Source organism: Streptomyces sp. NPDC015125 (assembly GCF_043080045.1).
Taxonomy (GTDB): Bacteria; Actinomycetota; Actinomycetes; order Streptomycetales; family Streptomycetaceae; genus Streptomyces.
In genome coordinates, this window is sequence record NZ_JBIBVF010000001.1 from 916,843 (window position 1) to 1,008,111 (window position 91,269).

The window sequence follows — 91,269 nt, forward strand, 5'->3', positions numbered from 1 at the left end:
TGTGCGAACCTCGGGTACCACGAGCCCGACGGTCAACCTCCCGTACCCTCGGAACCATGTCGCTCTACGCCGCGTACGCCGGCAACCTCGACGCGCGGCTGATGTCCCGCCGCGCACCGCACTCGCCGCTGCGCGGCACCGGCTGGCTGGACGGCTGGCGGCTCACCTTCGGCGGCGAGCAGATGGGCTGGGAAGGCGCGCTGGCGACGGTCGTCGAGGACCCGGTCTCCCAGCTCTTCGTCGCGCTCTACGACATCGCGCCCATGGACGAGGAGTCCATGGACCGCTGGGAGGGCGTGGGCATGGACATCTACCGCCGGATGCGGGTGCGGGTGCACACCCTCGACGGCGACGAGACGGCGTGGATCTACGTCCTCAACGGCTATGAGGGCGGCCTGCCGTCCGCCCGCTATCTGGGCGAGATCGCGGACGCCGCGGAGTCGGCGGGCGCACCGCACGACTATGTGATGGAGCTGCGCAAGCGGCCCTGCTGACGGGCGTCCGGAGCGGACGCGCCGCCGGGCGCACCGATGGGCACACCACCGGACGCGCCGCCGTACGGGTGTCGCGACGCGCCCGGGGCGACACCTTTGGCAAAAGCAACAAGACAACGATCCCGGTACCGTGAGCAGAGACATCTACGCGCGTAGGGGATTACCGGCTACCCTCGTCCGCGTGAACGCATCTGTTACCCCGGACATCGCGCGCGACCCGCAGGGTGCCGCCGCCGACGCCGCCGCCCGTCTGCGCCAGCTGACCGGCGCCGAGACCCATGACGTCGCCCTGGTGATGGGCTCCGGCTGGGCGCCGGCCGCCGAGGCCCTGGGCGCGCCCGAGCACGAATTCCCCGTCACCGAGCTGCCCGGCTTCCCGCCGCCGGCCGTCGCCGGACACGGCGGCACGATCCGCTCGTACCGGGTCGGCGAGAAGCGGGCGCTGGTCTTCCTGGGCCGTACGCACTACTACGAGGGCCGTGGTGTCGCCGCGGTCGCGCACGGCGTCCGTACCGCCGCCGCGGCCGGCTGCAAGACCATCGTGCTCACCAACGGGTGCGGCGGTCTGCGCGAGGGCATGCGCCCCGGCCAGCCGGTCCTCATCAGCGACCACCTCAACCTGACCGCCACCTCCCCGATCGCCGGCGCGAACTTCGTCGATCTGACCGACCTGTACTCGCCGCGGCTGCGCGCGCTGTGCAAGGAGGTCGACCCGAGCCTGGAGGAGGGCGTCTACGCCCAGTTCCCCGGCCCGCACTACGAGACCCCGGCCGAGATCAAGATGATCCGGACGCTGGGCGCCGACCTGGTCGGGATGTCCACGGTCCTGGAGGCCATCGCGGCGCGGGAGGCCGGCGCCGAGGTGCTCGGGCTGTCCCTGGTGACGAACCTCGCCGCCGGTATGACGGGCGAGCCGCTCAACCACGAAGAGGTGCTGCAGGCCGGTCGCGACTCCGCGACCCGGATGGGCAGCCTGCTCGCCCAGGTGCTCGGCAAGCTCTGAGGCACCCCGGCACCCCGGCACCCCGGCACCCCGGCACCTCGGCACCTTGGCGCCGGGCCCAGGGTGACGACGGGCGACGGCCACGGCGGGTGTGCGACACCCGCCGGGCCGCCCCGCCGCCGTCACCACCGCCCCGCCGCCGTCACCACCGCACCGCCCGGGCCGCCGGCCGGCCCGCCCCGCCGTGCGGCGCCGCCGTCCCCCGCACGCTGCCATCCAGTGGCATTGGCCGGTTCTGCGGCTCCCCTCGCGCGCGCAACGGGTATGCGTGACGAGCCGGGCGGGGTCCTCCCCCGGCAGCTGCCCCCCAGCGCGCCCCCACCCGCATCCACCGTCAGGAGCATCACGTGGCTACCGATCCCGCGGAGCTGATCAACCGGGCCCAGGCATGGCTGGCCGAGGACCCCGACCCGGAGACCCGGGAGGAGCTGTCCAAGCTCATCGAGGCCGCCGCCGGCGACGACCGGATCGCGGCCGAGCTGGCCGCGCGGTTCGCCGGCACTCTCCAGTTCGGCACCGCCGGGCTGCGCGGGGAGCTGGGCGCGGGCCCGATGCGGATGAACCGCTCCGTGGTCATCCGGGCGGCGGCCGGTCTCGCCGCGTACCTCAAGGCGCAGGGCGACGGCGCCGGGCTGGTCGTCGTCGGCTACGACGCCCGCCACAAGAGCGCCGACTTCGCCCGCGACACGGCGGCCGTGATGGTCGGCGCGGGCCTGCGCGCCGCGGTACTGCCGCGCCCGCTGCCCACCCCGGTCCTGGCCTTCGCGATAAGGCACCTGGGCGCGGTCGCGGGCGTCGAGGTCACCGCCAGCCACAACCCGCCGCGCGACAACGGCTACAAGGTCTACCTGGGCGACGGTTCACAGATCGTGCCGCCCGCGGACGGCGAGATCGCCGCCGAGATCGCCGCGGTCGGCCCGCTGGCCGGCGTACCGCGCCCCGCGGCCGGCTGGGAAACCCTCGACGAGGCGGTCCTGAACGCCTACCTGGCGCGTACGGACGCGGTGCTGACCCCCGGCTCCCCCCGGGACACGAAGGTCGTCTACACACCGATGCACGGCGTCGGCCGGGACACCCTCGTCGCCGCCTTCGCCCGGGCCGGGTTCCCGGCCCCGGTGGTCGTTGCGGAACAGGCCGAGCCGGACCCGGACTTCCCGACGGTCGCCTTCCCCAACCCGGAGGAGCCGGGCGCGATGGACCTCGCGTTCGCCACCGCCCGCGACCGGGCCCCGGACGCCGACATCGTGATCGCCAACGACCCCGACGCGGACCGCTGCGCCGTCGCCGTCCCCGACCCCGGTACGCCGGACGGCTGGCGGATGCTGCGCGGCGACGAGGTCGGCGCGCTGCTCGCCGCCCATCTGGTCAGCAAGCGCGCGTCCGGCACCTTCGCGACGACCATCGTCTCCTCGCAGCTGATGTCCCGTATCGCGGCCGCCTCGTCGCTCCCGTACGAGGAGACGCTGACCGGCTTCAAGTGGCTGGCGCGGGTGGACGGGCTGCGGTACGCCTTCGAGGAGGCGCTCGGCTACTGCGTCGACCCTCAGGGTGTGCGCGACAAGGACGGCATCACCGCTGCGCTGCTGATCACCGAGCTGGCCGCGGAGCTCAAGCAGTCCGGGCGCACCCTCACCGACCTGCTCGACGACCTCGCGCTGGAATTCGGGCTGCACGCCACCGACCAGCTCTCGGTCCGCGTCGAGGATCTGTCGCTGATCGCCGACGCGATGCGCACCCTGCGCGCGCAGCCGCCGGCCACGCTCGCGGGCCTGGCCGTGACCCGGGCCGACGACCTCAACCGGGGTACGGAGACGCTGCCGCCGACCGACGGGCTGCGCTACTACCTGTCCGGCTCGCCGGAGGCCGGTATCGAGGCCGCCCGCGTGGTGGTCCGTCCCAGCGGCACCGAGCCCAAGCTCAAGTGCTATCTGGAGGTCGTGGTCCCGGTGGCCTCTCCCGAGGCGCTGCCCGAGGCCCGGGCGAAGGCCGCCGCGGCGCTGGCTTCCCTCAAGCGGGACATGGCGGCGGCGGCCGGGATCTGAAGGGTTGTCGGGGAGGAGCTGAGGGGCGGGGCGAAGAGCGCCGCCCTTACAGCGCCACCATCACGGCAAGCCCGGCCGCGCCCACCACGATCGGCGCGATGATCGCGTACGCCCAGCGCTCCACCGGTTCGCCCTGGGCGCTCTCGCGGTCCACGGCGCGTTCCTGGACCTCGCGGAGCTCTGCGAGGGCCTGGTCGGCCATGGCGCGCGGCACCGGGCCGCCGTCGCCGGCATCGGCGTGCGGTCCGAACCGGGGCCCGGGCGTGGCGCCCTGCCGCGCCTGCCGGCCGGCCTTCTTCCGCTGCCGCAGCGAGACCGGGATCGCCCACAGCTGGTACGTCGTGCCGGCGCTGCTGACCGCCTCGGTCGAGAACGCCGCGCGCAGCGTCTCCACCGCGCCCCACGGCAGCGTGACCGTACGGAACGGATTGCGCACCGTCAGCCGGTCATCGCCCGCCCGCACCAGCGGCCGCAGGGTGTAGGCGACCACCAGCGGCACACCGAGGAGCAGCGCGAAGACCGCCATGAGCTTGGTGTGCGCGGCGCCCCGCAGCAGCGCGTCGCCGCCGAGCCAGCCGCCGAGCAGGAGGAGCAGTACGCCGCCCGCGAGGGCCGCGGGCGAGCGGTAGCTGCGTTCCGCGTACTGCTGCTGGGGTGGGGTGGACCGGTCCTGGCTCGTCATGCCGCCGATTCTGCCTGACCGTCCGGATGCCGGACATTGCGTTACGGCATCATTCGCGCGCGGGGCGGGGAGCGTCCCGGGTAGCGGGTACGGTCGCGTCCGGCACCTGTAACCGGGCATGTTGGGCCGCCGGCTCCCCCTCTTCCCCGCCCTCGCCCGGCCGGATTCGGACAGCCGAAGGGGATGACATGGCGCTACGCGCGTAGATATGCTCACCTCGTGACCATGCCCATCACTGTTCCCGCATACGGCAAGGAAGCCGCGGGGCGTCTGGCGTCAATGGCGGACGTGACCGCCGACGACGGTGCGCTGCGCCGCTTCCTCCACGGCCTCCCCGGCGTCGACGCGGTCGGCCTCGAGGCCCGCGCCGCCACCCTCGGCACCCGCTCGATCAAGACGACGGCGAAGGCGTACGCCATCGATCTCGCCATGTCGATGATCGACCTGACGACCCTCGAAGGCGCGGACACCCCGGGCAAGGTCCGGGCGCTGTGCGCCAAGGGCGTCCACCCGGATCCCACGGACCGCACCGCCCCCCGCGTCGCGGCGATCTGCGTCTACCCGGACATGGTCGCCACGGCCAAGGAGGCGCTCGGCGACTCCGGTATCCACGTCGCGTCCGTCGCCACCGCCTTCCCGGCCGGCCGCGCCGCGCTCCCGGTCAAGCTCGCCGACACCCGGGACGCGGTCGCGGCCGGCGCCGACGAGATCGACATGGTGATCGACCGGGGCGCCTTCCTCTCCGGCCGCTACATGGACGTCTTCGAGGAGATCAAGGCCGTCAAGGAGGCCTGCGCCCGCCCTGGGGGCACCTCCCGGTCGGAGACTGGGGGAGGCAGTGCCGCGCATCTGAAGGTCATCTTCGAGACCGGCGAGCTCCAGACGTACGACAACGTCCGCCGGGTCTCCTGGCTGGCGATGCTCGCGGGCGCCGACTTCATCAAGACCTCCACCGGCAAGGTCGCCGTCAACGCCACCCCGCCGGTCACCCTCCTGATGCTGGAGGCGGTCCGTGACTTCCACGCCGCGACCGGCGTCCAGGTCGGGGTGAAGCCGGCCGGCGGTATCCGGACGACCAAGGACGCGATCAAGTACCTGGTCATGGTCAACGAGACGCTCGGCGAGCCCTGGCTGACCGCCGACTGGTTCCGCTTCGGCGCCTCCAGCCTCCTGAACGACCTGCTGATGCAGCGCCAGAAGCTCAGCACCGGCCGCTACTCCGGCCCCGACTACGTCACGGTGGACTGAGGCTCCCATGACCTTCGATTACGCACCCGCACCCGAGTCCCGCGCGGTCGTCGACATCGCGCCGTCCTACGGCCTGTTCATCGACGGCGAGTTCGCCCCGGCCTCCGACGGCAAGGTCTTCAAGACCGTCTCCCCGTCGTCCGAGGAGGTCCTCTCCGAGGTCGCCCAGGCGAGCGCCGAGGACGTCGACCGCGCCGTGAAGGCCGCCCGCAAGGCCTTCGAGAAGTGGTCCGCGCTGCCCGGCGCCGAGCGGGCCAAGTACCTCTTCCGGATCGCCCGGCTCCTCCAGGAGCGCTCGCGCGAGCTGGCCGTGCTGGAGTCGCTCGACAACGGCAAGCCGATCCGCGAGTCCCGGGACGCCGACCTGCCGCTGGTCGCCGCGCACTTCTTCTACTACGCGGGCTGGGCCGACAAGCTCGACCACGCCGGGTACGGCACCAACCCGCGCCCCCTGGGCGTCGCCGGCCAGGTCATCCCCTGGAACTTCCCCCTGCTCATGCTCGCGTGGAAGATCGCCCCGGCGCTGGCGACCGGCAACACCGTGGTCCTCAAGCCCGCCGAGACGACCCCGCTGTCCGCCCTGTTCTTCGCGGACATCTGCCGCCAGGCGGGCCTGCCCAAGGGCGTCGTCAACATCCTCACCGGCGACGGCTCCACGGGCGCCTCGCTGGTCGGGCACCCCGACATCAACAAGGTCGCCTTCACCGGCTCCACCGAGGTCGGCAAGGCCATCGCCCGTACGGTCGCCGGCACCGACAAGAAGGTCACCCTCGAACTGGGCGGCAAGGCGGCGAACATCGTCTTCGACGACGCCCCGCTCGACCAGGCCGTCGAGGGCATCGTCAACGGCATCTTCTTCAACCAGGGCCACGTCTGCTGCGCGGGCTCGCGCCTGCTGGTCCAGGAGTCGGTCCAGGACGAGCTGCTGGACGCGCTCAAGCGCCGGATGCAGACCCTGCGCGTGGGCGACCCGCTCGACAAGAACACCGACATCGGCGCCATCAACTCCGCCGAGCAGCTGGCCCGGATCACCGCGCTGGCCGACGCGGGCGAGGCCGAGGGCGCCGAGCGCTGGTCGCCGTCCTGCGAACTGCCCGCCGCCGGCTACTGGTTCGCCCCGACCCTGTTCACCGGTGTCACCCAGGCGCACCGCATCGCCCGCGAGGAGATCTTCGGCCCGGTGCTGTCCGTGCTGACCTTCCGCACCCCCGCGGAGGCCGTGGAGAAGGCCAACAACACCCCGTACGGGCTCTCCGCCGGCATCTGGACGGAGAAGGGCTCGCGGATGCTGTGGATGGCGAACAAGCTGCGCGCGGGCATCATCTGGTCCAACACGTTCAACAAGTTCGACCCGGCCTCGCCCTTCGGCGGCTACAAGGAGTCGGGCTACGGCCGCGAAGGCGGCCGGCACGGTCTGGAGGCGTACCTCGCCCCGTCGAGCCCGGAGGGCGCGCGCTGATGAACACCGTTGACCGCTTGAGTGTGCTCAAGACCTACAAGCTGTACGTCGGGGGCAAGTTCCCCCGGTCCGAGAGCGGGCGGGTGTACGAGGTGACCGACTCCAAGGGCACATGGCTCGCCAACGCGCCGCTGGCCTCCCGCAAGGACGCCCGGGACGCGGTGGTCGCCGCCCGCAAGGCGTTCGGCGGCTGGTCGGGCGCCACGGCCTACAACCGCGGGCAGATCCTCTACCGCGTCGCCGAGATGCTGGAGGGCCGCCGCGACCAGTTCGTGGCGGAGGTGGCCGCCGCCGAGGGCCTGTCGAAGGCGAAGGCCACGGCCCAGGTGGACGCGGCGATCGACCGCTGGGTCTGGTACGCGGGCTGGTCCGACAAGGTCGCCCAGATCGCCGGCGGCGCCAACCCGGTGGCCGGCCCGTACTTCAACCTGTCCTCCCCCGAGCCGACCGGTGTGGTCGCCGTCCTGGCCCCCCAGGACTCGTCCTTCCTCGGCCTGGTCTCGGTGATCGCCCCCGCGATCGTCACCGGCAACACGGTGGTCGTGGCGGCCGCCGAGGGTGCCCCGCTGCCCGCCCTCTCGCTGGCCGAGGTGCTCGCCACGTCCGACCTCCCGGGCGGTGTGGTCAACATCCTCTCGGGCCGTACGGCGGAGCTGGGCGCTCCGCTCGCCGCTCACCAGGACGTCAACGCCCTCGATCTCGCGGGCGCCGGCGAGGAGCTGGCGACGGAGCTGGAGCAGGCCGCGGCCGACAACCTCAAGCGGGTGCTCCGCCCGGGGACGGTGAACTGGACCGCCGACCCCGGCACCGGCCGTCTGCTGAGCTTCCTGGAGACGAAGACGGTGTGGCATCCGATGGGCGTTTAGGACCACTCCGACGGCCTGATGACGTGCCGTCACTCATGCCCGTGCGGGGCCCGGCCTTTTGGCAGGGCCCCGCACTGCTGTCCGCATCTTTAACTACGATTGACCGGTCTTCCCGTAGTGACCGGTCCTCCCGCCCGGCCGTAGCCCGGCAACCCCGCGATCCCGACTACCCGTTCGGCCGAGCACCGCACCCAACGAGAGGAGCCGCGCCGGATGAGGCCGGACTACCGCGACTGTTTCCAGCCCTTCCTCCAGCCAGGGGAAAGGCTGATCGCCGCCTCGAACTACTGGCCAAACTCGGCGCTGCCCTCCGTCCCCGCCCAGTTGCGCACGCCGCGTACCCCGCCCCCTCCGTCAGCGCTCGAACAGCGGGTACGGGGCGCGCTGGGGAGCGTGCTGGGCAAGGTGAGCCGTCCGCTGGAGGCCATGGGCAGCAGTCGAGTGGTCAACAACCCGTTGATCCGGACCGCGGATCGCGTCAGCGACCGGGTCGAGAATGCCGCGATCGGCCTGGCGGGCGGCGAGCCCGGGCGCCAGGCGCTGACCGACCGCCGGCTGATCCTGCTCGTGGACCACAACACGAGCTGGCGGAACCCCACCCCGCAGTGGGATTTCGGAGTGGCGGTGCCCCGTACGAACATCGCCCGGCTCACGGCCCATTCGAAGGTCATCAGCAAGGGACGGTTCGATGCCGCCTTCGTCGACGGATCGTGGATCGCCCTGGGCAGCCTGCAGCGCGAGCGCATGGAGGGGTTCGTCGCCACCTTCGACCAAGGCGTCTGATCACATGGACCAAGGAAGCTGATCACGTGCCGAAGATCGACCACGCAACGCCCTGCCGCCGGTTCCTCCACCCCGGCGAGGTGCTGTGGGAGGCCCGGGAGTACCAGGTGTACCCGGATCTCCCGTTCCTCCCCGCCCACCTGCGCGCCCCCCGGAAGCGGTCGACGCCGCGCGCGAAGGGGCTCCTGGGGGCACTGGGCAAGGTCCTCGACAAAGCGTCGCAGCCGTCCGGCGGGACGGGCGGCGAGGCGGCCGGCGGGGCGGCCAACAGCCGGTCGGCCGGCGGCCGGCTGCTCGACAACGGGCTGGTCAACAACCGGCTGACGCGCGCGGCCGGAAACCTCGCGGAGAACCTGAACGAGGCCCAGGAGAACATCGAGGACGCCCTCGACGACGCCACCACGCGGATGATGTACGGCAAGCCCATGGAGGGCAGCTGGACCAGCATGGCCGGCCGGTTCCTCGTCCAGGTCACCAACGCGGGCGGCTCGCCCCGGCACCAGGCGCTCACCGACCGGCGGCTGTTCGTGCTGACGGACCAGGCCACCGGCTGGCGGGAGCGCGAGCCGGAGCTGGAAGTCGCGGCCCAGATTCAGCTCTCGAACATCGCGGAGCTGCGGCCCAGGCCGCGCATGACGTTCCCCCGCGGCCGCTTCGATCTGGTCTTCGTCGACGGCTCGTGGCTTGCGCTGTGTTGTTCGTTCCAGGACGACATGGAGGCGATGGTCACGGCCTTCCACGGGCGCTGACCCGCGCAGCAGCGGGGGCGACGGGCACGGCGGCGGGCGCGACCGGCCGGGCGGCCGAGGGCCGTCGGGTCAGCACCCCCGCACGTGCGGGCCGCCAGCCAGGCACGTCGGCACCGGCCCGTGGCCAGGCGGCACCCTCGTCAGCGCCCGCCGCCCGCGCCCCCTCAGCCCGGCAGCACCCTCGTCAACGGCCCCACCAGCGGCAGGTCCTTGAGCGCGCCGCCCTTCGAGAGGGCACCGGTCAGCAGCGTCGTGCTCACCGGCTTGAAGTCGGCGATCTGGGTGCTGACGGCGTTGGCCAGTGGGTCGACGGGGGTATTGGCCAGCGGGTTCACCGGGAGGTTCTTGACCGTGCCGAGGCCGCCGGCCGCGGAGTTCAGCAGTGCGCCGGTCAGTGCCGAGGCGGTGGCGCCGGTGTCGGTGGGGCGTTCCGCGGCCGCGGGCGCGGCGGACGCCGTTGCCGCACCGCCCGCCGCGATCGCGGCACCGGCCGCGGAGATCACCAGCCCTGCCCGCAGCAAAGTGCGCGGAATACGGCTGGGCTTGAGACGTGCATGGGAGGGCATGGGCACCTGCCTGGGGATTCGAAGGGGTCGAAGCGCTGCACGAGCGAGAGCTGTCGGGTAATCGATTGACTCCGTAGCGTAGTTGAGGCGGGAGGGTCGATCCACCTTGCGCGCCAGGGGTACCCCACACGGCCCCATACGCGACAATGGGTGCCCGTGACCTCCCACTCCCGCACCCAGCCGCCCTCCCCCACGCTCTCGCCCCCTCCCCCGCCCTCGGCTTCGCGCGAGCGGGGGGACCCCCATGAGCAGGGAGGCACCCGCGCCCGGGTCATTCTGCTGACCGGCCCCTCGGGCTCCGGCAAGACGTCCCTGGCCGCACACAGCGGACTGCCCGTCCTCCGTCTCGACGACTTCTACAAGGAGGGGACGGACCCGACACTGCCGCAGTTGCCCGACGGCGGCGGCGCCGACTGGGACGCACCGCTGTCCTGGGACGCCCGCGCCGCGGTCGCGGCCATCGACGCGCTGTGCCGTTCGGGGCGCACCGACGTTCCGGTCTACGACATCGCGGCCAGCGCCCGGGTCGGCGTGTCGGGGCTCGACCTCGGCGGGGCCCCGCTCTTCATCGCGGAGGGCATCTTTGCCGCCGACGTCATCGCGGACTGCCGTGCGGCGGGACTGCTGGCCGACGCGCTGTGCCTGCGCGGCCACCCCACCACCACCTTCCGCCGCCGACTGGCGCGGGATCTGCGCGAGGGCCGCAAGCCGGCCCCGTACCTCGTCCGCCGGGGGCTGCGTCTGCTGCGCAACGAGCGGTCCGTCGTCGCCCGGCTCACCGCGCTGGGCGCGTACCCCTGCGCCAAGCCCGAGGCCCTGGCCCGCATATCGGCGGCGCGGGCGGCGGACGTGGTGGACGCGTAGGGCGAGGCCGGCCCACAGACGGGCCGCACCCGGGACCGGGGCGGCGCACACGAAGAAGCGGGTTCGGGCAGACCCCCCGGCCGCCCGAACCCGCTTCCTCTTCCCCCGTACCCCCGTACTTTCCCCGTATCCCCCGTATCCCCTGATACGTCCGGCTTGTTCGGATCTACTCCGTTTCCGCCGGTTCCCCCGTGTCCCCTATTTCCCCTTTACCCCCTCGGGCTTTTCCCCCGGCTCCCCCGCGGGCTCCCCCGATCCTCAGGCCACCAGCTCGCCGAAGGACTCTTCCTGGTCACGGCCGAAGCTGAGGACCTCGTCCTCGCGCAGCCGGCGCAGGGCGCGCCAGATGCTCGACTTCACCGTGCCGACACTGATGTCGAGAATGTCCGCGATCTCCGGGTCCGTACGGCCTTCGTAGTAGCGCAGCACCAGCATCGTGCGCTGCGTCTCGGGCAGCCGGACCAGCGCCTGCCACAGCACGGCGCGCAGCTCGGTGCCGCGCATCGCGTCCACGTCGGCCGCCGTCTCCGGCAGTTCCTCGGTCGGGTACTCGTTGAGCTTGCGCCGACGCCAGGCGCTGATGTGCAGATTCGTCATGGTGCGGCGCAGATAGCCGCCGAGCGCCGCCTTGTCGCTGATCCGGTCCCACGCCCGGTACGTCGAGAACAGCGCGCTCTGCAGCAGGTCCTCGGCCTCGTAGCGGTCACCGGTCAGGTGGTAGGCGGTGGCGTACAGGGAGGCGCGGCGCTCCTGGACGTAGGCGGTGAAGGCCGCTTCGGCCTCGGCCGTCTCCGACGCGGAGCGCCGTTCCCCCGTGTCCTCCCTGTACTCCGATCCCCCGTTGTCTCCCCCGTGGGCGGCGTTACCCCCGTGCCCCCGGTTTTCCCCGTCGGCCACGCCCAGCGTGACCGTCGTGGCGTCGATGGCCACCATGTACGGCGGCCGCTGTCGCCCGATGCTGCGGCTGCACACCCGTCCGGCACCGGACTTCTCGCCGGTCCTGGCGACGTCATGGAGCCGCGTGATAACTGCGCTGGTAGTGGTGCCGTGCAGTGTGTTCATCTCGCGCCCCCCGTCGTAGAGCCAGCTCGTTCGGTTCGTTCGGTGCTGTTCGGGTGTTGATCTCTCCCGACGCCCCAAAGACTGCCAACCCAGTTTCATCGCGTTGTCCGCCGACTGTCACAGGCCTGTCACAGGGGCTGGTGCGGCGCGTCGCGGGCACCTCACGCGTGCGGGCCTTGTGTACGAGAGCGCCACTGGTCGATCTCCGGGCGTCCCATGGGCCAGAATGGCTGATGTGCCTTTCCTGTTGCTGATCGAGGACGACGACGCCATCCGCACGGCCCTCGAACTCTCGCTGTCGCGCCAGGGTCACCGTGTGGTGACCGCGGCGACGGGCGAGGACGGCCTGAAACTGCTGCGCGAGCAGCGCCCGGACCTGATCGTGCTGGATGTGATGCTGCCGGGCATCGACGGTTTCGAGGTGTGCCGGCGGATCAGGCGTACGGACCAGCTGCCCATCATCCTGCTCACCGCGCGTAACGACGATATCGATGTCGTGGTGGGGCTGGAGTCCGGAGCCGACGACTATGTCGTCAAACCGGTGCAGGGAAGGGTGCTGGACGCCCGGATCCGGGCCGTACTGCGCCGTGGCGAGCGCGAGTCCAGCGACTCGGCGACGTTCGGCTCGCTGATGATCGACCGGTCGGCGATGACGGTGACCAAGAACGGCGAGGATCTGCAACTGACGCCGACCGAGCTGCGCTTGCTGCTGGAGCTGAGCCGCCGGCCCGGCCAGGCGCTGTCCCGGCAGCAGTTGCTGCGGCTGGTGTGGGAGCACGACTACCTCGGCGACTCGCGCCTGGTGGACGCGTGTGTGCAGCGGCTGCGCGCGAAGGTGGAGGACGTACCGTCTTCCCCGACCCTGATCCGTACGGTCCGTGGCGTCGGCTACCGGCTGGACTCGCCGCAGTGAGCAAGCGTTCCACGGGCGGTGCGACGACGGAGGACGGTGCGGGTGCCGGGGCCGGGGGTGCCGGGGGTGCCGGTGCGCCCATGGCCGGACGGCGGGTGCTGCGGATGCTGGGCCGTCCGTCGGGGCTGCTGCGCTGGACCAGTCTGCGGCTACGGCTGGTCGTGGTCTTTGCGCTGGTGGCGTTGACCGCCGCGGTCTCCGCTTCGGGCATCGCGTACTGGCTCAACCGCAACACCGTTCTGGACCGCACGCAAAACGCCGTCCTCAAGGACTTCCACAAGGCGCTGGAGGACAATACGCGGTCGCTGCCGCTGCATCCGCGGTGCGCCGAACTCCAGGATGCCGCCCGGCAGATGGCGGCAGGGCCGCAGAACTACGCGGTGCTGCTGATAGGCGTGGACCGCGAGGGCAAGGACTGCGCGGCCACCACGGACAAGGACCTCCTGACGCTCAAGAACGTGCCCGGGCAGCTGCGCAGCGCGGTCAACGAGGTGCGTCCGGTCGATGAGTCCAACAAGTACGCCCACCATCTCTACTGGCAGCGCAAGCAGGTCGAGGACACGCCCTACCTCGTCGCCGGGGCAAAGGTGATCGGCGGCGGTCCCACCGGCTACATGATGAAGTCCCTGGCCGCCGAGCGGCAGGACCTCACCTCACTCGCCTGGTCGCTGGGTATCGCCACGGCGCTCGCGCTGGTCGGCTCGGCCCTGCTGGCGCAGGCCGCGGCGACGACGGTGCTGCGGCCGGTACAGCGGCTGGGGCATGCCGCGCGGCAGCTCGGCGAGGGGCGGCTGGACACCCGGCTGCGGGTGACCGGCACCGATGAACTCGCCGACCTCTCCCGGACGTTCAACCGTACGGCGGAGCGTCTGGAGCACCGGGTCGAGGAGCTGAGCGGGCGGGAGGCGGCGTCCCGGCGGTTCGTCGCCGATATGTCGCACGAGCTGCGGACGCCACTGACCGCGATCACCGCGGTCTCGGAGGTGCTGGAGGAGGAGGCCGACTCCCTCGACCCGATGATCGCGCCTGCCGTGCAGCTGGTGGTCAGCGAGACCCGGCGGCTCAACGAACTCGTGGAGAACCTGATGGAGGTCACCCGCTTCGACGCGGGCACGGCCCGTCTCGTGCTGGACGATGTCGATGTCGCCGACCAGGTGACCGCCTGTATCGACGCCCGGGCCTGGCTGGACGCGGTCGAGCTGGACGCGGACCGCGGCACCGTGGCCCGGCTGGACCCGCGGCGGCTCGATGTGATCCTGGCGAATCTGATCGGCAACGCCCTCAAGCACGGTGGCTCGCCGGTGCGGGTCTCGGTCAGTACGGAAGGCACGGCGGGCGACGGCGGGGGCCGGACGGGCAGCACGGCCGTCTCGGCCGGTGGCGGTCCGGGTGGTGCGGGCGGCCCGGGCGGTGCCGGCGGTCCAGGCGGTGCTGCCGAGGCCGATGTTGCCGGCGGGCCGGCGGGCGGTGCGGAGGACGGCGGGCCGGAGCGGTCCGGGCAGGCGCCGGGCGAGGGGCGGCCCGGGACCGGAAAGCTGGTGATCCGCGTGCGGGATCACGGCCCCGGCATCCCGGAGGAAGTCCTCCCGCACGTCTTCGACCGCTTCTACAAGGCGAGTGCCTCCCGGCCGCGGTCGGAGGGCAGCGGTCTGGGCCTGTCGATCGCGCTGGAGAACGCGCATATCCACGGCGGAGAGATCACCGCGGCCAACCTCCCCGAGGGCGGTGCGGTTTTCACCCTGCGGCTGCCGATGGACGCCTCCCCTCTGACGGACGGCGACCGGCAGAACGACGGCACGGCCGACGATGACGAGGGCACGGAGGGCGGGCGATGAGGCCGGGCAGGCGGACAGGACGGCGCACCGCCGCCGTGGCGGTGCTCGCGCTCGCGGCCGCCGGCTGCGGGATCCGGGGCACGTCCGTACCGGTCGACGCGGGCGGCGCGCCCTCACGGGTCAGCTGCAAGGCCCCGGCGAGCCCGGCGCCCTCGGCCTCGTCCGGCGCGGACACCGGCCCGGGCACACAGGCGACCGTGTATCTGGTGTGCGGCTCGGCGCTGGCACAGGTCGAGCGGGCGGTTCCCCCGTCCAAGGCCGCCGACCCACGGCTGCCGACCGCCCGGGCACTGCTGCACGAGCTGCAGCGCAAACCGTCCGCCGACGAGGAGAAGGCCGGTTTCAGCAGCGCGCTGCCCCCGGGCCTCAAGGTCACGGGGCCGCGCGCGGACGACCCGGCGGATGCGCTGCGGCTGAGCATCCGGCCGGACGATCTGCCGTCGTTCGCGCTCGCCCAGCTGGTGTGCACGTACGGCGCGAGCCCGGCGCTGGGCCGCACCCATGCAGCCGTGCTGGGCGGGCCGGGCGACGATACGGCGCACCGTTACGACTGCTCCGCGGATGTGCTGGCCAATCCGGACATCGCGGAGAACGCCGGGTGGGGTGACCCCTTGTCGGAAGAGGGGTGACCTGCTGCCGGAGGAGGGACGACCCCTTGTCGGGCAGGGGATGACCCGTTGCCGGAAGAAGGGTGCCCCGTCGCCGGAAGAGGGGAAGACGGGGCGCCACGACCGGGCCGACAGGACCGATGGGGCGGCTCAAGACGGGCGCAACTGTGCGGAACCACAGCCCCCACTCCCGGCGTCCTGGCCTGTGTGCAGCCTCATGGCCCCGGCACCACCGCCGCCCCCCGTATGCGCGTCACCGGACTTCTCCTCCTCGTGGCGCATCTGCTGACCGTCGCCTGGCTGACGCTGCGTCCCCGTACGGTGCCGTGGGTGCCTGCCGCAAATCTCGAACCGCTGGCGACGATCCGGGCCGAGCTGGCGCGCGGCTGGTCGTGGGAAGTCGTCCAGCATCTGGGCGGCTCGGTGCTGCTGCTGGCGCCCCTGGGGGTGCTGCTGCCCCTCTCCGCCGGCCGCCTGAACGTTTCGCCGCTGGTGTCCCTCACCCGTACCGCTTTCGCCGGAGCGATGATCGCGCTGGCCATCGAACTGCTGCAGTCAGGGGTGCCCGGCCGGGTCCCGGACATCGACTCGGTGCTGCTGGGCACCCTCGGGGTGGCCGTGGCGCACCTGGCGGTCGTCCCCGGGGCACGCTGCCGACTGCGCCGCCGCCACGGGCATCTCAGGGATGCGACCCCGACGATCCCCAGGGTTGCACTGGCCCCGAAGGCTGATGCTCTCTCCGGCAGCCGGACCTACCTTTGAGACATCGGGGCACACGCCCCACAGAGTCGCAAAGGAGCCGTCCTCATGGCCGCCGCACTGGTCCGCCCCCGCAACAACCGAATGATCGCCGGAGTGTGCGCGGGCCTGGCCCGTCGCTTCGGTACGACTCCGACGACGATGCGCGTGCTCTTCGTGGTGTCGTGTCTGCTTCCCGGCCCGCAGTTCCTGGTCTATCTGGCGCTGTGGATACTCCTCCCCTCGGAGGAGAAGGCCACCGGCGCCGCCGCCTGGTGACCCGCCCGGCCGCCCCGAGGCTGCCCGGCGTGGACCACTGAGCCGATGCACGGTTGAACCGATGCACGGTTGAGCCGATGCACCGCTGAGCGGATGCCCCGCCGCGCCGGGCCGGGTCCCCCGCCGCACATCAGGGTGTCCCCGGGCGCACATCACACTGTCCCCGGCCGCACGTGACGGTGCCCCGTCCGTACGCACCAGGGCGTACGGACGGGGCACGGCGCGATACCCGTCCCCCGGGGGACGGGCCGCGTCCGGCGTCAGCCGCCGAGGAGGCTGCCGGGCTGCAGGCCGCCCAGCAGCTTGTTGCCCTGGGAGTTCATCTTGGTCTTGACGTTCTTGCCAGCCGGCTTGGCCTTGGTGAGCCCGGAGACGGTCTTGGTGGCGTCCTTCACCGGCAGGCTCTTCAGCACCCCGGTGGTGTCGGGGGTGCCGATCGCCGGGGCGGCGCTGGCGACGCCCGCGGCGGTGACGGCGAAGGCGGCACCGAGCGCGACGGTACCGAGAGTCTTGATGGTTCCCTGCTTCATCGAATTACGTCCTCGTGATGGGGGCTTGACCGGCCAATCAACCTAGTGATGCGGCAACCGGCGCCGCAAACAGCCACGACGAAAGAAAAAACGGCCGGTGGACATTCCACCGGCCGTTGCGCTATAAGCTCGCGCTACCCGCTCACACAGAGTCAGAAGAGCTGTTCACAGGGGAAGTTGAGCCCTGGGGACGGAACAGCCATTCGGCCCGCAATTCTGCGTAACCGGGCTTGATGACGTCATTGATCATGGCCAGACGTTCATCGAAAGGAATGAACGCTGATTTCATCGCATTGACTGTAAACCACTGCATGTCATCGAGCGTGTATCGGAAGGTCTTGACCAGATGCTCGAATTCCCGGGACATGTTCGTGCCGCTCATCAGCCGGTTGTCGGTGTTGAGCGTGAGCCGGAATTGCAGTCGGCGCAGCAGGCCGATGGGGTGCTCCGCATAGGAAGGGGCGGCCCCGGTCTGCAGGTTGGAGGTCGGGCACATCTCCAGCGGGATGCGCTTGTCCCGTACGTACGAGGCGAGCCGGCCGAGCTTGACCGAGCCGTCGTCGGCGACCTCGATGTCGTCGATGATCCGGACCCCATGGCCGAGGCGGTCGGCGCCGCACCACTGCAGGGCCTGCCAGATGGACGGCAGACCGAAGGCCTCACCGGCGTGGATGGTGAAGTGGTTGTTCTCCCGCTTGAGGTACTCGAACGCGTCGAGGTGGCGGGTGGGCGGGTAACCGGCCTCCGCGCCCGCGATGTCGAAGCCGACGACGCCGGTGTCCCGGTAGCGGTTGGCGAGTTCGGCGATCTCCAGGGCGCGGGCGGCGTGCCGCATCGCGGTGAGCAGCGCGCCGACGCGGATGCGGTGGCCCTTCTCGCGGGCCCGCCGCTCGCCCTCGCGGAAGCCCTCGTTGACCGCCTCGACGACCTCTTCGAGGGTCAGGCCCGCTTCGAGGTGCTGCTCGGGCGCATACCTGACCTCGGCATAGACGACACCGTCCGCGGCAAGGTCTTCGGCGCACTCGGCGGCCACCCGGGCCAGTGCGTCACGGGTCTGCATGACGGCGCAGGTGTGCGCGAAGGTCTCCAGGTAGCGCTCCAGCGAACCGGAGTCGGCGGCCTCACGGAACCAGACCCCGAGCTTCTCCGGGTCGGTCTCGGGCAGGCCCTCGTAGCCGGTCTCACGGGCCAGGTCCACGACCGTGGCCGGACGGAGCCCGCCGTCGAGGTGGTCGTGGAGCAGCACCTTGGGGGCACGGCGGATCTGTTCACTGGTCGGGAGTGTGGTGGTCTCGCTCGTCATCTCGGCACTCTAGCCCCTACGCGCGTAGATCTCATCGAACGATATGTAACAGTGACCCGTCCACGGGGTGGCGGGCACGCCACCTTCTGCCATCGTTCTGCTCATGGCTCAGCAAGCACTGCCGGTGCGCGAGGCCCGGCTGGGAAAACCGCTGGGAACGGCCGGCAAGGAAGGGGCGCGCGAGGCGCTCCGGTGGCGGGGTGGCGGCGGTCGGGGCACCGGCCGGGAGGTGAGCGGGGTAGCTCTTTTACTGCCCGGAGGCGGACCGACCGGGGTGCGGCGTCCGTCGCCGGTGGCCGCGCTGGCGGTGCGTCCCCTGGCCGTCCGGCTGGTGAAAGCGGGGCGCCCCGAGGGCCTGACGGCCCATGTCGTGCGCTACCGCTGCAGCGGCTGGAACGGGCCCGACGCCCACCCGGCACGGGATGCCACCTGGGCCCTGGACGAGGTGGTCCGCCGCTATGGCGATGTCCCGGTCTGCCTCGTCGGCACGGGCATGGGCGCCCGCGCCGCCCTGCACGCCGCAGGTCACCCCGCCGTCAACTCCGTACTGGCGCTGGCCCCTTGGCTGCCCGACCCCGGCCAGAGCGACGAGCGGCCCGAACCGGTGAAACAGCTCATCGGTCGGCAGGTCCTGCTGGTCCACGGCACCAACGACGAACGCACCGACCCGGATCTCTCCTACCGCTACGCCGAGCGCGCCAAGAAGGTCAACCGCGACACCTGCCGTTTCGAGGTGCACTCCGACGGCCACTCCCTGCACCAGCACCGCGCCGAAGTCCTCGCCCTGGCCGCCGATTTCATGCTCGGCTCACTGTTCGCCCGCGACTACGCCAGACCCGTGAAGGACGCCCTGGCCGCACCACCGCCGCTGGGCCTGCGGATGCCACTCGCCGCGGGCTTCGGGGCGTCGCTACGGCACTGAGGACCGCGAGCCCGAGGCACGGAGGCACCGAGCCTCGGACGGAGGAACGGAGGCACAAAGGCACTGCGGGAGTGAAGCACTGCGGGAGTGAGGCCCTGCGGGAGTGAGGCCCTGAACGCGGTGTCGCTCCCGGGTGCGCCCGTCACCTGGGCAGCAGCCTCCCCCGCCGGCTCAGCAGGAACTTCTTGAATTCGGCGACCGGCGGGGTGTCGGGATGGCCGTCCAGCCAGGCGACGCCGATCTCGCGGACGGCGCGGGGGGCCGTCACCGTCAGCTCGGCGACTCCCGGGCGCGGTACGGCGGGCGGTGGCAGCAGTGCCACGCCGAGCCCGGCCGCGACCAGGCCGCGCAGCGTCTCGGCCTCCTCCCCCTCGAAGGCGATCCGTGGGGTGAAGCCCGCCTCGGCACACAGTGCGTCGGTGATCCGGCGCAGCCCGTAGCCGGGTTCGAGGGTGACGAACAGCTCGCCGGCGGCCTCGGCGAGCCGGACCCGCTTCCGGCCGGCCAGCGCATGGTCGTCCGGAACGACCAGGCGCAGCTTCTGCTCGTCGAGCCGGCGGGCGACCAGGTCCGGGTAGTCCGGGACCGGCGAGGTCAGGCACAGATCGAGGTCACCGGCGCGCAGCCGCTCGATCATGGCCTCGCCGTAGTTCTGGACGAGCTGGAAGCGGACGCGCGGGTGGTCGGCACGGAAGCTGCGGATCAGGCCGGGCACGGTCTCCGATCCCAGGGTGTGCAGAAACCCGAACGCCACCTTCCCTGCGGCGGGGTCGACATCGGCCCGTACGGACTCCGTTGCCCGCTCCAGCTCCGTCAACGCCCGCTCGGTGGAGGCGAGAAAGGCCCGGCCGGCCCGGGTGAGGGAGAGGGTGCGGCCGTGCCGGGCGAAGAGGGCGACGCCGAGGTCGTCCTCCAGGCGGACGAGCGCGCGGCTGAGCGTCGGCTGCGGCATGCCGAGCTCCAGCGCGGCGCGGGTGACGTGTTCGTGCCGGGCGACGGCGGTGAACTGGGCGAGCCGCGGGGCAAGGATCGCCGCCCAGGAATCGCCCCCGAGCTCTGCCGCCTCCCCTGCCTCCGCACCGGCCCGCGGCGCTCCGGCAACATCTTTTCTGTTGCGACCTTGCAACAGCGGCCCTTGTGAGCTGGGATCATGTGTCACAGCATCGATTATGCCGTTTCTATGCATTGGACGCATGAAACGCGGCGGCCTACCTTCGAAGCATGCCTCCCGCTGATACCGGGGCGTCCGTTACCGACCGTGCGGCCGCCTCTCCCCAGTCGTCCACTGACACTTCTCCCTCCGCCGCACCCGACCCCGAGTCGGGCAAGCTGCGGCCTGGCGGCCCCGGCTACCGCCGGATGAGCTTCGCCCTCTTCGCCGCCGGAGTGGCGACCTTCGCACTCCTCTACTCCACGCAGGCGCTGCTGCCCGCGATCTCCACCGACCTCGGGGTCAGCCCGGACCAGGCGAGCTGGACCGTATCCGCGGCCACCTTCGGCCTGGCGCTCGGAGTGATCCCGCTGAGCGCGGTCTCCGAGCGCTTCGGCCGGCGCACGCTGATGACGGTGTCCCTCTCGGTCGCCGCGCTGATCGCCATGCTGGTGCCGTTCGCCCCGTCGCTCGGTGCGCTGATCGCGCTGCGCGGCGTCCAGGGTGTGGCGCTGGCCGGGCTGCCGGCATCGGCGATGGCCTTTCTGGCCGAGGAGGTACGTGCCAAGGCGCTGGTGGCGGCCATCGGACTGTTCGTGGCGGGCAACAGCATCGGCGGGATGTCCGGCCGGATCGTGACCGGCTGGGTCGCCCAGGCGTGGGGCTGGCGGGCCGCGCTGGCCGCGGTGGGTGTGCTGGCCGTGGTGTGTGCGGTGACGTTCCGGCTGCTGGTCCCCAAGGCCCGGCACTTCGCGCCCCGTTCGGTGGGTCCGCGGGCGCTGGCCCGTACGCTCGGCGGCCACCTGGCCGACCCGCTGCTGCGCCGCCTCTACGCCATCGGCGGGCTGTTCATGACGGTCTTCGGCGCGGTCTACACGGTCATCGGCTACCGCCTGGTCTCCGAACCGTTCAACCTCCCGCAGGGCATTGTCGGTTCGATCTTCGTGATCTACCTGGTCGGCACGGTCTCCTCGGCCGCGGCCGGCAAGCTGGTCGCCCGGACGGGCCGCCGCGGCGCCCTCTACCTGGCCGTCGGCACCACCTCGACGGGTCTGCTGCTCTCCCTCGCCGACTCCGTCGCCGCGGTGCTGGCGGGCCTGGTCCTGATCACCGCGGGCTTCTTCGCGGGCCATGCGGTCGCCTCGTCCTCGGTCAGCCGCACCGCCAAGACGGCGCGTGCCCAGGCCTCGGCGCTGTACCAGTGCTCCTACTACGTCGGCAGCAGCCTGGGCGGTGCGCTCGGCGCCGCCGCCTTCCACGCCGTCGGCTGGGAGGGCACCGTCCTCCTGGGCCTCGCCGCGATGGTCGGCGCCGCCTCGATCACCCTCTACGCCACCCGCAAGGCCGTGGCCGAACGGCGCCTCCTCCACCTGGAGAAGGCCGCGTAACCGGCGCCCCTCAGCCCGAAGGGCCCGCCCCACCACCTGTCCTGGTGGGGCGGGCCCTTCGTCGCTCCGGGAGACCTCCACCGTCCTGGTGAAGGCGAGTCCTGCGCCGCCAGACGGCCCCCAGAGGGAAGACACCGGTTTCGACGGTAGGCCGAAGACTGGACGGACTGTGCATCCCTGGGCACATGCTCGGCCTGGCCCGGCGAGGGTGGGAGTCCCCGCAGAGCCTGACCGTCACCCCACGAGAACCGGTCGAGACGCCGCCGGGCGGCGAGCCACTGGCCGCGGGGCTGCCGGGGGCGGACGTGGACAGCATTCTTGCCTTGGCGGCCGAGCACGACCTCAGCCCCTCGACGCTGGACGCGCTGCACTCGTCGATCGCGGACTACTGGCGCCGGGACGACGAGCACGGCGGAGAGACCTTACGGCCGGCGGTCGTCGGTCAGCTCCGCTACGTAGTTGGTCTCCTCAAGGAGCAGCGCCCCACACCCATGCGGGACGGCCTGCACAGCATCGCGGCCGAGCTGGCCCGGCTCACCGGGTGGACCTACTTCGACGCGCGCCAGTACAACCAGGCACGCGCCTACTTCACCGAAGCTCTGGGGCTGGCCAAGGCCATCGACGACCGCCAGTTCATGGCCAACGTGCTCGCCTGCATGAGCCTCCAGGCCACCTACCAGGACAAGCCCGGGGATGCCCTCGCACTCGTCACGGCAGCCGAGGACCAAGCCCGAGACGCAGAGGGAACGACGCCGCGTGTACTGGCCATGCTCGCGATGCGGGAAGCCTTCGCCCATGCCACCCTCGGGAACCACAGCGCCACCCACAGCGCGATCTCGGAAGCCCACACCTGCTTCAGCCGGATCAGTGCCGACGATCCGGACCCGGCCTGGGTGGCCTACTTCGACGAGCCGAAGCTGATCGTGGACACCGGCATCGCCCACGGCCGTCTGGGCGAAGCCGCCGTCGCTGAACCCCTGATCGCGGACGCCCTACGCCGCGAACACCGATCGAACCACCGGGGCCGCGCCTTCCACGCCGTCTGGCTGGCCCGCACCCAGCTGCAACGCGGGAAGCTCGACGAGGCGTGCCACACGGCAATGGACGCGCTGGCTCCTGCGGCGGCCGTGAGGTCACAACGAGTCGCCGGCCACCTCCGGGAGTTCTACGAGCAGTTGAAGCCTTTCCGCCGGGAGCCGGCCGCGCTGGCTTTCGAGGCCCGGCTCCGGGAGCTACTGCCCCGCAAGGTCAGCGGATCGCCTCGTCCATGAGCACGTAGAGCAGCCCGACGAGGGAACCGCTGCTGACGATCCCGCGCCGGTCGATCATGCCCCGAACCTTGGCCAGTGGGATCCACTCGATCCGGTCCGACTCGTTCTTCTCGGTCGGCGGACCCTCGTACGTCGCCCCGTCGGCCCGGAAGACGTAGTGCTGGGAGTCGGTGATGCCGTTGGCCGGCTCGGCGTAGATCAGCGGCTTGACGGGACCGGGGCGCCAGCCGGTCTCCTCCAAGACCTCACGGGCCGCCGCATCGGCCGGGGTCTCGCCTTCCTCGACCAGCCCCATGGGCAGCTCCCACGCCCAGGTATCCGTGATGAAGCGATGCCGCCACATCATCAGGACCTCGCGACGATCGTTGACGACCGCGGCCACGGCCAAGTGGCGGAGCTTGACGACGTGGTGTTCCCAACGGTGTCCGTCCGGTGTCTCGACGTCGGTGAGCCACAGGTTCACCCACTTGTTCTCGTAGATCGGACGTTCCCCGTGGATCTTCCACTGCATCGCTGCGGCCCCTCTCGATCGGCCTCCAGCATCGCAGAGCCAGGCTGAACTGCAGCCGGATTCGGGAGAATTCACGTCACAATGACGAATACAGTGATGGCTCGGAGACGAACGAGAGGGATGCAGAGCCGAGAACGGTGGGAGCGCCCCCGGGGTGCGCTCGGCGCCGCCGCCTTCCACGCCGTCGGCTGGGAGGGCACCGTCCTCCTGGGCCTCGCCGCGATGGTCGGCGCCGCCTCGATCACCCTCTACGCCACCCGCAAGGCCGTGGCCGAACGGCGCCTCCTCCACCTGGAGAAGGCCGCGTAACCGGCGCCCCTCAGTCCGAAGGGCCCGCCCCACCACCTGTCCTGGTGGGGCGGGCCCTTCGTCGTCAACTGAGGCGAAAGAGCGACGTGTCGATGGTCATGTCGAACGGCTCGGGGAGGTGAAGCGGCTCGCCGAGGCACGTGGGGCGCCGGCTGCGGTAGCGCGTGTGGTCCGGGTCGCCGTGAAGGGTGGCGGTCGGGCCGTCGGGCGACCAGAGGTCGATGAGCAGGTAGAGGGGTACGCCTGCGGAGGCGTATCCGGCGGGTTTGTGGAGCCGGTCGTGGACCGCGGAGCTCGGTGAGGTGATCTCGACGACCAGTTCGGCTGCGGCGGCGGGGACGAAGTACCCGGGGCCCCGAACCACGGAATCGGGGGCCACCACGAGGTTGGGGACGTAGAGGCCATGGCAGGCGGGAACGGCGAGGGCAAGCTTCTGGTAGGCGCCTCGGTTCTCAGGGAGCGCCTGCTGGTACAGGGCGCGGCTGAGCTCAGCGACGATCACGTTCTGCCGGACATCGCGCGGCGGGGCGACGGTGACGATGCCCTCCACGATCTCCACCATGCAGCCCTCAGGGGCCTCGGTGTCCTCCCAGATCCGGACGAGGGCCTCCCATACCCGGCCCTCCTGCGGGTAATGCTCGGCGGTGAGTGCGGTCACGGCGGGCTCCTCCTCTTCGGCGCGCCCCCGACTGCACCACGCGGAACGGGACCCGCGGCAGCCCACGGGTCCCGTTCACTCATACGAGCCGAGCCCTCTGCGGCCCTTCGGCCTCGGGTCCAGGTCAGGCGATACGTTCCAGCACCACCGGAGTGGCGGCGAAGGCCGCGTCCTCGGGGCCGACGAGGACGCCGCCGTCGAGGGCCTCCAGGGCGTAGGGGAACTTCTCGGGGGTGTCGGTGTGCAGGGTCAGCAGGGGTTGGCCGGCGGTGACCGTGTCGCCCGGCTTGGCGTGCAGCTCGACGCCCGCGCCTGCCTGGACCGGGTCCTCCTTGCGGGCCCGGCCGGCGCCCAGGCGCCAGGCGGCGAGGCCGACGGCGTAGGCGTCGAGGGTGGTGAGAGTGCCGGAGGAGGAGGCGGTGACGACATGCTGTTCGCGGGCCACCGGGAGGGCTGCGTCGGGGTCGCCGCCCTGGGCACTGATCATGCGGCGCCAGTGGTCCATGGCGGAGCCGTCGGCCAGCGCCTTGGCCGGGTCGGCGTCCTTGAGGCCGGCCGCGTCGAGCATTTCGCGGGCGAGGGCGAGGGTGAGGTCGACGACGTCCTGGGGGCCGCCGCCGGCCAGTACCTCGAAGGATTCGCGGACTTCGAGGGCGTTGCCGGCGGTCAGGCCGAGCGGGGTGGCCATGTCGGTGAGCAGGGCGACCGTCTTCACGCCGTGGTCGGTGCCCAACTCGACCATCGTGGAGGCCAGTTCGCGGGCATTGGCGAGGTCCTTCATGAAGGCGCCGGAGCCGACCTTGACGTCCAGGACGAGGGAGCCGGTGCCCTCGGCGATCTTCTTGGACATGATGGAGGAGGCGATCAGCGGGATGGACTCGACCGTGCCGGTGACATCGCGGAGCGCGTAGAGCTTCTTGTCGGCGGGGGCCAGGCCGTCGCCGGCGGCGCAGATGACGGAGCCGACATCGCGCAGAACGTCCAGCATCTCCGCGTTGGAGAGCGTCGCGCGCCAGCCGGGGATCGCTTCGAGCTTGTCGAGAGTGCCGCCGGTGTGGCCCAGGCCCCGGCCGGAAAGCTGCGGTACGGCCGCACCGCAGGCGGCGACGAGCGGGGCGAGCGGGAGGGTGATCTTGTCGCCGACGCCGCCGGTGGAGTGCTTGTCGGCGGTGGGGCGGGGCAGCGAGGAGAAGTCCATGCGCTCGCCGGAGGCGATCATCGCGGCCGTCCAGCGGGCGATCTCCGTGCGGTTCATCCCGTTGAGGAAGATGGCCATCGCGAGGGACGACATCTGCTCATGGGCCACCTCGCCGCGGGTGTAGGCGTCGATCACCCAGGCGATCTGATCAGCGGTCAGCTCGCCGCGGTCGCGCTTGGCGCGGATGACGGAGATGACGTCCATGGAGGGTTCCTTTCAAACGGGTAGGTCCGTTCTACACGCATAGACGGCGGGGTGGCCAGGGGCGGCGGGCGGCCGCCCCTGGGGGTGGTGCCGGGGGCGGTGCCTGGGGTGCGGCGCGCCCCGTCCGGTGCCCCAGGGCGCCGAGCCATGCCCCGGCCCGGCGGGGTGCCGCGCCCACCCGGCGAAGGGCGGGCGCGGCACCGGTCGCGGTGTGGTCAGCCTAAGACATCTCGTACCTCGTCGGTTGTGGTCTCGCTGTGTTCGGTGGCCAAGTGGGCCACGGCCGTGCCGACATCGGTGTGGCCCACCGCGCTATTTGCTGGTCGCAGCCGCGTACTTCAGGTTTGGTTTCCGAGCCGGAGCCTCAGCTGTTGGCCAGTGTGCGGTCGAGGAGGGGCAGCAGGCGGTCCCAGTGGCGCTGTAGTCCGGCGGGGTCGAAGGCTTCGGTGTCGGACATGGTGAACCCGTGGACGGTGCCGGGGTAGATCTCGGAGGTGTAGTCGACCTTCGCGGCGTCCAGGGCCCGGTTGAGCTCGCCCAGGACTTCGGGCGTCAGGTCGCTTTCGGCATGGCCGAAGTGGACCTGGGCGGTGATCTCGGCGAAGGCATCCGGCCCGTCCACGCCCACGGGGCCGTGGAATGCGGCGAGGGCGGCCACCTGGTCGGGGTGGGCCGCGGCGGTGCGCATCGCCAGGAGGCCGCCTATGCAGTAGCCGGTCACCGCGACCGGTCCGGCGGCGACCTCGGGCTGGGTGGTGAGGAACCTGAGGTAGGCGTCGGCGTCACGCAGTACGCGTTCGGCGGTGTGCGCTTCGATCAACGGCATCAGCCGGGCCATGAGCGCGGGCCGGACTTCTTCTCCGATGTGCTCGGGCAGTTCGATCAGCGGTGCCGGGCCGTGCCGGTAGAAGAGGTTGGGGACGAGTACGTAGTACCCGTGCCCGGCCAGTTCGCGGGCCATCTCCCGCAGCACGGGCCGGATGCCGAAGCCGTCCGCGTACATCAGCACCCCTGGGTGCCGCTCGCCACGGTCGGGGAAGGCGGCGAAGGCGTCGGCCCGGCCGTCCGCGGTGGGAATCTGCAGAGTCCTGGTGGGCATGAATTCTCCTGTCGTCGTTGATGTGTCGAGCCTGTGATCAACACGACGGAGGCGGAGCACGCGCAGCAGCGCAAGATCCTCGATCAAACAGCGGGCCCGCACCGGCCCGTACGGCACTCAGAAGAGCACCGGGTCACCAATCCGTGTGTGGCGCAATGCCGTCCCGGTATACATGGCCGCACAGCGTAGCCCACCGGGCACCTGGCGACGCCGGCACCCCGGTCCACAGTGCGGTGCGACGTCCCGGGCCTCGGCCGGGCGCCGGCGTCTCTCCTCCCCATCGGCCGTCCCCCCCCCCACGATCGCGTACCCCGCCACGTCGGCGTACGCGGAAACGAGCCCAGCCCCCTGCCCCTGCCCGACTCCGCCGCCGGCCCCGGGTAGCGGAGAAGTACGTGCACGCCCTGTTACCGGTTGCCCGGTCACGCGGCGGGTGGGCCAGAGCCCACGGTCTTCGTGCCGCTTCTAGGATCGAGGTTCGATCACTGTTCCTGGGGGTGCGGATGGCTTTCGAGATGGACCTGCCGCTCGGCGAAGACGCCGATGCAGCGCGGCTCGCCGCCGCACTCACCGAACTCGGCAACGGGCGCTTCCTGCAGGCGGTGCTCCACGACCAAGTCCGCTTCCACCACCGCAGCACAACCCGCCTCGTCGGCTGGGCCACTGACGCCCAGGAGAACGCCGAGCCCACCTCCAGCCTCCTACTGCGCGCCGTCCACCTCTGCTTCACGGCCCACCTGCCGCTGAGCCTCTCGCCTGATCTGCTCTGGTACGCCGTGGTGCACGAGGTGGCCGGGCACGTCCGGCTGAACTCCAGCACGTACGAGGGAGTCTTCACCGACACGCCTGGGCACCAGCAGACCATCGCCGTCCGCGACGACCTGGCTCCGCAGGACTGGGAGCACTCGATCAACCTGGTCCAACAGCCCCTGCGTGGCCGGATCGGCGACGAGGTGGCCGACCTGTTCCAGCCGGCCTTTTCGACCACCACCCCCACCGACGCCACGGCCGCGCTGGTGGCGCTGATGGATGTGGTCAGGCCGTACTACCGCTTCCGGTGGCAGACGCTCTGCGGTATTCCCCGGATCCGGTTGGAGGGCACGGACCGGGACTGGCGCCTGCTGGCGGCGCGAGTACGGGAGTTGGAGGGCTGGTTCGAGGGCCTGCGGCCGTGGTTCACCGCCCTGCACCCGGTGCTGGACGCGATCTGCGCGACAGCCTCGGGGTGGGGTGTCGACCACCACTTCTGGCGCTCGCTCTACAAGTGGGAGTCGGATTCCGGCGGCGACCGGGTCACGGGATGGATCACGGCCTTCTTCGCCCACCGGTACACCGACAACGGACCATGTCCCAAGCGGTCGTTCGGTGCGGGCACCCTCCCCGAGGAGGACTTCCCCTCCCACGTCTCCCGTGTCCCGTTTCGCTGGGAGACCCCCGCCGGGACCCGCGAGATGGCCTTCCTCGGAGGCGTACTCGGCATCGAACGCGACGGCGAGTGGATCCGGCCCCAGCTCGGCCATGCCGTGGTCGAACTCCTCCCCGCCGCCGAGCACCGCGACGAGCACCTGCCCGAGCCCTGGACCTTGGCGGACGTCCAGCGCCTCACCGGCTGCCCGCAAGCCGACCTGCTCACCGTCCTCGGCACCGTCACCCACAACGGAACACCCCTCCAGGCCGTCTGCGCGATCAACCTGGACGGGATCTGCGCTGTCCAGGCCGACGACGGCGACTGGTACCTCGGCGACCTGGTCTCCGACGTCGGGGACATCCAATGCCGGGCCGGCTACGGCCCGGACCTCGGCAACGCGCTGCGAGCGCTCTGAGGTCCTCTTCGCTCAATGGGGAAGCACTCGGAAGTGTGCTTGCCCGGTAGATTCGAGTCTGCGCGTAGCCGTTGCCACTTGCGCCAAGAAGGGGCCGCGGACGAGCCTCGGGTGCCGTGGTTGGCGCACTGTCCCCGTCACCCCCTCAGATGCCCCGGCCCGAAGGCATCCGGCAGGAGTTCCGACAGGGGGCGGATGCCGGCTGCCGTGTCGACGAGGAGGTCCGGGCCGCCGTGTTCCCAGAGCAGCTGGCGGCAGCGGCCGCACGGGACGAGCAGCTCGCCCGCGCCGTCCACGCAGGTGAAGGCGGTCAGCCGCCCTCCGCCCCCTGCGAACAGGGCGGAGACCAGGCCGCATTCGGCGCAGAGGGCGAGGCCGTACGAGGCGTTCTCGACGTTGCAGCCGGTGACCGTGCGGCCGTCGTCCACGAGGGCGGCGGCGCCGACGGGGTAGCCGGAATAAGGGGCGTAGGCCCGGGACATCGCGTCCCGGGCCTGCGCGCGCAGTGCGGTCCAGTCGACCGGCACCGGTGGTGTCATGTGCCTTGTCCTCGGCGGTAGGGCCTGCCGTTCGCCTTCGGGGGCCGCAGTCGCTGGGCGGAGAGGGCGAGGACGAGCAGGGTGGCGATGTACGGGCTCGCCTCGACCAGTTCCAGCGGAACGGTGTCGGCCAGGAAGTACCAGCCTATGAGGACGGCCGCGGCCACCGCCGACAGCGCGGCCTGGGTGCGCTTGGCGGCGCGGAGCTTCAGCAGCGCGATCACCGCGAGCAGGGCGGCCAGGCCCAGCAGCAGGGCGTGGACGGTCGGGCCGCCGCTGCGCAGCTGCATGGCGTCCATGAAGCCGAACAGGCCCGCGCCCATCGCGACACCGCCAGGACGCCAGTTGCCGAAGATCATCGTGGCGAGACCGATGTAGCCGCGGCCGCCGGTCTGGCCGTCCTGGTAGAAGTGCACCCCGATGGAGAGGAAGGCACCGCCGAGGCCGGCCAGGGCGCCGGAGATCAGGACCGCCGCGTACTTGTACGAGTAGACGTTGACGCCCAGGGACTCGGCCGAGACCGGGGCCTCGCCGCAGGAGCGCAGCCGCAGACCGAACGAGGAGCGCCACAGCAGGTAGAAGGTGCCGATGAACAGGCCGATGGTGAGCAGGGTCAGCCAGGAGACGCTGGTGACCGCAGCGCCGAGGATGCCGGCGATGTCGGAGACCAGGAACCAGTGGTGGCCCTCGATGGAGTTGAGCCAGTCCGACAGGCCGGGGACGGTGAAGCTCGGCATGTCGGGCATCGGCGGGGACTGCTTGTCGTTGCCGCCGGCGGCCAGCGCCGCGCTGCCCTCCTGGCCGAACCACAGGGTGGCCAGGTACTGGGTGGCGCCGAGCGCCAGGATGTTGACCGCGACACCGGAGACGATGTGGTCGACGCCGAAGGTGACGGTGGCGACGGCGTGGATCAGCCCGCCGAGCGCGCCGCCGATGATGCCGGCCAGCGCCGCCGCCCAGGGGCCGTGCTCCCAGCCGACCCAGCCGGCCGCGAACGAGCCGAGCATCATCATGCCTTCGAGGCCGATGTTGACCACGCCGGCCCGCTCGGACCACAGGCCGCCCAGACCCGCCAGGCCGATCGGCACGGCGGCGCTCAGCGCGGCGCCGAACTGGCCGGTGGAGGTGAGGTCCGCGGTGCCGGTGACGGCCCGCAGGACGGAGAGCGCGACCAGCGCGCCGGCGATGATCAGCAGGATCCAGGGGTAGGTCAGCTTGCGCCGCCCGCTCTTCCCGGGGACCGCGAGCTTCGTCGCGGTCTTGAGGTCCGTACTCACGCCGACACCTCCGGCTTGTCGCTCTTGTCAGACTTGTCGGCGTTGGTCGTGCGGGACAGGGCGGCCAGCTCCTCGCCGACCTTGCGCTGCTGCAGGCGCAGCCCGTAGCGGCGCACGACCTCGTAGGCGATGACCACGCAGAGCACGATGACGCCCTGGATGACGCCGACGATCTCCTGTGCGTAGCCCTCGAACTCCAGCCGGGAGCCGGTGCGGTCGAGGAACGCCCACAGCAGGGCGCCGAAGGCCATCCCGACCGGGTGGTTGCGGCCGAGCAGGGCGATGGCGATACCGGTGAAGCCGATCCCGGCCGGGAAGTCCGTGCCGTACTGGAAGGACTCGCCGAGCAGGGTGGGCATGCCGACCAGGCCGGCCGCGGCACCCGACAGCAGCATGCTGCTGACGACCATGCGCTTGACGCTGACACCGCTGGCCTCGGCGGCCGACTCGGAGGCGCCCACGGCGCGCAGGTCGAAGCCGAAGCGGGTGCGGTTGATCCCGAACCAGTACAGCGCACCGGCCAGCACCGCGATCACCACGAAGCCGTAGACCGGCTTGGGGTGGGTCGGGAAGGTGAAGAAGTGGCTGGATTCCGGGAGGAACTTGGTGTGCAGGAGGTTGCCGTCCTTGATGGCGAGGCGGCCGTCCTGCAGGAAGTAGCCGATGATCGAGGCGGCAATGGCGTTCAGCATGATCGTGGTGATCACTTCGCTGACGCCGCGGGTGGTCTTCAGCAGACCCGCGATGCCCGACCAGATCGCGCCCACCAGCATCGCGACGACGATGAGCAGGATGATCTGGATCGCGCCGGGGAGGGCGATGGCGCCGCCCACCGCGGCAGCCGCGAAGGCCGCGAGGCGGTACTGGCCGTCGACGCCGATGTTGAAGAGGTTCATGCGGAAGCCGATGGCCACCGCCAGCGCCGAAAGGTAGTACGGCACCGCCTTGTTGATGATCCAGACCTGGCTGTCGCTGTAGTGGCCGTAGTCGGCCATGATCCCGTAGGCCCGGAAGGGGTTCTCGCCGGACGCGAGGAACACCAGGGACGAGATCACTATCGCGGCGACGATGGCCAGGACGGGCGCGGCGATCGCGAGGATCACCTTGTCGCGGGTGGCGCTGCGGGCGATGGCGTCCGCAGTGGGGTTCTTGGCGGGGCCCTTGGTGGAGCTGTTCGTGGAGGTGCTCACTTCTGCTCACCGCCCTGCTCGCCGGCGCCGTTCGGCGCACTGTCGTCCGCCGCGGTCTCGTCCGCGGCGGTGAGGTGGCCGCTGGCGGCACCGGTCATGGCGGAGCCCAACTCCTCCGGGGTGATGACGGCGGGGTCCGCATCCGCGACCAGCCGGCCCCGGTACATCACCCGCAGAGTGTCGGACAGCCCGATCAGCTCGTCCAGGTCGGCAGAGATCAGCAGCACCGCCAGGCCCTCGCGCCGCGCCTCGCGGATCTGTTCCCAGATCTGCGCCTGCGCGCCGACGTCGACCCCGCGGGTGGGGTGGGCGGCGATCAGGAGCTTGGGCCGGTGGCTCATCTCGCGGCCGACGATCAGCTTCTGCTGGTTGCCGCCGGAGAGCGAGGACGCGGTGACCTCGATGCCGGGGGTGCGGACGTCGTACTCGGCGACGATGCGCTCGGTGTCCTTGCGGGCGCCGGCCAGGTCGAGCAGTTTGCCCTTGCTGTTGGGCCGCTCGGTGACGTGGCCCAGGATGCGGTTCTCCCACAGCGGGGCTTCCAGCAGCAGGCCGTGGCGGTGGCGGTCCTCGGGGATGTAGCCGATGCCGCCCTTGCGCCGGGCGCGGGTGGAGGCCCCGGACAGGTTCGTGCCGTCCAGGGTGACGGTGCCGTGGTCGGGGGTGCGGGTGCCCATGACGGCCTCGACGAGTTCGGCCTGGCCATTGCCCTCGACACCGGCGACGCCCAGCACCTCGCCCTTGTGGATGGTGAAGGAGATGCCGTCCAGGACGGTGCGGACCACCCCGTCGGAGTCGGTCGCGGAGAGGTGGAGATCGCGCACGCGCAGCATCTCCTGGTCCGTGACGGTCGACTCGCGGGTCTCGGGCGACGGGAGTTCGCTGCCGACCATCAGCTCGGCGAGCTGCTTGGGCGTGGTCCCGGACGGCTCGACCGACGCCACGGTCGTGCCGCGCCGGATGACGGTGATGTCGTCGGCGACCGAGAGCACCTCGCCCAGCTTGTGCGAGATGAAGATGACGGTCAGGCCCTCGGACTTGAGCTCGCGCAGGTTGTCGAAGAGCGCGTCGACCTCCTGCGGGACCAGGACGGCGGTCGGCTCGTCGAGGATGAGGGTGCGGGCGCCGCGGTAGAGGACCTTGAGGATCTCCACCCGCTGGCGGTCGGCGACACCGAGGTCCTCGACCAGCACGTCCGGCCGGATGTGGAGCCCGTAGGCGTCGGAGAGCTCCGCTATCTTCGCGCGGGCGCCGGCGCCGATGCCGTGCAGCTTCTCCGCGCCGAGGACGGTGTTCTCCAGGACGGTGAGGTTGTCGGCCAGCATGAAGTGCTGGTGCACCATGCCGATGCCGCGGGCGATGGCGTCGCCCGGGGTGTGCAGGGTGACCTGCTCGCCGTCCAGCGCGATGGTGCCCTCGTCCGGCTTCTGCATGCCGTAGAGGATCTTCATCAGGGTGGACTTGCCGGCACCGTTCTCGCCGCAGAGGGCGTGGACGGTGCCGCGGCGCACGGTGAGATGGATGTCGTGGTTGGCCACGACGCCGGGGAACCTTTTGGTGATTCCGCGGAGTTCTACAGCGGGGGCGTCCGGGACGGCCCGGCCACTGCTCGTGGATGCTGCGTTGATGGCGCACTCCCCTCGGGGATGACGGTGCGGAAAGGACGAAGAACAAGAAAGCGGGACCGGAAGGTCACAGGGGGACGCGGGGACCGCCCCCCGGGCCGGCGCTGCGGCGCCCCGGGGTGGATCGTCGTCCCTGGCTGCGGCGCCTGGCCGCGGCGTCTGGCTACGGCGTCTGGCTACGGCGTCTCCTTGACCTTCACCTTGCCCTCGATGATCTTCTTCCGGGCCGCGTCGACCTGCGGCTGGATGTCCTTGATGAAGCCGCCCGAGGTGGCGAGCGAGACGCCCTGGTGCTTGAGGTCGTAGGCGTGGATGCCGGTCAGCGGCTTGTGGTCCTCGTAGCTCTTGATCAGGTCGAACACGGCCACATCGACGTTCTTCACGACCGAGGTCAGGATGTGGTTCTTGTACTTCGCCAGACCGGGCTGCTGGTACTGGTCGGAGTCCACACCGATCGCCCAGACGCCCTTGTGCTTGCTGATCTCCTCGATCGAGCCGGCGCCGGACTGTCCGGCCGCCGTGTAGATCACGTCGATACCGCTGTCGGTCATCCCCGCGGCCTTGGCCTTGGCGGCCCCCGGGTCGTTGAAGCCCTTGTCGTTGTTCGGGTAGAGGTACTGCGAGACGACCTTGGCCTTCGGGTCGGTGTCGCGTACGCCCTGCTCGAAGCCGGCCTGGAACTTCTGGATCAGCGCATTGTTCACGCCACCGATGAAGCCCACCTTGTGGGTCTTGCTCTTCAGCGCCGCGGCGACGCCGGCCAGGTAGGAGCCCTCGTGCTCGGCGAAGACCATGGCATCGACGTTCTTGCCCTGCGGCACGGCGTCCACGACACCGAAGCTGGTGTCGGGGAAGTCCTTGGCGACGTTCTGCACGGACTGGCTGTAGGCGAAGCCGACGCCGATGACCGGGTTGTAACCGGCCTCGGCGAAGGACGACAGCCGCTGCTCGCGGTCCGCCTCGGTCTCGCCGTTCTTGGCAGTGAGCATCTTGACCTTGACGCCCAGCTTCTTCCGGGCGTTCTCGGTACCGCGGGCGGCCGCCTCGTTGAACGAGTGGTCGTCCCGGCCGCCGATGTCGAAGGCCAGTCCGACGCCCGCGTGCTTGGCGCGATTGGCCTCGGCGAAGCTCTGTCCGCACGCGGTGGCGGTGAACGCGAGACACGTGGTGGCGGTAGCCGCGGCGGCAATCCTGATGACCCGACGCACGGGGCCTTCCCTTCGCTCTAAGCGCCCCCTTTGGCGCTGGCTTGTCGGAGATTAACGCGCGTAGACCTGGCGCAAAACCCTCCACTGCGCGGACGTTATCGATTCGAGGCGTAGGGCACCTCGACGAAACATGTACGGCCGATATGCGAGGCCCGTCCCGGCTAGGTGCCGGAACGGGGTGATATGCGCTCTTTACGGTCGGTGGCCGGTTATAGGGGGCAGAGCCGCACCGCGCCACGCGTGGTCCCGGGCGGCGTGGCCTCAGCCCGCCAGGCTCCCGTCGAGCAGCGCGCAGGCCGTGAAGAGTTCCACGCCCACCTTGATCGCCTGTTCGTCGACGTCGAAGTCGCCGCGGTGGAGGTCGCGGCGGGTGGTCTCGGCGGGCGGGTGGACGCCGAGACGGGCCATGGCGCCGGGGACGTGTTCGAGGTACCAGGAGAAGTCCTCGCCGCCGAGGGACTGCTCGGTGTCCTCGATGGCGCCCTCGCCGCGGCGGGCGGCCATCGCGGAGTGCAGCAGTTGGACGGTGACCGGTTCGTTGACCACCGGCGGGACCCCGCGGACGTAGGTGATCTGCGACTTTGCGCCGTGCAGCGTGGCGATCTCGTCGATCGCTGCGTGGACCAGGTCCGGGGCCAGCCGCCAGGCTTCGAGGTCGAGGCAGCGGACGGTGCCGGAGAGCTCGGCGTGCTGCGGGATCACATTGCAGGCGTGCCCGGAGGCCAGGCGGCCCCAGGTGACCGCGAGCCCGGCGCGGGCGTCGACCCGGCGGGACAGCAGCGCCGGAACGTCCAGGGCGACCCGGGAAGCGGCGGTGACCAGGTCGGTGGTCAGGTGCGGGCGGGCGGTGTGGCCGCCGGGGCCGTCGAGTCCGACCTCCAGCCGGTCGCACGCGGAGGTGATCGCCCCCACCCGCAGCCCGATCCGGCCGGCGTCGACGCGCGGATCGCAGTGGACGGCGAGGATCCGGCCGACGCCCTCCAGCGCACCGGACTCGATCGCGTCGGGGGCGCCGCCCGGCAGCACCTCCTCGGCGGGCTGGAAGATCAGACGGACCGGGCGCGGCAGGGCGCCGGTGCGGGCGAGTTCGGCGAGGACCAGACCGGCGCCGAGGACGACGGCGGTGTGCACGTCATGGCCGCAGGCGTGCGCGCGGCCGGGGACCGTCGAGGCGTAGTCGACGGTCTTGGTGTCCGGGATGGGCAGGGCGTCGATGTCCGCGCGCAGGGCCAGCAGGGGGCGGGCGGGGTCGGCGGCGAGCGCGCGTCCGTCGGCCGTCGCGTCCGGTGTACCGATGTCGCAGATCAGGCCGGTGCCGGTGGCCAGTACCCGGGGCCGCAGACCGGCCCGCTCCAGCCGTTCCTTGAGCGCGGCGGTGGTCCGGAACTCCTGGTTGCCGAGCTCGGGATGCATGTGCAAGTCGCGCCGGAAGTGGCCGAGTTCGGCGCGCAGCGCGTCGGGGAGCGCGCCGGGGAGCTGGTCCCCGGCGGGAGTACGGGCGGTGCCGGCATCGCGGGAGATCGAGTGGTTCACCCGTGCCACGGTACGGCCCGCACCGGGGCAACTGTCCCTCGATCAACAAAAGTTCAGCCCGTTAGGGGAAGAAAATCTAGGCCGCTCGGCGCATGGACGGTTTATGCGAAGGGTATGCAGTAGGGCTTCCTGTGCGGCGGTGCGGTCCTCGGCCGGTGGCCGGCCGCCGGGCGGCGCCGCCCCTCAGCCGGCGACCACCCGCTGGGTGAACGGCAGCCGCTGGACGTCGCGGGCGGTGCCGGTGACCCCGTCGAGAAAGCCCTGGGCGCGGGGTGAGGCGTGGGCGGTCAGCCACTCCGGGTCGATGTCGCAGACCGCGACCTTGACCTCGGTGCCCAGCAGGGCGAGCGGCAGGGTGTGCACGACGGTGGAGGGGAAGCTGACGATCAGCCGTCCGATGGGGCCGCGCCGGGCGATCAGTTCCAGCGGCAGATCGGGGCGGACGATCTCCAGGCCGGTCTCCGTGACGAGGCGGCGGAGCTTTTCGGCGCTCTCCTTGCGGTGCGCGAAGTAGCGGGTGGCGCCGTGCGTACGGGCCAGGGCGGCGACGGCGGCCAGATAGCGGTCGGCGTCCACGACCCCGGTCTCCACCAGCGAGGTGCCGACGATATCGGCGGCGCGGGTGAGCCGGGGCGGGCCGAAACGGCCGCGGGTCCAGGCGAACTCGTTGGTGGTGACCTCGACACCCGGCGGGGCCTCGACGGGCATCGAGCTGAACAGGCCGACGGTGCGCCGGCCGCCCTCGGGCGCCGGGGTGAGCCGACGCCGGGCGGTGGCCGAGAACGGCGCGAAGGCCAGGTCCCGCGCACCGCGTCCGCTGCCGTTGCGGTGCCAGCGCACCAGCCGTTCGCCGCGGGCGAGTTGGGAGATGAACTCCATGGTGGCGGTGCCGTCGTCGACCACGACCAGATCGCGTGCCTTGGTGAGGGTGAGCAGCAGTTGGACGTAGCGGGAGAACGGGTCGCCGATGACGATGCGGCGGGCGCGGCGCAGCAGCGGGGTGAGCCCGCCGATGGTGCGCATCGGCGCGGTCGGGCCGCCGCGGGCCTCTTCCCAGCGCACCGTATGGCCTTCGTCGCGGGCGAGTTCGGCCATCCGGCGCAGCTGGCCGCGGGTCATCGGATCGTGCGGGGAGAGCACGACGACGGTGAGCGCGGTGGCCTGTGCCGTGTACGCCCATTCCAGGACATTGAGCAGCTGTACCGGGCTCTCGACGAAGGCGAGAGTGCCGGCGTCGCGCGCGGCGGCGGCCGGTCCGGCACCGGTGCGTGCGGGCCGGCGGGTCTGCCGCGGCACCCCCAGGAGACGACGGGCGGGAGAACCCGTCGTCTCCTGGGGCGGGACCTCGGCGCCAGGTGTGACGGACCCGGCGCGGGCCCCTTCAGGTGAGCTCACCATCGCTCCCGTCGGTTCGGCCGGCTGCCGTCAGACCGCCGCCGGCTCGGCGCCGGCCTCGGCCTCGGCCACCACGCCGGTGACGCGGCGCAGCTTCTTCATCGGGCCGAGCTCGCTCTCGTAGACCTTCTTGACACCGTCACCGAGGGACTCCTCGATGGTGCGGATGTCACGGACCAGGCGGGACAAGCCGCCGGGCTCGACGGAGGCGGCCTGGTCGGAGCCCCACATCGCGCGGTCGAGGGTGATGTGGCGCTCGACGAAGGTGGCGCCGAGGGCGACCGCGGCGAGGGTGGTCTGCAGACCGGTCTCGTGGCCGCTGTAGCCGATCGGGACGTTGGGGTACTCGTCCTGCAGCGTGTTGATCATGCGCAGGTTGAGCTCCTCGGCCTTGGCCGGGTAGGTGCTGGTGGCGTGGCAGAGCAGGATGTTCTCGCTGCCCAGGACCTCGACGGCGTGCCGGATCTGCTTGGGGGTGGACATGCCCGTCGAGAGGATGACGGTGCGGCCGGTGGCGCGCATGGCGCGCAGCAGCTCGTCGTCGGTGAGCGAGGCGGAGGCGACCTTGTAGCAGGGCACGTCGAACTTCTCCAGGAAGGCGACGGACTCGACGTCCCACGGGGAGGCGAACCAGGCGATGCCGCGCTTCTTGCAGTACTCGTCGATGGCGCGGTAGCCGTCCTCGTCGAACTCCACACGGTGGCGGTAGTCGATGTAGGTCATCCGGCCCCAGGGGGTGTCGCGCTCGATGTCCCACTGGTCGCGCGGGGTGCAGATCTCCGGGGTCCGCTTCTGGAACTTGACGGCGTCGCAGCCGGCGTCGGCGGCGGCGTCGATCAGCGCGAAGGCATTCTCCAGGTCGCCGTTGTGGTTGATGCCGATCTCGCCGGTGACGTAGACGGGGCGGCCGGGGCCGGCCTCGCGGGAGCCGAGGGTGCGGAGGCGGGAGTTGCTGCTCATGGGGAGGATTCCTTCGTGTTGATCAGGGGGTGTGCGGGTGGAACAGGGGTGAGCGGGTTGATCGGGGGTCTGCAGGGGGTCTTGGTGGGTTACAGGGACGGGCCCAGCAGCCAGGCGGCGATCTCTCGGATCGCCCCGCTGCCGCCGGGCGTCGCGGTGACCGCGCGGGCCGCGCCGCGCACCACGTCGTGCGCCCCGGCGACCGCCACGGGCCAGCCGACGAGGTCGAAGCACGGGAGGTCGTTGACGTCGTTGCCGACGTAGAGCACGCGCTCGGGCGCGATGCCCGCTTCCTCGCACCACTGCTTGAGGGCGAGGTCCTTGCGGTCGATGCCGTGCAGGACGGGCACCTGCAGCTTGCGGGCCCGTGCGGCGACGACCGGGTTGGTCTCCGTGGACAGGATCAGCAGCTTCAGCTCCGCCTTGCGCAGGGCGGCGATGCCGAGGCCGTCGCCGCGGTGCACCGCGACGATCTCCCGTCCGTCGGCGTCGATCAGCACCCGGTCGTCCGTCTGGGTGCCGTCGAAGTCGAGGACGACGGCGTCGATGTCGTCGAGGGTCGGGAGGGCGCCGGGACGGGGGGCGTCCAGCAGCGGCGCGAGCGCGCGGGCGCGGGCCAGGTCGTGCGGATCGTCGATCTCCAGCACCCGGGCGGGGTCGGTGCGCACGAGCTCGGTGCGGCCGAAGAAGCGGTGGCCGCCGGCGCGGAAGCCGGCCGCTTCCATGGCGTAGGCCGCGCCGGTCTCCAGCAGGTCCTGGGGGCGGTCCTGGCGGCGCGGCCGGAAGGACTTGTCGTGGTTGACGCCGTGGCCGCCGTCGGCCGCGGCGCCGTCTGCGGCGACCTCGGGCTCGGCGTCCCGCCAGACGAAGCCGTGGAACGGTGCCACGGTCAGCGCGCTGTCGGCGCCGCCCTCGACGACCGCGGCGGCCACCGAGTCGATGTCCTCGCGGACGACGAAGGGGCTGGTGCACTGGACCAGCAGCACCGCGTCGACCCGGGCGCCGTGCTCGGCCTCGTAGGCGTCCATGGCGTGCAGGACGGCGGCCTCGCTGGTGGCGGTGTCGCCCGCGATGTCGCCGGGGCGCCGTACGACGACCGCTCCGGCGCCGCGGGCCGCGGCCGCTATCCCGGCGTCGTCGGTGGAGACCACGACATCGGTGACCAGGCGGGCGGCGCGGCATTCGCGGACCGCGCGGGCCACCAGGGGCACTCCCCCGACGGCGGCGAGGTTCTTGGCGGGCACGCCCTTGGATCCGCCGCGGGCCGGGATGACGGCCACCACGGTCGGCGGGCTGCTCTGCGGGTTCGGCGGCATTTCGGGCTCCTTCCGGGGGCCGTGCGGGCTCCGGGGGCTGACGGGCGGCGGGAGGGTCACAGCTGCCCCCAGCGGCGGATGGCGGGGGCGACGCGCTGGACGCCGTGGCGGTAGGCGCCGCGGGCGGCCTCGCGGACCGTCTCGCGGGCGACCCGGCGCAGTCCGCCGGTCTCCTCGGGGGCGTCCGCGTAGCCGGCGATCGGCTCGCCGTGCGCGTCCAGGCCGTGCCGGGCGAGGATGCCGGGGAGATAGCCGGGGGCGGTGCGGGGTGTGTAGTACGGGGCGATCGGCGGCAGCCGGTCGGCGGTACGCAGCGCGGTGACCCGGGTGCGGGCGGCGTCGAAGGACTGCTCGTAGTCCCCTTCGGCGGCGACGCCCTGCCGGGCGAGCCAGTCCGCGTCGGGCTCCGGGCGGTGCCCGGCGTCCAGCTCGTCCCAGGAGGCGAGGCAGCCGGAGCCGAGGAAGTGGTGGTTGCCGAGGATCTCGCGGATGCCCAGGTCGGTGAGGACGGCGGTGGGGATGCCGCGGTGCAGCGACTCCAGGGCGGCGGTCGAGCTGACCGTCACCATCAGGTCGGTGCGGTCCAGGACCTCGCCCATGTTGCCGTACACCAGACGGCAGTTGGCAGGCAGTCCGCCGGGCGCCTTGGCGGCGAGCTTCTGGTAGGGCAGTTCCTCGATGTGGGTGGTGTGCTCGCCCGGCTTGCTGCGGAGCTTGATCAGCACCTCGCGGTCCGGGTGCCTGCGGGCGTGCTCCACGGCCCGGCGCAGCAGGTAGGTCCGGTCCGCGCGGCTCTCCGGGACGGAGGGCTGGGCGGCGAACACGACGGTATAGGGGTGCTGCGCGCCGGTGTCGCCGTCGCGGCGGTAGCGGTCGCCGCCGAGGAACGGCAGGGCGCATTCGACGACACCGCCGTCGTCGGCGCCGACACCGCGGTAGACCTCGCGGAACCGGTCCGCGTCGTGCCGGGAGTTGGCGAGGACGACATCCGCGCCGTGCCGCAGCAGCAGCCCGTCGGCGAGCTTCTCGTAGACCACCCCGACATAGCCGGTGACGACGACGGGGCGGGTCTGCGCTCCTCGCCAGGCGCGGGCGAGGCCGTGCAGCATCGCCTGCACCGCACCGCCGACACAGGCCAGCACGACGACGTCGTAGCGCGTACGGTCGATGGACCGGACGAAGTCGACGCCCCTGATTTCGCGCAGCGAGTCCGCACGGGCGCCGACCTCGTCGAGCTGTCGGACCGTGGGAGTGGCGCGGCCGCGGAGAAGGTAGCCGTCGAGCCGGATGTCCGATTGGATTCGGTACGCTGTCAAAGCGCCCCATTTCCATCGGGTATCCGAGTCGGCGAGTACGGCGACCCGCGGCGAAGAGTGGGTACGTGATGGCACGTCGAAGACGCTAGGAAGCCATTCCGTTTAGCGGGCCAACTGGGTCGCAACAAAGGGTTAACAGCGGGTCGACGAATGGCTAACCAGCCCGATTGTCGACCCGGTTAACCATCCCGCCATTCTTCGTTCACCTTGAGGTCCGCACCCGGTAAAGACGAATGCCGCCTGCGCACCTAACGTCACCCGGGTGGTTAAGCTCTCCGTCATCGTGCCGTTCTACAACGTGCAGACATACGCGCCCGACACCCTCAAAAGCCTGGCGGCCAACGCCCGCGAAGATTTTGAATTCCTGCTCGTCGACGACTGTTCCCGCGACGAGACCCCGGAGATTCTCGCGCGCGCCGAGCGCGAGCTGCCGGGCGCCAGAGTGCTGCGGCACGAACAGAACGGCGGTCTGGCCACCGCCCGGAACACCGGCCTGGACGAGGCCCGTGGCGAGTACGTCACCTTCCTGGACGGTGACGACTGGCTCGCGCCCGGCTACTACCCCCAACTGCTCAGCACCATCGAGGAGTTGGGGTGTGACTTCGTCCGTACCGACCATGTCCAGTGCACCGCCCGCGCGCGCACCGTCCACCGTGTCCCGCACGGCCGGCGCGGGGTGGTGATGGACCCGCGCGAGGTGATCCTGCCCGCCGACCGCTCCACCTCCGTCGACTACGCCTTCGCCTGGGCCGGGATGTACCACCGCCGGCTGCTGGACGAGGGGGTACTCCATTTCCGGGACGGGCTGCGCACCGCGGAGGACCGCCCGTGGATCTGGCGGCTGCACCGCGAGGCGAAGTCCATGGCGGTGGTCGGGCTGCTCGGAGTTTTCTACCGGCGCGGAGTGGCGTCCTCACTGACCCAGATCGGGGATGTTCGGCAATTGGACTTCATCCGCGCCTTCGATCAGGTGATCGAGGAAACGGCGCAGGACCGCGATGCCGATCTTCTGCTGCCGAAGGCGGTACGCACCTATTGCGCGATCATTTCCCACCACCTCGGTTCGATCGAACGTTTCGAACCACAGGTCGCCCGTAAATTGCGTGCGATGAGCGCCGCGGCCATGAAACGCATGCCGCAGGACGTACTGAAGGAAGCCCTGGAATCGATGGATGTGCAGCGCGCGTCCCGGCTGCGGCGGCTGCGCCGTCGCCCCGCCCCCAAGCTCTCGGATCCGCTCGACCAGGGCGGTAGCCCCACGCCGGAGGTCGCCGCCTGATGTCCACCCGACCGCGTACCCAGATCTTCCTGGCGTCCACGCCCTACGGTGCGGCGACGCTCGCCGCCGCGCTGGACGCCGACTGCTTCGCACCGGCCGACCGCCGGCTGCTGCTGGTCAGCAACAACGCGACGACCCCGGAGACCAGCGCGTCGCTGGACACCATGCCCGGCTTCGAGCGGCTGCGCGGCCGCTTCGACCGGGTGCTGTCGTGGAACGAGACGATCAGCCCGTTCCACCCCGGCGGCTGGTCGCCGCGCTCGGACGACGTCCCGCTGTGGGAGCGGCATCTGCGGCTGCTGTGGGGCCTGGGCGACGACCACATCGAGCTGGTCGTGGAGTCCATCCAGGTCAACCCGGCGCTGGCGATCACCCAGCTGTTCCCGGACGCGCCGATCGATGTCTACGCCGACGGGCTGATGAGCTACGGGCCCACCCGCAACAAGCTCGACCCGCTGATCGGCACCCGGATCAACCGGCTGCTGCATCTGGACCTGGTGCCGGGCCTGATGCCGCTGCTGCTCACCGAGTTCGACGTGGCACCGCACACCGTGCCGACCGACGCCTTCACCAAGGTGCTGGCCGAACTCTGTGACGCCAGTGGCGAGGTGGCGGTCCCGGAGGGCGCCGCGCTGCTGCTCGGCCAGTACCTCTCCGCGCTGGGCATCCTCACTCCCGAGGAGGAAGAGGAGCTGCATGTGCGGATGGTGCGCGGCGCCGCCGAGCGCGGCCACCGCGAGATCGTCTTCAAACCGCACCCGTCCGCGCCGGCCCGCTGGTCGCGGCTGCTGGAGCGGGAGGCCGAGAAGCTGGATATCGCGCTGACCGTGCTGGACACCCCGGTGCTGGCCGAGGTGCTCTACCAGCGGATGCGGCCCGCGCTGGTCGTCGGCTGCTTCTCCACCGCGCTGCTGACGGCGGCCACGTTCTTCGGTCTGCCGACCGCGCGCACCGGCACCGGTCTGCTGCTGGAGCGGCTCACGCCGTACCAGAACAGCAACCGCGTCCCGGTCACGATCGTGGACGCGCTGGTGCCCGACCTGGGGGACCGCAGCGAGCGCCCGCGCGCCTTCGCCACCGCCGAGAGCATCGAGGGCCTGGTCACCGCGGTCGGCTATGCGATGCAGCACCAGATCTATCCGCAGCTGCGGCCGGCCGCCGAGCGCTACCTCGCGGCGCACCTCGACCAGGTCACCTGGCGCTACTTCAAGCGCCGCCGGCTGACCGCGCTGGCGCTGCCCGGTGCGATCCCCTCCCAACTGTCGTTCCTGCCGCGCAATGCCACCGTCCGCAAGGTCGCGCGCCGGGCGCGTGCGGTGCAGCGGCGGCTGAAGAAGCGGGCCGCGTTCGGATGACCGCGCCCCAGCTGACGACCGGCGCGCCGCCCGCCGCGCCGGATGTCGTCACCACCGCCCCGCAGCCCGCAATACGGGGGCGCAGCGCGGGGGTCCCCCCGGCCCTTGGTGCCGGGGGAGGACCGTCGCGGCTGCGCGCCCTGGACGGGCTGCGGCTGCTCGCCGCGCTGATGGTCGCCGCCTACCATTTCGGGGGCCGCAGCGGCGAGATATCGCAGGCCTGGGGCGGTTCGCCCGCCCAGCAATTCCCCACCGCCGCGCCCCTGTTCGCCTATGGCTGTCTGGGCGTGCAGATCTTCTTCGTGATCAGCGGCTTCGTCATCTGCCTCAGCGGCTGGGGCCGGACGCTGCGCGCGTTCATCGCCTCCCGCGTCTCCCGCCTCTATCCGGCGTACTGGGCCGCGATCCTGCTGGTCACCGCGGTCTTCGCGCTCCCCTGGGTCGCCTACAAGGCGCTGCCGCCCAGCGAGGTGCTGACCAACCTGACCATGCTGCAGCAGCCGTTGGGCGTGGACCGGGTGCTCGGGGTGTGCTGGACCCTGTGGGCGGAGATGCGCTTCTACGCCCTCTTCGCGCTCTGCGTCGTCCTGCCCGGTGCCACCCGCGGCCGGGTGGTGCTCTTCTGTGCGGGCTGGACCCTGGCCGCCGCGCTCGCACAGGCCGCGCACCAGCCCTTCCTCGACACCGTCCTGATGCCCGAGTACGCCCCGTTCTTCATCGGCGGAGTGGGCCTGTACCTGCTGCACCGCTACGGCGCCCGCGATCCGATCGCCTGGGCGATAGTGCTGGTCAGCTGGCTGATCGGCCAGCATTACGCGGTCGCCGGACTGTGGCACGCCCCGTCGGCCACCGCGTTCTCCTACCGCTCGACCGCCGCCATCATCGCCGTCGTCACCCTCGGCTTCGCCCTGGTCGCGGCGGTCGCGCTGGGCAAGCTGCGGTGGGCGAACTGGCGCTGGCTGACCGTGGCCGGCGCGCTGACCTACCCCTTCTATCTCGTGCACGAGCATCTGGGCTGGGTGGTGGTGCGGGCGCTGCACCACGGCATCGGGCTGCCGTCCTACGCGACGCTGATACTGACCGTCGGGCTGATGCTGCTGCTCGCGTGGGTGCTGCACCGCTTCGTCGAGCGTCCGCTGACGCCGGCGCTGAAGCGGTCGATCGACCCGCGGCGCTGAGTCCCGGCGGCGCCCGGCTCGCCCGCGGCGCTCAGTTCGGGCGGCCGGACCGCCGCACCGAGTCCGGACGGCCGCCCGGCCCGCGGCCCGCTCAGCCCTCCGCGTCCGGGCCCAGGGTGGCGGTGATCCCCGCGACGATGATGCGCAGCCCGGCCTCGAAGCCCTGCTCGATGTCGCCGAACAGCTCCTCGCCGGCCTGCGCCGCGAGCGGATAGTCCGGACCGAGCCGCCGCTCGCGCTCGGCCTGGTCGTAGGCCGGGTCACGGGTGGCCCGCCGGCCGGGCACCGGGTGGACCGACTGCTCCTCGATCACCAGGCCCACGGTGTAGTTGTACGCGGTCCACCAGGCCCGCGCCGCCTCGCCCGGGGTGAAGCCCGCGTCCGTGAGGCAGCGCATCAAGGCGTCGAGCGGCCCGGCGGCGCTGTCATCGGTCATCCGCGTGCCGCTGAAGACCTTGCCACCGTCGCGGTAGCCGAGCAGCTCGCGGCGTATCGCCCGGCAGGCGGAGACGAGCGTTTTCTGCCAGGTGCTGTCGTGCGGGCCCGCACCGGACTCTCCGGCCACCACCGGCCCGGCCATCCGCCGGAACATCTCGGTGGCCATCTCGTCCAGCAGTTCCTGCTTGTTCTTGAAGTGCCAGTACAGCGCGGGGGCCTGGACGTTCAGCTCCTTGGCGATGGCCCGGAGGGTGAGCCCGTCGAGGCCGACCTCGTTCAGCAGCCGCAGGGCAGTGTCCACGACCTTTTTCCGGTCGATGCGCGAAACCATGTTGACAACTTAACACCGTTAAAGCCATCCTCGGAAACATGGAACTTAACACCGTTAAGGACGCCTTCGGCGCCGCCCTGCCCGACGACGGCACGACCTTCGACGTACTGATCGCCGGCGCGGGCCCGACCGGCCTCGCCCTGGCCATCGACCTCACCCGCCGCGGCGTGCGCACCCTGCTCGTCGAACGGCAGGACCGCCTCTCGCCCGGCGCCCGCGGCACCGGCGTGCAGCCGCGCACCCAGGAGGTCTACGACGACCTCGGGGTGCTGGACGCCGTGCGGGCGGCCGGCGGGCGCTATCCGCACACGGCCTGGTGGGAGAACGGCCGGATCGCCAAGGTCGCCGAGATGATCGAGCAGGTCGATCCGACGCCCGCCGTCCCGCACTCCAACACCCTGATGGTGCCCCAGTTCCGCAATGTGGAGCTGCTGTACGAGCGGCTGCAAGAGCTCGGCGGCGACGTCCTCTTCGACACCGAACTCACCTCGTTCGACCAGGACTCCACCGGCGTGACGGCCCGTCTGCGCCGTGCCGACGGTGCGGAGCGCACGGTGCGCGGCGCCTATCTGGTCGCCTCCGACGGCGGGCGCAGCACCGTACGCAGGGCGCTGGGCCTCACGATGAGCGGCCCGTCGCTGGCTCCGGGCGCCGTCCTCCTCGCGGACGTCCGGGTGTCGGGCCTCGACCGGGACCACTGGCACCGCTGGGAGCTGCCGGACGTCGGGTTCGTGGCGCTCCTCCCGCTGGCCGGCACCGACTACTTCCAGACCTTCATAGCGATCTTCACCGAAGAGCCGGACACCTCACCCGAAACGGTCCGCGCCCGGCTCGCCGCCCACACCCATCTGGCGCCCGAGCAGATCGACGAGGTCCTGTGGGCCTCCATCTACCGCCCCAAGGCGGGCATGGTCGACACCTACCGCACCGGCCGGGTCTTCCTGGCCGGCGACGCCGCGCACATCCACTCCCCGGCGGGCGGCCAGGGCCTGAACACCAGCGTCCAGGACGCCTACAACCTCGGCTGGAAGCTCGGCCAGGTGCTGCGGCACGGCGCCCCCGACACCCTCCTCGACACCTACGACGCCGAGCGCCGCCCGATCGCCGAGCACATCCTCGACACCAGCACCCGGCTGCACCGCTCCGGCAACTGGCGGCGCGGCCGGGACCTGCACCAGCTCGGCATCGGCTACCCCGACAGCCCACTCACCCGCGAACTGCGCACGGACCTCGCCGAGGGCACCCCCGCCGCGGGCGACCGGGCCCCCGACGCCCCGTGCACCACGGCCGACGGCACGCCCACCCGGCTCTTCGACGCCTTCCGCGGCCCGCACTTCACCCTGCTCGACCTGGGCGGCACCGGCGTCGACAACAGTGCACTGCCCGCCGACCCGGCCCTGCTGCGCCTCGTCCGCGTCGGCGGCCCGACCCCGGACCTGATCGACGCCGACGGCCATATCCGCGACGCCTACGGCCCACACTCCGCCGTCCTCCTCATCCGCCCCGACGGCTACCTCGCCCTCGCCGCTCCGCCCGAGGACGCGACGGCACAGGTGGCGGCGGCCCTGGAGACGTACCTCGGCGCGGGCGCGGTGCCGGCGGCCCGGTGAACGCCACCGGCCCGCGCGGGGGCCCGGCCGGTGGTCACGCCCCCTCCCCCGCGGCGGCGAGCAGCGCCTCCGCCTCGTCGCGGGCCTGACCGATCGGGTCGGGGAAGATATCCAGGCCGTGGGCGACCAGGGCCCCTTCATGGAGCAGCATCAGCGCCCGGCCCAGCCGGTCGGCCCGGCCGGGCGCTGCGGCCCCGGCCAGATCGGTGAACAGCGCGAGCATCCACTGCTTCTGCGCGGTGATGATCGCGTACGCGGGGTGGGACGGATCGCTGATCTCGGCGTGGGCGTTGACCATGCTGCAGCCCTTGGCGCTGTGCTGCGCCGACCAGGCGCGCGAGGCGTCGAAGACGGCCAGGACCCCCGCCGCGGGCGACGGCCCCGCGGCGTCGAGGTACGGCGCCAGAAAGGCCCGCCAGCGTTCATCGCGGTCCGCGAGGTACTCCACGACGAGCTGCTCCTTGGAGCCGAACCGGTCGTAGAGGGTCTTCTTCGTCACCCCGGCCTCGGCCGCGATCAGATCCACCCCGACGGCGTGGATGCCGCGCTCGTAGAACAGCCGTCCGGCGGCCGCCAGGGCGCGGCGCGCGGCAGGCGTCATGGTGATCCGTTGCGGCTTCTGCGAGATACCCATGGACATGAGTATACCGATCTGTATAGTGAAAGCAGAGGTATACAGATCGGTCTACCGAAGGGAGCGGCGGCATGCACCTCCTGCTCTCAGCCGCCTTTGTGCTCTGCTGGAGCTCCGGGTTCATCGGGGCCAAGCTCGGCGCGGACAGCGCGCCCGCCGTCACGCTCCTCATGTGGCGGTTCCTGCCGCTCGCCGCCGTCCTCGTCGTCGTGGCGGCCACCGCCGCCCGCCCCTCGTGGCGGGGCCTGACCGCACGGGACATGGCCCGGCAGGCCACCATCGGCGCGCTGTCCCAGAGCGGCTATCTGCTCACCGTCTACTCCGCGATCCAGCTCGGGGTCTCCAGCGGCACCACGGCCCTGATCGACGGCACCCAGCCCCTGGTGGCCGGGGCGCTCGCCGGACCGTTGCTGCACCAGTACGTCTCGCGCCGGCAGTGGCTCGGGCTGTGCCTGGGCGTGGGCGGCGTCGCCCTGGTCACCACGGCTGACGCGGCGGCCGGTACGGGGGTGGCCGGGTGGGCCTACCTCGTCCCGTTCCTCGGGATGTCCTCGCTGGTGGCGGCCACGTTCCTGGAAGGCCGCTCGCGCACCCGGGTCGCCCCGTCGGTGTCGATGACCGTCCACTGCACCACCAGCGCCGTCCTCTTCACCGCCCTCGCCGCAGGCACCGGCTCCCTGCAGCCGCCCGCCTCGCTCTCGTTCTGGGCGGCGGTCGGCTGGCTGGTGGCGCTGTCCACCTTCGGCGGGTACGGGCTGTACTGGCTGATCCTCCGGCGCCGGGGAGTCACCGAGGTGAACACCCTGATGTTCCTGATGGCACCGGTCACGGCGCTGTGGGGAGCCGCCATGTTCGGCGAACCGTTCGGCCCGCAGACCGCCGCCGGACTGGCGGTCGGCCTCGCGGCGGTCGTCCTCGTGCGCCGCGGTGCGACCCCCACGGCCGCGGGCCCCTCCGGGAATCCGCCCCCACGCGCACGAGGCCGTACCAGCGGGAATCCGCTCGTACGGCCTCGTGCCGGGGACGGGCGCCTGAGGGGGGTGGGGCGCCCGGGACGGTGACCCGTCCGGGAAGGAACCATGTGACCGCCCCGGTCCCCCGGAACGACGCAGCAGTCCGGGGGATCGGGGCCCTAAAGGACCAGGGAGAGCAACAGCACGCACCCGATCCCGACGACCGAGATCAGCGTCTCCATCACCGACCAGGTCTTCAGCGTCTGGCCGACGCTCATCCCGAAGTACTCCTTGACCAGCCAGAATCCGGCGTCGTTGACATGGCTGAAGAACAGCGACCCGCATCCGATGGCCAGCACCAGCAGCGCGGCATGGGTGGTGCTCATGTCCGCGGCGAGCGGGCCGACCAGCCCGGCGGCGGAGATGGTGGCCACCGTCGCGGAGCCGGTCGCGAGCCGGATGGCGACCGCGATCAGCCAGGCCAGCAGCAGCGCGGAGATGTTCCAGCCCTTGGAGACGTCCAGGATCATCTGGCCGACACCGGCGTCCACCAGCGTCTGCTTGAAACCGCCGCCCGCACCCACGATCAGCACCACCCCGGCGATCGGGCCGAGCGACTTCTCGACGGTGGTGGCGATCCGGCCGCGGGTGAAACCGGCCGCCCGGCCCAGCGTGAACATCGCGACGAGGACCGCGGTGAGCAGCGCGATCAGCGGTGAGCCGACGACATCGAAGACCCTCTGGACGGTGTGCTCCGGATCGTCGATGACGATGTCCACCAGCGCCTTGGCCAGCATCATCACCACCGGCAGCAGCACGGTGGCCACGGTGATCCCGAAGCCGGGCCGCTTCTCCAGGTCGTTGGAGGCACGCTCGGGCACCATCTTCTCCGGCGGGCGGATGTCCACCCAGCGGGCCGCGTAACGGGAGAAGACCGGACCGGCGATGATCGCGGTCGGGATGGCGACGACCACACCGAGCGCGAGCGTGACGCCCAGGTTCGCCTTGACGGCGTCGATCGCGGCGAGCGGCCCGGGGTGCGGCGGTATCAGCCCGTGCATGACGGACAGTCCGGCCAGCGCGGGGATGCCGATCCGCATCAGCGAGAAATTGCCGCGCTTGGCGACCAGCAGCACCACCGGGATCAGCAGCACGATGCCGACCTCGAAGAAGATCGGCAGCCCCACGATCCCGGCGATCAGCACCATCGCCCAGGGCATCGCCCGCCGGCCCGCCTTCGCCAGGATCGTGTCGACGATCTGGTCCGCGCCGCCCGAATCGGCGAGCAGCCGCCCGAGGACGGCACCGAGCGCGATCAGCACCCCCGTGCCCGCGACCGTCGTGCCCAGCCCCGTCGAGAAGCTGGTGATCGCCTTGTCGAGGGGTGCACCGGCCACCGCGCCGAGCACCAGCGAACCGATGATCAGCGACAGAAAGGCATGCAGCTTGAACTTGGTGATGAGCAGGACGATGACGGCGATGCCGGCCAGGACGGCGATGCCCAGCTGTGCGTGACCGGCCGAAGTGATCGGCTCGGTCGCATCCGCTGCGAGCATCTCGACGCTGAGATGTGTCACGGCGATTCCCTTGGTTGGACGGGAGGGGAGAGAGGGGTGCTGCGGGTGGGACGGGAAGGGGGGTGATCCGGTACGGGTGTGCGGGCGCCGGACCTATCCGGCCGGTGCGGTCATGGCGCGCAGTGCGGCCACCGCCCGTCCGGCGATCTGCTCCCGGCTGCCGGACACGTCCACGGCGACGCCGGCCTCGTCGCGCCCGAGGGGTTCGAGCGTGGCGAACTGGGAGTTCAGCAGCGCGGCCGGCATGAAGTGGCCCTTGCGCCCGGCCATCCGCTCCTCGATCAGCGCGCGGTCCCCGGTGAGGTGCAGAAAGACAACGCCGGGGGCGGCGGTACGCAACCGGTCGCGGTAGGCGCGCTTGAGCGCGGAGCTGCTGACCACGCCGCCGTGCCCGGCCCGCTCGTGCGCCCAGGCGCCGATGGCGTCCAGCCACGGGCCGCGGTCGGAGTCGTCCAGCGGGATACCGGCCGACATCTTGGCGATGTTGGCCGGCGGATGGAAGTCGTCACCCTCGGCGTACGGTACGCCCAGTCCGGCGGCCACCAGCGGGCCGATCGTGGTCTTGCCGGTGCCGGCCACGCCCATCACGACGATCACGTCGGGGGTGCTCATCCCGTGGTACCTCGCTGTCTTCATCGACCTCGTGCGGACCCCACTGAAACCCATTAGGTACGACGTATTCAAGAGCCTGTGATGCAAACGTCATACTTAATTGGCCGGGGTGCGGGAACGTAGGCTTGGCCCATGGAAAACGAGGGGAAGGGACTGCACGCCCGTGTGCTGGAGTCCCTCGGACCCGCGATCACCGCGGGCGACTACCCTCCGGGCACGATCCTGCGCACGGACGAGCTGGAGCAGCGCTTCGACGTCTCACGCACGGTCATCCGCGAGGCGATCCGGGTACTGGAATCCATGCAGCTGGTCGCCTCCCGGCGCCGGGTGGGGGTGACCGTCCGGCCCACCGAGGAGTGGAACGTCTACGACCCGCGGGTGATCGGCTGGCGGCTGGCCGGCCGCGACCGTCCCCGGCAGCTGCGCTCGCTGACCGTACTGCGCTCGGCGATCGAACCGGTCGCCGCGGGCCTCGCCGCCCAGCACGCCACCCCCGCGCAGTGCGCCCAACTCACCGAACAGGCCATGGGCATGGTCGCCACCTCACGCGGCCAGCAGCTCGATGCCTACCTCGTCCACGACACGGCCTTCCACCGGGTCGTCCTCACCGCCTCCGGCAATGAGATGTTCGCCCGGCTCGGCGATGTGGTCGCCGCCGTCCTGACCGGCCGCACCCAGCACCATGTGATGTTCACCGACCCCGACCCGGCCGCGGTCACCCTCCACGTCCAGGTCGCCGAGGCGGTACGCACCGGCGACGCGGCGCGGGCGGAGTCCCTGACCCGTGAGATCACGGCGGGCGCCATGGCCGAACTGGACGTGCTGGCACCGTAGTCGGCGACACGCGCAGGCACCGTAGCGGGTGACATCTGCAGCCCCCGTCACGTCCCCGTCACGGGCCGGCGGCCGGGGCGCCCCGGCTCAGAACAGCGGCTGCTGCCCCGGCATCGGCGGCTCCTCCGGGTCGAACAGCTTCTCCGCGGGCGCCATCATCGGCGCGATCCGGCGCGACCCCGGGCAGGAGATCAGCTCCAGCACCGTCCGCCGGCCGGGCGGGTCATGGCGGGCGAAACGGCCGCCGACAACGGCGATCTCTCGGGTGCAGACGGGGCACACGCGGCGGGGTGACGACATGACACCAGTCTGACTCACCCCACCAGCGCCTCCCCAGCCCCCTCAACTACCCCACAACTACCCCTCAGAACGCATCCGTGGGCACATACGTCCCCCAGACCTCCCGCAGCGCATCGCATACCTCGCCCACCGTCGTCCTCGCCCGCAGTGCCTCACGCAGGGGATAGAGGACATTGTCCGTGCCCTCGGCGGCCTTGCGCAGGTCGCCGAGGGCTGCCGAGACCGCACGGGCATTACGGCGGTCCCGGAGCACGGCCAGCCGCTCGGTCTGCCGGGCCTCGATCGCCGGGTCGACGCGCAGCGGCTCGTACGGTTCCTCCTCGTCCAGCTGGAAGCGGTTGAGGCCGACCACGACGCGCTCGCCGGCGTCCGTCTCCTGCGCCAGGCGGTAGGCGTTGCGCTCGATCTCCTCCTTCTGGAAGCCCCGCTCGATGGCGGCCACCGCACCGCCCATGTCCTCGACCCGCCGCATCAGCGCCACGGCCGCCTCCTCGACGTCGTCCGTCATCGACTCGACGGCGTAGGAACCGGCGAACGGATCGACGGTGGCGGTCACATCGGTCTCGTAGGCGAGCACCTGCTGGGTACGCAGCGCAAGGCGGGCGGACTTGTCGGTGGGCAGGGCGAGGGCCTCGTCGAAGGAGTTGGTGTGCAGCGACTGGGTGCCGCCGAGCACGGCGGCCAGCCCCTGGAGGGTGACCCGTGCGAGATTCACCTCCGGCTGCTGGGCGGTGAGCTGCACTCCCGCCGTCTGGGTGTGGAACCGCAGCATCAGCGATTTGGGGTTCTTCGCGCCGAACTCCTCCCGCATCACCCGGGCCCAGATCCTGCGCGCGGCCCGGAACTTGGCGACCTCCTCCAGCAGCGTCGTACGGGCGACGAAGAAGAAGGAGAGCCGCGGCGCGAAGTCGTCGACGTCCATCCCGGCGGCAACGGCGGTCCGCACATAGGCGATGCCGTTGGCGAGGGTGAAGGCGATCTCCTGCGCGGGCGAGGCGCCCGCCTCCGCCATGTGGTAGCCGGAGATGGAGATGGAGTTCCACCGGGGGATCTCGGCCCGGCAGTACCGGAAGATGTCCGCGGTCAGCCGCAGCGACGGCTGCGGCGGGAAGATATAGGTGCCCCGGGCGATGTACTCCTTGAGCACATCGTTCTGCACGGTCCCGTTCAGCTGACCGGCCGCCACCCCTTCCTCCTCCGCCACCAGTTGGTAGAGGAGCAGCAGCAGCGCGGCAGGCGCGTTGATCGTCATCGACGTCGACACCTTGTCCAGCGGGATACCGCCGAACAGCACCCGCATGTCCTCGACGGAGTCGATGGCCACCCCGACCTTGCCCACCTCGCCCGAGGCGATCGGGGTGTCCGAGTCGTGGCCCATCTGCGTCGGCAGGTCGAAGGCGACCGACAGCCCCGTGGTGCCGTGGGCGATCAGCTGCCGGTAGCGGGCGTTGGACTCGCGCGCGGTGCCGAAGCCGGCGTACTGCCGCATCGTCCAGGGCCGCCCGGTGTACATCGACGGATACACGCCACGGGTGAAGGGGTAGCTGCCGGGCGCGCCGAGGCTGCGCTCCGGGTCCCAGCCGTCCAGCGCCTCGGGCCCGTACACCGGCTCGACCGGCAGGCCGCTCTCGTTGTACCGCTCACTGCCCGACTCGTGCGCCATGGGTGTACGCCTCCCAGTGGGTGACCGGCATCGGGGATACGCCGTGCTCACAGCATGCCCGCAGGTTCGCCGCCCCGCAGCCCTGGGAAGAGTCACCGAGGGCCGGTCGGGCCACCCAGATCCGGGGGTTGCGCATGCAGCGGAGCAGTGGAAGACGTACGGCGCCTGCGGTGGCCGCGGTGCTGGTGGTGGCGGCGCTGGCGATGGGCTGCCGCCCGGTGACGGTCACCGGAGCCGGTGCGCCCCGGAGCTCGGGCGCCCGCTACGCCCCCACCTCCCCCGCTCCCCCGCCGCTCGGCCATCACGCACCCCCCCGCCCCGGACCGGCACGCCACCCCGCCGCGCCCGCACCGCCCCGTCCACCACGCGCCACCGGCCCGCCGTCCGCTCATGGCGGCCGGCTCGCGCGGTGCACAGGTCCGCGAACTCCAGGCGCGGCTGGCCCAGCTGGGGCTTTTCGACCGCTCCCCGACGGGCTACTACGCCTCCGTGACCGCGACCTCGGTCCGCGCCTTCCAGCAGCGGCAGGGCCTGCCCCGTACGGGCAGCGTGCAGCCCACGGCCTGGAGGGCGCTGCGGTCCCATACCCGCACGCCGTCGCACACCGAGCTCCACCCGCCCACGACGAGGCCGGTCGGCACCCCCGACCCGCGGTGTATGACGGGCAGGGTGATCTGCATCAGCAAGCGGAGCAACACCCTCACCTGGATGGTCGACGGCCGGATCGTCTCGGCGATGGATGTCCGCTTCGGCTCGCAGTACACCCCCACCCGCGAGGGCGTCTTCGCGCTCACCTTCAAGAGCCGCCACCACGTCTCGACGCTCTTCCACACGGCGATGCCGTACGCGATGTTCTTCAGCGGCGGCCAGGCCGTCCACTACTCCGCGGACTTCGCCGCCCGCGGCTACCGCGGCGCCTCACACGGCTGCGTCAACGTCCGCGACAAGACCAAGATCGCCGCCCTCTTCCACACAGCGAAGAAGGGCACCAAGGTGGTCGTCTTCCATTAGCCGAACACACCCCGCGGCCCAGCCCACATCTCTGACCGAAGCGAAAATTGAGCAGCCCCCACCCACGGATCCACCTCCGCGAGAGCGGCGCCGGCTCAGGCGCAAAAAGGGGCGGCGCCGGCTCAGGCGCAAAAAAAAGGGGCGCGGGCAGGGCCGGGGGAACGTGCCCTGCCCGCGCCAGATGCGCTGAGCCGTAGGTACGGGGGGAACCCCGGCTCGTCGCGCAGCCGATGACCAGTCGGCTCACTCATTACTGCGTCACGGGTTCAAAAAACGTCACACCGGGTCGTCGGCGCTTCCGCCCGGCGTGGCACTTCCGGGGTCCGGGGCGGTTGCCGAGGGGCCGGGGGCCGGGGTGGACGTGGCGGAGCCGGGGGTGGCGGCGGGCGGCTGGGGCGGGTGCCCTTCGTCGTCCTCGTCGCCGCTCTTGCCGCCGCTGCTCTGGCCGGATCCGCCGGTGCCGCCGCCGATGCCGCCGACGAGCCCGTCGTCGCCGCCCGAGCCGCCGCCGGTCTGGTACCGCGCCAGGTAGGCACGGCAGAAGGCGTGCACCTTGTCCGGTCCGCCGGCCTTGCGTTCGAGGCGCCGCAGCGTGTCGCGGTCCATGGCGCCGCGTTTGCCGGACTCGTAGTTCTGGCAGAGGGCGAGCAGGAAGTTCTTCGTGGTCCCGCGGCCGGGATCGGTCCCTTTGCCACCGGGCTTGCCGTGGTCGCGCCCCGTGCCGCCGCTCGGGGTGCCGCCGGGTCTTGTGCCGGCGCCGGGGCTGCTGCCGGGCGTGGGGGTCTCGGTGGGCGGGGTGTCCGGCCGGCCGGGGGTGGCATCGGGGGTCTGCGCGGTGGTGCCGTCGGTCTGGGCGCCGGGTTCGCCGCTGCGGAAGGGTCCGGGGGTTTCCGCGGCGGAGACGCTGGAGGCGGGTGCCGGGTCGCCGCCCCGGAAGGGGCTGGGCAGGACGCCGGTGCCGGCCGCGACGGCGACGCCGCCGATGGCGCAGGCCGCGAGGGCCACGGCGAAGCCGCGCCGGAAGGGGCGGCCGAGCCGGGTGCGTTCGGTGAGGTCGGCGGTGTGGGCGGTGCGCACGCCGTCCGGGAACGGGTCGGCGGCGGTGCGGTGCCGGGCGGCGGAGCCGCGGCGGGCGGCCTGGCGGAATGCGGCGACGGCCGCGTCTTCACCGGGCAGCCGGGCGGTTTCGGGGGTCCTGGCGGCGACCGCGGCGGCGGCCTCCAGGAGCTGTTCGAGTTCCTGTGCACCGTCGCCGCGCCGGGCACTGACCGGTTCACCGCGCAGCAACTGCTCCGCGGTGTCCTTGTCGAGCCAGTTGTACCGGTCGTCGGCCATCACATGTCCTTCTGCGTTCGTGCGGCCGTTTCCGTCACACCCGGTACGTACGATTCCGCCACGCCGTCGCGGCGTCTTCTGCCCTGTACGGGCACTCCATTCATTGTTCCGCCCCCTCCGGGCGGGCCCGGTGCGGGCCGCCGCGGGGGGGCTCCTTCACCCTGGTCGGCGCCGTCTTCGCCGCCGCCCCGGCCACTGTCCCGAGGTCCGTCCTGGCTGCGGTCCGGCTCGTCGCCGATCAGCTCGGCGAGCCGCCGCAGCCCGCGGTGTGCGGCGGTGCGCACGGCGCCGGGCCGTTTGCCGAGCACCTGCGCGGCGTTCTTGGCATCGAGCCCGACCACCACCCGGAGCACCACCGCCTCGGCCTGGTCCTGCGGCAGCCCGGCTATCAGCCGCATGGCACGGCCGGTTCCCAGCGCTTCGAGCGCCTCGTCCGCGGTGTCGGATGCGCCGGGGGTATCGGCCAGCTCGCTCTCGTCGCCGCCGATCGCCGGGCGCCGGCCGCGCATCCTGATGTGATCGAGGGCGCGGTTGCGGGCGATACGGGCGGCCCAGCCGCGGAACCGGTCGGCGTCACCGCTGAAGCGGGAGAGGTCGCGGGTGATCTGGAGCCAGGCCTCGGACGTGACGTCCTCCACGTCCGGTTCGCTCACCAAGGTCCGTACATATCCCAACAACCGGGGATGTACGGCGCGGTAGACGGTACGGAACGCCGCCTCGTCACCACCCTGTGCCGCCTGCACGGCCACCGTCAGCCGACGGTCGTCCGGCTGAATGTCGTCCCCTCGCACGGGTCCATCCTGTCGCACGCGGAATGTCCGCCGCCCGGTCCTTGCTGCATTGCTGCTTCGCTCGCCGTACCACCGGCCTTGCTTCCCCGTTCCGGCGGCGTTCGAGCGGGCGGCGCCCGTCCGTACGGTGCCGGAGCCGGGGCGGGCCACCGTGCGCCACCGGCCGCGGCAGGCCGGAAACCGCCGGTAACCCGGATGTTCCCGCAGACCGTATCCCGTGTGGGCGAACGATCCGAACCCGGGACGGCTGCGCCGGCCACTATGCCGGAGTCAGGAGAAGGAGGGCACCGGGCGACCGACGCTCCGCCGAAGCGCGCGCACGGATCTCTCGGGAAACCCTCGGGAACTCCCGGGACGGCACCCTCGGGAACTCCCGCGAGGACGGCCTTTTCCAGCCACAGCCGACGGCTCGGAAGGATGCCCGACCGGCACGGATCCGCACGTTACGGGCCTGTCCGGCCGGTGTCCGCCCCCCTGCCGACCCTGCGTTCCGACCACTGCCGGCCAGGCATCCGGACCACTAGCCGTACCCCTTCCCGTACCCCGTGTGACGCTTTCGCGCCGTCTGGCGCTGTACCGGATAGAGGGCCGTCACAGGCTCTTCGCGAACGACGGCCGGGGCCTCTCCTGTGGGGGGTGGCGGCCCCGGCCGTCCTCGTTCTCTCACCCGTTTCTTACCGGGTCCTCTCGCTCACACCCGGCCCGCCAGCGCCTTGAAGTCCGTCCAGGACAGGGCGGGTGTTCCCGGGTCCCAGGTCTTCTGCGCCAGTGCCGCCAGCGGCAGCCGGATCCCGGCCGCCACCTGCTGTGGCGTCTGCGCCTGGGAACGGTCGCACCAGATCGCGAAGCGCGCCCCGGGGATGCGGTCCGGGCCCGTCATGCTCGCGGGCACCGCCACCGGCCGGCTGCCGCGGAGGACCATCGGCGTCCAGCTCTGGTAGATCCGCTGACCGGTCGGATAGGTGAACTGGTTGGGCTCGCCGAGCACGTAGTAGAGGTACGCGTCGTTGAAGTTCATGACGTTGCGGCCCTCGCGGAGGAATTCCGCGGGGTCGCGCTTGCCGGCCTCCGTGCCGGTCCAGTAGTCGACCATCCGGTTCTTGTCCGCGCTCACGACCCCGCCGGCGAAGAATCCGTCGTTCCAGGCCTCGACGCGGTTCTTGCCGTTGGCCTCCACGGTCTTCTGCCGGTCGTTGAGCCAGCCGGTCGTCAGGTCCTCGATGGTGCCGCGGGACCCGTACTTCTGCCGGGCGGCCCGCGCGAGCTGCGGGTACTTGGTGGCGGGGGAGGACGACATCAGCGCCTGGTACTCGTCGCCGCCCAGATGCCAGTACGCCGGGGCGCCCTTGGGGTTGGTGAACAGCTCGCTCATTTCCTTCAGCAGCGAGTCGATCAGCGGGGCGGACTTGGGGTTGGAGATGTCGATCGCCCCGGGGACCACCCGGCCCTGGGCGTTGCGCAGCAGCAGGGCGGGATAGTGGTCCAGCACGGCGCCCAGATGGCCGGGCGAGTCCAGCTCCGGGACGACGGAGATGTGCAGGGTGCGCGCGAGCGCGATGATCTGGCGGACCTGGGCCTTGGTGAGATGGTCGGCGGAGACGATCTCGGGGTGGGTGTCGCTCTGGATGCGGAAGCCCTGGTCGTCGGAGAAGTGCAGCTGGAACTGGTTGAGCTTGAGGTCGGCGATCTCCCTCAGCCGGGCCTCGATCCAGTTCTGGGTGAACGGCTTGCGGGCGTTGTCCAGCGACAGTCCGCGCTGCGGGCGGTCGGGCCGGTCCTCGATGGTGCCCTCGGGAAGTCCGCCGGCGGCGCGTACGGCCTGCTTGACGGTGCGGGTGCCGTAGAAGATCCCGGCGTCGGTGGGGGCCGTGAGAGTGAGCTTGGCGCCGGCGGCGGTGAGGGTGTAGGCCTGGTCGGCCGAGCTCTCCACGGGGACGTTGTTGTCGCCGTTCTTGCCCGTCTGCTTCACCTCGATATCGCCGGGCCGTACGGGCTGATCGCCGTAGACGATGCCGAGGCCGAGGTCGTTGGCCATCCGCTGGGCCTCGTCGGCGACATTGCTCTGCTCGCCGGCCGGTACCACCACACGGGCGCCCTTGGACGGGCGCCAGCCGCGCCCGTCGGCCCCGCGGAATTCGCGGACGGCCGGGATGACCTGCGGCTTTCCGGTCACCGGTGCCCATGTCGGGGTGGCGGAGGACGAAGGGTTCACCTTGGCACTGGTGCTCCCGGGCGGCTCGGTGTCGGCGGTGCCGGAGCAGCCGGCGAGCAGCAGCGCACCGGTGAGGGCCGCGGCCGACAGCGCGGGCCGGGCCGCCGGGCCCGTCCGCGCCCTGGGCCTCGTCAGGGGGCGCAGCAAGGCCGAGGGCCGCGGGGCGCGCGGCGGCCGCATCGGATTCGACATCGTGCAATCCTCACTTTTCGGGGCGAAGGCATTGCCAGGTGCGTGGAGCCGGTCGTCCACCGAACGCGCGAAAGCTCTCTCATCCGGGTGAAATTCGCGCATCCTTCGGACAGCGAACGACACGCGTCGTTAGCGTGGCGGTTCCAGTCGTCACCCCCTTCACAGGGCCCTCCGGGAACCACCGGATACCGCCGGATACCGCCGGGGTGCCGTGTCACACGCACCACCGTCACACCCGCCGCCGCTTCGCGTCCCGGCTTCGGTCCGCTTCCCCCAGCTTCCGTCAGTCGTCCGTCCCGCACCCGTCGAAGAGATCCATTCGCATCCGTCCGAGGAGCCCACGCTGTCCGGTGACACCCCGGCCGCCCGGCCGACGACGCTGCGTCCTGTGCAGCCCCCGTGGTGCGGCATATCGTCACGGGCCCCCGGCTCCGCCCTGCCGCGCCCCCGCCGTGAGGGCATCGGGCTCGGCCGCTTCAACGCCCTGAGCCGTGACGACACCCTGGCCGCGCTCCTGAGCTGCTGCGGCAGCCGCCGCTGGGCCGAGCGGGTGGCCGCGCACCGCCCGTACCCGGATCCCGAGTCGCTGCTCGCCGCCTCCGACGAGGCCTGTTACGACCTGACGGCGGTGGAGCTGGACGAGGCGCTCGCCGAGGAGTCCCTCTCCCCGCAACCGCTCGTCGGCGCCCGCGGACCCGGCACCCTCGCCGCCCACACCGCGCTGCGCGCCGCCCATGCCGAGTACGAGCGGCGGTTCCGTCACGTCTTCGTCATCTGCCTGGACGGCTACCGCGACGAGGAACTGCTCGACCAGGTGCTGTCCGGCATCCGTACCCGGCTGGGCAATGAGCCGGACGAGGAGCGGGCGGTCGCCGCGGACGAGCTGCGCCGGCTGGCCCGCGGCCGGCTGATCCGGCTGATGAGCTCCGAGCCATAACGGATCGCGGCGTCTGTCCGGGAAAATTCCGGTTCGTTCCTGCGTGATAGCCCGTTGGTGCCTGTTTGATCACACCTAAGGACCCCGGCGCAAGGAACCGACAGCACGTCGCTACGATGGCCAGGGCCGGTGGACCGTACCCGGCCGGGCCCGACCGACAGAGAAGCCGGCTGGCCCCAATCCCCGCTCCCGGAGGGTTTTTCCGTGCCGGCTGGAACGCTGTACCGCGGCCGGGAAGGCATGTGGTCCTGGGTGGCTCATCGAGTCACCGGCGTCCTCATCTTCTTCTTCCTGTTCGTACACGTCCTCGACACCGCTCTCGTACGCGTCTCCCCCGAGGCGTACGACAACGTCGTTGCGACATACAAGACGCCGATCGTCAACGTGATGGAGTACGGCCTGGTGGCCGCCATCCTCTTCCACGCGCTCAATGGCCTGCGGGTCATCGCCGTGGACTTCTGGTCGAAGGGCCCGAAGTACCAGAAGCAGATGCTGTGGACGGTCGTCGGTGTCTGGGTCGTATTGATGGCCGGTGCCTTCTACCCCGTGCTGCAGCACACCCTGCGCACGCTGTTCGGGAGCTGACGCGAGATGTCTGCTGAAACCACCCCCGCAGAGGCCACCGCGGCGGGCGCGACCGACGGCGCCTCGCTCTACGACGTGGACCACCCGGCTCCCGTCATCGAGCCGCCGCGCAAGCGCACCAAGAAGACCGGGAGTGCCTCCCGGGGCAACTTCGAGATGCAGGCCTGGCTGTTCATGCGGCTGTCCGGCATCGTGCTGGTCGTCCTGGTGCTGGGCCACCTGCTGATCCAGCTGGTCCTGGACGGCGGCGTCTCCAAGATCGGCTTCGCGTTCGTGGCCGGCCGCTGGGCCTCGCCGTTCTGGCAGGTCTGGGACCTGCTGATGCTGTGGCTCGCCATGCTGCACGGCGCCAACGGCCTGCGTACGGTCATCAACGACTACGCGCAGCGGGACAACACCCGCTTCTGGCTGAAGATGCTGCTGTACACCGCGACGGTCTTCACCGTCCTTCTGGGCACGCTGGTGATCTTCACCTTCGACCCGAACATCTCCTGAAGCCGGGGCTGACTGGAACCATGCAGATCCACAAGTACGACACCGTCATCGTCGGCGCCGGTGGCGCGGGCATGCGCGCGGCCATCGAGTCGACCAAGCGCAGCCGCACCGCGGTCCTGACGAAGCTCTACCCGACCCGCTCCCACACCGGCGCCGCCCAGGGCGGTATGGCTGCCGCCCTCGCGAACGTCGAGGAAGACAACTGGGAGTGGCACACCTTCGACACGATCAAGGGCGGCGACTACCTGGTCGACCAGGACGCCGCCGAGATCCTCGCGAAGGAGGCCATCGACTCGGTCCTCGACCTGGAGAAGATGGGCCTGCCGTTCAACCGCACGCCGGACGGCACGATCGACCAGCGCCGCTTCGGCGGTCACTCCCGTAACCACGGTGAGGCCCCGGTCCGCCGGTCCTGCTACGCCTCGGACCGCACCGGCCACATGATCCTCCAGACGCTGTACCAGAACTGCGTCAAGGAGGGCGTGGAGTTCTTCAACGAGTTCTACGTGCTCGACCTGCTGCTCCAGGACGTCGACGGCGTCACGAAGTCCGCGGGCGTCGTCGCGTACGAGCTGGCCACCGGCGAGATCCACGTCTTCCAGGCGAAGTCGATCATCTTCGCGTCCGGCGGCACCGGCAAGTTCTTCAAGGTGACCTCCAACGCCCACACCCTGACCGGTGACGGCCAGGCCGCGGCCTACCGCCGCGGGCTGCCGCTGGAGGACATGGAGTTCTTCCAGTTCCACCCGACGGGCATCTGGCGCATGGGCATCCTGCTGACGGAGGGCGCCCGTGGTGAGGGCGGCATCCTCCGCAACAAGGACGGCGAGCGCTTCATGGAGAAGTACGCGCCCGTCATGAAGGACCTCGCCTCGCGTGACGTCGTCTCGCGCTCCATCTACACGGAGATCCGTGAGGGCCGCGGCTGCGGTCCGGAGGGCGACCACGTCTACCTGGACCTGACCCACCTGCCGCCGGAGCAGCTGGACGCCAAGCTCCCGGACATCACCGAGTTCGCGCGGACCTACCTCGGCATCGAGCCCTACACGGACCCGATCCCGATCCAGCCGACCGCGCACTACGCCATGGGCGGCATCCCGACCAACGTCGAGGGTGAGGTCCTGGCGGACAACACCACCGTCGTGCCCGGCCTGTACGCGGCCGGCGAGGTCGCCTGCGTCTCGGTCCACGGCGCCAACCGCCTGGGCACCAACTCGCTCCTGGACATCAACGTCTTCGGGCGCCGGGCCGGTATCGCGGCGGCGGAGTACTCGGCCACCGCCGACTTCGTCGAGCTCCCCGAGGACCCGGCGCAGCAGGTCATCGACCAGGTCGAGCGGCTGCGCGACTCCAACGGCACCGAGCGGGTCACCGAGATCCGCAAGGAGCTGCAGGAGTGCATGGACGCCAACGTGATGGTGTTCCGCACCGAGCAGACGATCAAGACCGCGGTCGAGAAGATCGGCGAGCTGCGCGAGCGCTACCTGAACGTGTCCGTCCAGGACAAGGGCAAGCGGTTCAACACCGACCTGCTGGAGGCCATCGAGCTGGGCAACCTGCTCGACCTGGCCGAGGTCATGGCAGTGTCCGCGCTGGCCCGCAAGGAGTCCCGCGGCGGTCACTACCGCGAGGACTACCCCAACCGCGACGACGTCAACTTCATGCGGCACACCATGGCGTACCGCGAGGTGGGCGCAGACGGCGCCGAGTCGATCCGCCTCGACTACAAGCCGGTCGTGCAGACCCGCTACCAGCCGATGGAGCGTAAGTACTGATGAGCACCCCGACTCTCGACAAGCACTCCGCGGCACTGGACGCGGCCGAGGACGGCGCTTCGCATCTGATCACGGTCACCTTCCGGATCCGCCGGTTCAACCCGGAGGTCTCGGAGGACGCCGGCTGGGAGGACTTCCAGCTGGAGATCGACCCCAAGGAGCGCGTCCTGGACGCCCTCCACAAGATCAAGTGGGAGCTCGACGGGACGCTGACCTTCCGTCGTTCCTGCGCCCACGGCATCTGCGGCTCCGACGCCATGCGCATCAACGGCCGCAACCGCCTCGCCTGCAAGACGCTGATCAAGGACATCAACCCGGAGAAGCCGATCACGGTCGAGGCCATCAAGGGCCTCACGGTGATGAAGGACCTTGTCGTCGACATGGAGCCCTTCTTCCAGGCGTACCGCGATGTGATGCCCTTCCTCATCACGACCGGCAACGAGCCGACCCGTGAGCGGCGCCAGTCCGCCGAGGACCGCGAGCGCTTCGACGACACCACCAAGTGCATCCTGTGCGCCGCCTGCACGTCCTCGTGCCCGGTGTTCTGGAACGACGGCCAGTACTTCGGCCCGGCGGCGATCGTCAACGCGCACCGCTTCATCTTCGACTCGCGCGACGAGGGCGGCGAGCAGCGGCTCGAAATCCTCAACGACAAGGACGGCGTCTGGCGCTGCCGGACGACCTTCAACTGCACGGACGCCTGCCCGCGCGGTATCGAGGTCACCAAGGCCATCCAGGAAGTCAAGCGCGCGCTGATCACCCGTCGCTTCTGACGGACCGTGGGCGCGCGCCCCGGGGCTCCCTCAGGGACACCCCTGAGCGCTCCCCTGGCCCCAGGCGAGCGCTCAGCGCCTGGCGGCGGCGATCCGGGTTCCGCCCCGGCCGCCGAACAGAGCCGGTACGTCCCGAAGGGCCCCGCCTCCGTAACCCCGGAGGCGGGGCCCTTCGGCCTGTCCGCCCGCCGTCTCCCGCGCCGTCTCCCGCGCCGGGTACACGAGCACCGGCGGCAGCTCCTCGTCCACCAACGCCAGCGGATGGTCACAGCAGAAGTACGAGGGGACGAAGACCAGGCCCCGCCCCTGCAGGTGCAGCTCCCGCTCCACCGGATAGCCGACCTCCAGCACCGGCGGCCGCCAGCGTATCGGTGCCCCGAACGTCCGCAGCATCGCCTCCACCCCGGACTGCGCCAGCACATGCTTGCGCAACTCCCGGTCCGCTCCGACCCGTTGGGCGATCCGCGGCCAGGCCGGCGCCACCGCCAGATGGTGGTACGTCCGCAAGCTGCGCGCGAGCTGCCGCAGTGCGGCCGGCTCCCCCTCACCGATGCCGCGCGCCCATCCCGGCAGCGCCCGATGCCCCGACAGCCGGGTCAGCTCGGTCCGCAGCCGCTGCCGCGGGGTGCTCATCACGGCCTCCAGACCGGACTCGACCCCGTACTGGGACGCAGACGGCGTAAGGAAGTCCGGGAAGTACCCGTAGGGCGGGACCAGCGCGAACAGCGTGCGCAGCGGCCCCGGTCCGTGCCGCACGGCGTGTTGCCGCCAGGCCGCCAGCGCCGGATCGGTCCGGTCCTCCCGCAGGCTGTGCAGGCTCAGCACCGTCTCCCAGAGCGGGTCGGCCCCCTCGGCCACTCGCGTACGCGCCAGATCCTGCGCGGTGAAGTGCACTCGCAGCACATCGCCCCCCCTGCTTCTGCGCCGCTGCCCGCACGGCGTGGACACGAGGATCTGTCCGAGGGGTGGATTGCCGCAACCGAAACCCGCGGGTAGCATCCGGGCGGCCGCCGGAACCTGCAACTCAACGGCTGATGTGCCGAGTTGAGCTGTCCCTATCGATCGCCCTCAAGGACCTTTTCCAGGAAGGCGTCCAGGTTCCGTACGGTACGGGCGATCCGCTCCTCCAGCGGCAGCGTCTCCTCATGCCGGCCGGCGAGCTGGGACCGCTTGCGGCCCCGGACGTAGAGAGAGCAGGCAAGGTCGGCGCACAGGTACGTCCCGACGGTATTGCCCTGCCGCCCCAGAGGACCGGCCCGGCGCGCGGCCAGCAGGCTGACGCCGGATCCCGGATGCCCGGTCACACAGACCGAGCACACCGTCGTCTTCGTGAAGCTCCGCCGCACACCTTGCGGCCGCCGCAGCGTCACCCCGATGATCTCGCCATCCCGCGGCGCGACCAGATAACTCCGGTCCGGCGCCCCCGGATCCCGCCATCCCAGGAAATCCAGGTCGGCCCAGGGAAGTTCGGTCAGACCCGTCGGCAGATGGAGTCTGCTCGCCTCACCCTTCGAGCAGTTGACGAACGAGGCACGTATTTCTTTTTCACCTACGGGGTCCATGGAGTGGAAAGGTAACAGCGAATCCCCGGACCCGTCGCCTCATTTATCCGCCACCGGGTACGGACCCCGAACCACACCGCCGGGCAGCGGCAACATGAAGCCCCGGCGCGCCCGTGATACCCGTGGTGATCATGCGCTCGAGCGCATCATCACCGCCCACTGTGTCCTCTTGTTGAGCTTCGCCCGTTCCGCCCTCGCCGTGCGCTCGGCACCGGCTTCTTCCCGTTTCCGTGCGGTCTTTTCCCAGTCCGCCGGCTTCAGAAACAGCATCGCGTTACTCCCCGGAACCACCAGAACACCACCGAAGGGCAGGTCACCCGCGAGCCACGCGCCGCTTTCCGTCACCCCCTCCGGCCAACGGCGGCGACCGGCCGCATTGACCGCCAGCATCAGCGGCGCCCCGTGCTGCCCGCGCGTCGTCACACGGACCTCGTAGACATTGCCGTACTGAGTCCACCGCTCACGCTTTTTGATCACCCGAGGATGGAACTCCATCGGATAGTCGCGAAGCGCTCTTGCGCATTGGGTGACACGGATTCCGTAGATGAGGCGGTGCACCGTAGCGACGAACACGAAAACACCGGCGACAATGGGCAGGGTGAGGAAGACCGAGTCCGACTCTGTCATGCGGGACAAAGCCACTGCGCCTGCCACGAGTACCACGGTGATCAGTAGCCGCACGGCCATGAGTCGAGCCAGGACCAAACGGTTGACCTTCAGCACCTGCGCCACGTCAGGGGCCTTCAGCGGTGCCGGATTCTGCGCTTCGTCCGTCATGCTCTTCTCTTTCCGCGGCTGCTACCGCTGACCTGCCAGTGACGCACTCTGCGGTTGCCGCAGGCGCCTCAGCCCCAGCTCTGACCACCGGCGCTCTTGCGGCGACGGGACACCACGACGAGGGCGACGACGGCCCCGACGACCACCGGAACACCGAGGCCGATGCCGCCGTAGAGCAGGGCCTGATGTATCGCCGCTTTGCCGCCCATCGGCGGGTCGGGGTCCGGCGCGCCGGCATCGAGCTGCGCTGACGCCTTCCCCTTCGGCATCGGCAGCGGGCCCTCCTTGGCGCCCTCGGGAATGTCCTTCCGCAGGGCGGGGCCGGGCTGGATGAAGCCGTAGCCGTAGTGCGTGTCCGGGAGCTTGAGGCCCTGCTGGTCCTTGGGCAGGCCGGCCGTCTTCACCAGCCGGTTGGCGATCTGGCCGGGAGTGAGGTCGGGATACTTCTCCTTGAGGAGGGCGGCCGCGGCGGAGACGTAGGCAGTGGAGCCCGAGTTGCCGTTCTCCGTGTGGTAGCTCGAGTCGCTCCTGCCCGTCGCGGCGGGGATCTCCACCCCGGGCGCGAGCAAGTCCATGTCGGAGTTGTAGTTGTTGAACTCGGCCGACTTGCCGTATTGGTCGATCGCACCGACACCGATCACACCTGGGCAGCCCACCGGATAGCTTTTCTCGGTCGCTGCGTCATTACCCATACCGGCCACCACCACGGCGCCCCGTGAAATTGCGTAGTGGATGGATTCGCAGGTGTCAGCCGAACGACCCTCGCTATAGGACATATTGATGACGTCGGCACCGTGGTCTACGGCCCAGCGCGTGGCCATCCCGGTGTTCTTGTACTCCGGCACCGGAAGGATCTTGGCTTCAGGCGCCAGCCCCTTGACGCCTTCAGAGCCCCCCGGACCGTGTCCGTGGCCCGCGATGATCGCCGCCATGCCGGTACCGTGGTCGAGGACATCCTCACCCGGCTTGAGGTTTTTGGCCCCCTCCGCCTGGGTCGCCTTCCCGAAATACGGCTCGGGAAGGAACTGCCCCTTCACATCTTGATGGGTCTTCCGAAAGCCCGTGTCGAGCACAGCCACCGTCACGCCCTTGCCGGTGGCGTCCTTCCACAGCTGCTCGGCCCCGAACGCCTCCAACGGCCACAGATCCTTACGTGTTTGGTCTGCGGAGGCGGTACCGCTCGCGGTGATGAGCAGCGCGCCGGTCAGCGCGACACCCACCGTCGCGCGCAGTGTCCGGGTGACCCTCATGCTTGGCTCCTTCAAGGGCTCCTTCAAGGGCTCCTTCAAGGGCTCCTTCGGCCAGTCGCCGTGGAGGCCGTCCTCGGGGTCGTCCCAGCTACTCGTTGGCCTTCACGCCCACGTTGAGGCGTCGATCATCTTCCTGGCCTGTTCGGGCCCATGTTTCCGGCGCTCCCGGAACCGTCACACGCCGCGTCGAGCCTGTCCGTGCCGATCTGATCGGCACGGACAGGTGGCAGCGCCGCCCGGGTCCCGTTGAGCTCCTTGACGCACCCCTCAACGGCTTTGAGAAGTACCCCAATTGATCCACGTCCACTGACCCGGCGCGGTGAACCAGGTGGCTGCGGCAGCCGCCTCAGCCCCAGCTCTGACCGACGGCGTTCTTGCGACGACGGGACACCACGATGCCGACGACGGCCCCGATGACAGCCAGCACACCGACGCCGATGCCAGCGACGATCATGAGCTTTTCCCCCTTACCCATGGGCGGGTTCGGGTTCGGTCCATTTTTCACGCCCGCGCTGACAGGCCACTTGGACGCCTTTCCCTCCGGCATGGGAAGGGGGCCCTGCGCGGGGCCTGCGGGGATGTTCTCGTTCAGGGCTGCCTCGGGAACGATATAGCCATACCCGTAATGAGCATCAGGAAGCTTGAGGTGCTTCTTCTTTACGGCAGGGGTCAAACTGGCCGTCTTCACAAGGCGGTTGGCGATTTGCCCCGGAGTGAGGTCGGGGTACTTTTCGCGGAGCAGGGCGACTGCAGCGGAGACGTAGGCGGTGGCGACGGAAGTACCCTTGGTCGTGCCGTAGTGAGAATCGCTCTTTCCGCCTAGGACCGGAACGTCCACGCCGGGCGCAAGAAGATCGACAGCGGAGTTGTAGTTGCTCATCGACCAGACCTTCCCGTACTCATCGACTGCACCGACACCGATCGCACCGGGACAGGCGGCCGGAATATGCTTCTCCGACGTCCCATCATTGCCGACGCCCGCTACCACCACGACGCCCTTTTCCACCGCGTAGTGGATGGATTCACAAACGTCCGGCGCATTCACGTCCGCCAGGAATGACATGTTGATGACGTCGGCCCCGTGATCCACCGCATAGCGAGTTGCACTCGCACTCATCTTGTCCGCCGTCAAGGGCAAGATCTTCGCCCCGGGTGCCAGCCCCTTCATACCTGCAGAGCCAGCGGGACCATGCCCCTGCCCGGCAATGAGACCGGCCATTTCGGTACCGTGATCGCGACGGTCTTCACCTGGCTTCAGAACCGGACCGCGGGCATCATTCTTCGACGGATTGGGAAAGTCCTTGCCTGGGAGAAAACGGCCCGTGAGGTCCTGATGAGTGGTGCGGAACGCGTGCTCGATGACAGCCACAGTGACGCCCTTGCCCGTGGCCTTCTTCCAGATATCCTGGGCGCCGAAGGCGGTCAACGGCCACTGAGCGTCCCTGTTTTGGTCCGCTACTGCCGAGCCGCCCGTGGCCAGAAACAGCGCTCCGGTCAGCGCAGCACCGATGGTCGCGCGCAGAGTTCGTGTGACCCTCATGCCTTGCTCCTCATTGCTTCCGTTCCGGGCGGATGATGACCGCCTGACGAGGTGCTCCGTACGAGGACGTACGGAGCACCCCTCACGCCGACGGCGTCGTCGGCGTTCGCCGTCCTACTCAATGACTCGCGGCGCCACATTACGTTGCGGAGTCCACGTCTCTTCATCCTCGATCAGGTAGTCGGGGCGCTGCTTGGTGGTGCGCTCCTTCTCCCCCTTGCCGTTCCCCTTGGCTCCAGGGGCGCCTGCCATGCCCTGGCCTGCCTTCGTGCCCCCGCGGCTACGGTGCAGCCCGGAGCCGCCCTGCTTGGTGCCACCCGTGGGCGTGCCCGGCTTACCGGCCATGCCACCACGGGTACGGGCCTGCGCACCGCTGCGCCCGGCAGCACCACCGCGGCCGGCGCCGCCTCCGGCTCCGCCACCCATGCCGCCGCCGGGCATGCCCGCACGCCCCGCTCCAGATCCGGTTCCGCCGGGCATACCTGCACGGCCCGCTCCGGATCGGCCGCCGATGGCTCCGCTGCGGCCACTGCCGCCGGGCCCCACGGATCCGCCTCCCTTACCGGGCATAACGGGCATCATTCCGCCGGGCATGCCGGTCGAACCGCCGCCACCCCCAACGGTGCTGTGCCCGCCACCGCCGACGGGAGGGCCGCCGGGAGTCACCGGGTTGGCCGGCGTCAAGGTGCCGTTGTGCAGCCCGTCAAGGCCCGTCCGCACGGGAGGGGACGAGGGGTTGATCTCCCCCCTGCCTGGATCGAACGGCGCACTCGGGCCGCTCGGCGCGTGTGGGGAAAGCTTGGACGGCTTGACGCGCGGGCCGCCGGGGGTCGGCATATTGACGGGCGCCGGGTGCGCAGGCTGCCTCGGCTCGGTCGGCCAGTCATGGCCAGATCCGGGCGGGGGGCCGATGCTCTCGGAAATACTCGGGTGGTTCTGCCGGTAATTGTGCGCCAGCTCTTCCATGACGATGACTGCTTCAACCTGACGCTCTTTACTCAGGGAGAGACTGTCCCGGTTGAGCTCAAGCGCCATCTTGGCGTCCATCTTCGGGTTGGCCATGTCCTTGTGGAACTGAGCGTCATCGCCGTCTTTACCGTTGGTGTCGAAGAGGCCCTCGACGTCTCCGGCATCCTCGATCTTCGACATGGCCGTCTTTGCTTCACGCACACTGTGCGCAATGCTGCCCTTCGCCCCGGTCCCGCGACCTCCGATGAGGGCAGTCTCCACGCTCCTCGCATGGCCATAGGTCCGGTCGATCTTGGACAGAACCTTTTGCGATTCTCGCCGGAAGGCATCCGCCGCGGCGCCATGCCAGTGCGCCGAGGCGTGATCGACAGCGTCCATGAACGCCTTACGGATTCCGCCGCGCCCGTCTTCACCTGCAAGGAGGTCAGCCGACGCGCGCCAGTGATCACCCGCACTCTCAATAGCACCCGGGTTAGAATTCTTGACCATTGCCCGTAGCGCGTCGAGTCCGTGGTGATGGAAGTCGGAGTCGGACTTCGGGATAACCTTGTGCGAACCGAAGTCTTCCTTGATCTGCTCTTTTCGGTTCTTTTCCTTGATCGTCTTTTCGTAGTCTTTGTTGCCGGAATCCGCGGGCACGTCGGACATGGCCCCCCCTGATCGTCAGTCTGGCGTCGATTAACTGTGGACTCAGCCGCTTTGCCGCATGGACGCCTTGGTCTCCTGCTCCTGGTCCTCGTACGCGCCCCGGCTGCGCTCGGTCTTGTCGCCGAACTCCGTGATGAGTTTGTGGAGCGCAGTGATCACCTGGGACATGTATTCCTGCATCTTGTCGTGCGACGCAGAAATGCTTTCGGCTTCGTTGAAGCTGGAGCCGAATGCCGACTTCGGGATGGCGGTGCTGTACTTCATCTTCTGGCTGGGTTTGTCCATGTCGCCGCGAAGCTGCTTGAGTTTGCGCACGACGCTGTCGAGCTCGTCGAGGTCGACCCTGAACTGCTCACCCACTGGTTCCACTCCCCCGTTGGCCCATCTCACAGGCCGGCGAAGCCTGCGGTATGGGCAGCGTAAAGACTGACAAGACTAGGGAGTTGACAGCGTTCGTTGCAAGATCGAATGTCGGAATGTGTACGATTTATTGCACGATGCGACCGTAGTTTGTCGACGGGTTGTTACCTACGTGGCGCAACTCTTCCGGGGCCCGGTCACGCCCGCAGCGACGCGAGTTCGACGACCGTGACATCCGGTGGCGCTCCCACCCGGACCGGCGGTCCCCAGGCGCCCGCGCCGCGGGTGACATAGAGCTGGGTGTCGCCGTAGCGCTCCAGGCCGGCGACGGTGGGGTTGGTGGCGGCGGCGATGTAGGTGAAGGGCCACATCTGGCCGCCGTGGGTGTGGCCGGAGAGCTGGAGGTCCACGCCGAACCGCACGGTGTCGTGGATGGTGACCGGCTGGTGGGCCATCAGGACGACGGCGCGCGAGGGATCCCGACCGCTCAGGGCCAGGTCGTAGTCCGGGCCCGCCTGTTCGGTCTGGCCCGCGATGTCGTTGACGCCGGCGAGATCGAAGCCGGGGAGTTCGGTGCGGGCGTTCTCCAGGGGGCGGATGCCCAACTCCCTTATGTGGTCGACCCAGGGGGCGGCGCCCGAGTAGTACTCGTGGTTTCCGGTGACGAAATATGCCCCGAATCGGGAGTGCAGTCCGCGCAGCGGTTCGGCGGCCGGGGCGAGGTTCGCGACGCTGCCGTCGACCAAGTCGCCGACGATGGCCACCAGGTCGGGGTTGGTGCGGTTGATCGCCTCGACGACCCGCCGGGTGTGGGCGCGGCCGAGGATCGGGCCCAGGTGGATATCGCTGACGACGGCGATCCGGAAACCGTGGGCGGCGCGGGGCAGTTTGGCCAGGGGGATGGTGACGCGCTTCACGGCCGGGCCGCGGAGGGTGGTCACCGTGCCGTAGCCAACGGCGGCCGTGGCGGCGAGGGTGGCACCGGCGGCGACCGCCCGGGCGAGGAAGAGACGGCGGGGCGGTACGGCGAGCGGCGGCAGGGCGGGGGTGCCGGGCGGCAGGAGCGTGGGCGCCGAGGAGGGGGACGGGGTGCGGGGCAGGTCCGAGGACGGGGCGCCGGGCGGGTCCGCGGGCGGGCCGCCCGGTGGATCCGCGGGCGGGCCGCCCGGTGGATCCGAGGACGGGCGGCCCGGTGGATCCGAGGACGGGGCGGGAGCCGGGACGGCGGTGGGCGGCGCCCCGGACTCCGGCAGCATCCCGGAGCCCGGCAGCGTCACAGCGGACGGCGAGGTTCCAGCGGACGAAGGCGCTTCGGCATCCGGAGGCGCCCCGGCATCCGGTGGCGTCCTCGCGTCCGGCGGCGCCCCGGCATCCGGCGGCGCCTCCACATCCGGCGACACCCCCGCATTCGACGACGTCCCCGCATCCGGCTCGTGGTCGCGGAGTACCCGGAGCCCGGCCGCCCGGACCGCCTCCCCCACCAGCAGCGCCAGTGTGAGATAGAGCACCAGGGCCAGCCAGAGAAAGCCGGGCCAGGCCAGTGCCTGCTGGAGGGGGAAGGGGGCGCCGACGCGGCCGGCCAGCAGGGCGGCGAGGGCCGTCAGGGGGAGGGCGAAGGCGGCGGCCGTGCCCGCTCGGCGGGGCCGGCTGTGCGGTGTGGTGGTGTCGCGGACGAGACGGCACCACAAATAGCGGTGCACGCCGAAGAACAGTCCGAGGACCGGGACCACGATCAGGGCGAAGATCACGGCGGCTGCCCGTGCCCGTGGGTCAGGAGGCGGACGAGGAGGGGGCGGAGGGCTGGTCGGACGTGTCCTGTGCGGCCTCGCGGCGCAGGGCACGTACGCCGCGGAACCCGATCACGCCGATCACCGTCCCCAAGAGAAAGGAAGCCACCGCGAGCAGCAGATGGACCCAGAAGTAGGCCGTCGGGTCACCCGCAGCGTCGAAGGCGAGACCGCTCCCGTCCTTCCAGAGGTTTTTGACGAAAGTGATCCAGATGAACCAGCTCCACACCCCGAAGGCGAGCAGGAACCAGGACACGGGGCGAGAGAGCTTCATACGTCCCAGTATGGGCAGCGGCTCCATCCGGCGGTCGGCAGGGGCACTCTTCCGTGGGGTGCTGTCGGCGCCCCGGGCAAAGGCGGGTACGTTCACCGACGTGCCGACGACCTTCTGTGCTTCCACGGCTTCCATGGCCTCCACAGCTTCCATGGCTTCCACGGCTTCCACCGATCCGACCGCCCCGGCCGCCTCGGCTGCCCCGACCGCATCGGCTGCCTCGGCCGCCACCGGCAGTGCCGGTGGCGCGGCGCGCAACGGCTTCCCCCTGCGCACCGCCGCCGCGCTGGCCGCCTCCGGGCTGCTGGCCTCCCCGCTGCTGGCCGGCACCGCACACGCCGACCCCAAGGCTCCCGCGCCGCCGGCGACGATGTCGCAGATCGGCGGGGACCGGCTGGGCACTCCCGGCGTCCACGTGGCGTTGAAGCCCGGCGCCCCCAAGCTGCCGGGCCCGGACACGCTCACGGCCCGCTCGTGGATCGTCTCCGACGCCGCGTCCGGCAAGGTGCTGGCCGCCAAGAACCCACACTGGCAGCTCGCGCCCGCCAGCACCTTGAAGATGCTGTTCGCCGACACGGTGATGCCGAAGTTCCCCAAGAACCAGAAGCACATGGTCAAGCCCGCCGACCTGGCGGGGATGGGCGCCGGCAGCAGCCTCGTCGGGATAAAGGAGAACCTGAGCTATACGGTCCACGACCTGTGGCTGGGTGTCTTCCTGCGGTCCGGCAACGACGCGGTACACACGCTCTCCGCGATGAACGGCGGGACGAAGACCACCGTCACGCAGATGCAGCAGCGCGCGAAGGAACTGAACGCCAACGACACCCATGTGGTGACCCCGGACGGCTATGACGCGCCGGGCCAGGTCTCCAGCGCGTACGACCTGAGCCTGTTCGCCCGGGCGGGGCTGAAGAACGCCGACTTCCGCGAGTACTGCTCGACGGCCAGTGCGCAGTTCCCCGGTAACGAGGGCAAGGGCGGCAAGCGGGCGACCTTCGGCATCCAGAACACCAACAGGCTGCTCAGCGGCGATTACGACATCAAGCCGTACCCCGGTATCGCGGGGGTGAAGAACGGCTCCACCACCAACGCGGGGTCGACCTTCACCGGCGTCGCCCAGCGCGGCGACCGCAAGCTTCTCGTCACGGTCATGAACCCGCAGAAGAAGGAGCACAACGAGGCCTACAAGGAGGCCGCCAAGCTGCTCGACTGGGGCTTTGCGGCGGCCGACAAGGTGGACCCGGTCGGCCGGCTCGTCGGCCCCAGGAGCGAGGACGACGGCACCGGCGCCGAGAACGCCAAGGGCAAGGGCGCGCACGAGAGCACCCAGGCCGCGCTGAACAGCACCGGCGGCGCGGACGGCGCATGGACCGCGGTGGGCATCGGCAGCGGCGTGCTGGCACTGCTGGGCATCGTGGCGTTCGCCGTGCACCGGCGTCGGCCGCTGCCGGAGCTGCTGCGGGGCCGCCGGGACCGGAAGTGACGTAGGGCGAGCAGGAGTTGGGCCAGGCCCGGGTGCGGTAAAGGCCGGCGGGCGTGGATACGGTGCAGGCGGCCGGGCCCGGATGCGGTGCAGGCAGCCAGGCCCGGAGCAGGCAGGCGGGCGGGCCCGGATGCGGTGCAGGCGGGCGGGCGCGGATGCGGTGAGGGCGGATGGCGTCAGGCCCCCCGGGGGTGCTCCTGTCCCTCCGGCCGCTCCGGCCCTGCCGGCCCCGCCGGCCCGTCCGGCACCTCCCGCCCCTCCGGACCCCGCGCAGGCCCCTCCGGCACCTTGAGATCCTCGCCCTCCGCGCGCTGCTCGCCCTCCGTGGCCGTCCAGGAAGCGCAGTACACCAGCAGCTTCGCGGTGAAGTTGATCCACAGCAGCAGCGCGACCGGGGTGCCGAAGGCGCCGTACATGCTCCGGGAGGCGACGCCCTGGAGATAGCCGCTGAGCAGCAGCTTCAGCAGTTCGAAGCCGATCGCGCCGAGGAGGCCGGCGACCACTACGGCGCGGCGCGGCGGATGGACGCCGGGGAGCCTGGTCAGTATGTAGGCCAGCAGCAGGAAGTCCGCGAGGACGGCGATGACGAAGCCGGCGACCGAGAGCAGGACACTGCCGATGCCGCCCTCCGGCAGACCGATCGCATCGGCCACCCTGCCCACCGCGGCGGACGCGAAGGTCGAGCAGGCGAGGGAGAGCACGGCGACGCCGCCGACCCCGAGCAGCAGGACGCCGTCCCGGAGCTTGCCGAGGAAGAAGTTGGTCTTCTCGTTGTCCTTCTCCCATACCGCGCGCAGGCAGTCGCGCAGTGACTCGACCCAGCCGATGCCGGTGAGCAGCAGCGCGGCACCGGCGACCAGGCCGATGGTGGCGGCGTTGTCGACGAGTGCGGCGATGTCGAGCTGTCCCGAGATACCGGGGAGCTGCTCGGCGATCTTGCCCTCCAGCGTGTGCAGCCGGTCGTCGCTGAGCAGCGCGGCACCGATCGCGGCGGCGACGGTGAGCAGCGGGAAGAGCGCGACGAAGCTGGTGAAGGTGATCGCGGCGGCGAGCCGGGTCCAGTGCACCCGGAGCATCCGCTCATAGGCACGCCAGAGGTGGGTGGTCATCAGCCAGGTGACGGCCGGTCCGATCCCGGGCAGTTTGCGCAACCAGTCCATGGCGTTCCCCTCGTGCGGCCCAGGGCGTCCGTTGCCCTCGTGCCCTCGTGCCCTTCTGCCCGCCGGTCCGTGCAGGATGTCAGGCGACTGCCGGGGCCGATCGGAAAGACGCGCCCTGACCTCCGGGTATCCCGGCTGCGGGGCATCCCGTGAACGGCGGGACCGTGAAGACAGGCCCCGGGATGCCCCCCAGGAATGCCCCGGGGCCCCCTACGGGCCGGCCCCCACGGTCAGCAGGAGGCGGCCGGCGGCCGGGAAAGATCGGCGGCCTGGCGCGGGACGGCGGCGGTCTGCGGCCCGAAGGGGTACTCCCGCTCCAGCCGCCACACCGCGTCCGGGCCCTGCTCGTAGAGCGCGAAGCCACCGATCGTCCAGGTGGCGCAGAAGTCCCTGAGCCCGGCCTGGGCGCGGTCCATGGCCTCTTCGTCGATGCCGTGGGCGACGGTCACATGCGGGTGGTACGGGAACTGCAGCTCGCGTGCGCAGGGGCCGGATGCGGCGCGGATCCGGGCCTGGAGGGCGGTGCAGCCCGTCACGCCCTCGGTGACCTTCACATAGACGACCGGGGAGAGCGGCCGGAAGGTCCCGGTGCCTTCCAGGCGCAGCGGGAAGGGGCGGCAGCCGGCCGCGACCTCGGCGAGGTGGCGTTCGATGCCGGGCAGCGCTTCGGCACCGACCTCCGTCGGCGGGAGGAGGGTGATGTGCGTGGGGATGCCGGGTGCGGCCAAGTCCCCGAAGCCCTCGCGCTTCCTCTGGAGGAAGCTGCCGTACGGCTCCGGGACCGCGATCGAAACGCCCAGCGTTACGGTCCCCACTGCGTTCTCCCTCCTGACGTATGTGCGGCGCGCTCGCGCACCCTCTTAGTGTGCCGGGTGCGCGCCCTTCGCGGGGAGCGTCCTCGGCCGTCTTGTGCGCAGGCACAGAAGCCCCCACGGGTGGGGGCCCCGGGTCCTGTGCGGTCCGCGCGGCCGGTTGTGGCCCGCCCTGCGGACGCTCCCGGCCGTGCGCGGACGGTGCCGTCAGTGCTTGGCCGGCAGCAATCCGAGCCGGTCATAGGTGGTGGCGAGGGTCTCGGCGGCCACCGCACGAGCCTTCTCCGCACCCTTGGCCAGGATCGAGTCCAGCGTCTCGGGGTCGTCCAGATATTCCTGCGTACGGTCCCGGAACGGTGTGACGAATTCGACCATCACCTCGGCGAGATCGGTCTTGAGAGCGCCGTACATCTTGCCCTCGTACTTCTGCTCCAGCTCCGGGATCGTGGTGCCGGTGAGGGTGGAGTAGATGGTGAGGAGATTGGAGACACCGGGCTTGTTCTCCGCGTCGTAGCGGATCACGGTGTCGGTGTCGGTGACCGCGCTCTTGACCTTCTTCGCGGAGACCTTCGGCTCGTCGAGGAGGTTGATCAGGCCCTTGGCGCTGGCGGCCGACTTGCTCATCTTGGCCGACGGGTCCTGGAGATCGTAGATCTTGGCCGTCTCCTTGAGGATGTACGGCGCCGGGATCGTGAACGTCGCGCCGTAACGGCCGTTGAAGCGCTCGGCGAGGTCGCGGGTCAGCTCGATGTGCTGGCGCTGGTCCTCACCGACCGGGACCTGGTGGGCCTGGTAGAGCAGGATGTCGGCGATCTGCAGGATCGGGTACGTGAAGAGGCCGACGGAGGTGCGGTCGGCGCCCTGCTTGGCGGCCTTGTCCTTGAACTGCGTCATCCGCGACGCCTCGCCGAAGCCGGTGAGGCAGTTCATCACCCAGCCGAGCTGGGCGTGTTCGGGCACATGGCTCTGGACGAAGAGCGTGCAGCGCTCCGGGTCGAGGCCGGCGGCCAGCAGCTGGGCGGCCGCGATCCGGGTGTTGCGGCGCAGCTCGGCCGGGTCCTGCGGGACGGTGATCGCATGCAGGTCGACCACCATGTAGAACGCGTCGTGGGACTCCTGGAGCGCCACCCACTGGCGCACCGCACCGAGGTAGTTGCCGAGGTGGAAGGAGCCGGCGGTGGGCTGAATACCGGAGAGCACACGCGGAGAACTCTGCATGGCGGAGCCATTCCCCTGAGGGTGGTGTTGGGCGACGGGCGGGCGATCGAGAGCCATGCCACCGATTGTCTCAGGTCCGCAAGGGGGGACCGGCGCAAGGTGACGGAAGGCAGGGGAAGGCAGGGGAAGGCAGGGCAAGGCGGGGGGAAGGAGCCGCGGACCGCCCGCGTGCAGGTCGCGCGGTGTGGGACGCCGCCACCGGGGGCGGAGGCGGCCTGTTCGGGGCGGCCGGGAGCTGGAATCGTGGCTCGGAGCTCGGAGCTCCGTGCTCCGTCCTCCCTGCTCCGTGCTCCGTGCTCCCTGCTCCGTGCTCCGTGCTCCGTCCCGATCTGCGAGGACCGCCGATGACCGACGCCCGCCGTCCTGCTTCCCCGGCCGACACCGGCCGTCCCGCGTCCCCCGCCGACACCCGCCGTCCCGCGCCCCCGCCCGGCGCCGCCCCTCCCGCAAGCTCCGACGGGGCGCCGTATCCGCTCGCCCCCGGCGGCGCCGGCCGGGCCGCGGCCGATGCGCTGCTGCGGGCGGCCGGAGCGGTGGTCCCCGTCCTGCTGCCCGGGGAGGTGCCCGCGGTCGCCGTCACCCGCCACGAGGTGCTGCGCGAGGTCCTTGCGCACCCCGAAGTCGCCAAGAACGCCTGCCACTTCACCGCCCTGCACGACGGCAGCGTGCCGCCCGGCTGGCCGCTGACCACCTTCGCCACCGTCGACGGGATGACCACGGCCGACGGGGCCGATCACCGGCGGCTGCGCGGCCTGGTGACCAAGGCGTTCACCGCGCGGCGGGTGGCGGCACTGCGGCCCCGGGTGGTGGAGCTGACGGCCGGGCTGCTGGACGGGCTGCCGGGTGCCGCCGCGGCCGATGGCACGGTGGAGCTGCGCCGGCACTTCGCCTATCCCCTGCCGATGAGCGTGATCTGTGAACTGCTGGGTGTGGACGCCGCGTTGCGCGACCGGCTGCACGAGCTGTCGAACCTGATCGTGAGCACGACCGGCACGGCCGACGAGGCACGGGCCGCCCACCACGAGATCATCGCCGTCCTCACCCACGTCGCCGAGGCCCGGCGGGCGGACCCGGGCGACGATCTGACCAGCGCGCTGCTCGCCGCCCAGGAGGAGGACGGCGACCGCCTGAGCGCCCGGGAGCTGGTCGGCACCCTGCTGCTGATGATCGTTGCGGGGCACGAGACCACGCTCAATCTGATCACCAACGCGGTCCGGGCCCTGTGTACCGACCGCAGGCAGCTGGAGCTGGTGCTGACCGGGCGGGCCACCTGGGACGACGTGGTCGAGGAGACGCTGCGCTACGACAGCCCGGTCGCCCACTTCCCGTTCCGCTACCCGGTCCGGGACCTGGAGATCGGCGGCACGGTCGTCCCCCGCGGCACACCGATGCTGGCTTCCTACTCCGCGGCCGGTCAGGACCCGGACGCCCACGGTCCCGACGCGGACCGGTTCGACGTCACCCGGCGGCCCGCCGCCCGGCACCTCTCCTTCGGCCACGGGCCGCACTACTGTCTGGGCGCGCCGCTGGCCCGGCTGGAGGCGACCGTCGCCCTGGAGGCGCTCTTCACCCGCTATCCGGCGCTGGACCTCGCCGTGCCGGACGCGGAGCTGCCGCCGCACCCGAGCTTCATCGGCAACAGCACCCACGTCCTGCCGGTCCGGCTCACCGGCTGATCACGGGCAGCCGGTGAGCCGGACCGGCACGCGGCCCTCAGGCCGTCGCGAGCCCCGGCGCCGGATAGGCGGCCATGAGCTCTGCCACCTCCGTACGGATCACCGCCAGCGCCTCCTCGTCGCCGTTCGCCGCGGCCTGGACGCTGCGGTCGATCCACTCGGCGACCAGCGGCATCCGGTCCGTGCCCAGCCCGCGGGAGGTGAGGGACGGGGTGCCGATGCGGATGCCGGACGGGTCGAAGGGCTTGCGGGGGTCGAAGGGGACGGTGTTGTAGTTGACGACGATGCCGGCCCGGTCCAGCGCCTTCGCGGCGACCTTGCCCGGCACGTCCTTCGAGGTGAGGTCGATCAGCACCAGGTGGTTGTCGGTGCCGCCGGAGACCAGGTCGTAGCCGCGGGCCAGCAGCGCCTCGGCGAGCGCCTTGGCGTTGGCGACGACGGCATGGGCGTAGTCCCGGAAGGACGGGGCGGCCGCCTCGCGCAGGGCGACCGCGATGGCGGCGGTGGTGTGGTTGTGCGGACCGCCCTGCAGGCCGGGGAAGACGGCCTTGTCGACCGCCTTGGCATGGCTCGCCCGGGACATCAGCATGGCGCCGCGCGGGCCGCGCAGGGTCTTGTGGGTGGTGGTGGAGATGACGTCCGCGTGCGGCACGGGCGAGGGGTGGGCGCCGCCCGCGATCAGGCCGGCGATATGGGCGATATCGGCGACGAGGACGGCGTCGACCTCCCGGGCGATCTCACCGAACGCGGCGAAGTCGATGGTGCGCGGGACGGCGGTGCCGCCACAGAAGATGATCTTCGGGTGTTCCTTGCGGGCGAGGTCGCGCACCTCGTCGAAGTCGATGAGCGCGGTGTCGGCGCGTACGCCGTACTGGACGCCGCGGAACCAGGTGCCGGTGGCCGACACTCCCCAGCCGTGCGTGAGGTGGCCGCCCATCGGCAGCGCCATGCCCAGCACGGTGTCGCCGGGCTCGGCGAAGGCGAGGTAGGCGGCGAGGTTGGCGGGCGAGCCGGAGTACGGCTGGACGTTGGCGTGTTCCACGCCGAAGACGGCCTTGGCCCGCTCGACGGCCAGCGTCTCGACACGGTCGATGTTCTGCTGGCCTTCGTAGTAGCGACGGCCCGCGTACCCCTCGCTGTACTTGTTCTGCAGGACGGTGCCGGTGGCTTCCAGGACGGCGGCGGAGACGTAGTTCTCGCTGGGGATCAGTCGCAGCGTGTCGGCCTGGAGCTGCTCCTCGGCGCCGACCAGCGCGGCCAGTTCGGGGTCGGCGGCGCTCAGCGCGGGATGCGGAAGGGACTGCGGAGTGAGGGGCTGCGGAGTGAGGGGCTGTGACAGGGGGGCGTGCGACATGGCGTCCTCCGGGGCGGTCGATCGGTGATCCGGTCGTGGTCCCGGGGTGCCCAGGCGGGGCGACACCTCGTGATGGTGGCCGCACACCGCTTCATCGAGGTTGTTTCCCCGTACGCCAGTCGCGGTGCGCACCCAGAGTCTAAGACACTCCCGGGCCCTGTCCGGCGGATCTTCGCAGGCCCGTCGGTCCTGGTCGGCGCAACAATGGAAGGGGGCGCGGCAGGCCCGCGCCCCGCACGGCCTACCGAACGGAGTCACCGGTGACGTCCACGGAACGCAGCATCGCCGCCGCCGAGGCCCACAGCGCGCACAACTACCATCCGCTGCCCGTCGTCGTGGCCAGCGCCGAGGGCGCCTGGGTGACGGATGTGGCGGGCCGGCGCTACCTGGACATGCTCGCCGGGTACTCCGCGCTGAACTTCGGGCACGGCAACCGCCGGCTGCTCGACGCGGCCAAGGCCCAGCTGGAACGGGTCACACTCACCTCGCGCGCCTTCCATCACGACCGGTTCGGCGACTTCTGTACGCAGCTGGCCGCGCTGTGCGGGATGGAGCTGGTGCTCCCGATGAACACCGGCGCCGAGGCGGTCGAGACGGCGGTGAAGACGGCCCGTAAGTGGGGCTACCAGGTCAAGGGCGTCCCGGACGGCCGGGCGAAGATCATCGTTGCGGACCACAACTTCCACGGCCGGACGACCACCATCGTCTCCTTCTCCACCGACCCCGAGGCGCGCGCCGGCTTCGGCCCGTACACCCCCGGCTTCGAGATCGTCCCGTACGGCGACCTGGCCGCGATGGAGGCCGCCCTCGACGACCACACGGTCGCGGTGCTGCTGGAGCCGATCCAGGGCGAGGCGGGGGTGCTGGTCCCGCCCCCCGGCTATCTGGCGGGCGTACGGGAGCTCACCCGCAGCCGGAACGTGCTGTTCATCGCCGATGAGATCCAGTCGGGGCTGGGCCGGACGGGGCGGACCTTCGCGTGCGAGCACGAGGACGTGGTGCCTGACATGTATGTGCTGGGCAAGGCGCTGGGCGGCGGTGTGGTGCCGGTGTCGGCGGTGGTGTCCTCCCGTGAGGTGCTGGGCGTGTTCGCGCCGGGCGAGCACGGCTCGACGTTCGGCGGGAACCCGCTCGCCTGCGCGGTGGCGCTGGAAGTGCTGGCGATGCTGCGGACCGGTGAATTCCAGCAGCAGGCCATGGAGCTCGGCGAGCATCTGCACAGCGCGCTGGGGCTGCTGGTGGGCGGCGGCGCGGTGGACGCGGTGCGCGGCCGCGGCCTGTGGGCCGGCGTGGACATCAACCCGTCGCGCGGCACCGGACGGGAGATCTCCGAGCGGCTGATGGCGCGCGGGGTGCTGGCCAAGGACACCCATGGCGCCACCATCCGGCTCGCTCCGCCGCTGATGATCAGCAAGGAGGACCTGGACTGGGGCCTGGACCAGCTGCGCGGCGTGCTGGAGGGGTGAGAGGGGGCCGAAGACGGGCTTCCCTCGTGCGCCGTCCTCCTATGCGAGGAGCGAGGCCGGAGTGACGAGCCGGGCACGTTCGTGGAGTTCCCGGGCGGCGTGGTTCTTGAGGTGGGGGCGGATGAGCTTGAACATCTTCCCGATGCGCCGGTCGACCCTCCCGCTTTGCACCAGGGGATATTCGTCCAGTGCTTCATTCCATGTCGCACAAGCCGCTTCCAGGTGCCCCACCTCAAGTTGAAACTCGGCGAGGGTGGCCCTTTCCTTGACCCGGGACCGGCGGTAGATGTCGTGACACAACCTGTCCGATTCCCGCATCGCCGCAACGGCTCCGGGAAGGTCTCCCAACTCGTGGCGAACGTGGCTGATGTGGTAGTGCAGAGCTGAGGGGTCATAGGACCCAAAGGCTTTCGCTCGCGCCTCGGCCTTTTCCATGGAGATTTCGGCCTCATTGAGATGTGCCAGGGCCTTGTGACTGTCTCCTGTTTGCGCAGCGGCATGTGCCTGCTGGCCCGCAAGAAAGGCGAGCATACGAGGGCCCGCTTGCGGAGAGGCGGCGGCAGCGGCATCGGCCAGTCGCATGGCCTCCCGGCCGTGCCCCAGGTCAACTGCCTGCACACTCATTCCCCGCAGTGTCGTGCAATACGTGAGGTGGTCCTCAGAGGCTCCGGCCAGTTCCAATGCCTTCAGATAATACTTCTGCCCCAGCCCCTCCACCCCCTCATCCACAGCCATGTATCCGGTGAGATAGCACAGGTCGGAGGCTGCCGACATCATTGCCTTGCGTACCGATTCCGGCGCCTCAGCCCGCAGGTACGGAGCCACCGTATTGACGAGGAATGCCGCAGCCATGGGGCGAGCGTGACGTCCACCGAATTGGTCGTCGAGTTCCGAGATCCGTTCGGTCATGGCGGTGACCGTTTCAACTTCCGGCATGCCGATGCGCAGATTTCGCCCGACTTGAACGGCTTCCATCCGTCCCACCACATCCGGCCAATTGGGGACGGTCAGCGCAACGGAAAAGAGCCCTATACCGAGAACGCTGCGGCGTGAGGGGTCCATGTCTCCCCTACTGAGATCGATCAGCCCTTCCACCGCGCTCGGGATGGCGTGCGAGCGGCTGACAGGGGCAGGGAATCCAGCCTCGGCATGCGTGACCGGACGTCCCAGCTTCCGTGCCAGGGCCTCCACGATCAGCGGTCTGGTCTGCTCCTTCGGCAGGTGCCCCTGACACCACTGATGAGCCGACGGCTCGCGGTACTTGAGCGGGGTTCCTCGCTCGGTGCCGATGCGGTTCACGGCCTGGACGAACTGCCGCAGCGTCCAGCCGGTCTGCCGGTAGAGCCGTTCAAGGTGCCGGTTCGGTTCCCGAGTGCCCACTAGCCCTCAACTCCCCGATGTGCGCGAGCGCTTAAAGCTCTTAAAAGCCGCTTCCACCGCCACCGTACCGCTGGGCGTAGCGGACCGGTTGCCCAGAGCGAGGAAGGCCCTCCCCGCGAGACAGAGAGGACCCCCGTGACCGTGATGGAACGGCCCGGGGGCGTGGCCCTCAACGACAAGAGAGTTGACGACATGCCCAACGCTGCAGCGAGGGTCTTCGTCCGGCTGCTGCCATGGACCAGCGCGGACGGGAAACCGTGCTTCCTGGCAGGCGACGGGACCGGCTATGTCTCCCGCGTCGCCGACCGGATCGAGGAAGAGCAGCTCAGCTCGGCCGACGATCTCATCGACGAAGCCCGCCGCATGCTTGCCGGACTTGCCTGGACGCCCGGAGAACTGCACCTGCTGGCCGTTGAATTGACCGCAAGCCTTGCCGATGTGCGCCGGGTGGCCGAGAGCCGGGGCGGGCGCTTGACCGCCCTCGGCCACGACGCCCCGGACGATGCCGACGGCGAAGGGCCCCGGCTTCCGGCGGAGGCGTTCGGGTGAGGCGGGCACCTGTCCGTGCACGCCGTGGTGCAGGGCCTTGGCGGCGCGGATCTGCTCTGGGGTGTGCGGGGGCGCGACCGGGCCGGCACCGGTCAATGCTTAGAAGTTCGTGCAAGTCGCTGGCGCGCCGCGGCGGCGCAGGCACAAGCTCGGACATGTTGATCGTCACCCGAGGCGACGGAGGACACCATGGCTTTGCACCGCCTGGGCAAGGATCCCGAAAGCCCGAACACGGTTCCCCGACTGTGTACCTGGACGATGAGAGCGGAAACTACATCCTGCAAGGGTGGCGGGTCACGGACTCCGAGCGTCTGGCGCAGATGGACGTTCCCAGCCATGAGACCGTGATCGAGTTCCCGAAGCGCATGATGCAGTTCTTCCCGGAGGTGAACGGTGGCGACGGCGGAGTCGATGTTTGAGGAGCTTTTCCGGTCGGCCCAGCACTGCGCGTGGCACTTCGAGGCCAGGGACGCATACGCACTGGACGAGGCGTATCAGGAGTGGGCCGCCGGAAACCACTTCGATCCCGCCGAGCGATGGCCGTGGTGGATCGATCTTGTCTCGGCCTCGGTGGCCCGTGGCGTGGAGGTACGCCGAGCGCGGGTCGTCTCGGAACCCGTATCCGCCTACATCCGGTACGAGCACGCGCTCACCGGTGGACACAACGTCAAGGCCGGAGAGTCGGTGCGCTGGCTCCCCCGTGCGCAAGCCTCATCGTTGCTGTTGCCGGGCAACGACTGCTGGGTCTTCGACCGTTCGTCGGTGCTGTTCAACCACTTCACCGGTGACGGGGAGATGACCGGTGAAGAGCTGGTGACCGAACCCGGTGTGGTCCACGCCTGTGTATCCGCTTTTGAAGCGATCTGGGAACGGGCGACTCCCCACGAGGACTACCGGCCGGTCTGACGGTACGCACTCGGAAGACTCGCTCGTGACGTCCTCGTCCAGCATCCGGCAGGCCCGAAAGGCCCTTGGCGAGCGCCTACGCGAGATGCGCAAGGATTCCGGTCTGACAGCACGGGAGTTGGCCGCCCGGGCCGGCTGGCACGAGAGCAAGTGCAGCCGCATCGAGAACGGCCGCACCGGGCCGTCCGACGATGACCTGCGGGTGTGGGCGCTGCACTGTGGAGCGGGGGGACAGACGGCCGACCTGATCGCCACCGCACGCAATATCGATGGTGCGTATGTCGAGTGGCGGCGCATGGAACGCTCCGGACTCCGTCGTGCACAGGAATCGGTTCTCCCGCTGTGGGAAAGAACGCGGCACTTCCGCGCCTACTCGTCGTGGCTGATCCCGGGGCCCTTCCAGACGCGTGCGTACATCGAGGCACTCCTCAGGGCGATTCGTGACCGGCGGGCGCTCCCCGACGACCTGGAGGAAGCTGTCCAGGTCCGCGTGGACAAGCAGCGCATCCTGCACGAAGGGCCGCGCCGCTTCGCTGTGATCTTGGAAGAGAGCGCACTTCGCCACCGGATCGGCGGCACTGCGACCATGGCAGGCCAGCTTGCGCACCTGTTGTCTCTGGCTGCGCTGCCCCACATCAGCCTCGGGGTGATCCCACTGCACGCGGACCGTACCGCGCTGTGGCCCGTGGAGGACTTCTGGATCTTCGATGAATCCCAAGTCAGCGTTGAGCTGGTGTCTGCCTTTCTCACCGTCACACAGCCGCACGAGATCAGCATGTACGCCCACACCTTCGCGGGCCTCGCCGAATTGGCCGTCTACGGGACTCCGGCACGGACTCTGATCACAGCAGCGATCGATTCCCTGGGGTGAGCGCGCGCAAGTTGACGCAAGTTCGTTGAGGCCAACTCCTCTGCATTCGTAGCTTGTCGGCCATGAGGAACGGCCCGGCGTGTGGCCGAGCCATGTGTGTGCGGCGACAGCCGGTATCAGGCTCCCGCCCCGGCTGCGGACGCCCGATGCCGAAGGGTGGCACGGAGTCCCCTGCCGGCACCCGGCCGACATAGAGGCGGACGACGGCAAGTACGACGGCGGGCCCACTCCCCCGGAGGCGCCCCGCAACCCGAAGCCCGGTGGCGGGGACAGCGACAACAAGTAGTCGCGAATGCCGAGGGCTCTCCTCTCCACTGGCCTGCTGGCCGGTCTGGCAAGCCCCGCAGGGGCGCCCGAGCGACCCCTCGACGGATTCACACGACGGGCACCTCGACCCCCTTGAACGCGCACGGTGGCCCCTGCCGAGCCTCGCCGTCCTTGCCGGCGGCGCCAGCTGCGCCCTGTCGCACGGCAACTCATCCGCTGAATGCACCGCGCCCCTGCTCCGGTCATGTGCCGGAGCAGGGGCGCTTTTGTCTTCACCAGCGTGGGCTACTTACCGTTCCCGCCCTGCGGCGACGGTTCACGCGGAGCCTCCGGGGGCATGGGGCCGCCATCGTGTTTGCCGCCGTCCTCCTCCATCTCCACCTCGTGTCGGAAGGGCACACCGCGCCAGCCTTCGGCATCGGGCGTGCGCGTCTCGTACGTATCGACGCTCACCACGCTCATTCACCAACCTCCTCTTTCCCGAGGAGCCATGCCGCCGTACCGTCGAGGGCATGACCCATAGGCCGCAAAGGGGTTTCCTTTGCGGTTGGTCACCCGCCCCGGCTGCTCGACTGTCCAGGTTTCCGCCGCCGGGGCGGGAGTCTTCAGGCTCCTACTGCCGCCGGTCAGCTGCGGCAGGCCCACAGGACGGCCTGTTCTTCAGCCATCGTGTGTCCGTGGCCGCAGAGCATTCACTGACGTCCCTTGGCGCGACAGTTGAAGCACGGAAACGGACATGGGGGCACCTTCGATCCCTGCGGCACAAACACGGTGTTCGAGTGGCGATCCAGGGTTCCGCCGAGTGCTGCCCACCAGTCCTCGACGATCTTGATGCTCGGCCTGTCCTGCTCGGGGGTGGTCATGACGCCTCCGCGTGCCCACGGCCGTGGTCGCGGATCTCCCGGGCAGCAGTACATGCCTCAGCCTTGTCGTTTCGCTTCAACGCCGCACTCCGCTGGAGTCCCAAGGCGTCACACACTGTGCATCCGGGACTGGTCCGCCCTCCAGTAGCCAGCCGTCCAGGGGCAGTTCAACGGGCGGTTGGCTGTACCGAATGGGGGTTCGTCATGACGTCTCCGCGGGGTGAACGGCTTGTCTTCCCGACGGTATGGAGAGCGAAAGACTCAGCTCAATGAACTTCTACGTACTTGCACGCCGTCACCCGAGCGAGTCGATTGCCGAGGTAATGAGCTTCCTGGCTGCCGCCCCGTAAACAGCGATGCCTGCGAGTTCGGTGAACGTCTGGGCGTACTCGGCGATTTCACTCGGTTGCTTCACGGTGAGGCCGGCAGACACGAGCTCAAAGGAGGCCTGTGTCTCGTCGTACAGAGAGAAGGACTCGCACGGCCCCGCCGCGCAGCAGTACCGCGGCCATGACCGTGACGCCTAGCGGCGTGCCGCCCGCCGGCCGCCCGTCCGGTGTCCTTGCGACGCCGGGCCGTCCATCCGCGCCCCCGCTGCACCGACCCGCCGCCTCAGCGGATCACATGCGGCAGAAAGCGGGCGTACTCATCGGTGACCGGCCCCGCCGACTCCCGGATGCCGAGCCCCGCCGACTCGTCCTCGACGACCCAGGCACCGAGGACGACCCGATTGCCGTCGAAGTCCGGCAGCGGCGCCAACTCCTGGTAGCAGCAGGGGTCTTCGGGGCCGCGCAGGACCGGCTCGGCGCCCGGCTCGTGCAGGGTGACACCGGCGCCCTCCCTGCCGAGCAGCGGCTTGGCGACGTAACCACGGGTGTGCGCCAGCTCGCGCGGCCCGTCGAGGTAGGCGGGCAGCAGATTCGGATGCCCCGGATACAGCTCCCACAGAATCGCCAGCAGCGCCTTGTTGGAGAGCAGCATCTTCCAGGCGGGCTCGATCCAGAGAGTGGAGCCCGTACCGCCGCCGTTGTCGAGGGTGTCCAGGACGAACGGGCCGAAGTCGTCGGTGGCCAGCCATTCCCACGGGTAGAGCTTGAAGCAGGCCCGCATGAAGCGCAGCCGCTGGTCGACGAAGCGGCCCGACAGCCGGTCCCAGCCGATGTCCTCCATGGAGACGGCGACCGTCTCCAGGCCCGCCTGCTGCGCCGTCTCCTCCAGATAGGCGACGGTCATCAGATCCTCGCCCAGCTCGTCACCCGCCGAGTGCGCGAAGTGCACCGGCGCACCCGGCGGCAGCAGCGGGGCCTGCCGTTTCCAGGCCGCCACCAGCCGCTCGTGCAGCGAATTCCACTGGTCGGCGCCGGGAAAGCGTTCCTCCATCCAGAACCACTGCGGGCCGGCCGCCTCGACCAGCGAGGTCGGGGTATCGGCGTTGTACTCCAGCATCTTGGCCGGGCCGCTGCCGTCGTAGTGCAGATCGAACCGCCCGTAGAGGGAGGGAAGTTCCCCGCGCCGGCGCCAGGACTCGGCGACCAGGCGCGCCAGCCGCGGGTCCTCGATGCCGAGGTCGGCGAGGCGGTCGTGCTCGACGAGGTGCTCGGCGGCGGCCAGGCACATGCCGTGCAGTTCCTCGACGACGTCCTCCAGGGCCTCGACCTCGGGGAGGGTGAAGGAGTAGTAGGCGCTCTCGTCCCAGTACGGGCGCAGCGAGTCGTCCGGGTAGCGGGTCAGCGGGTAGATCAGGCCCTGCGCCTCGACGGTCTGCTGCCAGCCGGGGCGGGGCTCGATGGTGTGGCGTTCCATGCCGCTCCGGGTCCGCTCAGCCGCCGAAGGAGCCGTGCCGGCCGCCCGATCCGGAGCAGCCGAAGCCGCCTCGGTTGACGGCCGTGGTCTTGCTGAAGGTGCCCTGGTCGGCGTACTTGCCGCCGGCGTTGTCGGGGTCGTAGTACCACTGGCCGTCGACGGGCGTCTTGGCCGCGCCGCCGCCTCGGCCGTTCTTGCCGTATCCGCCGCTTCCGGTGCTTCCGGTGCTGCTGCTTCCGGACGACGAACTGCCGCTTGCCGAGCAGTTCTTGGAGTCGACGATGCGGTAGCCCTGGAGGGTGTCGTAGCTGTTGCGGTCCACACAGCGCTTGTCGGGCTCGGAGCCGCAGGACGTCAGTGCGGCGGCCAGGGCCCCCATCCCGCCCAGTATCACCGTGCTCGACCGCAGCCGCCGACGTGCTTTCTCTGCCATGCCTTGCCTTCCCCCGTAACCATCTTTTGGAGCGGAGCCAGCGTAGACGGCTCCCGAGGACCCCGTGCAAGGAGGTGGTGTCCTCGTCCCCGGCGCCGCTGCCCCGCACGGGAGCGGGGCAGCGGGGCACAGAAGGACGCCGGGCCGCCCTCACGGACGGCCCGGCGCCGGTGCGCTGTACGGGAGAAGGGACGGGAGAGGAGAAGGGACGGGAGGTTACAGGACGGTCTGGGTGTCGGTGTCGCTGGAGCCGGTGAAGTTGGTGTCACCGGCGTAGACCGCCGTGATGGTGTAAAGGCCGGTGGTCAGCGGGGTGCTGACCGCGGCGACACCGGAGCCGTCGAGCGTGCCGGTGAGGTTGATGGTGGTCACGCCGTCGGTGACGGTGAAGGCGACCGTCCCGGTCGGGACGCCGCTGCCCGGCGCCACCGCCGAGACGAACGCGAGGATCGCGACCGTGTCACCGGAGTTGGACGGGTCGGGGAACGAAGTGGCCGTGATGGTCGTGGATGCCTGGCTGACGGTCTGGGTGTCCGTGCCGCTGGAGCCGGTGAAGTTGACGTCACCGCTGTAGGTCGCGGTGACGTTGTGGACACCGGCGTCGAGTGTGCTGGTGGTGACGGTGGCGACGCCGCCGGAGACCGTGCCGGTCAGCGTGCCGCCCCCACCACCGGCGATGACGAAGACGACCGAGCCGGTCACCGTGCCGGCGCCGGGCGAGACCGGCGCGACCGTGGCGGTGAAGGTCACCGTCTGCCCGAAGACCGACGGGTCGGGCGAGGAAGTGACCGTGGTGGTCGTCGATGCCTGAGCGACGGTCTGGGTGTCGGTGCCGCTGGAAGCCGCGAAGTTGGTGTCACCGCTGTACGTCGCGGTGACGGGGAAAGTACCCGCGTTCAGCGCGCTGGTCGTGACGCTGGTCGTCCCTCCGGAGAGAGTGCCGGTCAGCGTCGGACCGCCGGTGATGACGAAGGTGACCGTGCCCGTGGGCGTACCCGCACCCGGTGCGACCGGCGCCACGGTGGCCGTAAAGGTCACCGACTCACCAACCACCGACGGGTCCGGCGACGACGAGACCGTGGTGGTCGTCGACGCCTGGCCGACCGTCTGGGTGTCCGTGCCGCTGGAGCCGGTGAAGTTGGCGTCACCGCTGTACGTGGCCGTGACCGTGTACGCGCCCGCGGTCACCAGGCCGCTGGTGGTCACGCTGGTGGTGCCGCCGCTGAGGGTGCCGGTCAGCGTCACCGTGGTGACCCCGTCGGTGACCACGAACACCACCGTGCCGGTCGGCGTACCCGCACCCGGCGCAACCGGCGCCACGGTGGCCGTAAAGGTCACCGACTCACCAACCACCGACGGGTCCGGCGACGACGAGACCGTGGTGGTCGTCGACGCCTGGCCGACCGTCTGGGTGTCCGTACCGGCCGAGCCGTTGAAGTTGCCGTCACCGCTGTAGGTCGCCGTGACGGAGTACGCGCCCGCGGTCACCAGGCCGCTGGTGCTGACGCTGGTGGTGCCGCCGCTGAGGGTGCCGGTCAGCGTCACCGTGGTGACCCCGTCGGTGACCACGAACACCACCGTGCCGGTCGGCGTACCCGCACCCGGCGCAACCGGCGCCACGGTGGCCGTAAAGGTCACCGACTCACCGACCACCGACGGATCCGGCGACGACGAGACCGTGGTGGTCGTCGACGCCTGAGTGACCGTCTGGGTGTCGGTGCCGCTGGAGGAGGTGAAGTTGGCGTCACCGCTGTACGTCGCCGTGACCGTGTAAACGCCCGCCGTCACCAGGCCATTGGTACTGACGCTGGTCGTGCCGCCGCTGAGCGTGCCGGTCAGCGTCACCGTGGTGACCCCGTCCGTCGCCACGAACACCACCGTGCCCGACGGCGTCCCCGCACCCGGCGCGACCGGCGCCACGGTGGCCGTAAAGGTCACCGGCTGACCGACCACGGACGGGTCCGGCGAGGACGTGACCGTGGTGGTCGTCGACGCCTGAGTGACCGTCTGGGTGTCGGTGCCGCTGGAGGAGGTGAAGTTGGCGTCACCGCTGTACGTCGCCGTGACCGAGTACA

The 91,269-nt window shown here is 70.7% G+C and carries 86 protein-coding genes and 2 pseudogenes; 39 read left to right on the forward strand and 49 right to left on the reverse strand.

The genetic code is table 11. From position 1 onward, the window contains the following. Window positions 1-56: 56 nt before the first annotated feature. From ACF088_RS03970 to ACF088_RS03980, 3 genes are all read left to right on the forward strand, one after another. Window positions 57-494, forward strand: coding sequence for a gamma-glutamylcyclotransferase (locus tag ACF088_RS03970; protein WP_392373772.1), 438 nt, complete (start codon window positions 57-59; stop codon window positions 492-494). Window positions 495-675: 181 nt separating this feature from the next. After that, window positions 676-1,497 carry a purine-nucleoside phosphorylase gene (locus tag ACF088_RS03975; RefSeq protein ID WP_392373773.1) on the forward strand — a complete coding sequence of 274 codons (822 nt, stop codon included), beginning with the start codon at window positions 676-678 and terminating at the stop codon, window positions 1,495-1,497. A gap of 347 nt (window positions 1,498-1,844) precedes the next feature. Continuing rightward, a complete protein-coding gene (locus tag ACF088_RS03980; RefSeq protein ID WP_392373774.1) occupies window positions 1,845-3,539 on the forward strand; it encodes a phospho-sugar mutase in 1,695 nt (564 codons plus the stop codon). Between the two features lie 46 nt (window positions 3,540-3,585). On the opposite strand, the gene ACF088_RS03985 is transcribed toward ACF088_RS03980, so the two are convergent. Next, the gene (locus ACF088_RS03985) at window positions 3,586-4,221 is read right to left on the reverse strand and encodes a PH domain-containing protein (protein WP_392373775.1); all 636 of its coding nucleotides are present in this window, start codon (window positions 4,219-4,221) and stop codon (window positions 3,586-3,588) included. Window positions 4,222-4,446: 225 nt separating this feature from the next. Here ACF088_RS03985 and deoC point away from each other — a divergent pair, with 225 nt between their 5' ends. From deoC to ACF088_RS04010, 5 genes are all read left to right on the forward strand, one after another. After that, window positions 4,447-5,469 carry a deoxyribose-phosphate aldolase gene (gene deoC / locus ACF088_RS03990; protein ID WP_392373994.1) on the forward strand — a complete coding sequence of 341 codons (1,023 nt, stop codon included), beginning with the start codon at window positions 4,447-4,449 and terminating at the stop codon, window positions 5,467-5,469. Window positions 5,470-5,476: 7 nt separating this feature from the next. Then, a complete protein-coding gene (locus tag ACF088_RS03995) occupies window positions 5,477-6,928 on the forward strand; it encodes an aldehyde dehydrogenase family protein (protein ID WP_392373776.1) in 1,452 nt (483 codons plus the stop codon). Continuing rightward, window positions 6,928-7,794, forward strand: coding sequence for an aldehyde dehydrogenase family protein (locus tag ACF088_RS04000; RefSeq protein WP_392373777.1), 867 nt, complete (start codon window positions 6,928-6,930; stop codon window positions 7,792-7,794). The genes ACF088_RS03995 and ACF088_RS04000 overlap by 1 nt, the downstream gene beginning before the upstream one ends. Before the next feature lie 213 nt (window positions 7,795-8,007). Next, the gene (locus ACF088_RS04005) at window positions 8,008-8,577 is read left to right on the forward strand and encodes a hypothetical protein (RefSeq protein ID WP_392373778.1); all 570 of its coding nucleotides are present in this window, start codon (window positions 8,008-8,010) and stop codon (window positions 8,575-8,577) included. 26 nt (window positions 8,578-8,603) lie between these two features. Continuing rightward, a complete protein-coding gene (locus ACF088_RS04010; protein ID WP_392373779.1) occupies window positions 8,604-9,326 on the forward strand; it encodes a hypothetical protein in 723 nt (240 codons plus the stop codon). Between the two features lie 164 nt (window positions 9,327-9,490). Here the strand turns inward: ACF088_RS04010 and ACF088_RS04015 are convergent, their stop codons facing one another. Then, window positions 9,491-9,892, reverse strand: a complete 402-nt coding sequence (locus ACF088_RS04015; RefSeq protein WP_392373780.1) for a hypothetical protein — start codon at window positions 9,890-9,892, stop codon at window positions 9,491-9,493. A 273-nt stretch (window positions 9,893-10,165) separates the two neighbouring features. On the opposite strand from ACF088_RS04015, the gene ACF088_RS04020 reads away from it, so the two are divergent. Further along, on the forward strand, window positions 10,166-10,756 hold the full coding sequence (locus ACF088_RS04020; protein WP_392373995.1) for an ATP-binding protein: 591 nt from the start codon (window positions 10,166-10,168) through the stop codon (window positions 10,754-10,756). Window positions 10,757-11,014: 258 nt separating this feature from the next. Here ACF088_RS04020 and ACF088_RS04025 read toward each other — a convergent pair whose 3' ends face one another. Next, window positions 11,015-11,818, reverse strand: a complete 804-nt coding sequence (locus ACF088_RS04025) for a SigE family RNA polymerase sigma factor (RefSeq protein ID WP_392373781.1) — start codon at window positions 11,816-11,818, stop codon at window positions 11,015-11,017. A gap of 235 nt (window positions 11,819-12,053) precedes the next feature. Between ACF088_RS04025 and afsQ1 the strand changes: the two genes are divergently transcribed. From afsQ1 to ACF088_RS04050, 5 genes are all read left to right on the forward strand, one after another. Next, a complete protein-coding gene (afsQ1, locus tag ACF088_RS04030; protein WP_048830120.1) occupies window positions 12,054-12,731 on the forward strand; it encodes a two-component system response regulator AfsQ1 in 678 nt (225 codons plus the stop codon). Beyond that, window positions 12,728-14,566 (forward strand): ATP-binding protein, encoded by a 1,839-nt coding sequence (locus tag ACF088_RS04035; RefSeq protein ID WP_392373782.1) that lies wholly within the window; start codon window positions 12,728-12,730, stop codon window positions 14,564-14,566. Before afsQ1 ends, ACF088_RS04035 begins: the two co-directional genes overlap by 4 nt. Beyond that, window positions 14,563-15,195, forward strand: a complete 633-nt coding sequence (locus ACF088_RS04040; RefSeq protein ID WP_392373783.1) for a hypothetical protein — start codon at window positions 14,563-14,565, stop codon at window positions 15,193-15,195. Before ACF088_RS04035 ends, ACF088_RS04040 begins: the two co-directional genes overlap by 4 nt. 186 nt (window positions 15,196-15,381) lie before the next feature. Further along, a complete protein-coding gene (locus ACF088_RS04045) occupies window positions 15,382-15,936 on the forward strand; it encodes a VanZ family protein (RefSeq protein ID WP_392373784.1) in 555 nt (184 codons plus the stop codon). 45 nt (window positions 15,937-15,981) lie between these two features. After that, window positions 15,982-16,191 (forward strand): PspC domain-containing protein, encoded by a 210-nt coding sequence (locus tag ACF088_RS04050; RefSeq protein WP_392373785.1) that lies wholly within the window; start codon window positions 15,982-15,984, stop codon window positions 16,189-16,191. 260 nt (window positions 16,192-16,451) lie between these two features. Here the strand turns inward: ACF088_RS04050 and ACF088_RS04055 are convergent, their stop codons facing one another. Next, window positions 16,452-16,721, reverse strand: a complete 270-nt coding sequence (locus ACF088_RS04055; protein ID WP_392373786.1) for a hypothetical protein — start codon at window positions 16,719-16,721, stop codon at window positions 16,452-16,454. A 142-nt stretch (window positions 16,722-16,863) separates the two neighbouring features. Beyond that, window positions 16,864-18,024, reverse strand: coding sequence for an adenosine deaminase (locus ACF088_RS04060; protein WP_392373787.1), 1,161 nt, complete (start codon window positions 18,022-18,024; stop codon window positions 16,864-16,866). 103 nt (window positions 18,025-18,127) lie between these two features. Between ACF088_RS04060 and ACF088_RS04065 the strand changes: the two genes are divergently transcribed. Then, window positions 18,128-18,946 carry an alpha/beta hydrolase gene (locus tag ACF088_RS04065; protein WP_392373788.1) on the forward strand — a complete coding sequence of 273 codons (819 nt, stop codon included), beginning with the start codon at window positions 18,128-18,130 and terminating at the stop codon, window positions 18,944-18,946. A gap of 142 nt (window positions 18,947-19,088) precedes the next feature. Here the strand turns inward: ACF088_RS04065 and ACF088_RS04070 are convergent, their stop codons facing one another. After that, window positions 19,089-20,105 carry a LysR substrate-binding domain-containing protein gene (locus ACF088_RS04070; protein WP_392373789.1) on the reverse strand — a complete coding sequence of 339 codons (1,017 nt, stop codon included), beginning with the start codon at window positions 20,103-20,105 and terminating at the stop codon, window positions 19,089-19,091. A gap of 62 nt (window positions 20,106-20,167) precedes the next feature. Between ACF088_RS04070 and ACF088_RS04075 the strand changes: the two genes are divergently transcribed. Both ACF088_RS04075 and ACF088_RS04080 read left to right on the forward strand, forming a co-directional pair. Further along, a complete protein-coding gene (locus ACF088_RS04075; protein ID WP_392373790.1) occupies window positions 20,168-21,484 on the forward strand; it encodes an MFS transporter in 1,317 nt (438 codons plus the stop codon). A gap of 152 nt (window positions 21,485-21,636) precedes the next feature. Next, window positions 21,637-22,755 (forward strand): annotated as a pseudogene (locus tag ACF088_RS04080) (hypothetical protein); the annotation flags it as partial. Here ACF088_RS04080 and ACF088_RS04085 read toward each other — a convergent pair. Further along, a complete protein-coding gene (locus tag ACF088_RS04085) occupies window positions 22,733-23,266 on the reverse strand; it encodes an NUDIX hydrolase (RefSeq protein ID WP_392373791.1) in 534 nt (177 codons plus the stop codon). The pseudogene ACF088_RS04080 and the gene ACF088_RS04085 sit on opposite strands and share 23 nt — an antisense overlap. Before the next feature lie 120 nt (window positions 23,267-23,386). Between ACF088_RS04085 and ACF088_RS04090 the strand changes: the two genes are divergently transcribed. Continuing rightward, the gene (locus tag ACF088_RS04090) at window positions 23,387-23,575 is read left to right on the forward strand and encodes a hypothetical protein (RefSeq protein WP_392373792.1); all 189 of its coding nucleotides are present in this window, start codon (window positions 23,387-23,389) and stop codon (window positions 23,573-23,575) included. A 64-nt stretch (window positions 23,576-23,639) separates the two neighbouring features. Here the strand turns inward: ACF088_RS04090 and ACF088_RS04095 are convergent, their stop codons facing one another. The 3 genes from ACF088_RS04095 to ACF088_RS04105 form a co-directional block, all read right to left on the reverse strand. Continuing rightward, the gene (locus ACF088_RS04095) at window positions 23,640-24,233 is read right to left on the reverse strand and encodes a Uma2 family endonuclease (protein ID WP_392373793.1); all 594 of its coding nucleotides are present in this window, start codon (window positions 24,231-24,233) and stop codon (window positions 23,640-23,642) included. A gap of 124 nt (window positions 24,234-24,357) precedes the next feature. After that, window positions 24,358-25,635 (reverse strand): thymidine phosphorylase, encoded by a 1,278-nt coding sequence (locus tag ACF088_RS04100; protein WP_392373794.1) that lies wholly within the window; start codon window positions 25,633-25,635, stop codon window positions 24,358-24,360. Window positions 25,636-25,999: 364 nt separating this feature from the next. Next, a complete protein-coding gene (locus tag ACF088_RS04105; protein ID WP_392373795.1) occupies window positions 26,000-26,734 on the reverse strand; it encodes a dienelactone hydrolase family protein in 735 nt (244 codons plus the stop codon). A gap of 503 nt (window positions 26,735-27,237) precedes the next feature. Here ACF088_RS04105 and ACF088_RS04110 point away from each other — a divergent pair. Beyond that, window positions 27,238-28,557, forward strand: a complete 1,320-nt coding sequence (locus tag ACF088_RS04110; RefSeq protein ID WP_392373796.1) for a DUF4419 domain-containing protein — start codon at window positions 27,238-27,240, stop codon at window positions 28,555-28,557. Window positions 28,558-28,694: 137 nt separating this feature from the next. On the opposite strand, the gene ACF088_RS04115 is transcribed toward ACF088_RS04110, so the two are convergent. From ACF088_RS04115 to ACF088_RS04160, 10 genes are all read right to left on the reverse strand, one after another. Next, a complete protein-coding gene (locus tag ACF088_RS04115; RefSeq protein ID WP_392373797.1) occupies window positions 28,695-29,096 on the reverse strand; it encodes a cytidine deaminase in 402 nt (133 codons plus the stop codon). Then, window positions 29,093-30,373, reverse strand: a complete 1,281-nt coding sequence (locus ACF088_RS04120) for an ABC transporter permease (RefSeq protein WP_392373798.1) — start codon at window positions 30,371-30,373, stop codon at window positions 29,093-29,095. Before ACF088_RS04120 ends, ACF088_RS04115 begins: the two co-directional genes overlap by 4 nt. Then, window positions 30,370-31,503: an ABC transporter permease gene (locus tag ACF088_RS04125; protein ID WP_392373996.1), complete on the reverse strand. Its 1,134-nt coding sequence runs from the start codon at window positions 31,501-31,503 to the stop codon at window positions 30,370-30,372. Before ACF088_RS04125 ends, ACF088_RS04120 begins: the two co-directional genes overlap by 4 nt. Before the next feature lie 56 nt (window positions 31,504-31,559). Next, on the reverse strand, window positions 31,560-33,101 hold the full coding sequence (locus tag ACF088_RS04130) for an ABC transporter ATP-binding protein (protein WP_392373799.1): 1,542 nt from the start codon (window positions 33,099-33,101) through the stop codon (window positions 31,560-31,562). 263 nt (window positions 33,102-33,364) lie between these two features. Then, the gene (locus tag ACF088_RS04135; RefSeq protein WP_392373800.1) at window positions 33,365-34,396 is read right to left on the reverse strand and encodes a BMP family protein; all 1,032 of its coding nucleotides are present in this window, start codon (window positions 34,394-34,396) and stop codon (window positions 33,365-33,367) included. A 261-nt stretch (window positions 34,397-34,657) separates the two neighbouring features. Continuing rightward, window positions 34,658-35,929, reverse strand: coding sequence for an amidohydrolase (locus ACF088_RS04140; protein WP_392373801.1), 1,272 nt, complete (start codon window positions 35,927-35,929; stop codon window positions 34,658-34,660). 183 nt (window positions 35,930-36,112) lie between these two features. Beyond that, window positions 36,113-37,327 carry a hypothetical protein gene (locus ACF088_RS04145; protein ID WP_392373802.1) on the reverse strand — a complete coding sequence of 405 codons (1,215 nt, stop codon included), beginning with the start codon at window positions 37,325-37,327 and terminating at the stop codon, window positions 36,113-36,115. Window positions 37,328-37,354: 27 nt separating this feature from the next. Continuing rightward, window positions 37,355-38,284 (reverse strand): N-acetylneuraminate synthase family protein, encoded by a 930-nt coding sequence (locus tag ACF088_RS04150; RefSeq protein WP_030087032.1) that lies wholly within the window; start codon window positions 38,282-38,284, stop codon window positions 37,355-37,357. A gap of 89 nt (window positions 38,285-38,373) precedes the next feature. Beyond that, a complete protein-coding gene (locus ACF088_RS04155) occupies window positions 38,374-39,600 on the reverse strand; it encodes a cytidylyltransferase domain-containing protein (RefSeq protein WP_392373803.1) in 1,227 nt (408 codons plus the stop codon). A 56-nt stretch (window positions 39,601-39,656) separates the two neighbouring features. Beyond that, complete coding sequence (locus ACF088_RS04160) at window positions 39,657-40,991, reverse strand: DUF6716 putative glycosyltransferase (protein WP_392373804.1); 1,335 nt, start codon at window positions 40,989-40,991, stop codon at window positions 39,657-39,659. A gap of 187 nt (window positions 40,992-41,178) precedes the next feature. Here ACF088_RS04160 and ACF088_RS04165 point away from each other — a divergent pair, with 187 nt between their 5' ends. Genes ACF088_RS04165 through ACF088_RS04175 form a run of 3 tightly spaced genes read left to right on the forward strand, consistent with a single transcriptional unit; the run spans window position 41,179 to window position 44,728 of the window. Then, window positions 41,179-42,195: a glycosyltransferase family 2 protein gene (locus tag ACF088_RS04165; RefSeq protein WP_392373805.1), complete on the forward strand. Its 1,017-nt coding sequence runs from the start codon at window positions 41,179-41,181 to the stop codon at window positions 42,193-42,195. Then, window positions 42,195-43,550, forward strand: coding sequence for a polysialyltransferase family glycosyltransferase (locus ACF088_RS04170; RefSeq protein ID WP_392373806.1), 1,356 nt, complete (start codon window positions 42,195-42,197; stop codon window positions 43,548-43,550). Before ACF088_RS04165 ends, ACF088_RS04170 begins: the two co-directional genes overlap by 1 nt. After that, window positions 43,547-44,728, forward strand: a complete 1,182-nt coding sequence (locus ACF088_RS04175; protein ID WP_392373807.1) for an acyltransferase family protein — start codon at window positions 43,547-43,549, stop codon at window positions 44,726-44,728. Before ACF088_RS04170 ends, ACF088_RS04175 begins: the two co-directional genes overlap by 4 nt. A gap of 91 nt (window positions 44,729-44,819) precedes the next feature. On the opposite strand, the gene ACF088_RS04180 is transcribed toward ACF088_RS04175, so the two are convergent. Then, window positions 44,820-45,497 carry a TetR/AcrR family transcriptional regulator C-terminal domain-containing protein gene (locus ACF088_RS04180; protein ID WP_392373808.1) on the reverse strand — a complete coding sequence of 226 codons (678 nt, stop codon included), beginning with the start codon at window positions 45,495-45,497 and terminating at the stop codon, window positions 44,820-44,822. Between the two features lie 38 nt (window positions 45,498-45,535). Between ACF088_RS04180 and ACF088_RS04185 the strand changes: the two genes are divergently transcribed. Beyond that, a complete protein-coding gene (locus tag ACF088_RS04185) occupies window positions 45,536-47,107 on the forward strand; it encodes an FAD-dependent monooxygenase (RefSeq protein ID WP_392373809.1) in 1,572 nt (523 codons plus the stop codon). A 34-nt stretch (window positions 47,108-47,141) separates the two neighbouring features. Here the strand turns inward: ACF088_RS04185 and ACF088_RS04190 are convergent, their stop codons facing one another. Continuing rightward, on the reverse strand, window positions 47,142-47,741 hold the full coding sequence (locus tag ACF088_RS04190) for a TetR/AcrR family transcriptional regulator (protein ID WP_392373810.1): 600 nt from the start codon (window positions 47,739-47,741) through the stop codon (window positions 47,142-47,144). Window positions 47,742-47,812: 71 nt separating this feature from the next. On the opposite strand from ACF088_RS04190, the gene ACF088_RS04195 reads away from it, so the two are divergent. After that, the gene (locus ACF088_RS04195; RefSeq protein WP_392373811.1) at window positions 47,813-48,802 is read left to right on the forward strand and encodes a DMT family transporter; all 990 of its coding nucleotides are present in this window, start codon (window positions 47,813-47,815) and stop codon (window positions 48,800-48,802) included. Window positions 48,803-48,873: 71 nt separating this feature from the next. Here ACF088_RS04195 and ACF088_RS04200 read toward each other — a convergent pair whose 3' ends face one another. Next, the gene (locus ACF088_RS04200) at window positions 48,874-50,271 is read right to left on the reverse strand and encodes a gluconate:H+ symporter (RefSeq protein ID WP_392373812.1); all 1,398 of its coding nucleotides are present in this window, start codon (window positions 50,269-50,271) and stop codon (window positions 48,874-48,876) included. A gap of 93 nt (window positions 50,272-50,364) precedes the next feature. Next, window positions 50,365-50,883 carry a gluconokinase gene (locus ACF088_RS04205; RefSeq protein WP_392373813.1) on the reverse strand — a complete coding sequence of 173 codons (519 nt, stop codon included), beginning with the start codon at window positions 50,881-50,883 and terminating at the stop codon, window positions 50,365-50,367. Window positions 50,884-51,015: 132 nt separating this feature from the next. Here ACF088_RS04205 and ACF088_RS04210 point away from each other — a divergent pair, with 132 nt between their 5' ends. Then, complete coding sequence (locus ACF088_RS04210; protein ID WP_392373814.1) at window positions 51,016-51,717, forward strand: FadR/GntR family transcriptional regulator; 702 nt, start codon at window positions 51,016-51,018, stop codon at window positions 51,715-51,717. 87 nt (window positions 51,718-51,804) lie between these two features. On the opposite strand, the gene ACF088_RS04215 is transcribed toward ACF088_RS04210, so the two are convergent. The 3 genes from ACF088_RS04215 to ACF088_RS04225 form a co-directional block, all read right to left on the reverse strand. Further along, on the reverse strand, window positions 51,805-52,017 hold the full coding sequence (locus tag ACF088_RS04215) for a hypothetical protein (protein ID WP_329147435.1): 213 nt from the start codon (window positions 52,015-52,017) through the stop codon (window positions 51,805-51,807). A gap of 64 nt (window positions 52,018-52,081) precedes the next feature. Continuing rightward, the gene (locus ACF088_RS04220; RefSeq protein WP_392373815.1) at window positions 52,082-53,680 is read right to left on the reverse strand and encodes a methylmalonyl-CoA mutase; all 1,599 of its coding nucleotides are present in this window, start codon (window positions 53,678-53,680) and stop codon (window positions 52,082-52,084) included. After that, window positions 53,658-53,909: a hypothetical protein gene (locus tag ACF088_RS04225; RefSeq protein WP_392373816.1), complete on the reverse strand. Its 252-nt coding sequence runs from the start codon at window positions 53,907-53,909 to the stop codon at window positions 53,658-53,660. The genes ACF088_RS04220 and ACF088_RS04225 overlap by 23 nt, the downstream gene beginning before the upstream one ends. Before the next feature lie 161 nt (window positions 53,910-54,070). On the opposite strand from ACF088_RS04225, the gene ACF088_RS04230 reads away from it, so the two are divergent. Then, the gene (locus tag ACF088_RS04230) at window positions 54,071-54,691 is read left to right on the forward strand and encodes a L,D-transpeptidase family protein (RefSeq protein WP_392373817.1); all 621 of its coding nucleotides are present in this window, start codon (window positions 54,071-54,073) and stop codon (window positions 54,689-54,691) included. A 276-nt stretch (window positions 54,692-54,967) separates the two neighbouring features. On the opposite strand, the gene ACF088_RS04235 is transcribed toward ACF088_RS04230, so the two are convergent. From ACF088_RS04235 to ACF088_RS04245, 3 genes are all read right to left on the reverse strand, one after another. Then, entirely contained in the window at window positions 54,968-56,026 is a 1,059-nt protein-coding gene (locus tag ACF088_RS04235; RefSeq protein ID WP_392373818.1) for a hypothetical protein, read from the reverse strand. Beyond that, window positions 56,026-56,802 (reverse strand): RNA polymerase sigma factor, encoded by a 777-nt coding sequence (locus tag ACF088_RS04240; protein ID WP_392373997.1) that lies wholly within the window; start codon window positions 56,800-56,802, stop codon window positions 56,026-56,028. Before ACF088_RS04240 ends, ACF088_RS04235 begins: the two co-directional genes overlap by 1 nt. Before the next feature lie 706 nt (window positions 56,803-57,508). Next, window positions 57,509-59,221 (reverse strand): glycoside hydrolase family 20 protein, encoded by a 1,713-nt coding sequence (locus ACF088_RS04245; protein WP_392373819.1) that lies wholly within the window; start codon window positions 59,219-59,221, stop codon window positions 57,509-57,511. A 379-nt stretch (window positions 59,222-59,600) separates the two neighbouring features. Between ACF088_RS04245 and ACF088_RS04250 the strand changes: the two genes are divergently transcribed. From ACF088_RS04250 to ACF088_RS04270, 5 genes are all read left to right on the forward strand, one after another. Beyond that, complete coding sequence (locus ACF088_RS04250; RefSeq protein ID WP_392373998.1) at window positions 59,601-60,158, forward strand: 2-oxo-4-hydroxy-4-carboxy-5-ureidoimidazoline decarboxylase; 558 nt, start codon at window positions 59,601-59,603, stop codon at window positions 60,156-60,158. Window positions 60,159-60,362: 204 nt separating this feature from the next. Continuing rightward, on the forward strand, window positions 60,363-60,743 hold the full coding sequence (gene sdhC, locus ACF088_RS04255; protein WP_030066793.1) for a succinate dehydrogenase, cytochrome b556 subunit: 381 nt from the start codon (window positions 60,363-60,365) through the stop codon (window positions 60,741-60,743). A gap of 6 nt (window positions 60,744-60,749) precedes the next feature. After that, complete coding sequence (locus ACF088_RS04260) at window positions 60,750-61,238, forward strand: succinate dehydrogenase hydrophobic membrane anchor subunit (RefSeq protein ID WP_392373820.1); 489 nt, start codon at window positions 60,750-60,752, stop codon at window positions 61,236-61,238. A 20-nt stretch (window positions 61,239-61,258) separates the two neighbouring features. Further along, window positions 61,259-63,013 (forward strand): succinate dehydrogenase flavoprotein subunit, encoded by a 1,755-nt coding sequence (gene sdhA, locus ACF088_RS04265; RefSeq protein WP_392373821.1) that lies wholly within the window; start codon window positions 61,259-61,261, stop codon window positions 63,011-63,013. Continuing rightward, entirely contained in the window at window positions 63,013-63,786 is a 774-nt protein-coding gene (locus ACF088_RS04270) for a succinate dehydrogenase iron-sulfur subunit (RefSeq protein ID WP_328384971.1), read from the forward strand. The genes sdhA and ACF088_RS04270 overlap by 1 nt, the downstream gene beginning before the upstream one ends. A gap of 72 nt (window positions 63,787-63,858) precedes the next feature. On the opposite strand, the gene ACF088_RS04275 is transcribed toward ACF088_RS04270, so the two are convergent. The 9 genes from ACF088_RS04275 to ACF088_RS04315 form a co-directional block, all read right to left on the reverse strand. Next, window positions 63,859-64,689 (reverse strand): DUF5937 family protein, encoded by an 831-nt coding sequence (locus ACF088_RS04275; protein ID WP_392373822.1) that lies wholly within the window; start codon window positions 64,687-64,689, stop codon window positions 63,859-63,861. Window positions 64,690-64,841: 152 nt separating this feature from the next. Further along, window positions 64,842-65,348, reverse strand: coding sequence for an FBP domain-containing protein (locus ACF088_RS04280; RefSeq protein ID WP_392373823.1), 507 nt, complete (start codon window positions 65,346-65,348; stop codon window positions 64,842-64,844). A gap of 129 nt (window positions 65,349-65,477) precedes the next feature. After that, window positions 65,478-66,125 (reverse strand): hypothetical protein, encoded by a 648-nt coding sequence (locus ACF088_RS04285; protein ID WP_392373824.1) that lies wholly within the window; start codon window positions 66,123-66,125, stop codon window positions 65,478-65,480. A 68-nt stretch (window positions 66,126-66,193) separates the two neighbouring features. Next, window positions 66,194-67,414 (reverse strand): S8 family serine peptidase, encoded by a 1,221-nt coding sequence (locus tag ACF088_RS04290; RefSeq protein WP_392373825.1) that lies wholly within the window; start codon window positions 67,412-67,414, stop codon window positions 66,194-66,196. Between the two features lie 307 nt (window positions 67,415-67,721). After that, the gene (locus tag ACF088_RS04295; RefSeq protein WP_392373826.1) at window positions 67,722-68,915 is read right to left on the reverse strand and encodes a S8 family serine peptidase; all 1,194 of its coding nucleotides are present in this window, start codon (window positions 68,913-68,915) and stop codon (window positions 67,722-67,724) included. A 114-nt stretch (window positions 68,916-69,029) separates the two neighbouring features. Beyond that, entirely contained in the window at window positions 69,030-70,532 is a 1,503-nt protein-coding gene (locus ACF088_RS04300) for a hypothetical protein (protein ID WP_392373827.1), read from the reverse strand. 42 nt (window positions 70,533-70,574) lie between these two features. Then, the gene (locus ACF088_RS04305; RefSeq protein ID WP_392373828.1) at window positions 70,575-70,892 is read right to left on the reverse strand and encodes a hypothetical protein; all 318 of its coding nucleotides are present in this window, start codon (window positions 70,890-70,892) and stop codon (window positions 70,575-70,577) included. 197 nt (window positions 70,893-71,089) lie between these two features. Beyond that, on the reverse strand, window positions 71,090-72,640 hold the full coding sequence (locus ACF088_RS04310) for a metallophosphoesterase (RefSeq protein WP_392373829.1): 1,551 nt from the start codon (window positions 72,638-72,640) through the stop codon (window positions 71,090-71,092). Window positions 72,641-72,662: 22 nt separating this feature from the next. After that, a complete protein-coding gene (locus ACF088_RS04315; protein ID WP_392373830.1) occupies window positions 72,663-72,953 on the reverse strand; it encodes an SCO4848 family membrane protein in 291 nt (96 codons plus the stop codon). Between the two features lie 10 nt (window positions 72,954-72,963). Here ACF088_RS04315 and ACF088_RS04320 point away from each other — a divergent pair, with 10 nt between their 5' ends. Beyond that, window positions 72,964-74,436, forward strand: a complete 1,473-nt coding sequence (locus ACF088_RS04320; RefSeq protein ID WP_392373831.1) for a D-alanyl-D-alanine carboxypeptidase family protein — start codon at window positions 72,964-72,966, stop codon at window positions 74,434-74,436. 176 nt (window positions 74,437-74,612) lie between these two features. On the opposite strand, the gene ACF088_RS04325 is transcribed toward ACF088_RS04320, so the two are convergent. The 3 genes from ACF088_RS04325 to trpS all read right to left on the reverse strand — a co-directional run bounded on the left by ACF088_RS04325 (window position 74,613) and on the right by trpS (window position 77,626). Continuing rightward, a complete protein-coding gene (locus ACF088_RS04325; RefSeq protein ID WP_392373832.1) occupies window positions 74,613-75,596 on the reverse strand; it encodes a YihY/virulence factor BrkB family protein in 984 nt (327 codons plus the stop codon). 230 nt (window positions 75,597-75,826) lie between these two features. Further along, on the reverse strand, window positions 75,827-76,411 hold the full coding sequence (locus ACF088_RS04330) for a 2'-5' RNA ligase family protein (protein WP_392373833.1): 585 nt from the start codon (window positions 76,409-76,411) through the stop codon (window positions 75,827-75,829). 204 nt (window positions 76,412-76,615) lie between these two features. Beyond that, a complete protein-coding gene (trpS, locus tag ACF088_RS04335) occupies window positions 76,616-77,626 on the reverse strand; it encodes a tryptophan--tRNA ligase (protein ID WP_392373999.1) in 1,011 nt (336 codons plus the stop codon). 344 nt (window positions 77,627-77,970) lie between these two features. On the opposite strand from trpS, the gene ACF088_RS04340 reads away from it, so the two are divergent. Then, window positions 77,971-79,302, forward strand: a complete 1,332-nt coding sequence (locus ACF088_RS04340) for a cytochrome P450 (RefSeq protein WP_392373834.1) — start codon at window positions 77,971-77,973, stop codon at window positions 79,300-79,302. A 37-nt stretch (window positions 79,303-79,339) separates the two neighbouring features. On the opposite strand, the gene glyA is transcribed toward ACF088_RS04340, so the two are convergent. Next, window positions 79,340-80,656 carry a serine hydroxymethyltransferase gene (gene glyA / locus ACF088_RS04345; RefSeq protein ID WP_392373835.1) on the reverse strand — a complete coding sequence of 439 codons (1,317 nt, stop codon included), beginning with the start codon at window positions 80,654-80,656 and terminating at the stop codon, window positions 79,340-79,342. Window positions 80,657-80,916: 260 nt separating this feature from the next. Between glyA and rocD the strand changes: the two genes are divergently transcribed. Continuing rightward, a complete protein-coding gene (gene rocD / locus ACF088_RS04350; protein WP_392373836.1) occupies window positions 80,917-82,122 on the forward strand; it encodes an ornithine--oxo-acid transaminase in 1,206 nt (401 codons plus the stop codon). Window positions 82,123-82,161: 39 nt separating this feature from the next. Here the strand turns inward: rocD and ACF088_RS04355 are convergent, their stop codons facing one another. Further along, on the reverse strand, window positions 82,162-83,502 hold the full coding sequence (locus ACF088_RS04355) for a tetratricopeptide repeat protein (protein ID WP_392373837.1): 1,341 nt from the start codon (window positions 83,500-83,502) through the stop codon (window positions 82,162-82,164). 192 nt (window positions 83,503-83,694) lie between these two features. On the opposite strand from ACF088_RS04355, the gene ACF088_RS04360 reads away from it, so the two are divergent. From ACF088_RS04360 to ACF088_RS04380, 5 genes and pseudogenes are all read left to right on the forward strand, one after another. Further along, window positions 83,695-84,051, forward strand: a complete 357-nt coding sequence (locus ACF088_RS04360; protein ID WP_392373838.1) for a hypothetical protein — start codon at window positions 83,695-83,697, stop codon at window positions 84,049-84,051. A 189-nt stretch (window positions 84,052-84,240) separates the two neighbouring features. Next, a pseudogene (locus tag ACF088_RS04365) lies at window positions 84,241-84,470 on the forward strand (hypothetical protein). Next, a complete protein-coding gene (locus ACF088_RS04370) occupies window positions 84,463-84,957 on the forward strand; it encodes a DUF6879 family protein (RefSeq protein WP_392373839.1) in 495 nt (164 codons plus the stop codon). Before ACF088_RS04365 ends, ACF088_RS04370 begins: the two are co-directional and overlap by 8 nt. A 25-nt stretch (window positions 84,958-84,982) precedes the next feature. After that, complete coding sequence (locus ACF088_RS04375; protein ID WP_392373840.1) at window positions 84,983-85,828, forward strand: helix-turn-helix domain-containing protein; 846 nt, start codon at window positions 84,983-84,985, stop codon at window positions 85,826-85,828. A gap of 79 nt (window positions 85,829-85,907) precedes the next feature. Continuing rightward, entirely contained in the window at window positions 85,908-86,114 is a 207-nt protein-coding gene (locus ACF088_RS04380; RefSeq protein WP_392373841.1) for a hypothetical protein, read from the forward strand. 266 nt (window positions 86,115-86,380) lie between these two features. On the opposite strand, the gene ACF088_RS04385 is transcribed toward ACF088_RS04380, so the two are convergent. From ACF088_RS04385 to ACF088_RS04405, 5 genes are all read right to left on the reverse strand, one after another. Further along, complete coding sequence (locus tag ACF088_RS04385) at window positions 86,381-86,557, reverse strand: hypothetical protein (RefSeq protein WP_392373842.1); 177 nt, start codon at window positions 86,555-86,557, stop codon at window positions 86,381-86,383. 230 nt (window positions 86,558-86,787) lie between these two features. Next, a complete protein-coding gene (locus ACF088_RS04390) occupies window positions 86,788-86,958 on the reverse strand; it encodes a hypothetical protein (RefSeq protein WP_392373843.1) in 171 nt (56 codons plus the stop codon). A gap of 612 nt (window positions 86,959-87,570) precedes the next feature. After that, window positions 87,571-88,761 carry a glutathionylspermidine synthase family protein gene (locus tag ACF088_RS04395; RefSeq protein ID WP_392373844.1) on the reverse strand — a complete coding sequence of 397 codons (1,191 nt, stop codon included), beginning with the start codon at window positions 88,759-88,761 and terminating at the stop codon, window positions 87,571-87,573. 16 nt (window positions 88,762-88,777) lie between these two features. After that, a complete protein-coding gene (locus ACF088_RS04400) occupies window positions 88,778-89,194 on the reverse strand; it encodes a hypothetical protein (protein WP_392373845.1) in 417 nt (138 codons plus the stop codon). 216 nt (window positions 89,195-89,410) lie between these two features. Then, on the reverse strand, window positions 89,411-91,269 hold a 1,859-nt coding region (locus ACF088_RS04405), incomplete at its 5' end, for a beta strand repeat-containing protein (protein ID WP_392373846.1).

Bases quoted from the DNA above. Each gene is read 5' to 3' on its own strand.
- ACF088_RS03970 (WP_392373772.1), top strand. From the start codon at position 57: ATGTCGCTCTACGCCGCGTACGCCGGCAACCTCGACGCGCGGCTGATG.
- ACF088_RS03985 (WP_392373775.1), bottom strand. From the start codon at position 4,221: ATGACGAGCCAGGACCGGTCCACCCCACCCCAGCAGCAGTACGCGGAA.
- deoC (WP_392373994.1), top strand. From the start codon at position 4,447: ATGCCCATCACTGTTCCCGCATACGGCAAGGAAGCCGCGGGGCGTCTG.
- ACF088_RS03995 (WP_392373776.1), top strand. From the start codon at position 5,477: ATGACCTTCGATTACGCACCCGCACCCGAGTCCCGCGCGGTCGTCGAC.
- ACF088_RS04000 (WP_392373777.1), top strand. From the start codon at position 6,928: ATGAACACCGTTGACCGCTTGAGTGTGCTCAAGACCTACAAGCTGTAC.
- ACF088_RS04005 (WP_392373778.1), top strand. From the start codon at position 8,008: ATGAGGCCGGACTACCGCGACTGTTTCCAGCCCTTCCTCCAGCCAGGG.
- ACF088_RS04015 (WP_392373780.1), bottom strand. From the start codon at position 9,892: ATGCCCTCCCATGCACGTCTCAAGCCCAGCCGTATTCCGCGCACTTTG.
- ACF088_RS04025 (WP_392373781.1), bottom strand. From the start codon at position 11,818: ATGAACACACTGCACGGCACCACTACCAGCGCAGTTATCACGCGGCTC.
- ACF088_RS04040 (WP_392373783.1), top strand. From the start codon at position 14,563: ATGAGGCCGGGCAGGCGGACAGGACGGCGCACCGCCGCCGTGGCGGTG.
- ACF088_RS04050 (WP_392373785.1), top strand. From the start codon at position 15,982: ATGGCCGCCGCACTGGTCCGCCCCCGCAACAACCGAATGATCGCCGGA.
- ACF088_RS04055 (WP_392373786.1), bottom strand. From the start codon at position 16,721: ATGAAGCAGGGAACCATCAAGACTCTCGGTACCGTCGCGCTCGGTGCC.
- ACF088_RS04060 (WP_392373787.1), bottom strand. From the start codon at position 18,024: ATGACGAGCGAGACCACCACACTCCCGACCAGTGAACAGATCCGCCGT.
- ACF088_RS04065 (WP_392373788.1), top strand. From the start codon at position 18,128: ATGGCTCAGCAAGCACTGCCGGTGCGCGAGGCCCGGCTGGGAAAACCG.
- ACF088_RS04075 (WP_392373790.1), top strand. From the start codon at position 20,168: ATGCCTCCCGCTGATACCGGGGCGTCCGTTACCGACCGTGCGGCCGCC.
- ACF088_RS04085 (WP_392373791.1), bottom strand. From the start codon at position 23,266: ATGCAGTGGAAGATCCACGGGGAACGTCCGATCTACGAGAACAAGTGG.
- ACF088_RS04090 (WP_392373792.1), top strand. From the start codon at position 23,387: ATGCAGAGCCGAGAACGGTGGGAGCGCCCCCGGGGTGCGCTCGGCGCC.
- ACF088_RS04100 (WP_392373794.1), bottom strand. From the start codon at position 25,635: ATGGACGTCATCTCCGTCATCCGCGCCAAGCGCGACCGCGGCGAGCTG.
- ACF088_RS04105 (WP_392373795.1), bottom strand. From the start codon at position 26,734: ATGCCCACCAGGACTCTGCAGATTCCCACCGCGGACGGCCGGGCCGAC.
- ACF088_RS04110 (WP_392373796.1), top strand. From the start codon at position 27,238: ATGGCTTTCGAGATGGACCTGCCGCTCGGCGAAGACGCCGATGCAGCG.
- ACF088_RS04115 (WP_392373797.1), bottom strand. From the start codon at position 29,096: ATGACACCACCGGTGCCGGTCGACTGGACCGCACTGCGCGCGCAGGCC.
- ACF088_RS04145 (WP_392373802.1), bottom strand. From the start codon at position 37,327: ATGGTGAGCTCACCTGAAGGGGCCCGCGCCGGGTCCGTCACACCTGGC.
- ACF088_RS04150 (WP_030087032.1), bottom strand. From the start codon at position 38,284: ATGAGCAGCAACTCCCGCCTCCGCACCCTCGGCTCCCGCGAGGCCGGC.
- ACF088_RS04155 (WP_392373803.1), bottom strand. From the start codon at position 39,600: ATGCCGCCGAACCCGCAGAGCAGCCCGCCGACCGTGGTGGCCGTCATC.
- ACF088_RS04170 (WP_392373806.1), top strand. From the start codon at position 42,195: ATGTCCACCCGACCGCGTACCCAGATCTTCCTGGCGTCCACGCCCTAC.
- ACF088_RS04175 (WP_392373807.1), top strand. From the start codon at position 43,547: ATGACCGCGCCCCAGCTGACGACCGGCGCGCCGCCCGCCGCGCCGGAT.
- ACF088_RS04180 (WP_392373808.1), bottom strand. From the start codon at position 45,497: ATGGTTTCGCGCATCGACCGGAAAAAGGTCGTGGACACTGCCCTGCGG.
- ACF088_RS04185 (WP_392373809.1), top strand. From the start codon at position 45,536: ATGGAACTTAACACCGTTAAGGACGCCTTCGGCGCCGCCCTGCCCGAC.
- ACF088_RS04190 (WP_392373810.1), bottom strand. From the start codon at position 47,741: ATGGGTATCTCGCAGAAGCCGCAACGGATCACCATGACGCCTGCCGCG.
- ACF088_RS04195 (WP_392373811.1), top strand. From the start codon at position 47,813: ATGCACCTCCTGCTCTCAGCCGCCTTTGTGCTCTGCTGGAGCTCCGGG.
- ACF088_RS04205 (WP_392373813.1), bottom strand. From the start codon at position 50,883: ATGAGCACCCCCGACGTGATCGTCGTGATGGGCGTGGCCGGCACCGGC.
- ACF088_RS04210 (WP_392373814.1), top strand. From the start codon at position 51,016: ATGGAAAACGAGGGGAAGGGACTGCACGCCCGTGTGCTGGAGTCCCTC.
- ACF088_RS04215 (WP_329147435.1), bottom strand. From the start codon at position 52,017: ATGTCGTCACCCCGCCGCGTGTGCCCCGTCTGCACCCGAGAGATCGCC.
- ACF088_RS04220 (WP_392373815.1), bottom strand. From the start codon at position 53,680: ATGGCGCACGAGTCGGGCAGTGAGCGGTACAACGAGAGCGGCCTGCCG.
- ACF088_RS04230 (WP_392373817.1), top strand. From the start codon at position 54,071: ATGGCGGCCGGCTCGCGCGGTGCACAGGTCCGCGAACTCCAGGCGCGG.
- ACF088_RS04235 (WP_392373818.1), bottom strand. From the start codon at position 56,026: ATGGCCGACGACCGGTACAACTGGCTCGACAAGGACACCGCGGAGCAG.
- ACF088_RS04245 (WP_392373819.1), bottom strand. From the start codon at position 59,221: ATGTCGAATCCGATGCGGCCGCCGCGCGCCCCGCGGCCCTCGGCCTTG.
- ACF088_RS04260 (WP_392373820.1), top strand. From the start codon at position 60,750: ATGTCTGCTGAAACCACCCCCGCAGAGGCCACCGCGGCGGGCGCGACC.
- sdhA (WP_392373821.1), top strand. From the start codon at position 61,259: ATGCAGATCCACAAGTACGACACCGTCATCGTCGGCGCCGGTGGCGCG.
- ACF088_RS04270 (WP_328384971.1), top strand. From the start codon at position 63,013: ATGAGCACCCCGACTCTCGACAAGCACTCCGCGGCACTGGACGCGGCC.
- ACF088_RS04280 (WP_392373823.1), bottom strand. From the start codon at position 65,348: ATGGACCCCGTAGGTGAAAAAGAAATACGTGCCTCGTTCGTCAACTGC.
- ACF088_RS04285 (WP_392373824.1), bottom strand. From the start codon at position 66,125: ATGACGGACGAAGCGCAGAATCCGGCACCGCTGAAGGCCCCTGACGTG.
- ACF088_RS04295 (WP_392373826.1), bottom strand. From the start codon at position 68,915: ATGAGGGTCACACGAACTCTGCGCGCGACCATCGGTGCTGCGCTGACC.
- ACF088_RS04300 (WP_392373827.1), bottom strand. From the start codon at position 70,532: ATGTCCGACGTGCCCGCGGATTCCGGCAACAAAGACTACGAAAAGACG.
- ACF088_RS04315 (WP_392373830.1), bottom strand. From the start codon at position 72,953: ATGAAGCTCTCTCGCCCCGTGTCCTGGTTCCTGCTCGCCTTCGGGGTG.
- ACF088_RS04320 (WP_392373831.1), top strand. From the start codon at position 72,964: ATGGGCAGCGGCTCCATCCGGCGGTCGGCAGGGGCACTCTTCCGTGGG.
- ACF088_RS04325 (WP_392373832.1), bottom strand. From the start codon at position 75,596: ATGGACTGGTTGCGCAAACTGCCCGGGATCGGACCGGCCGTCACCTGG.
- trpS (WP_392373999.1), bottom strand. From the start codon at position 77,626: ATGCAGAGTTCTCCGCGTGTGCTCTCCGGTATTCAGCCCACCGCCGGC.
- ACF088_RS04340 (WP_392373834.1), top strand. From the start codon at position 77,971: ATGACCGACGCCCGCCGTCCTGCTTCCCCGGCCGACACCGGCCGTCCC.
- glyA (WP_392373835.1), bottom strand. From the start codon at position 80,656: ATGTCGCACGCCCCCCTGTCACAGCCCCTCACTCCGCAGCCCCTCACT.
- ACF088_RS04360 (WP_392373838.1), top strand. From the start codon at position 83,695: ATGCCCAACGCTGCAGCGAGGGTCTTCGTCCGGCTGCTGCCATGGACC.
- ACF088_RS04370 (WP_392373839.1), top strand. From the start codon at position 84,463: ATGTTTGAGGAGCTTTTCCGGTCGGCCCAGCACTGCGCGTGGCACTTC.
- ACF088_RS04385 (WP_392373842.1), bottom strand. From the start codon at position 86,557: ATGAGCGTGGTGAGCGTCGATACGTACGAGACGCGCACGCCCGATGCC.
- ACF088_RS04390 (WP_392373843.1), bottom strand. From the start codon at position 86,958: ATGACCACCCCCGAGCAGGACAGGCCGAGCATCAAGATCGTCGAGGAC.
- ACF088_RS04395 (WP_392373844.1), bottom strand. From the start codon at position 88,761: ATGGAACGCCACACCATCGAGCCCCGCCCCGGCTGGCAGCAGACCGTC.
- ACF088_RS04400 (WP_392373845.1), bottom strand. From the start codon at position 89,194: ATGGCAGAGAAAGCACGTCGGCGGCTGCGGTCGAGCACGGTGATACTG.